General features: G+C 62.6%; 97 protein-coding genes (2 of these 97 running past the window's edge). 53 read left to right on the top strand and 44 right to left on the bottom strand.

What is annotated here, in order from left to right:
- A protein-coding gene (locus tag NTU39_RS04270) for a DUF3311 domain-containing protein (protein ID WP_150661262.1) crosses the window boundary here: on the bottom strand, nucleotides 1-28 show its 5' portion. Its footprint begins 173 nt before the window's first position; the window shows 28 of its 201 coding nt (coding positions 1-28); its start codon is at nucleotides 26-28; its stop codon lies beyond the left edge, outside the window.
- 347 nt (nucleotides 29-375) lie between these two features.
- Here NTU39_RS04270 and NTU39_RS04265 point away from each other — a divergent pair, with 347 nt between their 5' ends.
- From NTU39_RS04265 to NTU39_RS04245, 5 genes are all read left to right on the top strand, one after another.
- On the top strand, nucleotides 376-1,806 hold the full coding sequence (locus tag NTU39_RS04265) for an NAD(P)/FAD-dependent oxidoreductase (RefSeq protein WP_174984912.1): 1,431 nt from the start codon (nucleotides 376-378) through the stop codon (nucleotides 1,804-1,806).
- A 32-nt stretch (nucleotides 1,807-1,838) separates the two neighbouring features.
- The gene (locus tag NTU39_RS04260; protein WP_150665493.1) at nucleotides 1,839-2,228 is read left to right on the top strand and encodes a nuclear transport factor 2 family protein; all 390 of its coding nucleotides are present in this window, start codon (nucleotides 1,839-1,841) and stop codon (nucleotides 2,226-2,228) included.
- 234 nt (nucleotides 2,229-2,462) lie between these two features.
- Nucleotides 2,463-4,295, top strand: coding sequence for a sulfoacetaldehyde acetyltransferase (gene xsc / locus NTU39_RS04255; protein WP_174984909.1), 1,833 nt, complete (start codon nucleotides 2,463-2,465; stop codon nucleotides 4,293-4,295).
- A 77-nt stretch (nucleotides 4,296-4,372) separates the two neighbouring features.
- Nucleotides 4,373-5,413, top strand: coding sequence for a phosphate acetyltransferase (gene pta, locus NTU39_RS04250; RefSeq protein WP_150665492.1), 1,041 nt, complete (start codon nucleotides 4,373-4,375; stop codon nucleotides 5,411-5,413).
- Between the two features lie 46 nt (nucleotides 5,414-5,459).
- Entirely contained in the window at nucleotides 5,460-6,239 is a 780-nt protein-coding gene (locus NTU39_RS04245; RefSeq protein WP_246184666.1) for a sulfite exporter TauE/SafE family protein, read from the top strand.
- Nucleotides 6,240-6,270: 31 nt separating this feature from the next.
- Here NTU39_RS04245 and NTU39_RS04240 read toward each other — a convergent pair whose 3' ends face one another.
- Nucleotides 6,271-8,013: a cobaltochelatase CobT-related protein gene (locus NTU39_RS04240; RefSeq protein WP_257959283.1), complete on the bottom strand. Its 1,743-nt coding sequence runs from the start codon at nucleotides 8,011-8,013 to the stop codon at nucleotides 6,271-6,273.
- A complete protein-coding gene (locus tag NTU39_RS04235) occupies nucleotides 8,010-8,996 on the bottom strand; it encodes an AAA family ATPase (RefSeq protein WP_150665490.1) in 987 nt (328 codons plus the stop codon). Before NTU39_RS04235 ends, NTU39_RS04240 begins: the two co-directional genes overlap by 4 nt.
- A gap of 268 nt (nucleotides 8,997-9,264) precedes the next feature.
- Between NTU39_RS04235 and NTU39_RS04230 the strand changes: the two genes are divergently transcribed.
- Entirely contained in the window at nucleotides 9,265-10,053 is a 789-nt protein-coding gene (locus tag NTU39_RS04230) for an IclR family transcriptional regulator (protein WP_052253183.1), read from the top strand.
- A gap of 4 nt (nucleotides 10,054-10,057) precedes the next feature.
- Here the strand turns inward: NTU39_RS04230 and NTU39_RS04225 are convergent, their stop codons facing one another.
- Nucleotides 10,058-10,858 carry an IclR family transcriptional regulator gene (locus NTU39_RS04225; protein ID WP_246184678.1) on the bottom strand — a complete coding sequence of 267 codons (801 nt, stop codon included), beginning with the start codon at nucleotides 10,856-10,858 and terminating at the stop codon, nucleotides 10,058-10,060.
- Nucleotides 10,859-11,380: 522 nt separating this feature from the next.
- Between NTU39_RS04225 and NTU39_RS04220 the strand changes: the two genes are divergently transcribed.
- The 4 genes from NTU39_RS04220 (at nucleotide 11,381) to NTU39_RS04205 (ending at nucleotide 17,417) form a co-directional block, all read left to right on the top strand.
- Entirely contained in the window at nucleotides 11,381-13,045 is a 1,665-nt protein-coding gene (locus tag NTU39_RS04220; protein WP_150665488.1) for a GMC family oxidoreductase, read from the top strand.
- A gap of 62 nt (nucleotides 13,046-13,107) precedes the next feature.
- Nucleotides 13,108-14,436, top strand: a complete 1,329-nt coding sequence (locus NTU39_RS04215) for an MFS transporter (RefSeq protein WP_150665487.1) — start codon at nucleotides 13,108-13,110, stop codon at nucleotides 14,434-14,436.
- Between the two features lie 213 nt (nucleotides 14,437-14,649).
- Entirely contained in the window at nucleotides 14,650-15,945 is a 1,296-nt protein-coding gene (locus tag NTU39_RS04210; RefSeq protein ID WP_174984906.1) for an MFS transporter, read from the top strand.
- 224 nt (nucleotides 15,946-16,169) lie between these two features.
- Nucleotides 16,170-17,417 (top strand): sensor domain-containing phosphodiesterase, encoded by a 1,248-nt coding sequence (locus tag NTU39_RS04205; RefSeq protein ID WP_257959279.1) that lies wholly within the window; start codon nucleotides 16,170-16,172, stop codon nucleotides 17,415-17,417.
- A gap of 111 nt (nucleotides 17,418-17,528) precedes the next feature.
- Here the strand turns inward: NTU39_RS04205 and NTU39_RS04200 are convergent, their stop codons facing one another.
- Nucleotides 17,529-18,635: an NADH:flavin oxidoreductase/NADH oxidase gene (locus NTU39_RS04200; RefSeq protein WP_257959277.1), complete on the bottom strand. Its 1,107-nt coding sequence runs from the start codon at nucleotides 18,633-18,635 to the stop codon at nucleotides 17,529-17,531.
- Between the two features lie 174 nt (nucleotides 18,636-18,809).
- Here NTU39_RS04200 and NTU39_RS04195 point away from each other — a divergent pair, with 174 nt between their 5' ends.
- Nucleotides 18,810-19,733, top strand: coding sequence for a LysR family transcriptional regulator (locus NTU39_RS04195; RefSeq protein ID WP_046290809.1), 924 nt, complete (start codon nucleotides 18,810-18,812; stop codon nucleotides 19,731-19,733).
- A 12-nt stretch (nucleotides 19,734-19,745) separates the two neighbouring features.
- On the opposite strand, the gene NTU39_RS04190 is transcribed toward NTU39_RS04195, so the two are convergent.
- Nucleotides 19,746-20,912: an ABC transporter substrate-binding protein gene (locus tag NTU39_RS04190; RefSeq protein ID WP_150665483.1), complete on the bottom strand. Its 1,167-nt coding sequence runs from the start codon at nucleotides 20,910-20,912 to the stop codon at nucleotides 19,746-19,748.
- A 214-nt stretch (nucleotides 20,913-21,126) separates the two neighbouring features.
- On the opposite strand from NTU39_RS04190, the gene NTU39_RS04185 reads away from it, so the two are divergent.
- Nucleotides 21,127-22,542 carry an LLM class flavin-dependent oxidoreductase gene (locus NTU39_RS04185; protein WP_257959276.1) on the top strand — a complete coding sequence of 472 codons (1,416 nt, stop codon included), beginning with the start codon at nucleotides 21,127-21,129 and terminating at the stop codon, nucleotides 22,540-22,542.
- On the opposite strand, the gene NTU39_RS04180 is transcribed toward NTU39_RS04185, so the two are convergent.
- Nucleotides 22,509-23,618, bottom strand: coding sequence for a tartrate dehydrogenase (locus tag NTU39_RS04180; RefSeq protein WP_257959275.1), 1,110 nt, complete (start codon nucleotides 23,616-23,618; stop codon nucleotides 22,509-22,511). The two genes, NTU39_RS04185 and NTU39_RS04180, sit on opposite strands and share 34 nt — an antisense overlap.
- A gap of 106 nt (nucleotides 23,619-23,724) precedes the next feature.
- Between NTU39_RS04180 and NTU39_RS04175 the strand changes: the two genes are divergently transcribed.
- Nucleotides 23,725-24,624 (top strand): LysR family transcriptional regulator, encoded by a 900-nt coding sequence (locus NTU39_RS04175; protein ID WP_150665598.1) that lies wholly within the window; start codon nucleotides 23,725-23,727, stop codon nucleotides 24,622-24,624.
- A gap of 40 nt (nucleotides 24,625-24,664) precedes the next feature.
- On the opposite strand, the gene bglX is transcribed toward NTU39_RS04175, so the two are convergent.
- Nucleotides 24,665-26,995, bottom strand: coding sequence for a beta-glucosidase BglX (bglX, locus tag NTU39_RS04170; RefSeq protein WP_257960037.1), 2,331 nt, complete (start codon nucleotides 26,993-26,995; stop codon nucleotides 24,665-24,667).
- A 251-nt stretch (nucleotides 26,996-27,246) separates the two neighbouring features.
- Between bglX and NTU39_RS04165 the strand changes: the two genes are divergently transcribed.
- From NTU39_RS04165 to NTU39_RS04155, 3 genes are all read left to right on the top strand, one after another.
- Nucleotides 27,247-28,824 carry a glucan biosynthesis protein G gene (locus tag NTU39_RS04165; RefSeq protein WP_257960036.1) on the top strand — a complete coding sequence of 526 codons (1,578 nt, stop codon included), beginning with the start codon at nucleotides 27,247-27,249 and terminating at the stop codon, nucleotides 28,822-28,824.
- A gap of 350 nt (nucleotides 28,825-29,174) precedes the next feature.
- On the top strand, nucleotides 29,175-30,554 hold the full coding sequence (locus NTU39_RS04160) for an MFS transporter (protein ID WP_257959274.1): 1,380 nt from the start codon (nucleotides 29,175-29,177) through the stop codon (nucleotides 30,552-30,554).
- A gap of 253 nt (nucleotides 30,555-30,807) precedes the next feature.
- A complete protein-coding gene (locus tag NTU39_RS04155) occupies nucleotides 30,808-31,251 on the top strand; it encodes a FapB/FapC family functional amyloid domain-containing protein (RefSeq protein ID WP_257959273.1) in 444 nt (147 codons plus the stop codon).
- 23 nt (nucleotides 31,252-31,274) lie between these two features.
- On the opposite strand, the gene NTU39_RS04150 is transcribed toward NTU39_RS04155, so the two are convergent.
- The 5 genes from NTU39_RS04150 to NTU39_RS04130 all read right to left on the bottom strand — a co-directional run bounded on the left by NTU39_RS04150 (nucleotide 31,275) and on the right by NTU39_RS04130 (nucleotide 36,287).
- On the bottom strand, nucleotides 31,275-31,769 hold the full coding sequence (locus NTU39_RS04150; protein ID WP_257959272.1) for a MarR family winged helix-turn-helix transcriptional regulator: 495 nt from the start codon (nucleotides 31,767-31,769) through the stop codon (nucleotides 31,275-31,277).
- 9 nt (nucleotides 31,770-31,778) lie between these two features.
- Nucleotides 31,779-32,735 (bottom strand): alpha/beta hydrolase family protein, encoded by a 957-nt coding sequence (locus tag NTU39_RS04145; protein WP_257959271.1) that lies wholly within the window; start codon nucleotides 32,733-32,735, stop codon nucleotides 31,779-31,781.
- A gap of 241 nt (nucleotides 32,736-32,976) precedes the next feature.
- Nucleotides 32,977-34,458, bottom strand: coding sequence for a histidine-type phosphatase (locus NTU39_RS04140; RefSeq protein WP_257959270.1), 1,482 nt, complete (start codon nucleotides 34,456-34,458; stop codon nucleotides 32,977-32,979).
- 132 nt (nucleotides 34,459-34,590) lie between these two features.
- Nucleotides 34,591-35,418, bottom strand: coding sequence for an IclR family transcriptional regulator (locus NTU39_RS04135; protein ID WP_150665594.1), 828 nt, complete (start codon nucleotides 35,416-35,418; stop codon nucleotides 34,591-34,593).
- A 29-nt stretch (nucleotides 35,419-35,447) separates the two neighbouring features.
- Nucleotides 35,448-36,287 (bottom strand): IclR family transcriptional regulator, encoded by an 840-nt coding sequence (locus NTU39_RS04130; RefSeq protein ID WP_257959269.1) that lies wholly within the window; start codon nucleotides 36,285-36,287, stop codon nucleotides 35,448-35,450.
- Nucleotides 36,288-36,543: 256 nt separating this feature from the next.
- On the opposite strand from NTU39_RS04130, the gene NTU39_RS04125 reads away from it, so the two are divergent.
- The 3 genes from NTU39_RS04125 (at nucleotide 36,544) to NTU39_RS04115 (ending at nucleotide 39,637) form a co-directional block, all read left to right on the top strand.
- Nucleotides 36,544-37,503, top strand: coding sequence for an MBL fold metallo-hydrolase (locus NTU39_RS04125; protein WP_046290800.1), 960 nt, complete (start codon nucleotides 36,544-36,546; stop codon nucleotides 37,501-37,503).
- Between the two features lie 137 nt (nucleotides 37,504-37,640).
- Nucleotides 37,641-39,374: an FAD-dependent oxidoreductase gene (locus tag NTU39_RS04120; RefSeq protein ID WP_150665476.1), complete on the top strand. Its 1,734-nt coding sequence runs from the start codon at nucleotides 37,641-37,643 to the stop codon at nucleotides 39,372-39,374.
- A gap of 50 nt (nucleotides 39,375-39,424) precedes the next feature.
- Nucleotides 39,425-39,637, top strand: coding sequence for a DUF2783 domain-containing protein (locus tag NTU39_RS04115; protein WP_150665475.1), 213 nt, complete (start codon nucleotides 39,425-39,427; stop codon nucleotides 39,635-39,637).
- Between the two features lie 1,037 nt (nucleotides 39,638-40,674).
- Here the strand turns inward: NTU39_RS04115 and NTU39_RS04110 are convergent.
- On the bottom strand, nucleotides 40,675-41,475 hold the full coding sequence (locus NTU39_RS04110; protein ID WP_150665474.1) for an IclR family transcriptional regulator: 801 nt from the start codon (nucleotides 41,473-41,475) through the stop codon (nucleotides 40,675-40,677).
- Between the two features lie 361 nt (nucleotides 41,476-41,836).
- Here NTU39_RS04110 and NTU39_RS04105 point away from each other — a divergent pair, with 361 nt between their 5' ends.
- The 3 genes from NTU39_RS04105 to pcaF all read left to right on the top strand — a co-directional run bounded on the left by NTU39_RS04105 (nucleotide 41,837) and on the right by pcaF (nucleotide 44,517).
- The gene (locus NTU39_RS04105; protein ID WP_150661247.1) at nucleotides 41,837-42,511 is read left to right on the top strand and encodes a 3-oxoacid CoA-transferase subunit A; all 675 of its coding nucleotides are present in this window, start codon (nucleotides 41,837-41,839) and stop codon (nucleotides 42,509-42,511) included.
- 24 nt (nucleotides 42,512-42,535) lie between these two features.
- Entirely contained in the window at nucleotides 42,536-43,186 is a 651-nt protein-coding gene (locus tag NTU39_RS04100; protein WP_150665472.1) for a 3-oxoacid CoA-transferase subunit B, read from the top strand.
- Nucleotides 43,187-43,314: 128 nt separating this feature from the next.
- Nucleotides 43,315-44,517 carry a 3-oxoadipyl-CoA thiolase gene (gene pcaF / locus NTU39_RS04095; RefSeq protein ID WP_257959266.1) on the top strand — a complete coding sequence of 401 codons (1,203 nt, stop codon included), beginning with the start codon at nucleotides 43,315-43,317 and terminating at the stop codon, nucleotides 44,515-44,517.
- A 161-nt stretch (nucleotides 44,518-44,678) separates the two neighbouring features.
- Here pcaF and leuA read toward each other — a convergent pair whose 3' ends face one another.
- Both leuA and NTU39_RS04085 read right to left on the bottom strand, forming a co-directional pair.
- Entirely contained in the window at nucleotides 44,679-46,391 is a 1,713-nt protein-coding gene (gene leuA / locus NTU39_RS04090) for a 2-isopropylmalate synthase (protein ID WP_150665470.1), read from the bottom strand.
- Nucleotides 46,392-46,704: 313 nt separating this feature from the next.
- Nucleotides 46,705-47,172, bottom strand: a complete 468-nt coding sequence (locus tag NTU39_RS04085; RefSeq protein ID WP_039395891.1) for an Lrp/AsnC family transcriptional regulator — start codon at nucleotides 47,170-47,172, stop codon at nucleotides 46,705-46,707.
- 324 nt (nucleotides 47,173-47,496) lie between these two features.
- Here NTU39_RS04085 and hppD point away from each other — a divergent pair, with 324 nt between their 5' ends.
- From hppD to NTU39_RS04070, 3 genes are all read left to right on the top strand, one after another.
- Nucleotides 47,497-48,570, top strand: coding sequence for a 4-hydroxyphenylpyruvate dioxygenase (gene hppD / locus NTU39_RS04080; RefSeq protein ID WP_039395888.1), 1,074 nt, complete (start codon nucleotides 47,497-47,499; stop codon nucleotides 48,568-48,570).
- A 164-nt stretch (nucleotides 48,571-48,734) separates the two neighbouring features.
- Complete coding sequence (locus tag NTU39_RS04075; protein ID WP_150665469.1) at nucleotides 48,735-50,120, top strand: amino acid permease; 1,386 nt, start codon at nucleotides 48,735-48,737, stop codon at nucleotides 50,118-50,120.
- Between the two features lie 116 nt (nucleotides 50,121-50,236).
- Entirely contained in the window at nucleotides 50,237-51,433 is a 1,197-nt protein-coding gene (locus NTU39_RS04070; protein WP_150665468.1) for an amino acid aminotransferase, read from the top strand.
- Between the two features lie 68 nt (nucleotides 51,434-51,501).
- On the opposite strand, the gene NTU39_RS04065 is transcribed toward NTU39_RS04070, so the two are convergent.
- On the bottom strand, nucleotides 51,502-52,329 hold the full coding sequence (locus NTU39_RS04065) for an alpha/beta fold hydrolase (protein ID WP_150665467.1): 828 nt from the start codon (nucleotides 52,327-52,329) through the stop codon (nucleotides 51,502-51,504).
- A gap of 298 nt (nucleotides 52,330-52,627) precedes the next feature.
- Between NTU39_RS04065 and NTU39_RS04060 the strand changes: the two genes are divergently transcribed.
- The gene (locus tag NTU39_RS04060) at nucleotides 52,628-53,347 is read left to right on the top strand and encodes a glutathione S-transferase N-terminal domain-containing protein (RefSeq protein WP_150665466.1); all 720 of its coding nucleotides are present in this window, start codon (nucleotides 52,628-52,630) and stop codon (nucleotides 53,345-53,347) included.
- A gap of 213 nt (nucleotides 53,348-53,560) precedes the next feature.
- Here the strand turns inward: NTU39_RS04060 and NTU39_RS04055 are convergent, their stop codons facing one another.
- The 5 genes from NTU39_RS04055 to NTU39_RS04035 all read right to left on the bottom strand — a co-directional run bounded on the left by NTU39_RS04055 (nucleotide 53,561) and on the right by NTU39_RS04035 (nucleotide 60,131).
- Nucleotides 53,561-54,766, bottom strand: a complete 1,206-nt coding sequence (locus NTU39_RS04055; RefSeq protein WP_257959263.1) for an NAD-dependent formate dehydrogenase — start codon at nucleotides 54,764-54,766, stop codon at nucleotides 53,561-53,563.
- 174 nt (nucleotides 54,767-54,940) lie between these two features.
- Complete coding sequence (locus tag NTU39_RS04050) at nucleotides 54,941-55,810, bottom strand: class I SAM-dependent methyltransferase (protein ID WP_373275360.1); 870 nt, start codon at nucleotides 55,808-55,810, stop codon at nucleotides 54,941-54,943.
- A gap of 166 nt (nucleotides 55,811-55,976) precedes the next feature.
- On the bottom strand, nucleotides 55,977-56,483 hold the full coding sequence (locus NTU39_RS04045) for a GNAT family N-acetyltransferase (protein WP_150665463.1): 507 nt from the start codon (nucleotides 56,481-56,483) through the stop codon (nucleotides 55,977-55,979).
- A 62-nt stretch (nucleotides 56,484-56,545) separates the two neighbouring features.
- Nucleotides 56,546-57,457, bottom strand: a complete 912-nt coding sequence (locus NTU39_RS04040) for a LysR family transcriptional regulator (protein ID WP_150575531.1) — start codon at nucleotides 57,455-57,457, stop codon at nucleotides 56,546-56,548.
- A 163-nt stretch (nucleotides 57,458-57,620) separates the two neighbouring features.
- Nucleotides 57,621-60,131, bottom strand: a complete 2,511-nt coding sequence (locus NTU39_RS04035) for a penicillin-binding protein 1A (RefSeq protein WP_257959262.1) — start codon at nucleotides 60,129-60,131, stop codon at nucleotides 57,621-57,623.
- Nucleotides 60,132-60,372: 241 nt separating this feature from the next.
- On the opposite strand from NTU39_RS04035, the gene NTU39_RS04030 reads away from it, so the two are divergent.
- From NTU39_RS04030 to NTU39_RS04020, 3 genes are all read left to right on the top strand, one after another.
- Nucleotides 60,373-61,074 (top strand): OmpW/AlkL family protein, encoded by a 702-nt coding sequence (locus NTU39_RS04030; protein WP_150661239.1) that lies wholly within the window; start codon nucleotides 60,373-60,375, stop codon nucleotides 61,072-61,074.
- A gap of 338 nt (nucleotides 61,075-61,412) precedes the next feature.
- Nucleotides 61,413-61,916, top strand: coding sequence for a DUF2946 family protein (locus tag NTU39_RS04025; RefSeq protein WP_150665462.1), 504 nt, complete (start codon nucleotides 61,413-61,415; stop codon nucleotides 61,914-61,916).
- 305 nt (nucleotides 61,917-62,221) lie between these two features.
- The gene (locus NTU39_RS04020; protein WP_373275390.1) at nucleotides 62,222-64,318 is read left to right on the top strand and encodes a TonB-dependent receptor family protein; all 2,097 of its coding nucleotides are present in this window, start codon (nucleotides 62,222-62,224) and stop codon (nucleotides 64,316-64,318) included.
- Between the two features lie 86 nt (nucleotides 64,319-64,404).
- Here NTU39_RS04020 and NTU39_RS04015 read toward each other — a convergent pair whose 3' ends face one another.
- Nucleotides 64,405-64,977: a cytochrome b gene (locus NTU39_RS04015; protein ID WP_257959257.1), complete on the bottom strand. Its 573-nt coding sequence runs from the start codon at nucleotides 64,975-64,977 to the stop codon at nucleotides 64,405-64,407.
- Between the two features lie 584 nt (nucleotides 64,978-65,561).
- On the opposite strand from NTU39_RS04015, the gene NTU39_RS04010 reads away from it, so the two are divergent.
- Together NTU39_RS04010 and NTU39_RS04005 are read left to right on the top strand one after the other, a co-directional pair.
- The gene (locus NTU39_RS04010; RefSeq protein WP_150665460.1) at nucleotides 65,562-66,395 is read left to right on the top strand and encodes an aldo/keto reductase; all 834 of its coding nucleotides are present in this window, start codon (nucleotides 65,562-65,564) and stop codon (nucleotides 66,393-66,395) included.
- 109 nt (nucleotides 66,396-66,504) lie between these two features.
- Entirely contained in the window at nucleotides 66,505-67,773 is a 1,269-nt protein-coding gene (locus tag NTU39_RS04005; RefSeq protein ID WP_257959256.1) for an NAD(P)/FAD-dependent oxidoreductase, read from the top strand.
- 64 nt (nucleotides 67,774-67,837) lie between these two features.
- Here NTU39_RS04005 and NTU39_RS04000 read toward each other — a convergent pair whose 3' ends face one another.
- The gene (locus tag NTU39_RS04000) at nucleotides 67,838-68,839 is read right to left on the bottom strand and encodes an LLM class flavin-dependent oxidoreductase (RefSeq protein WP_150665458.1); all 1,002 of its coding nucleotides are present in this window, start codon (nucleotides 68,837-68,839) and stop codon (nucleotides 67,838-67,840) included.
- Nucleotides 68,840-69,004: 165 nt separating this feature from the next.
- Between NTU39_RS04000 and NTU39_RS03995 the strand changes: the two genes are divergently transcribed.
- The 3 genes from NTU39_RS03995 (at nucleotide 69,005) to NTU39_RS03985 (ending at nucleotide 72,150) form a co-directional block, all read left to right on the top strand.
- Entirely contained in the window at nucleotides 69,005-69,424 is a 420-nt protein-coding gene (locus NTU39_RS03995) for a winged helix-turn-helix transcriptional regulator (protein WP_150665457.1), read from the top strand.
- A gap of 107 nt (nucleotides 69,425-69,531) precedes the next feature.
- Nucleotides 69,532-70,701, top strand: coding sequence for a patatin-like phospholipase family protein (locus tag NTU39_RS03990; protein WP_257959255.1), 1,170 nt, complete (start codon nucleotides 69,532-69,534; stop codon nucleotides 70,699-70,701).
- The gene (locus tag NTU39_RS03985; RefSeq protein WP_257959253.1) at nucleotides 70,702-72,150 is read left to right on the top strand and encodes a GntP family permease; all 1,449 of its coding nucleotides are present in this window, start codon (nucleotides 70,702-70,704) and stop codon (nucleotides 72,148-72,150) included.
- Between the two features lie 75 nt (nucleotides 72,151-72,225).
- Here NTU39_RS03985 and NTU39_RS03980 read toward each other — a convergent pair whose 3' ends face one another.
- Together NTU39_RS03980 and NTU39_RS03975 are read right to left on the bottom strand one after the other, a co-directional pair.
- Entirely contained in the window at nucleotides 72,226-73,206 is a 981-nt protein-coding gene (locus NTU39_RS03980) for a M14 family metallopeptidase (RefSeq protein ID WP_257959252.1), read from the bottom strand.
- A 118-nt stretch (nucleotides 73,207-73,324) separates the two neighbouring features.
- A complete protein-coding gene (locus NTU39_RS03975; RefSeq protein WP_150665454.1) occupies nucleotides 73,325-74,653 on the bottom strand; it encodes an MFS transporter in 1,329 nt (442 codons plus the stop codon).
- Between the two features lie 234 nt (nucleotides 74,654-74,887).
- Here NTU39_RS03975 and NTU39_RS03970 point away from each other — a divergent pair, with 234 nt between their 5' ends.
- Nucleotides 74,888-75,655 (top strand): PA3715 family protein, encoded by a 768-nt coding sequence (locus tag NTU39_RS03970; protein ID WP_257959250.1) that lies wholly within the window; start codon nucleotides 74,888-74,890, stop codon nucleotides 75,653-75,655.
- Nucleotides 75,656-75,730: 75 nt separating this feature from the next.
- Nucleotides 75,731-76,462 carry an ABC transporter substrate-binding protein gene (locus NTU39_RS03965; protein ID WP_257959249.1) on the top strand — a complete coding sequence of 244 codons (732 nt, stop codon included), beginning with the start codon at nucleotides 75,731-75,733 and terminating at the stop codon, nucleotides 76,460-76,462.
- Nucleotides 76,463-76,514: 52 nt separating this feature from the next.
- On the opposite strand, the gene NTU39_RS03960 is transcribed toward NTU39_RS03965, so the two are convergent.
- Nucleotides 76,515-77,300: a helix-turn-helix domain-containing protein gene (locus NTU39_RS03960; protein ID WP_150665451.1), complete on the bottom strand. Its 786-nt coding sequence runs from the start codon at nucleotides 77,298-77,300 to the stop codon at nucleotides 76,515-76,517.
- A 125-nt stretch (nucleotides 77,301-77,425) separates the two neighbouring features.
- Here NTU39_RS03960 and NTU39_RS03955 point away from each other — a divergent pair, with 125 nt between their 5' ends.
- Nucleotides 77,426-78,586 carry an FAD-dependent oxidoreductase gene (locus NTU39_RS03955; RefSeq protein WP_257959247.1) on the top strand — a complete coding sequence of 387 codons (1,161 nt, stop codon included), beginning with the start codon at nucleotides 77,426-77,428 and terminating at the stop codon, nucleotides 78,584-78,586.
- Here NTU39_RS03955 and gstA read toward each other — a convergent pair.
- Entirely contained in the window at nucleotides 78,583-79,233 is a 651-nt protein-coding gene (gstA, locus tag NTU39_RS03950; RefSeq protein ID WP_150665449.1) for a glutathione transferase GstA, read from the bottom strand. The two genes, NTU39_RS03955 and gstA, sit on opposite strands and share 4 nt — an antisense overlap.
- 121 nt (nucleotides 79,234-79,354) lie before the next feature.
- Here gstA and NTU39_RS03945 point away from each other — a divergent pair, with 121 nt between their 5' ends.
- Complete coding sequence (locus tag NTU39_RS03945) at nucleotides 79,355-79,681, top strand: winged helix-turn-helix transcriptional regulator (RefSeq protein WP_150665448.1); 327 nt, start codon at nucleotides 79,355-79,357, stop codon at nucleotides 79,679-79,681.
- Nucleotides 79,682-79,970: 289 nt separating this feature from the next.
- The gene (locus tag NTU39_RS03940) at nucleotides 79,971-80,561 is read left to right on the top strand and encodes a hypothetical protein (RefSeq protein ID WP_257959246.1); all 591 of its coding nucleotides are present in this window, start codon (nucleotides 79,971-79,973) and stop codon (nucleotides 80,559-80,561) included.
- 88 nt (nucleotides 80,562-80,649) lie between these two features.
- On the opposite strand, the gene NTU39_RS03935 is transcribed toward NTU39_RS03940, so the two are convergent.
- The 6 genes from NTU39_RS03935 to NTU39_RS03910 are packed head-to-tail and all read right to left on the bottom strand — an operon-like array spanning nucleotide 80,650 to nucleotide 85,066.
- The gene (locus NTU39_RS03935) at nucleotides 80,650-81,063 is read right to left on the bottom strand and encodes a RidA family protein (RefSeq protein ID WP_150575514.1); all 414 of its coding nucleotides are present in this window, start codon (nucleotides 81,061-81,063) and stop codon (nucleotides 80,650-80,652) included.
- 36 nt (nucleotides 81,064-81,099) lie between these two features.
- Nucleotides 81,100-81,828 carry an amino acid ABC transporter ATP-binding protein gene (locus tag NTU39_RS03930; RefSeq protein WP_150575826.1) on the bottom strand — a complete coding sequence of 243 codons (729 nt, stop codon included), beginning with the start codon at nucleotides 81,826-81,828 and terminating at the stop codon, nucleotides 81,100-81,102.
- Between the two features lie 14 nt (nucleotides 81,829-81,842).
- Nucleotides 81,843-82,802 (bottom strand): agmatinase, encoded by a 960-nt coding sequence (locus NTU39_RS03925; RefSeq protein ID WP_150665446.1) that lies wholly within the window; start codon nucleotides 82,800-82,802, stop codon nucleotides 81,843-81,845.
- Nucleotides 82,799-83,512 carry an amino acid ABC transporter permease gene (locus tag NTU39_RS03920; protein ID WP_150665445.1) on the bottom strand — a complete coding sequence of 238 codons (714 nt, stop codon included), beginning with the start codon at nucleotides 83,510-83,512 and terminating at the stop codon, nucleotides 82,799-82,801. The genes NTU39_RS03925 and NTU39_RS03920 overlap by 4 nt, the downstream gene beginning before the upstream one ends.
- Nucleotides 83,502-84,194, bottom strand: a complete 693-nt coding sequence (locus NTU39_RS03915; RefSeq protein ID WP_052252487.1) for an amino acid ABC transporter permease — start codon at nucleotides 84,192-84,194, stop codon at nucleotides 83,502-83,504. The genes NTU39_RS03920 and NTU39_RS03915 overlap by 11 nt, the downstream gene beginning before the upstream one ends.
- Nucleotides 84,195-84,205: 11 nt before the next feature.
- Nucleotides 84,206-85,066: a transporter substrate-binding domain-containing protein gene (locus NTU39_RS03910; RefSeq protein WP_150665444.1), complete on the bottom strand. Its 861-nt coding sequence runs from the start codon at nucleotides 85,064-85,066 to the stop codon at nucleotides 84,206-84,208.
- 199 nt (nucleotides 85,067-85,265) lie between these two features.
- On the opposite strand from NTU39_RS03910, the gene NTU39_RS03905 reads away from it, so the two are divergent.
- The gene (locus tag NTU39_RS03905; protein ID WP_150665443.1) at nucleotides 85,266-86,138 is read left to right on the top strand and encodes a LysR family transcriptional regulator; all 873 of its coding nucleotides are present in this window, start codon (nucleotides 85,266-85,268) and stop codon (nucleotides 86,136-86,138) included.
- A gap of 13 nt (nucleotides 86,139-86,151) precedes the next feature.
- Here the strand turns inward: NTU39_RS03905 and NTU39_RS03900 are convergent, their stop codons facing one another.
- The 4 genes from NTU39_RS03900 to NTU39_RS03885 form a co-directional block, all read right to left on the bottom strand.
- Nucleotides 86,152-86,577, bottom strand: a complete 426-nt coding sequence (locus NTU39_RS03900) for a hypothetical protein (RefSeq protein ID WP_150665442.1) — start codon at nucleotides 86,575-86,577, stop codon at nucleotides 86,152-86,154.
- Nucleotides 86,578-86,597: 20 nt separating this feature from the next.
- Nucleotides 86,598-87,038, bottom strand: a complete 441-nt coding sequence (locus tag NTU39_RS03895) for a hypothetical protein (RefSeq protein WP_150665441.1) — start codon at nucleotides 87,036-87,038, stop codon at nucleotides 86,598-86,600.
- Nucleotides 87,039-88,128: 1,090 nt separating this feature from the next.
- Complete coding sequence (locus tag NTU39_RS03890) at nucleotides 88,129-88,389, bottom strand: hypothetical protein (protein ID WP_150665440.1); 261 nt, start codon at nucleotides 88,387-88,389, stop codon at nucleotides 88,129-88,131.
- Complete coding sequence (locus tag NTU39_RS03885; protein ID WP_257959244.1) at nucleotides 88,386-96,437, bottom strand: hemagglutinin repeat-containing protein; 8,052 nt, start codon at nucleotides 96,435-96,437, stop codon at nucleotides 88,386-88,388. Before NTU39_RS03885 ends, NTU39_RS03890 begins: the two co-directional genes overlap by 4 nt.
- A 232-nt stretch (nucleotides 96,438-96,669) precedes the next feature.
- Here NTU39_RS03885 and NTU39_RS03880 point away from each other — a divergent pair, with 232 nt between their 5' ends.
- Nucleotides 96,670-98,463, top strand: coding sequence for a ShlB/FhaC/HecB family hemolysin secretion/activation protein (locus NTU39_RS03880; protein ID WP_257959243.1), 1,794 nt, complete (start codon nucleotides 96,670-96,672; stop codon nucleotides 98,461-98,463).
- 17 nt (nucleotides 98,464-98,480) lie between these two features.
- Here the strand turns inward: NTU39_RS03880 and NTU39_RS03875 are convergent, their stop codons facing one another.
- Nucleotides 98,481-99,389: a LysR family transcriptional regulator gene (locus tag NTU39_RS03875; protein ID WP_257959242.1), complete on the bottom strand. Its 909-nt coding sequence runs from the start codon at nucleotides 99,387-99,389 to the stop codon at nucleotides 98,481-98,483.
- Nucleotides 99,390-99,615: 226 nt separating this feature from the next.
- On the opposite strand from NTU39_RS03875, the gene NTU39_RS03870 reads away from it, so the two are divergent.
- Together NTU39_RS03870 and NTU39_RS03865 are read left to right on the top strand one after the other, a co-directional pair.
- Nucleotides 99,616-100,173: a GlcG/HbpS family heme-binding protein gene (locus NTU39_RS03870; RefSeq protein WP_257959241.1), complete on the top strand. Its 558-nt coding sequence runs from the start codon at nucleotides 99,616-99,618 to the stop codon at nucleotides 100,171-100,173.
- On the top strand, nucleotides 100,151-101,758 hold the full coding sequence (locus NTU39_RS03865; protein WP_257959240.1) for an MFS transporter: 1,608 nt from the start codon (nucleotides 100,151-100,153) through the stop codon (nucleotides 101,756-101,758). Before NTU39_RS03870 ends, NTU39_RS03865 begins: the two co-directional genes overlap by 23 nt.
- A gap of 11 nt (nucleotides 101,759-101,769) precedes the next feature.
- On the opposite strand, the gene NTU39_RS03860 is transcribed toward NTU39_RS03865, so the two are convergent.
- Entirely contained in the window at nucleotides 101,770-102,648 is an 879-nt protein-coding gene (locus NTU39_RS03860) for a LysR family transcriptional regulator (RefSeq protein ID WP_150665435.1), read from the bottom strand.
- Nucleotides 102,649-102,758: 110 nt separating this feature from the next.
- On the opposite strand from NTU39_RS03860, the gene NTU39_RS03855 reads away from it, so the two are divergent.
- Both NTU39_RS03855 and NTU39_RS03850 read left to right on the top strand, forming a co-directional pair.
- A complete protein-coding gene (locus NTU39_RS03855) occupies nucleotides 102,759-103,478 on the top strand; it encodes a haloacid dehalogenase type II (RefSeq protein WP_257959239.1) in 720 nt (239 codons plus the stop codon).
- Nucleotides 103,479-103,531: 53 nt separating this feature from the next.
- The gene (locus NTU39_RS03850; protein ID WP_257959238.1) at nucleotides 103,532-104,326 is read left to right on the top strand and encodes an aldolase; all 795 of its coding nucleotides are present in this window, start codon (nucleotides 103,532-103,534) and stop codon (nucleotides 104,324-104,326) included.
- 27 nt (nucleotides 104,327-104,353) lie between these two features.
- Here the strand turns inward: NTU39_RS03850 and NTU39_RS03845 are convergent, their stop codons facing one another.
- Nucleotides 104,354-104,788 carry a cupin domain-containing protein gene (locus NTU39_RS03845; protein ID WP_150665432.1) on the bottom strand — a complete coding sequence of 145 codons (435 nt, stop codon included), beginning with the start codon at nucleotides 104,786-104,788 and terminating at the stop codon, nucleotides 104,354-104,356.
- 115 nt (nucleotides 104,789-104,903) lie between these two features.
- On the opposite strand from NTU39_RS03845, the gene NTU39_RS03840 reads away from it, so the two are divergent.
- From NTU39_RS03840 to NTU39_RS03825, 4 genes are all read left to right on the top strand, one after another.
- Nucleotides 104,904-105,845, top strand: coding sequence for a LysR family transcriptional regulator (locus NTU39_RS03840; protein WP_257959237.1), 942 nt, complete (start codon nucleotides 104,904-104,906; stop codon nucleotides 105,843-105,845).
- 26 nt (nucleotides 105,846-105,871) lie between these two features.
- Nucleotides 105,872-106,732: a VOC family protein gene (locus tag NTU39_RS03835; protein WP_257959236.1), complete on the top strand. Its 861-nt coding sequence runs from the start codon at nucleotides 105,872-105,874 to the stop codon at nucleotides 106,730-106,732.
- 481 nt (nucleotides 106,733-107,213) lie between these two features.
- Nucleotides 107,214-108,533, top strand: a complete 1,320-nt coding sequence (locus NTU39_RS03830; protein WP_150665429.1) for an MFS family transporter — start codon at nucleotides 107,214-107,216, stop codon at nucleotides 108,531-108,533.
- A gap of 218 nt (nucleotides 108,534-108,751) precedes the next feature.
- On the top strand, nucleotides 108,752-109,816 hold the full coding sequence (locus NTU39_RS03825) for a MerR family transcriptional regulator (protein ID WP_257959235.1): 1,065 nt from the start codon (nucleotides 108,752-108,754) through the stop codon (nucleotides 109,814-109,816).
- 9 nt (nucleotides 109,817-109,825) lie between these two features.
- On the opposite strand, the gene NTU39_RS03820 is transcribed toward NTU39_RS03825, so the two are convergent.
- Nucleotides 109,826-110,734, bottom strand: a complete 909-nt coding sequence (locus NTU39_RS03820; protein ID WP_150575489.1) for a LysR family transcriptional regulator — start codon at nucleotides 110,732-110,734, stop codon at nucleotides 109,826-109,828.
- A gap of 95 nt (nucleotides 110,735-110,829) precedes the next feature.
- Nucleotides 110,830-111,411, bottom strand: a complete 582-nt coding sequence (ruvA, locus tag NTU39_RS03815) for a Holliday junction branch migration protein RuvA (RefSeq protein ID WP_150665427.1) — start codon at nucleotides 111,409-111,411, stop codon at nucleotides 110,830-110,832.
- Between the two features lie 342 nt (nucleotides 111,412-111,753).
- On the opposite strand from ruvA, the gene NTU39_RS03810 reads away from it, so the two are divergent.
- Both NTU39_RS03810 and NTU39_RS26980 read left to right on the top strand, forming a co-directional pair.
- Nucleotides 111,754-112,671, top strand: coding sequence for a ParA family protein (locus NTU39_RS03810; protein WP_257959233.1), 918 nt, complete (start codon nucleotides 111,754-111,756; stop codon nucleotides 112,669-112,671).
- Nucleotides 112,672-112,938: 267 nt separating this feature from the next.
- Nucleotides 112,939-113,061 (top strand): hypothetical protein, encoded by a 123-nt coding sequence (locus NTU39_RS26980; RefSeq protein ID WP_373275359.1) that lies wholly within the window; start codon nucleotides 112,939-112,941, stop codon nucleotides 113,059-113,061.
- Nucleotides 113,062-113,095: 34 nt separating this feature from the next.
- Here NTU39_RS26980 and NTU39_RS03805 read toward each other — a convergent pair whose 3' ends face one another.
- Nucleotides 113,096-114,046, bottom strand: coding sequence for a LysR substrate-binding domain-containing protein (locus NTU39_RS03805; protein ID WP_039395747.1), 951 nt, complete (start codon nucleotides 114,044-114,046; stop codon nucleotides 113,096-113,098).
- A gap of 205 nt (nucleotides 114,047-114,251) precedes the next feature.
- Between NTU39_RS03805 and gtdA the strand changes: the two genes are divergently transcribed.
- Both gtdA and NTU39_RS03795 read left to right on the top strand, forming a co-directional pair.
- Complete coding sequence (gene gtdA / locus NTU39_RS03800) at nucleotides 114,252-115,289, top strand: gentisate 1,2-dioxygenase (RefSeq protein WP_039395745.1); 1,038 nt, start codon at nucleotides 114,252-114,254, stop codon at nucleotides 115,287-115,289.
- Between the two features lie 46 nt (nucleotides 115,290-115,335).
- Nucleotides 115,336-115,343, top strand: the beginning of a protein-coding gene (locus NTU39_RS03795; protein ID WP_150665424.1) for a fumarylacetoacetate hydrolase family protein. 691 nt of this gene lie beyond the right edge of the window; the window shows 8 of its 699 coding nt (coding positions 1-8); it begins with the start codon at nucleotides 115,336-115,338; its stop codon lies off the right edge, out of view.

Raw genomic sequence — 115,343 nt, 5'->3', positions numbered from 1 at the left:
CCCCGAGGCCAATCAACAATCTGAGCATGTCCCATCTCCATTGCGCACGGCACATTGCGATGTGCCGTTACGGTCGCGCGGCGCGGACCTTTTGTCGGATTCAGTATCCCCAGCCAAAAATCGCGCCGTTTAGAGCCACATGCCAGAAAAGTTTGGTGCCAGAGAGGAATGACGAACACCTTCATCCAGCGATAGGCCAGCCCGCATTTTCTGGCGCCACACACTCGAAAAATGTGGAGCCAGTCAGGGACTTCCCTGACGAAGTCCAAGCCGTAGCGGTACGGCGATGCGCTGGCACCATCACAAGTCTCCGGTGGTACTAATCCCACGAAATTGTTCTTGGCAGTATTGGCTCATTCTCTTCAGGAGCCAAACGTGGGTACGATTGAATCCTTCGCGCTGGATCGTCGCTCCGCAGCGCCATACGATCCGCTTTACGATCCGCTAGTTTCGTCCAACCCCGGTCTGGGCATGGACTATGCGCCGACCTATTGGGTGGCCACCGCAGGCGAGCCGCCGGAAGACGACGGACCGCTCGCAGGCGATGCCGATGTCGACGTGGTCATCGTCGGCGCAGGCTTCACCGGCCTGTCCACCGCCCTGTTCCTCGCTCGCGAACACGGCATCCGGGCCACCGTGCTCGAAGCGAACCAGACGTGCTGGGGTTGCACCAGCCGTAACGGCGGTCAGGGACAAAACGCCAGCGGACGTCTCTATCGCTCGCAATGGATCGATCGCTGGGGCAAGGACACCGCGCTGCGCCTGGACGCCGAAATCCGCGAAGGCTTCAACACGTTCAAATCGCTCATCGCCGAAGTGCCCGAGTGCGACCCGCAACCGGGCGGCCATCTCTACATCGCCCACCGCGATCGCAAGATGGACTTCCTGCGCAACGAAGCCCGCGTCATGCGCGATGTCTTCGGCTACGACACACGCATCCTCTCGCGCGACGAAGTCCGCGAACAATACGTCGACGATCAGGAAAACTGCGGCGCACTGCACGAACCCGACGGTATCGGCGTGCACCCGCTCAAACTCGCCTTCGGCTATCTGCGCATGGCGCGTGCGCTCGGCGCGCGCGTGCATCCGTCGACACCGGTACTTGGTGTGGAGACGATCAACGGCGTGCATCACGTGCGCACGCCGCGCGGTGTCGTGCGCGCCAAGGCCGTCGCGTTCGCCACCGGCGGCTACACGCGTAACGACGTCACGAAAGCGCTGCGCTCGAAGATCATGCCGATCCTGTCGAACTCGCTCGTCACGCGCGTACTCACTCCGGACGAGATCGCCGCGACGAACTTCCGCACACACGAGGTCATCACCGACACGCGCACGCTGCGCTATTACTACCGCCTGCTGCCCGATAACCGGTTGCAGATCGGCAGCCGCAGCTCGATCACCGGGGCCGATGCGCAGAATCCGAAACATATGGCCGTGCTGGTCGAAGGCCTGCATCGCAAATTCCCCGCGCTCAAGGGTATTCAGATCGACTACTCGTGGTGGGGTTGGGTGGACGTGAGCCACGACATGATGCCGCGCGTCACGCAACCCGATCCGCGTCAGAACCTCTTCTATGCCGTGGGCTATGGCGGCAACGGCGTGTCGTTCTCCGCGCACGCCGGACGCCGCCTCGCCCAACGCATTGCCGGGCAGCGCGACCCGTCGTGGGATCTGCCGATCTACGACTCCGCGCTGCAATACCCGAACGTGTTCGGCACGGTGCAATGGCAAGGCTTCGCGCCATTCCGCCGCATCGGCCAGCGCTTTCTCTATCAGCGATATCACGCGCAGGATGAAGCCCGCTGATCTCGCTTACCTCACGATTTTTGGAATCTGCAATGACGACTCAGAACGACACCGCCGCTATCCAGTTGCTCACCACGTTCAATGACGCCTGGAATCGCCACGACATCGACGCACTCATGGCCTGCATGACCGACACGTGCGTGTTCCATGCCGTCGCGGGCCCCGACATGCTCGGGCGCACTTTCGAAGGGCGTGAAGCCGTGCGCGCCGCGTTCCAGTCCGCGTGGGAAAACTTCCCAGACGCGTCGTGGACGGAGGGCGTGCATTTCGTAGACGGCAATCGCGCCGTATCGGAATCGACATTCCGCGGGACGAAAGCCGATGGCTCGCGCGTCGAAGCGCGCATGGTCGACGTGTTCACCCTGCGCGACGGCAAGATCGAAGTGAAGAACGCGTTCCGCAAGGACCGCCCGGCGTTCTGATCACGCCCTGAGGAATGCCCGGATTGCCCGCCCCGCCTGACGGGGCGTTTTTTTCTGAACGACGGCGACAGGCCATCTTCGTCACGCAACACGCGCTTCATTTGTATTTTTCAATACAAAACGTACCAAATAATAAAAATACCAATTGACGACGGCGGTTTGATCCCCTAGATTTCGAAACAAGCAACTAAATCGGAATTATTTGTTCCGTTTATTTTTCACTGGAGACACCCCATGAACGCCAAAGATCCGGCTACGGCCACCCAGCAACTGACGGCTTCCGATGCCGGTCCGCAAACGATGACGCCCTCGGAAGCGTTCGTCGAAACGATGGTCGCCAACGGCGTGAGCGAGATGTTCGGCATCATGGGTTCGGCCTTCATGGACGCGATGGACATCTTCGCGCCGGCGGGTATCCGTCTGATTCCGGTGGTGCACGAGCAAGGCGCTGGCCACATGGCCGACGGTTACGCTCGCGTGTCGGGCCGTCATGGTGTCGTGATCGGCCAGAACGGCCCCGGCATCAGCAACTGCGTGACGGCCATCGCCGCCGCTTACTGGGCGCACAGCCCGGTCGTGATCGTCACGCCCGAAGCGGGCACGATGGGTATCGGCCTGGGCGGCTTCCAGGAAGCGAAGCAACTGCCGATGTTCCAGGAATTCACGAAGTATCAGGGTCACGTGACGCACCCGGCGCGTATGGCCGAATTCACCGGCCGCTGCTTCGACCGCGCCATGGCCGAAATGGGCCCGACGCAACTCAACATCCCCCGTGACTACTTCTACGGCCAGATCAAGGCCGAGATTCCGCGTCCGCAACGTCTCGATCGCGGCGCAGGCGGCGACGAGCGTCTGAACGAAGCGGCCGAGCTGCTCGCGCAAGCCAAGTTCCCGGTCATCATCTCGGGCGGCGGTGTGGTCATGGCCGACGCCGTCGAAGAGTGCAAGGCACTGGCTGAGCGCCTTGGCGCACCGGTCGTCAACAGCTACCTGCACAACGACTCGTTCCCGGCCAACCATCCGCTGTGGTGCGGCCCGCTCGGCTATCAGGGCTCCAAGGCGGCCATGAAGCTGCTCGCGCAAGCCGACGTCGTCGTCGCGCTCGGCTCGCGCCTCGGACCGTTCGGCACGCTGCCGCAGCACGGTCTGGACTACTGGCCGAAGAACGCCAAGATCATTCAGATCGACGCCGACCACAAGATGCTCGGCCTCGTGAAGAAGATCTCGGTCGGTATCTGCGGCGATGCGAAGGCTGCGGCCGTCGCCCTGTCGCAACGTCTGGCCGAGCGCACGCTCGCCTGCGACGCCACGCGTGACGCCCGCGCCGACCAGATCGCCACGGAAAAGGCAGCCTGGGAGAAGGAACTCGACGACTGGACCCACGAGCGCGATCAGTACAGCCTCGACATGATCGAAGAGCAGAAGAACGAAAAGACGTTCAACGGCGGCGAGTATCTGCACCCGCGTCAGGTGCTGCGCGAACTCGAAAAGGCGATGCCGGAAGACGTCATGGTCTCGACCGACATCGGCAACATCAACTCGGTGGCCAACAGCTACCTGCGCTTTAACAAGCCGCGCAGCTTCTTCGCCGCCATGAGCTGGGGCAACTGCGGCTACGCCTTCCCGACGATCATCGGCGCGAAGGTGGCCGCACCGCACCGCCCGGCCGTGTCGTACGCTGGCGACGGCGCGTGGGGCATGAGCCTGATGGAAACGCTCACGTGCGTGCGTCACAACATTCCGGTCACGGCCGTGGTCTTCCACAACCGCCAATGGGGTGCCGAGAAGAAGAACCAGGTCGACTTCTACAACCGCCGCTTCGTCGCCGGTGAACTGGATAGCCCGAGCTTTGCCAACATCGCCCGTGCGATGGGCGCAGAAGGCATCGTGGTCGATCGTCTGGAAGACGTCGGCCCGGCGCTCAAGAAGGCCATCGACATGCAGATGAACCACGGCAAGACGACCATCATCGAAATCATGTGCACGCGCGAACTGGGCGATCCGTTCCGTCGCGACGCGCTCTCGAAGCCGGTGCGCATGCTCGACAAGTACAAGGACTACGTCTGACGCGGTAGCGGTTCTTCGTGTGACAGCGCTCCCGGCTCTGTGGGTGCCGGGGGCGCTTTTTTTATTTCTTCGACATCATGAAAGCCATCAACCGCATTATCGATACCGCGCGCCGTGCCCCGATGCGCATCGTGCTGTGCGAGGCGGACGACGCGCGCGTGCTCGAAGCCGCCGCGCGCGCCACGCGTGAGGGCATTGCACGCATCGTGCTCGTCGGCGACATCGCCCGGACGCAGCGCGCCGCCAGCGAGGCACGCATCGATCTCGCCGGGATGGAACTGATCGATCCGGCGACGTCAGACATGACCGAGGCCTTCTCGCACATTTGGTACGGCATCCGCTCGAAGAAGGGAATGACGCGCGAGCAGGCGCTTGAGGAAATGCGTACGCCGTTGGGCTTCGCCAACATGATGGTGCGCCTCGGCCACGCCGACGGCTCCGTCGCGGGTGCGGTGAACACCACGGCCGACGTGGTCCGCATGGCGATTCAGATCATCGGCGTGCAGCCGTCGTTCAAACTCGTGTCGAGCTTCTTCCTGATGATGCTCTGCGAGCCGTTCCACACGATGAAGGGCGGGCTGATCTTCTCGGACTGTGCGCTCGTCGTCGATCCCGATGCAGAACAACTGGCGCAAATTGCACTCGCTGCGGCCGATAGCGCCGCGGCGTTGCTCATGGAGCCGCCGCGTGTCGCCATGCTGTCGTTCTCCACCAGCGGCAGCGCCAAGCATGCGGCCGTCGACAAGGTGGTAGAGGCGACACGTCTCGTCAAGGAAGCACGGCCGCAACTGGCCATCGACGGCGACGTCCAGCTCGACGCCGCCATCGTCTCCGAAATCGCCCAGCGCAAAGTCGTGCACTCGCAGATCGAAGGGCACGCCAACACGCTGATTTTCCCAAGTCTGGATGCGGGCAACATCGGCTACAAGCTGGCGGAACGCATCGGCGGTGCCAAGGCCATCGGCCCGCTGTTGCAAGGCTTGAACCGCCCCGCGAACGACTTGTCGCGCGGGTGCAGCGCCGACGATATCTACTACGTGATCGGCGTGACATGCGTGCAAGCGCAAGCCGCGCGGGCCAAGCTGACCGGTGTGTCGCCGCTCGCTATTGGTGCATGAGCGCGTATGAGCGCGTATGAGTGTGTATGAGCGGACATAAGCGGGTATGACCGGGCACGTCATGCTGACCGGGCTGCTGGCCCATCTTCCGTTGATGATGTTGCTGGGCTTCGCCACGTACTTCCAGACCGTGACGGGGTTCGGGCTGGGGATGATCGTACTGGGCGGGGCCAGTGGCTTCGGACTGGCGCCCGTGGCCGACGTCGCCATCCTCGTGAGTCTGGTGACGCTCGTGAACAGCGCGCTCGCATTACCCGGCACGTTGCATCTCGTCGACTGGCGGGCTGTGCGGGCGGCAACGCTCGGCATCATCCCGTCGGTCGTGGTCGGCGTGCTGTTGTTCGATTATCTGAACGGCACGGCCTCCAATGTGCTGCATCTGTTGCTGGGCGCGGTCGTGCTGTATGGCGGCATCGGCTCGGCACTGCGTCCCGCGCCGAAGACCGAGCGCTCCGCAGATACGGGCTTCTTTCTGAGCGGCATCTTCGGCGGTTTGTTAAGCGGGATGTTCGGTATCTCCGGGCCGCCGCTGATTTTCTACTTCTATCGCCAGCCGCTCACACTGGTCCAGATTCGCTGCGCGTTGATTCTGCTCTTCGCTGTGACTGCGACGATCCGCACGACCTATAGCGCCTTCGCAGGGCAGTTACCCGCATCGATGTGGTGGCAAGCGGCGTTCGCGTTTCCCGTCGTCACGTTCGCCACACTGTTCGCACGACGCCATCCCCCGCCGCTGTCAGGCGTCACCACACGCCGTCTCGCATTCATGACGCTGATCCTGCTCGGCGTACATCTGATGGTGAGCGCAGTGATGGAGGTGGTCTGACGGCGGTGCGTCCGGATTTTGGGGGGCCACGTTAGTCGCCGGATCGACGTCCACCGCTGCCGATCCAATCGACCAGCTTCGCCAGCATCGTCATGTCGGGCGACGACGTGAGATCGAGCGCAAGCGAATTCCGGTAATACGGGCTGAGATCGAGGCCAACGCCAAGGCCCAACACTTCCACGTCGCCACGCGCCTGCTGCTGCGCCACGACTTCACGCAGGTGATGGTCGAGATAGTGCTCGTCGTTGACCTGATTGGTGGCGGCGTCCATCGGGCTGCCGTCGGAGATCACGATCAGCAGACGTCGATTGACGCTGCGCGAACGCAGACGTTCACACGCCCATTCGACCGCCTCGCCATCCACGCCCTCGCGGAACAGGTCGGCCTTGTACAGCGACGCGATGTCGGTCCGTGCGCGTCGCCAACTGGTGACAGCATCCTTGAAGATGAGGTGTGAAACCTCGTTGAGACGACCGGGAAAGCGCGGTTTGCCACGCGCGAGCCAGTCGGTGCGGGCGCGTCCGCCATTCCACGCACCGGTGGTAAAGCCCAGAATTTCGTTGGTGACGCCCGCCGCGTCAAGCGCGCGGGAGAGGACGTCCACAATCATCGCGACGGCGTCGACCTGCGCCTTCATCGACCCTGAGCAATCGATGAGAAAACTCACCATCGATTCGGCAATGAGCGTGTGCTTTTCCAGCCGGAACAGACGCCGCTCGGCGGGCGAACTGACGAGTTGCGCAAGCCGTCGTCCGTCGATACGGCCCTGCTCTTCGCCGAACGACCAGCCGTCGCGTTGCGGCACGGCGAGCGCCGTCTTGAGGGCGCGCGCCAGCCTCGGCACATTGATCGCCTGAGCAACGATGCGCTCGTCGAGCCGTTCGCGGAACTCGGTCAGCAACGCGCGGCGCACGAGGGTGCCCGCGTACAGCTCTCGATCGTAGCGATTCGTGAACACGCGATAGCCTTGCTCGGACGCCGCCAGCACACGGCTGTCGCCCGAGTGCGCGAGCGTGATGCCTTCGTCTTCCTGCTCGTCGAAATCGAGAAACAGCGAGAACGCATTGCGCACGCCCTTCTCGTCTTCCTCGTCCTTCGCGTCGTCTTCCTCATACTCACCGCCCGCCGCACGGATCAGGCCCGCGATGTCAGCGGCCAGTTCCAACGCGTAAGCCGCGTACGCCGCCTGGTCGGTGCGCGTTCGACGCATCCCGGCGAGCGCGCCGCCAATGCGTGGCGCGATGGCCATACGCGTGGCCTCTATCAGCCCTTCCGTGTCTTCGATGACCGGATAGCCGGTCAGTCGCGACCAGCTCATCTGTGCCACCGTGTACAGCAACAACCCCACGTGACTGTCCGCGACGCCCGTCGCATGCATTGCGCGCGACCACGCTTCGAAGCGCTCGCGCAGATTGCTGGCGATGCCGGGCATACCGGCGGGAATGAACGTCTCGCAGCGCAGTTGTTCCAGCAGTTCGAAGAGCAGCCGCTCCAACGGCGCATCCGGTTGCAGACGGCGATGCAATGCCGCGTCGCTGTGACGCAGCCGAAGCGCCGCGCCGTCCGCCGCACCGCGCAACGTTGTCAGTGGGTCCGCTGGCGGCGGCAACGTTTGCAGATGCGGCGCATGCAACGGCAACGGTCGCATATTCCGGCACAGGCGCGCCCCGCTGTAGTGCAACGCGGCGTCGCCGGTCAGCGCGCGTACGGTGGCGGCGCACAACGCCTCGCCGCGTGCGGCGCGTCGTGCCGCCTCGCGCTCTGAGATAGTCATGAGGCATCGGCCAGCAGCGAGCGGCCGCCGTCCGTCGACGGCAATTCGCGGCCAAACGCGCGCTGGTAATACTCGGCTACCACGGCGCGCTCCGCTTCGTCGCACTTGTTCAGGAACGTGAGACGGAACGCGAGACCGGCGTCGCGGAAGATGCCCACGTTTTCCGCCCAGTTGATCACGGTGCGTGGCGACATGAGCGTGGACAGATCGCCCGTTGCAAAACCCTTTCGCGTGAGTTCCGCCACGCTGACCATCGATTCGATCAGTGCACGGCCAGCGTCGTTATCCAGTTCCGGCACGCGTGCGAGAACGATGCCTGCTTCGTCTTCACGCGAGAGATAGTTGAGCGTCGCGACCACATTCCAGCGGTCGATCTGCGCGTGATTCAGCACCTGCGTGCCGTGGTAGAGACCGTTGAGATTGCCGAGACCGACGGTGTTGGTCGTCGCGAACATGCGAAAGCCGGGATGCGGATGGATCACACGGTTCTGGTCGAGCAGCGTGAACTTGCCGTCGCGCTCCAGAATGCGCTGAATGACGAACATGACGTCGGGACGTCCCGCGTCGTACTCGTCGAAGATCAGCGCGACGGGGCGTTGCAGCGCCCACGGCACGATGCCTTCCTGAAACTCGGTGATCTGATGGCCATCGCGCACGACGATGGCGTCCTTGCCGACCAGATCGAGGCGGCTGATGTGGCCGTCGAGGTTCACGCGCACGCACGGCCAGTTCAGCCGCGCCGCCACCTGTTCGATGTGCGTGGACTTGCCCGTGCCGTGCATGCCCTGCACCATCACGCGCCGGTTGTTCATGAAGCCCGCCAGAATCGCCAGCGTGACGTCCGGATTGAAGCGGTACGCCGTATCGATCTCGGGCACGTGATCGTCGCGCTCGCTGAACGCCGGTACCTGAAGATCGGTATCGATGCCGAATACGGTGCGGGCATCGACCATGCGATCCGGCTGTTGGGTTGCGATCTCCATCACGACGTCTCCAAAGGGCAAGGCAATACAAAAGCAATACGCCCCATCGAGATGCGGGGCAGTTTCAGCGCATCATAGCGTTAACCATTTTTAGATACAATTCGTTCCGAATAATTAAAACACTGATTGACGGTCCCCCATAGCGTCGACTAGATTCGAATGAACTGAAGCCGAACCTAACCGAACCTTATGTATCTGGACCCCGCCAATGCCGGTCGATAACCTGTTTGGGTACAATACCGCTGATCCATTTTCCGGAACGGCGCATATGAACGATGTAGCGATTGCCCACGACTCCCCGTCAGACAACAAGGCAGACACCCCGACCCTGCGGGCATTCGCACTGCTGGAGTACCTGGTGGCGGCCGATGCGCCCGTCTCGCTTGCCGACATGGCGCACGATATCCAGATGCCCAAGGCGTCGCTGCATCGCATGCTCGGCTCGCTCGAAGCGGGCGGTCTCGTGATTCGCGAACCGGGTCAGAAGAACGCTTATGTGATTGGCCCGCGCCTGGCGCAGCTGAGCCTCGGGGTGATGATGCAAGCGGGCGCGCGCCGTATGCGTCACGCGATTCTCGGCCGTCTCGTGGCCGACCTCGGCGAGACGTGCAACCTCACGATGCTGCATGAGACCGAGGTGCTGTACCTCGACCGCATGGAAGCGCCGTGGCCGCTGCGTCTCGATCTCAAGCCCGGCTCGCACGTGCCCGCGCACAGCAGCGCGAGCGGTAAGCTGCTGCTGGCGATGATGCCCCGCGAGCAACGCGCCGCGCTGCTGCGCGCGATGAAGCTGCAACGCTTCACGCCCAACACGCTCACCGATCCCGAACTGCTGGAAAGCGAACTCGACCGCATTGCGCACAAAGGCATTGCCGTCGATAACGAAGAATTCGTGTTGGGGATCGCCTGCGTGGCCGCGCCCGTCCTCAAGGAAGACGGCGGATGTATCGCCGCCGTGGCCGTGCACGCACCGGTGTCGCGCACGTCGCTGTCCAAGGCGATGGAGTTCGTGCCGCGCCTGCAAGAAGCCGCAAAGGAACTGGCGAAGACGTTCTGACGCGTCAGTTTTCTGTCTTCTCGGTCGCCTGGGCTGCCTTCCCGTCTTCCGCTTCCGCCCGCTTCGCCAACGCCTCTACCTTGCTTGCCCGCTGCCAGTCGAGCAGCGGCGCGAGCGCCGTCGCCGTCTCACGTAGCGTCGGCACCAATCCCATCAGTTGCTCCAGCGTGACGCGCGCTGTCGGGCCATGCACGGCGAGTACCGCGCGCACGTGTCCGTCCTCCGGCGCACGCACGGGCACGCCTACGGCGACCATACCGCGCACGAACTCTTCGTTATCGATGCCGATGCCACGCGCCGCCAGCCGGTCGAGTTCCGCTTCAAGCAAGCTCGCGTCGGTAATCGTGCGCGGCGTCATGCGTTTGAGCGACAGTCGCGAAATCACCGCGCGACGCTCCGCCACCGGCATTTGCGACAGGAACAGTTTGCCGCTCGCTGTGCAATGCAGCGGCACGCGCATGCCGGGATGCATCTGCATGCGCAACGGCTCGTTCGTTTCCACACGTTCGATGTAGAGCACCTCGTCGCCGTCGAGCGCCGTGAGGTTGACGGTTTCGCCGACGCGGTCGACGAGCGCACGCAGCAGCGAGCGCGCCGCGCGCGTGAAGTTGTTGTTCGCCAGCGTGACGAGGGCGAGCCTCGCCGCCCGCGGACCTAGCGACAGCCCGCGCTCCGAGCCGCGCGAATCGGGCACATGCGAGACATAGCCGCAGACTTCCAGCGCCTCGATAAGACGCATCAGTGTGGCCTTCGGAATCGACAGGCGCGTGGCGAGCTGCGACAACGTGTAAGGCTGTCCGGCCATGGCGAGCCGTTCGATGACGGCCAGCGCGCGCAGATTTCTCGCTTCGTCGCTTGCGCGCAACTCGGCGTCGTCGAGTGCCCCCAATTCCCGAGCACCCTCGCGCGCCCCTTGCGTTCCGTGCATTCCGCCTCCTGCTTTCATCGCTTCGAATCGTCTTCCGGAGTCTGACGATTCACGCCGTCCGAAATTCGCCACGATCAATAAAAGAAACAAAATATACCAATTATTTGACGTCGATCAGCCTCGGGATTACCCGTGAGGATCGCCTGACGTCATGCAATCGGTGTCCGTCTCATCCGCCGCAGCATGCTCGCCCCGACTCAGTGAAACCCCGCAGATGCGCCGCAACAATCGCCTCGTTCTGAGACGCCAAGCGCGAATTCCGTTTCAGTTTCCGTTTCCCGGCTTTTTTTCGCTTGGCATTTACCCATGGCTCGCCGACATTGAATCGAAACAAACCGAAACGAATCGTTTCATCCCTCGGCAGAAACGTCGTGAATTGCTTAGCAGGAGACAGGCGGTATGGAACATGAGGTGGACTATCTGATCGTCGGCGCGGGCTCTGCCGGATGCGTGCTCGCCAATCGTCTCAGCGCAGATCCCGCGAACCGGGTGCTGCTGCTCGAAGCCGGCGGCCCCGATAGCAATCCCTGGATTCACGTGCCGGTCGGCTACTTCAAGACCATGCACAACCCGGCGCTGGACTGGTGCTATCGCACCGAAGCCGATGCCAACGTGGCGGATCGTCAGATCGACTGGCCGCGCGGCAAGGTGCTCGGCGGCTCCAGTTCGCTCAACGGCCTGCTGTACGTGCGCGGTCAGCGCGAGGACTACGATCATTGGGCAGACCTCGGCAATCGCGGATGGGGTTACGCGGACGTGCTGCCCTACTTCCGCAAGTCGGAAGATCAGGAACATGGTGCTAACGAGTATCACGGCGTGGGCGGTCCGCTCAAGGTCTCGGACCTGCGACTGCGCCGTCCCATCGCGGAGCATTTCATCGCCGCCGCGAAGGACACCGGCATCCCCTTCAACGAGGACTACAACGGCGCAACGCAGGAAGGCGTCGGCTATTTTCAGCAGACGGCCTTCAAGGGCTTTCGCTGGAGCACGGCGAAGGGCTTTCTCAAGCCGGTACGCGAGCGTCGCAACCTGATCGTGGAGACGCGCGCACAAACCTGCCGCGTGCTGTTCGAAGGCAAACGCGCGGTGGGCGTCGAGTACTTGCAGGACGGCCAGCGCAAGAAGGCGCGCGCCAGAGTGGAAGTGATTCTTGCCGCCGGGGCCATCGGTTCGCCGCAGTTGTTGCAGAACTCAGGCGTGGGGCCGACGACGGTTCTCGCGAAGGCCGGTGTCGCGTTGCGACATGTGTTGCCCGGCGTCGGTCAGAACCTCCAGGATCACCTGCAAGTGCGACTCGTTTTCAAGACCCGCGAGCGCACGCTCAACGACGAGGTGAACAACCCGTTGCGCAAAGCGCTCATCGGCTTGCAATATGCGCTGTTCCGTACCGGTCCGCTCACGCTGGCCGCCAGTCAGGTGACGATCTTCACGCGCTCGCGGCCCGACGTCACGCGCCCCGACATCCAGTTCCACATGCAACCGTTGTCGGCGGACAAGCCCGGACAGGGCGCACATCGCTTCTCCGCCTTTACGTCATCCGTCTGCCAGTTGCGCCCGTTCAGCCGGGGCAGCGTCGAGATCCGTTCCAACGATCCGCTGCAATACCCGGTGATTCACGCGAACTATCTGTCCGACGAGCGCGACCATCGCGTGGTGACCGACGGCATCAAGGTGGCGCGTCGCATCGCGGCCGCCCCGTCGCTCGCGCCGCACATCATCAGCGAATTCATTCCCGGTGCGCAGTACCAGAGTGACGACGAGTTGCTCCAGGCCGCGCGTCAGTTCAGCCAATCGATCTATCACCCGGCGGGCACTTGCAAGATGGGCGACGACAGCATGGCCGTCGTCGACGATCGTCTGCGCGTGCATGGACTCGCGGGGCTTCGCGTCGTGGACGCGTCGATCATGCCCGAGCTGGTGTCGGGCAACACGAATGCACCGACCATCATGATTGCCGAGAAGGCGGCCGACATGATTCTCGAAGACCGGAAGCGCGCGTCGGGCATGCAGGAAGACATCCGCAGTCGCGAGGAGGCATCGGCGGAAGTCGCCCTGGCAGGGTAGTCAGTCGCGTCAGTCATATCAGTCACGTTAGCCCCTAACCAATACAAGATTCGGAGACAACCATGAATGCATCGACCAGGACCGACGCGCGGCAGATGCGCCGTGTCGTCGTCGCCAGCCTCATCGGCGCCACCATCGAGTGGTACGACTTCTTTCTGTACGGTGTCGTCGCAGGCATCGTGTTTAACAAGCTCTATTTCCCCGGCAGCGATCCGCTCATCTCGACGATGCTCGCCTACGGCACGTTCGCGGTGGGCTTCCTGAGCCGTCCGCTCGGCGGCGTGATCTTCGGTCACTTCGGCGACAAGCTCGGACGCAAGAGCATGCTCGTGATGACGCTCACCATCATGGGTATCGCGACCATGCTCATCGGGCTGGTGCCCACGTATGCGCAGATCGGCTTGTGGGCGCCGATTCTGCTGCTGTTGCTGCGGGTGTTGCAAGGCATCGGCCTCGGCGGCGAATGGGGCGGTGCGGTGCTCATGGCGTTCGAATACGCGCCGAAGGAAAAGCGCGGCTATTACGCGAGCATTCCGCAGGTCGGTCTCGCGCTCGGCCTGTGTCTCGCCTCGGGTGTGGTGGCCGTGCTGTCGTACACGCTGACGAACGCGCAGTTCCTCGCGTGGGGCTGGCGCGTAGCGTTCTTCCTGTCGGTCGGGCTCGTCGCCATCGGTATGTACATTCGCCTGAACGTGATGGAAACGCCGGAGTTCGCAAAGATCAAGAAGGCGGGCGCCGAGATCAAGATTCCCATCAAAGAAGTGCTCACGAAGAGCCCCGGCAACGTGCTGGCCGGGATGGGGGCGCGCTTCATCGACGGCGTGTTCTTCAACATCTTCGGCGTGTTCTCGATTGCCTACCTGACGCAAACGCTCAAGCTCTCGCAGACCGAAGCACTGACCGGCGTGATGGCGGCCGCGTTCGTGATGATCTTCACCATTCCGTTTTTCGGCAAGCTCTCCGACCGTATCGGCCGCACGCGTATCTACTTCTGGGGTTCGCTCGCGACCGGCCTGTCGTCGTTCGGCGGGTTCTGGCTGATGAAGGCGAGCGGCGGCAATGTGATGCTCGTGTGGCTGTCCATCGTCATCCCGTTGGGCGTGATCTACGCGTCGGTCTACGGTCCCGAAGCCGCACTCTTCTCCGAACTGTTCGACGCAAAGGTTCGCTACACCGGCATCTCGTTCGTCTATCAGTTCTCGGGCATCTTCGCGAGCGGCCTGAGCCCGATCATCGCCACGTACCTGTTGCAGAAGAATGGCGGCGAGCCGTGGATGATCTGCATCTACGTGTTGGTGGCGGGGCTCATCAGTGCGCTGTCGGCCGCGTGGATCGGCAGTCGCAAGCGTCGCCAGCAAGTGTGGCACGGCGCCGGAGTGACGGAGCACTGATCGTCATCTGACGCACGACGCCGCTTACGAGGAAGCGGCGCCAAAATAAGCCATGAAAAGGCGTGTCCTGCATCGGGACACGCCTTTGCTTTTGCGTCCGACGGTGCGCGCGCCACCGTGATCAGTTCGCCTAAGTGTCTTCATCGTGCGATGATGAACGCTCGTGCAAGCCTTTGCCCCCACTTCTCTGGCCCGCGAGCCCTGCGAAATCGAATGCAACGCGATCCGTCGCTAGATCCTGCCATTGCCGAAGACGAACCCGATCGTCCCGGCCCGCTGTCCGAAGCCTCGCTGCTGGGTACGCCGTCGACGCCGCCCGGCCCTGCCCCGGCGGACGCCGTCCCCCTGCCCATCAGTGTCTATCCCGCGCTCATGGGCATTCTGCTGGGCTACGGCGTGCTGGTCGTGGGCAACGGGCTGTTCGTCACCGCTGTGCCTTTCCATGCGCTGAAGTTCGGCGCGTCGACGTTCACCATCGGGGTGATCCAGTCGTGCTACTACGCGGGCTTCCTGCTCGGTGCGTTCTACAACCGCTCGCTGATCGAGCGCATCGGGCAGCATCGCGCGTTCGTGGCGTTCACCGCGCTGGGCGCCCTCTTCGTGATGGGCTTCGCGGTCTCCGAGTCGATGCTGCTGCTTTGTCTGCTTCGCGTAGGCACTGGCCTTGCGCTGATGGGCATGTACACCACGGTGGAAAGCTGGCTCAACGGGTCGGTGCCGAACACCATGCGAGGGCGCGTGTTCGGCTCGTACCTCACGATCAACTACCTCGCGGTGAGCACCGGACAGTTCCTGCTCAATATCGGTGAGGCGGGCAGCGAGGGGCAGTTGCTGCTCGTCGCCGGATTGTTCGTCGCCGCCATTCTGCCGATCACGCTCATGCAGGGCTGGCCCACGCGCGTGGCCGACGAGCGTCTCGTCAAACAACCGGCGATGAGTCTGTTCGACAGCGTCACGGAAATGGCGCGCGCCACACCGATTGCCATTCCGGGCTGCATTCTCGCCGGGTTCCTGTACAGCGCGTTCTACGCGATGATGCCGGTCTATCTCACCCGAATCGGCTTCTCCATCGGCAGTCTGTCGACGTTGATGGGCGTGGCGCTTTTCGGCGCGCTGCTCATGCAATGGCCGGTGGGACGCTTGTCAGACCGCATGGACCGGCGCACGGTGTCGCGGCGTCTGGCGCTGGCGTCGGTCGTGTTCTGCGCGCCGCTCATCTTCATTCAGGCGCACTGGCTGGTCTTCCTGCTGATGTTCCTGTTCTCGGCCGTGAACTTCACGCAGTACGGGCTGATCGTCTCGCATGTGAACGACCGCACGGAACCGGAGCGGCGTATCGGCGTAAGCGCCACGTTGCTCATCCTCTTTTCCGTCGGCGGCCTGCTCGGGCCGATGATCGCCTCGCTGGCCGTGACGCTGCTCGGCCCGGGCGGCCTGCACGTATTCAACGCGGTCTGTGCGCTGGCCCTTGCCCGCGTGGCCCGGCGAGCGCAGGTGTTGGCCCCCTAGTTCAGCTACGCAGCCCACGGGATGGCGATGCCGCGCATGCGAGTGCCGCCATCCCCGGCATCTATGCCCCACTTTGGGGCGCGGACGGCATTCTCTGGTGCGTCGCGTCACAAGACACACGAAAATCGCCTTGAAAATCGGGGACAATAGCGCGCGCCTTTGAGCACGCTTCTTGCTCTCCTATTCTGTACATATCTCTCGCAAGCCCCGCGCCTGTCACGACCATGACCATCGATCTCGACGCCCCCGGACTCCTGCCGCCACGAATGACGGCGGCCGACGACGGTCGGCGCATCGTCATATACGGCGATTTCACGATCTCCAGCGTCTTCCAGCCGGTGTTCTCGGTCTCGCACCGGCGCGCCATCGGCTATCACGCTTCGCTGCGCGCACACGACGCACAGGGCCGCCATGTGCCGTCGCACGAAGTGTTCACGATGGCCGCGCGTCATGGCGACATGCTGGAGCTGGGCCGACTCGCCGAGTCGCTGCACCTGGGCAACTTCCACGAATTCGACAGCCGCGATGCGTGGCTCTTTCTGAATCTGCACCCTGCGGCGCTGATGGATACGGTCTACGGCGACGCGCTGATTGCCACGCTCAAGGCGACAGGTCTGTCGCCGCAGCGCGTTGTCCTGGAAGTGCCCGAACAGGCGGGCGGCGACACGCCGCGCTTCGGCGCAATCGTCGGCAGCCTGCGCAAGGCGGGTTTTCTGATTGCGCTGGGCGGCTTCGGCGCAAAGCATTCGAACATCGACCGCGTCTGGGATCTGCGTCCGGATATCGTGGTGCTGGATCGCGGCATTCTGGCGCAGGCCGCCGAGCAATCGCACCTCGCGCGCGTGCTGCCGGGTCTCGTGTCGTTGCTGCACGAATCGGGACAGTTGGTGATGATGGGTGGCCTCACGACGGATCGCGAAGCGCTGATCGCACTGGAATGCAATGTCGACTTCGTGCAAGGCCAGTATTTCGCCGCACCGGATTTCGACCCCGTGCCGCCGAAGGTGGCTGCCGAGCGGATGGACGCGCTCTCATCCGCGCTGCGCACCCAGATCGTCGAACGCGAACGGGCGCAGCATGCACGACTGGCGCCATATGTCGCCGGGATCGAATCGGCTGCGGCGCGCATTGCACAGGGACAGGACATTCGTCAGGCAACGCACGACTTGCTCGCCCTGCCCGACGCCGCACGCTGCTTCCTGCTCGACGCGGTCGGCCGCCAGATCGGCGACAACGTGCTGCCGCACAGCCATTCGTCGCAACGCGCCAAACGTTTTCGTCCGCTGCTGCATTCGGAAGGCGCGAACTGGGCGCGGCGTCCGTACTTCATCGAGGCCATGCGTGCACCCGGCGAAGTGCATTTCACGCCGCCCTATCTCTCGATCAACGAAGCGCACTTGTGCGTGACGGCCTCCATCGCGTCGCCCGCGAAGCAGGGGCTTCATGTGCTTTGCGTGGATATCAACTGGTAGGCATCACGCCACGGACTTTGCCTCCGTAGCGCCCCAAAAAACGCCCCCGGCGTCTTACGACGTCCGGGGGCGTTGCATTTCGAGCGATGCGTGTGACTGGCTTCGTCCGACTTAAGCGGCGCGCGGTGCGCGATAGCGCTCAAGCCAATGAGCGTAAGGCGCGGGCAGCACCCACGTCGGACGCTTCTCGTCGAGTTCGCGCGCAGCGAAGCACGGCCAGTGCGGGTTCGCCAGATGGGCGCGGCCCACCATCACGAGATCCAGTTGACCGTCCGCCACGATGCGGTTTGCCACGACCGGATCGTCGATGCCCCAGGCCGATGCCACCGGAAGACCCGCTTCCTTCTTCACACGTTCCGAAATCGGTGCGAGGAACGGCGTGCCCCAGGGAATGTTCGCGTTCGGTGTCGAGAAGCCAACGCTCACGCTCAACAGGTCCAGACCGCCTTCGCGCATCTGACGCGCGAGCGTGATCGATTCCGCCAGCGTTTCTTCGTCGCGGCCATCGTATTCGATGACGCCGAAACGCGCGGTGAGCGGCAGATGTTCCGGCCATACTTCGCGCACGGCAGCCAACGTCTCCAGCAGGAAACGGCTACGGCCAGCGAGATCGCCACCATAGTCGTCTTCGCGATGGTTAGCATGCAGCGAGAAGAAGCTCTGCGCCAGATAACCGTGGGCAAAGTGCAGTTCGAGCCATTCGAAGCCTGCGGCAAGCGCGCGGCGTGCGGCGGCCACAAAGTCGGCCTTCACGCGGGCGATGTCGTCGAGCGTCATGGCCTTAGGCACCTTGCCGAGGTCGCCGCCGAAGGCGACAGCGGACGGCGAGATCGTCGGCCAGCCGCGCGGGTCGTCTTCACCGATATGGTCGTCGCCTTCCCACGGGCGGTTGGCGCTTGCCTTGCGGCCCGCGTGAGCGATCTGGATGCCCGGCACCGCGCCGTGCGACTTGATGGCCGCAGCGATGCGCGCCATGCCAGCCGTCTGTTCGTCGTTCCACAGACCGGTGCATCCCGGCGAAATGCGGCCTTCGGGCGACACGGCGGTCGCTTCGACGATCACCAGACCCGCACCACCGCGCGCCAGGCTGGCGTAGTGGGCGAGGTGCCAGTCGTTGGTCACGCCGTCGACGGCGCTGTACTGGCACATCGGTGGGATCGCGATGCGGTTGCGCAACTTCGCGCTCTTCAGTTCAAACGGGGAAAACAGGGCAGACATGAGGTTTCTCTAATTGGGGGGCAATGTCAGGGCACAGCGGTGCCGACCGGCGGAGCCTGCGGCTCGGGGCGGTCTTCACGGCATCTCGACCGGTTTGGTCGACGCAAGCAATGGTAGCCCCACATCGCTATAATGGAAACTATCTGCAAATTATCGATTCGATAACACTTCATTATGGTCAATCCCCAGTGGCTCAAATCCTTCGCCACGCTCGCCGAGCTGGGTAACTTCACCCGCACAGCCGACCAGCTGGGGCTGACGCAGGCAGCGGTCAGCCAGCACATCAAGCATCTCGAAGAGGAATTCGGCCCGTTGCTCGTGCGCCGCCCGCGTGCCGTGGAACTGACACCCGCCGGTCAGGCGCTGCTCGTCTATTGCGAACAGGTCGAGTGCGCGGGGCGGCATTTGCGCTCAAGCCTGGAAGATGCGAACGAGGAATGCGGCAACATCAACCTCATCACGCCGGGGAGCATCGGGCTGTACCTGTGTCCGATCCTGCTCGACATGCAGCAGGCAAATCCCGCGATGGCCGTGCGTCACCGTTTCGCGCCCGATCGCGAAGTGCTCGAAGGCATTCTTCAGAATCACTTCGAGCTGGGCCTCGTGACGCTGCGCCCAGACGACCCCCGTCTCACGGCGACACCTTTCACGCAGGAACCGCTCGAACTCGTGGTGCCCGCCGGTGAGGACGTGCACAAGTGGGAGGATCTCAAACGCATCGGCTTCATCGATCACCCCGATGGCGAGGCGATGTCGACGCGCTTGCTAAGTCGCCGCTTTCCGGGCAATCCGGGCGTGCAGAGTCTGCCGTGCAAGGGATGTACGAATCAGATCAGCCTGATTCTCGAGTACGTCGCACGTGGGCTGGGGTTCACCGTCATCCCGCAGTACGCACGGCAGGCGTTCGCGTCACAGGACGCCATTCGTGTCGTGGATTGCGGCCCGCCGGTCGTGGACACGCTTTGGCTGATCCATCGCGCAGAGTGGCCGCTGTCGGCACGCGCGCAGCGGGCGGTCGAGCTGCTGCGCGAGCGCGTCGACGCGCCGCGCCCGCGTGCGTTCGGTGGCGAGAAGGTGTTGCAGCGCGCGAGTGCGTGACGTTATCGCGTGTTATCGCGCCGCTTGCGTGAACTTGTTGAACGACGTATCGAACAGACCCCGCACGTCGAACCCCTTCGTCAGCGTGCCGGTTTTGACGAAGTCGTCGACACTCTTCTGCGCTTCTGCAATGGCGGCGTCCGTCAGCGGTTCATAGCGAATGCGCGACGTGCTGAACCATTGATGCGCCAGCTTCGGATCGACACGCGACTTCGCAGCCCAGACGTCGGCGTAACGCTCGATGTGCTTCGCATCCGCCAGCGACCATTCACGCGCGCGTTGATAGCGCTGCACGAAGTCCCCTAGCAATTCGCGCTTGCTGTCGATCACCTTCTGCGTCGTGGACAGATAGCTCTGCGCCGCGATCAGGCCGCGCGCCGTCACAACGGTGCGCGCGCCCGCCTGACGCAAGCGTGTCACGTACGGCTCCCACGTCGCCGTCGCATCGACCTTGCCCGCCTGTAACGCGGCGGCCGAATCGACCGACGCCAGATACGAATACTTCACCGAATCGAGCGGCAGCCCGGCAGACACCAGCGCCGCCTGCACCAACTGCTGCGACCAGCCGCCACGCGTGATCGCGACCGTCTTACCCTTCAGATCGGCCACCGTCTTGATCTGCGTGTGCGGTCCCGCGAGCAGTACCACGCTGTCCGGACTGTCGCGATAGATGCCGATGACCTTGACCGGTGCACCCTGTGCAGCAAGGAACAGCACCGGGCCGTCGCCCTGTAAGCCGATGTCGAGCGCACCGGCGTTCACCGCTTCGACGACCGGCGTACCGGCGGGAAATTGCTTCCATGAGACGGTGTAAGGCGCGTCCTGCAAAGCACCCGACGCTTCGAAGAGACTCTGCGCGTTATAGGCCTGATCGCCCACGACGAGCACTGGCTTATCTGCCGCCTTTGCTGCGTTGCTCGAGAACGGAAGAATCGCCGCGACGCTCAGCGCCACCGCCGCACCACGACGCAAGCGTGCGCGCCACGTCGGCCAGCGGTCTTGAGCCCGCGCCCGCAGGTCACGCTTCGCCGAGCGCGCCAGCGTGGCACGTACCATCGCGGCACGCGATGGTGTAGAGACATAGAGGCCGAAGGCAATGGCAGACGCCGCGATGAACGCGTCGAGCACGGGACTGACAGGCTGGGCCGTAGGGGCGGCATGGGAGGCAGTGTTCGTCATGGCATGTCGCCGCGCATCGGCGCAGCTTTGAGAGTAAGAGGATGTGCCAGTCTAGGCACGCCCCATCGCATTCCCAACCATCGATTGATGCGATCCATAGCCCGCGCGGTGCGAGTTTGCTTATGGCGGTTTGCTTATCTGATTTCGTTGTTTGTCGTGACGTGCGTCGTGCGCCTATCGTGGTCGTCTACCGAAATCGAACGAGAGCAAGTCCATGACGCAACCTGCCCGCAAACTCCGGCTGGGCGCCTACATGTCGGGTTCCGGCGTGCAAGGCGATAGCTGGCGCCACCCCGACACCGACACGGACGCCTACTCACAATTCGCGCGCTACCGACACTACGCGCAGGAACTGGAACGTGGCCTGTTCGATGCGCTGTTCTTCTTCGACAACCTCTTCGTTTCGACGGACCCGGTTGCGCTCGCCCACAGCCCCGGCGCACCACGCTGGGATCCGGTCGTGCTGCTCGCAGGACTGGCCGGGGCGACGAAGCACATCGGGCTTGTGGCGTCCGTCAGCACCACCTACAGCGAGCCGTACAACGTGGCACGTGCGTTCGCGTCGCTCGACCATCTGTCGGGTGGGCGTGCCGGATGGAATCTCGTAACGTCCACCGGCGGCGGCGAGAACTTCAACCGCGACGATCACGTCGACCATGCCGAGCGCTACGAGCGCGCGAACGAGTTCTTTGAGGTCGCCACCGGCCTCTGGGACAGCCACGCCGACGACGCCTTCCCCCGCAATAAGGCAACTGGCCAGTGGGCCGATCCGTCGCGCATCCGCACGCTCGATCATCGGGGCAAGCACTTCCGCGTACGCGGGCCGCTCAGTGCGCCGCGTCCGGTGCAGGGCTGGCCGGTCATCGCGCAGGCAGGGTCGAGCGAGGCGGGACGTGAGCTGGCCGCACGCGCGGGCGAACTGCTCTACACGGCGGCGCAAGACATCGAGGATGCCCGCGCGTTCTATACGGACGTGAAGACACGTGCGTTGAAGTACGGACGTAAGCCGGAACACATCTTCATCCTGCCGGGCGTCTCGCCTATCGTGGGACGCACACAATCGCAAGCCGAAGACCTCTACGACAGCCTGCTGTCGCATCGCGACCCGGCGGTCGTGCTGGGTGCGCTGACGAACTACGCGAGCCTCGGCATCGATCTCGGCAGCCTGCCGTTCGACGCGAAGGTGCCGCTGCCCGAACACGTGCCGGGGACGAACTCGCACAAGAGCCGTCAGAAACTGCTGGTGGACTGGATAAGACGCGAACAGCCGACCGTGCGCGAGCTATACACACGCTTTACCGGTGGCGGACACCGCGTGCTGGTCGGCACACCGGCATCGATCGCCGACGACTTTCAGCACTGGTTCGAGACGGGGGCGGCCGATGGCTTCAACATCATGTTTCCGAGCGCGCCCGCAGGCATTACGTCGTTCGTCGATCTGGTGGTGCCGGAGTTGCAACGGCGCGGCCTGTTTCGCACGCAGTACGAAGGCCGCACCTTCCGCGAGAATCTCGGCGTACCGGCCGTACCCAACCGGTACTTTGCGCCGCGCGACGTTGCATCGGCGGCGCAGACTGGCTCAGCCGATTCAGCCGATCAACCGGCCGAGACGATTGCCGCAATCGCCTGACCCACTTCGGTCGTGTTCGCGCGCCCGCCCATGTCGCCGGTGCGCGGACCGTCTTTGATGACCTGCGTGATGGCGGCGAGGATCGCGTCGTGGGCGTCACGCGTACGCGCATCGCCCCGACCGATGAAGTCGAGCATCATCGCAGCGGTCCAGATCATGCCGATCGGGTTCGCGATGTTCTTGCCTGCGATATCCGGGGCCGAACCGTGCACCGGCTCGAACAGCGACGGAAACTTGCCTTCGGGGTTCAGGTTGCCGGACGGCGCAATGCCGATGGTTCCGGTGCACGCCGGGCCGAGGTCCGACAGAATGTCGCCGAACAGATTCGAGGCGACGACCACGTCGAAACGATCCGGATTCAGCACGAAGCGCGCGCACAGAATGTCGATGTGCTGCTTGTCCCACGTGATGTCGGGATACTTCGCCGCCGTCTCGGCCGCACGCTTGTCCCACCACGGCATGGAGATCGAAATGCCGTTGCTCTTCGTTGCGACCGTCACGTGCTTGCGCTCGCGTTGCTGCGCGAGGTCGAACGCAAACTTCAGCACGCGCTCCGTGCCCTGACGCGTGAACACCGACTCCTGCACGACGAACTCACGCTCCGTGCCTTCGAACATCACACCGCCAATCGACGAATATTCACCCTCGGTGTTCTCGCGCACGATCATGAAATCGATGTCGCCCGCCTTGCGATTCGCGAGCGGCGACGGCACACCGTCGAACAGACGCGCCGGGCGCAGATTGATGTACTGATCGAACTCGCGACGGAACTTCAGCAACGATCCCCACAGCGAAATGTGATCGGGCACCGTCTCGGGCCAGCCCACCGCACCGAACAGAATCGCGTCCACGCCGTCGAGCTGCTGCTTCCAGTCGTCCGGCATCATCTGGCCGTGCTGGACGTAGTAGTCACAGCTCGCCCACTCGATGTGCTGATATTCGACGGGAATGCCGAAGCGCTTGCTGGCGGCGTCGAGCACGCGCACGCCTTCGGGCATCACCTCTTTACCGATGCCATCGCCCGGAATCACGGCGATCTTGAACGGACGCTGGGGGCGTTGGGACGTTTCGGTCATGGTCTGTCTCCTGAACGTTTGACGAATGCCGCTAGATTATTCTATTCCAACGCGGATAAAATCCCCCAATCGGTTAATCCACTATCCACGAATCGTGAATAAACCTCTGCCCGTCAATCCCAATCTCGACGATCTGCGCGTGTTCTGTCAGGTCGCGCGCCGCGCCAGCTTCTCGGCAGCCGCCGAGGCGCTGGGCGTCTCGCCCGCCTACGTGAGCAAGCGCGTGGGCATGCTGGAGGCCGATCTCGGCACGCGTCTGCTACACCGCTCGACGCGGCGCGTGGCGATCACCGACGCGGGTGAGCGGGTCTACGCGTGGGCCGAGAAGATTCTCGACGACGTGAGTCATCTGATGGAGGACGTGTCGAGTACGCGTCAGGTGCCACGCGGCACGCTTCGGGTGTCGAGCAGCTTCGGCTTCGGACGGCACGTGGTGGCCCCGGCGATGTCGCGGCTTCGTGCGCTGCATCCGCAACTCAATGTCCGGCTGGACCTGTTCGACCGCATCGTCGACGTTGCGGCGGAAGGTTACGACCTCGACGTACGTATCGGAGACGAGATTGCACCGCATCTGATTGCGCGCAAGCTCGCAGACAACCATCGCGTGTTGTGCGCGTCGGCGGCGTATCTGGAAGCGCACGGCACGCCGCGCCAGCTAAGCGATCTCGCGGGACACGCGTGCATCGTCATCAAGGAACGCGATCACCCGTTCGGCATGTGGCGATTGCAGCAGCGTGGTGAGTCCGTCTCGCTCAAGGTGACGGGGCCGCTCTCGACGAACCACGGCGAAGTCGCAGTGCAGTGGGCGCTCGACGGTCAGGGCATCGTGCTGCGGTCAATGTGGGATGTAGGTGCGCTGATCGCGCGCGGAGAACTGGTGCAGGTACTGCCGGACGTCACGCAACCGGCCAACGTCTGGGCGGTATATCCGTCGCGCGTGGCGTCGTCGGCCAAAGTGCGCGCCTGCGTGGAATTCCTTGCGGGGGAATTCCAAACGCAGGCGTAAGCTGACGTAAGGCTTAGGTTATTGAAGCATTACTGAAGCATTACTGAAGCGTGAACGTCGCTTGCTGGACGTTCTGCGAATCGAGTCCGATCTGCACGTTGAAGTCGCCCGGCTCCGCCACGTATTGCAGCTTCGCGTTGTAGAACTTCAGCAGACTCTCGTCGATGGCGAATTGCACGGTGCGCGACTCACCCGGCTTCAGACTCACCTTCTGAAAGCCCTTCAGTTCCTTGATCGGACGCACGATCGACGCCGCCACGTCCTGCAAATACATCTGCACGACCGTCTCGCCTTCGCGTTTGCCGGTGTTGCGCACCGTCACGCTCGCTTCCACCTTGCCGCCGCTCGTCATCGTCTTCGCCGAGAGCTTGACCTTCGACACGTCGAACGTCGTGTAGCTCAGGCCGTATCCGAACGCATACAGCGGGCCGGAGTCTTCCTCGAAGTATTGCGACGTGTAGTTCGCGGGCTTGCCCGGCGTGAACGGACGGCCGATGCGCAGCTGGTTGTAGTACGTCGGGATCTGACCGATGGAGCGCGGGAAGGAGATCGGCAGCTTGCCCGACGGGTTGTAGTCGCCGAACAGCACGTCGGCAATCGCATGACCGCCTTCGGTGCCCGCGTACCACGTCTCCAGCATCGCGTCGGCATTGGCCTTCGCCCAGTTCAGATCGAGCGGACGGCCGTTCATCAGCACCACGACAAGCGGCTTACCCGTCGCCTTGAGCGCCTGCAACAACGCCAGTTGGCTGCCCGGCAACATGAGGCTCGTGCGGCTCGACGCTTCATGCGACATGCCGCGCGATTCGCCCACGGCCACGATCAGCGTGTCGGCGTTGCGCGCGACCTGCACGGCTTCGTCGATCATCTGCTGCGGCGTGCGCTTGTCCTGCACGACCTCCGGATTGTCCCAGTCGAGGAAGTTCAGGTACTCGACCACGCGCGGATCGTCGGTGATGTTCGCGCCGCGCGCGTAGGTCACCTGCGCCTTGTCGCCGAGCGTGTCGCGCACGCCTTGCAACAGCGAGACGGCCTGCGCCGGTTTGCCCGCCGCCGACCAGCTACCCATCATGTCGAGCTTCGAATCGGCGAGCGGCCCGATCACGGCGACCTTTCCCGCCTTCTTCAGCGGCAGTGCATCGTGCTGGTTTTCGAGCAGGACGATCGACTTACGAGCGATGTCGCGTGCGGCGTCGCGATGCAGACGGTCGTCGGCGTACACATCCTTCGGGTCTTGCGCGGCATTGCCGATACGACGATACGGATCGGCAAAGAGACCCATGTCGTACTTCGCGCCGAGCACTTCACGCACAGCATCGTCGATGAAGCGAATCGGCACGTCGCCCGACTTCACGAGATCCGGCAACTGCTTGAGGTATTGCTGATCGGCCATGCTCATGTCGACGCCCGCTTCGATGGCGAGTTTGGCGGCTTCACGGCCATCCTTCGCCACGCCGTGACGCATCAGCTCTTCAATCGCGCCGTGATCGCTCACCGTCACACCCTTGAAGCCCCACTCGCCACGCAGCAGGTCGCGCAATAGCCATTTGTTCGACGTCGCGGGTGTGCCATTCACGGAGTTCAGCGCGATCATCACCCCGCCTGCACCGGCATCGATACCGGCACGATACGGCGGCAGATAGTCCTGATACATGCGCATCGGACTCATGTCGACGACGTTGTAATCGCGCCCGCCTTCCACTGCGCCATACAGCGCGAAGTGCTTCACGAACGCCATCAGGCTGTCCGGATTGGCGGGCGAGGTGCCCTGAAAGCCCTGCACGCTGGCGCGCGCGCTCTGCGAGACCAGATAGGGGTCTTCGCCGAAGCCTTCCGAGGTGCGGCCCCAGCGCGGATCGCGCGAGATGTCGACCATCGGCGCAAACGTGGCGTCCAGCCCGTCCGCGCTCGCTTCCTGCGCGGCCACGCGTGCGGCCTGCTTGACCGCCGTCATGTCCCAGCTCGACGCGAGGCCGAGGCTGATCGGGAACACGGTGCGATGGCCGTGCACGATGTCGTAGGCGAAGAAGATCGGAATCTTCAGACGGCTTTGCTTGACGGCAGCCTCTTGCAGCGGACGATTCTCGCTGCGCGTGACGGAGTTGAACGTGCCGCCGACACGACCGGCGGCGATTTCCTTGATGAGTTTCGGCTGCGGCATGTCCGCGCCGATGCTGATCAGGCGCAGCTGACCGATCTTCTCTTCGAGCGTCATGCGCGCGATGAGATCGTCGACAAAGCGTTGCTTGGCGGACGCCGAGGGCATGGCGACGGGAACACCGCCGTTGTTCACGTTGTCGGAGGCTTGAGCGGCGCTGGCAAAGGCCGGCGCGACGGCGAAACTGGCGGCAAGGGCCAGTGCGGAGAGCATTCGCATCTGATGGCGATCCAATTGAATGCGACGTGTGGCGCGCGCAGCAGCGTCGTGCACCAGAACGTCTGGGTCGTCGTATCGGCGGGCGTTGCGAGTGCCGCAAAACGTCGAACTCGCAACACGAAGTGCGATACTTTGCCACAATTGGCGTTTTTTGAAAGATTTCTGTGCCTCGATGCGGTATGGCGCCACCCCCGATGTCGGCGCCGAGGCAACCTGCCCCTTCACTTCAGGAGCGACTTTTGGTTTTGTTTTTTCAGATTGCGTCCTGGCGCCGATGCGCATCATGGGTCGCCACGGGTGCCGCCCTGCTGGGTGCCGCGCATGCCAATGCGTTCTCCCTCGATGACGTGACCGCCCGCGCGAAGGCGCTCGCCGACAAGCCCTACACGGCCCCGGCAAGCAACCTCACACCGGCCTTCGCAAAGATGCAGTTCGGCGACTACATCAAGATCCAGCCGCGCCGCGAAGCGTTCGAATGGAACGATCAGCCGACGGCGTTCAAGCTCGGCTTCTATCATCAGGGCATGCAGTTCAGCACGCCGGTGAAGATCAACGAGATCGTCGGCACCGGCGCTAGCGCGAAGATCGACGAGATCAAGTACGACAGCAAGCGCTTCGACTTTGGCGATCTCAAGCTCGACCGCAGCGCCACGCACGACCTGGGCTACGCGGGCTTTCGCGTGCTCTACCCGATCAACGAACCCGGCAAGCTCGACGAAATCATGAGCGTGCTTGGCGCGAGCTATTTCCGCGTGATCGGCAAAGGCCAGATCTACGGTCTGTCCGCGCGCGGTCTTGCCATCGACACCGGACTGCCCATCGCCGAAGAATTCCCGGCGTTTCGCGAGTTCTGGATCGAGCGTCCGAATGCGGGCGACAAGCATCTCGTCTTCTACGCATTGCTCGATTCGAAGCGCGCCACGGGTGCTTATCGCTTCGACCTGACGCCGGGCGAAGACTCGCTGTTGAAGGTGCAGGCACGCGTGTTCATGCGCGATAAGGTGACGAAGCTCGGCATCGCGCCGCTCACGAGCATGTTCCTGTTCGGACCGAACCAGCAGCGCGATCCGTACAACTTCCGTCCGGCGCTGCACGATTCGAACGGTCTGGCGATTCACGCGGGTAATGGCGAATGGATCTGGCGTCCGCTGAACAATCCGCGCAACGTCGCCATCAGCCAGTTCCAGGTGACCAATCCGCGCGGCTTCGGCCTGCTTCAGCGCGGACGCGATTTCTCGCAATACGAAGACCTGAAGGACCGCTACGATCTGCGCCCGAGTGCGTGGGTCGAGCCGCAGGGCGACTGGGGCAAGGGACATGTCGAACTGGTCGAGCTTCCGTCGCCGGACGAGACCAACGACAACATCGGCGCGTTCTGGACGCCTGATCAACTGCCGCCCAAGGGCACGCCGTTGCAGGCCGACTACAACATCCGCTGGACGATGAACGAGCGCGGCATCGTCGACCGCAATCTGGCATGGGTCAAGCAGACGCTGCGCACCGCAGGCGAGATCACGCAGGCCAATCTGATTCGTCACTTCGACGGCAGCACGGGCCTGATCGTGGACTTCGACGGTGGCCCGCTCGCCACGCTGCCGCCCGGTTCAGTCACATCGCAAATCAGCGTCAGCGATAACGCCACCATCATCGAGCAGACGCTGCAACCGAACCCGGTCACGCATGGCATGCGCCTGAACCTGCGCGTGATGGTCAAGGATCCGGCCAAGGTCGTCGAACTGCGCGCCGCGCTCGTCTCGGGCGGGAAGGCGATCAGCGAGACGTGGAGCTATCAACTCCCGCCTTTCTCCGTCGCTAAGCAATAAGTTGCATTAATGTAGTCCGTGCGGCGGTGTTCTGCCGCCGCACATCTCACCTCTTCCAACACGTCCCTCGCCATAATTAAACAGTCACTTACGAGCGGCGTTTTCTCATGTAAAACCCTAGAAACGTCAAATTCGCCTTGCAGTCGACGTCCGTTTCGCGTTTACTGCATGCACGATATTGCATGAACAGCCACCCATCGCAGGACATAGAGGTGGTCTGCTTCCTTGGTAACGACCTCAGGTCGCGCCGCTGAAGCTCGGCCTCGCTGCCGCGTGCGTCGGTCATAAAGGAATACACAAAGACTCTCCGCGATCCGACGGAGGGCGGATTCGTTTATGGAGACACCCGCATGCGACACATCGACGTACATCATCTGGCCGACGAAGCGCGCTTCAACGGCTATCACGGACGCATCCTGCTTTGGTGCGCACTCATCATCATCTTCGACGGCTACGACCTCGCAGTCGCGGGCATTGCATTGCCGTCGATCATGAAGGCGATGAACGTCGACGCCACCAGCGCCGGTTTCATGGTCAGCTCGGCCCTGTTCGGCATGATGTTCGGTGCCATCGTGATGGGCATGGTCGCGGACAGCATCGGCCGTCGCAAAGCCATCGCCATCTGCGTCCTGATGTTCTCGCTGTTCACCGCAGCGGCCGGTCTCACGCATGAGCCGATCAGTTTTTCCGTCACCCGCTTTCTGGCAGGCGTCGGCATCGGCGGCGTGATGCCGATTGTCGTGGCGCAGATGACGGAATACTCACCGCGACGTCTGCGCGGCACACTCGTCACGCTCATGTTCTCGGGCTACTCCGTCGGCGGCATGCTCGCAGCACTCCTCGGCAAAGGGCTGATCGAGTCGTACGGCTGGCAGTCCGTGTTTCTCGCGGCCAGTGTTCCGGCGCTGCTCGTGCCGTTCGCGATGAAAGCGCTCCCCGAATCGATGCCGTTCCTCATTCGTAACGGACGTCTCGACACACTCAAGCAAGTCCTCGCCCGCCTCTCGCCGGATTACGTTGCGCAGCCGAGTGACCAGTTCGCACTGCCGGGCACGGACCGCAAGCAAGCCGCGCCGCTCTCGCGTTTGTTCCAGGACGGGCGTGGCTTCAGCACGGTCATGCTGTGGGTCGCGTTCTTCATGTGTCTGTTCATGGTGTACGCGCTCAGCTCGTGGCTTGCGAAGCTCATGGCGAGCGCCGGCTACAGCCTCGGCTCGGCGCTCACCTTCGTGCTCGTGCTGAACTTCGGCGCGATGCTCGGCGCGATCGGCGGCGGCTGGCTGGCCGATCGCTTCAACATCAAATACGTGCTCGTGGGGATGTATGCACTCGCCGCCGTGTCGATCACGTTGCTCGGCGTGAAGGTGCCGACGCCGGTGCTCTTCGTGCTCGTGGGACTGGCCGGTGCGTCGACCATCGGCACGCAGATCGTGACGTACGCCTACGCGGGTCAGTTCTATCCGATGGCAGCACGCAGCACGGGGATCGGCTGGGCTTCCGGCGTGGGACGCAGCGGTGCGATTCTCGCGCCCATCGTGATCGGTGTGCTCGTGAGCATGTCGCTGCCGTTGCAGCAAAACTTTATGGCAATCGCGATTCCCGCCGTCATTGCCGTGATCGCCGTGTTGCTCATCGACCACAAGAAATCGGCGTCGGTGCAGCAGCAGGCAGCGATGCAATCGCAGGGGCATTCGACGGGATTGGCGAACGGCGCGGGAGAACCTGCGTAATCTCGCGCGTCAAGAGTGGTCCGGGTGAATTTTTGCATGCGGGCATGACGGTACGGCGACGTGTCGTCATGCGAAAATGCGCGCCGCAGCGGTCACGGGAACGACTGCGGCTTTCGATGTAGCGGCACGCCGGAGCGGGGCACATTAAAATCAGCCAAGCGCGCACGCAACATACGAAAAAACATTCAACCCGAGCGCCTCAGGCGCCGTTATCCAGATATCCGTCCCAACGGACGATCTGGGGAAAACCAACATGCCGCGTCTCGCTTCGCTGAGTGCTTTCGTGCTGGCCGTTGCCAGTGCCTGCGTCACCCTCTCCGCCGCCGCTGCCACGCCCGACGACGCCCGCGTCGTCCAGCTCTCCACACGGCAGACCATCGCAACCGACGCCGTGTTCAACGGCCATCCGACAGTCGTCGCTACGCTCGGCGCGGATGCGCTGCGCGATGCCCACGGCAGTTTCGGCGTGAACGTCGCCGCCGGCACGCTCAACGTGCAGTCGAATCAGATCGTGGTGGCGCAAGCGAGCCACCTGTCGATCGACACGACCCAGACGATCCGCAATGCGGCGACGGTGACGGGCGCGATGAACGCATCGCTCGGCGACCGCGCGCTGATGGGTGCCGCAGGCAACATCGGTGTGAACGTGGCGGCGGGTTTCGCCAACGCGCAGTCGAACGCGCTGGCGATTCACTGACACCCTACGCCGACGCGTTCGCGTCAGCCTTCTGCCGGGAACTGCTTTTGCAGATTCCCGAGCCAGCGCGCCACGGTGCGAAGCTCGGCTTCGGTGAAATCGTCGTGTAACAGGTCGTTGAGTTCGGCCAGTACGTCGCGCGCACGAGCGATGGCTTTGTGACCGGCGGCCGTGATGCGCAAACGCGTGGCACGGCCATCGTTGGCGTCGGCCCAGCGCGTGAGCAGACCGGCGACGACCATACGGTTCGCCAGCCCCGTCATGGATGACGGGGAAAGTTGCAGCGCCGCACCGACCTCGCCGACGAGCGCGTCCTCGTGATGCAGCAGGTAAAAGAGCACGCCCGCCTGCGCAGCGCTCACACCCGCGTTCTCCGATGAGCGCGCATCTATCCACTGCTGTACGCGACGTTGTCCGACATTGAGCAGGAAGAACAGGCGTCGGTCGGCCGCTTCGGTCGTCGACTTGCTTCGTTTGACAGATTTTTCAGTCGCAGGGGACGCCTGGCGTTTGGGCATGCCGTCTCGTCAGTCTGAGGGATTCGGGATCAAGGGATCGCGGGCGGTCATGCCATCGTCCGTCGACACACCCGCTCCTGTGCGACGCTCCCCGGCATTCACTGCGCCCGTCGACAACAACCAGTCGATGGTTTCCGGCCACGCAAACGCGCCGGAACGCTGGCGGAAGTATCCCATATGCCCGATCGATCCGGTGTCCGAAAGACTTGCCGAAATCTCCCGACACGTCACGTTCGCGTGACGAAACCGTGATACGAGGATGTCGATGCCCATGGGCGTTGCCCAGAGATCGTCGTCGAAACCGAGCGAGAGGATCGGCGTGCGCACGCGGGCGAAACGGGTGTCGGCGTCCAGCGTCGGATCGTCAAAAAAGTAGTTCGGCAGGCGTGTCCAGTCGCTCCATTCGAGCAGAACGTCTTTCGGCAGGTCCTCACCGATGCCGAGGTGGCTGCCCGGCATGTAACCCACCAGACGCGCGAGCGGCGGTGCTAGCCAGTGCATCAGCAGCGTGACGCGTGTGCGTTCGCGACGGTTCGTCACCACGCGCATCGCCCCTGCATGCGATGCCACCTGCACCGCCGCGCGCAGCAGGTTCGAGCTTTCGCACAGTCCGATGGCATGACCGCCAAAACTATGGCCGACGGCATAAAGCGGCAGCGACGGGTAATGGGTGCAAGCCCAACGCGTGACGCCCTCGGCATCCAGATCCGCCCAGTCGCGCATACGCGCCTGAAAACCTCTGAGCGATGACGGACGCGACCCGTCGATGCCCCGGTAGCTGTAGGTGACGGCAATCAAACCGCGCTCGGCAATGTATTTCGCAAACGCGAAGTAAAGCCGCTCCGGCACGGCCGTCGCCGGGTGCACCAGTACAAGGCCCTTCGCAGGCAACTCCTCGGGATACCAGACATGCGCGCCGAGCGGATATCCGTCGACGGCAGGAATCTCAGCAGCAAGTGACGTCACAAAACAACTCCCCGGCACTCGCATGCCCGGGGGGAATGTGCAGCGCCTTTCAGTAACTTAGTTCGAATACACACATAGTTCGCACACGAAGTATATTTTAATTTTTATTTCGCGCACGAAATAAATTAGAGGAAGATGTCCGTGTGACTCGCCATCACGGAATCTGCGCAATAAAAAACGGGAACCGAAGTTCCCGTTTTTTTACCGCGTCGCTCCCGTGGCGCGCTCGTTGCCAAACCTGTCACTGAACACCCGCCAGACACGCTGGCGACAACGCCGACTTCACGCGTTGCGAGAACGCGGGCCAGCGGCACGCTTTCGCGTCCGGCCCGTCGCTGCAATCGGGCAGCACAAGAGCTACGCGCTTCGCCGGTTCATCCAGCGACAGCGACGTCAGTTGACGCAGTTGCTGCATCGACTGATACACCAGTTCCACGCGAACGAACCGTTCGCCCGCCGGGTTGCGCCACAGCGAGAAGACAAGCGCACCGTCGGGCGGTGTGTTGTCCGGCTGGTCCGGCAATTGCCAGTCGAGCTTCAGCATGCCCGCGAGGTTGGCGAGGTTCGTGTCGTGTCCCGTCAGCACGAAAACACGATTGCCCGTCGGCAGCGCCGGGCCGCGCACGGCGGGCGTAGGCGTTGCACTCGTCGCTTCGGCACGCGTGAGCGCATCGAGCACTGTCGCGAGCAGTGGCGTGCCGTTCGTCGTGGCGAGATACGGGGTCTTGTTCAGCAGATCGCGCTGCGCGTTATGCGCTTCGAGCAGCAGCGCCCAATCCTTGTCGTCGCGAATGCGTCCCCACGCGACCTGATTGTCGGGCAAGCCCTCGCCCGCTTGCAGCAGGAAAACCTCCGACGCCTTCGCCGCGCTGCCCAGCGCCCCACGCAGCGTCACCCCGCTGCCATCGCCCTCCACACGCAGACGTGTCGGCACCTCCTCCAGCTTGCATCCACCGGGGGCACCGCAGGCAGGACTGTGAGCATAGTCGAGCACCTCGCCCATGCGCGCGAGTGTCGCGCTATAGCGCTTATTGAGACCGGAGACGCCCTCCGGTGCCAGACGCGACTCGATGGCTCCACGCGCCGCCCCCGGATCGAGCGGGCAATCGCCTGCTGCAACCGGTTGGAAGACGGCGTCATACGTCGTGAGATCGGTCTGGTGCGACGTGCGCATGTCGCATCCCGGCGCGATACCCTGCAACAACGCGTTGCCGGATTCGCGCGTGCGCTGATCGATGTCGGCCCATCCGTAGACAGCACCGGGGGACGGGCAGGCGTTCTCCGGCAGTACGCGCCGCGCGCGCAGCCAGTCGCCGTAGTAGCGCCCCATGCGCTCGGACAGCGATCCGCCGCGGGCCGTCAGATAACCGGCGGGCACCGGCCAGCCGGGCCACGCGTCCGGGCTGAGTTTATCCAATGGGGGATGGGCGTGGGTCGGGGATCGCACACCGTGGCGGCTCACGATCACGGTGGAGACGAGGGTCCAGTCGGCGGGCATGCCGTCGATGCGGGCGGCAGACTCGGGCGGCTTTGCAGGGCCCGGCTGCTGCGGGGCCGGTGTCGTGCAGGCGCTCAGTGCGCCCACGACCGTCAGCGCGGCAATGCGTGCCTGCCACCGCGCGCCATTACGCCTGAGCCACCGGCGGACCGGGACACTGTCATTGGAAACGTCGGGGGATCGAACGGGCTCACGGGTCATCACGCGGGTCATGGCAGCAGTCATGGCAACAGGTCGGGGTGACAGGGAAACGAGGGGAACGCGGGTGGCGCCGACGTTCATCTTACCGTGCGTGCGCGTCCCCTCGGCGGCCATCTACCCGGCGTGGCGGAAATACGTCGCCGTGTGGCGGAGCGACTATGCCGACGCCTCGTCCACGCGCCCCACCGCACCGAATCGCCACGACAACCGATGCGCAGCAGCCCGCAACGCTTGCGAGGGTACGGCGTCTGGCGCGGTTTCGAAACTGCCCGTCGACCCCATCAGCGCAAGTACCAGCGTCACCTCGCCGGTGTGATCGAACACCGGCACCGCAATCGTATCGATGCCGGGCACAGGATTGCTCAGCGCGGTATCGAATTGCTGCTCGCGAATCGCGCTCAGACGCGCGCTGTAGTCGGCAGGCGGCTTCGCCGCACGCCCTTCCGCGCCCAGCCCCGCCATGCGTACCGCCTCTTGCGCGAGGAGTCCGTCGAGCACGGCCTCGGGCAGGAAGGCCGCGAACGTGCGTCCAATGGCCGTGTTCACCAGCGAGAGCACGGTGCCGATGCGCAAGCTCACGTGCTGCGGACGCATCGCCTCTTCCAGACGCACGACCGTCGGCCCCACCGGCCCCAGGACCGCCATCGCGGCCGACAGCCCTGTCGCCTGCGCAAGCGCCAGAATTTCCGGCTCGGCTTCGCCGGTCGGCGACAGCCGCTGCAACGCCATCAGCCCGAGATCCAGACTCAGCGCGCCCGCTTCGAAATTGCCGTTTTCGTCGCGCGAGAGCAGACCCGCCCGCTGTAGGCTGACGAGATGCGGATGCGCCTTCGCGGCCGCCATTCCGGCTTCGCGCGCGAGCGCGTTGAGCGGCAGCGGACGTCCCGCAGCCACCAGTGCCTCGAGCAACACGCCCGTGCTCTCCAGCGCCTGAATGCCGCGTTGCGGCTTGGCGGCACCACTGCCCATCGCTTCCTTTTCCATCTTGGGTTCGCTACGGTTTCGGGGCGCGCTCATGCCGCCACCTCGCCGTCGTTGCCCGACGTCCCGATCTGCGCTGCGATGGCGGCGGCCGTCGCGCTCAACGCGTTCGCAGCGGCACCGTCCCACGCGACGTCGAGCGCCGCCGTCGGACCGATGGCCGTGAGCGCGAGGCGCAAACGCCCGCTCGCGTCGAACACCGGCGCACACAGACTGCTCACCGACGGGCTAGGCGTATTCACGCTGCGCGACATGCCGTGCTCTCGCGTCTCGTCCAGCAAGGTGTCGAAGCGCGCCCGCTCTGCCGCATCGCCCGCCATCTGTTCGCGCCATGCCGGTGGCCATTGCGTCTGCGGTGTAAAGGCGCAAAACGCGCGGCCTGTCGACGTCGTCGTCAACGACATGACCGAGCCCACGTGCAAATTCACATGCAACGGAAACGCCGCCCGTTCGAAATGCACGACGACTGGCCCTTGCGGCGCGCTGGTGCAAATCGCCACGCAGAAGCCCGTCTCGCGCGCCAGCGCCACCACACGTGGCACGGCGGCGCGGTACGCCGGGTCGTTTTCGAGATGCAGGAGCGCGAGGCGTAGCGTCATCGGTCCCGGCGCGTAATCGCCGGACATGGGATCGCGCTTGAGCAAACCCAGTCGCGTGAGACTTACCAGATACGGATGCGCCTGCGCAGGCGGCAGCCCCGCAAGCGTGGCGATATCGCCGGGGCCCAGCGGGCGGCGTGCCTGCCCTAGCGCTTGAAGCACGCGCGCTGCAACGTCCACGCTTTGCACACCACGCGAAGCGCGGCCGGGCTGGCCTGCGCCTTGCGTGCCGTCAGTTGCGTCGGTCGTGACGTCCATCGGAATTCGATTCATGCAGTTCTGGGAGCCGCGCTCCCTCGGGAAAATGGCCTAGATTTTAAACGGGTCGGCAGCGAGATTCCCGGACAACCGTCCAATGCCGCAGGGTTAACCCGAGACCCACCGCGCTGAAAACCCGCTTCGATCACTCATGCCGCAACATTAGCAAATAACAATCAGATTTGTCATTGACAAATAATCCGAGCGTTTCGTAAGATGCCCTCATCCAGCAGCACCATCCCCGCAGACGAGATAAGAGAGAGAGACAAGCATGGCCAAAGCATTCGCCTCGCAAGCCGACCTGGAAGCCAAGAAGGTCACGTTCACCCAACTGTCGGAAAACACCTGGGCCTACACCGCCGAGGGCGACCCGAACTCGGGCGTCATCATCGGCGACGACGGTGTGATGATCGTCGACACGACGGCCACGCCTGCCATGGCGCAGGACCTGATCGCCAAGATCCGCACCATCACCGACAAGCCGATCAAGTACGTCGTGCTCTCGCACTACCACGCGGTACGCGTGCTCGGTGCGTCGGCCTACTTCGCCGAAGGCGCACAGCAGATCATCGCCAGCCGCGGCACGTACGAGATGATCGTCGAGCGCGGCGAAGCCGACATGAAGTCGGAGATTGAGCGCTTCCCGCGTCTGTTCGCCGGTGTCGAGACGGTGCCCGGCCTCACGTGGCCGACGCTCGTCTTCGAAAAGGAAATGACGTTGTTCCTCGGCAAGCTCGAAGTGAAGATCGCGCACCTCGGTTCGGGTCACACGAAGGGCGACACCGTGGTGTGGCTGCCGTCGCAGAAGGTGCTGTTCTCGGGCGACCTCGTCGAGTACGACGCCGCCTGCTACACCGGTGACGCACAACTCGCCGAATGGCCGGCTACGCTCGACGCACTCGCCGCGCTGGGTGCAGAGAAGCTCGTGCCGGGTCGCGGTCCTGCGCTGACCACGCCTGACGAAGTCGCCAAGGGCCTCGCCTACACCAAGGATTTCGTGACGACGCTGTTCGAAGCGGGCAAGCAAGCCGTCGAACAGAAGCTCGATCTGAAGGGCGCGATGGCGCTCACGCGTAGCCAGATGGATCCGAAGTTCGGCCACGTCTTCATCTACGAACACTGCCTGCCGTTCGACGTGACGCGCGCCTTCGACGAAGCGTCCGGCATCACGCATCCGCGTATCTGGACGGCGCAACGCGACAAGGAAATGTGGGCCGCGCTGCAGAACTGAGTTCGCAGCGTTGGTTACGGGCGCAGCCAAGGACGCTGCGTCCGCAATAGATAGCAATCAGCAGTCAAAGCAAAAGTAGAAAAACGTCACCCGTCGGTGCCTGTGCGCCGGTGAGGTGCCGACGATGGAGACTTTGCATGAGCAGCATCGATTACCAGCGCCTGACGTTCGATTACCAAGCGTGCGCCGAGCAAGCCGAGCACGCCACGTCCGTCACGCATCCCGTCATCGTGGTCGGTGCAGGCCCGATCGGTCTGGCCACCGCAATCGACCTCGCGCAGCAGGGCGTGTCCGTGATCGTGCTCGACGACGATTGCACGCTCTCGACCGGCTCGCGCGCCATCTGTTTCGCCAAGCGCACGCTCGATATCTTCGACCGTCTGGGTTGCGGCGAGCGCATGGTGGAAAAAGGCGTGCGCTGGAACGTAGGCCGCGTGTTCCTGCGCGACCAGGAGGTCTACAACTTCGATCTGCTACCCGAAGCGGGTCATCATCGTCCGGCCTTCATCAACCTTCAGCAGTATTACGTCGAAGGCTATCTGTTCGAGCGCGCACGCGAGCTGCCGAACATCGAGATCCGCTGGAAGAACAAGGTCGTCGGTCTCACGCAGCAGGGCACGCCCGGCTCGGCGGATGCGAGCGTCACACTCACGGTCGAGACGCCGGATGGCGAGTATCAGACGACCGCGCGTTACGTCGTTGCAGCCGACGGCTCACGTAGCCCCGTGCGCAAGCTGATCGGCGTCGACAGTCACGGACGCACGTTCAAGGACCGCTTCCTGATTGCCGACGTGAAGATGACGGCGGACTTCCCCGCCGAGCGCTGGTTCTGGTTCGACCCGCCCTTCCATCCGAATCAGTCGGTGTTGCTGCATCGTCAGCCGGACGACGTCTGGCGCATCGATTTCCAATTGGGATGGGACGCCGACCCGGTCGCCGAGAAAGCCCCCGAGCGTGTCATCCCGCGCGTGCAGGCGTTGCTCGGCCCCGATGCGAAGTTCACGCTGGAATGGGTCAGCGTCTATACGTTCTCGTGTCTGCGCATGGACGACTTCCGGCACGGTCACGTGCTGTTCGCGGGCGACTCCGCGCATGGCGTGTCGCCGTTCGGTGCACGCGGGGCCAACAGCGGCGTGCAGGACGCCGAGAACCTCGCGTGGAAGCTCGCGCTGGTGCTGGCCGGTCAGGCACCCGATACGCTGCTCGACACTTACGCTCGCGAGCGTGAGTACGCCGCCGACGAGAACATCCGCAACTCCACCCGCTCCACGGATTTCATTACGCCGAAGAGCCCGGTGTCGCGCGTGTTCCGCGACGCTGTGCTAACGCTCGCCCGCGATCATGCGTTTGCGCGTCAACTGGTCAATAGCGGACGTCTGTCCGTGCCCGCCGTGTTGCACGAGTCGACGCTGAACACCGCGGAGACTGACACGTTCGCCGGCCGCATGATGCCTGGTGCTGCCTGTGTCGATGCACCGCTCGCGCGTCACGGTCAGGAAGGCTGGCTGCTGCCGCGTCTGGGCGGACGTTTCGTCGCGCTCGTGTTCGGTGCGCCGTCGTCGCTCGATGCGGCGTCGCTCGCCTCGCTCGAAGCCTTGTCAGGCGACAGCGTGCCGGTGATACCGGTGTTCGTCACGCCGGATCTCGAAGCCGCATGCGATACCCACGACATGCACAGCGTCTGGCACGACACGCAGGGACTTGCCGCGCAGCGTTACGACGCCGCGCCCGGCACGGTGTATCTGATTCGTCCCGACCAGCACGTGTGCGCGCGCTGGCGTTCGGTCGACGCGACGGCCATCGCTGCCGCACGCGAACGTGCGCTCGGGCGCACCGCACCGGAAGTCGCGCCACTGCAATGCGCAGCATGAGTGCGTGACAGCAATCCGACGACACAAGTAAAGCAGGAAGGAGACACTTCATGGCACTCGACACTCAACCGCGACTCACGCGTCCCGACGACTTCTACGAGGCGCTCATCGACATGCATCGCGATCTCGACGACGCGCAAAGTCAGGCAGCGAACGCGCAATTGATTCTGTTGCTCGCCAATCAGGTTGGCGATCACGACACGCTGCTCTCGGCGATTCGTCTTGCGCGCGCCGGGGTGCTCGGCAACGTAGCGGTGGCATAACACTCGGAGGACCAGGAAGCGAGTGCCGAGTTGAGTCTGGACAAGGCGCTCTTGCAGGATTTCGCCACACGCAAATGGCCTCGCCCGAGCTGGGAAGGCAAACCGTGTGCTACACACCGGTTGCTGGCAGTTCCCAAGCGTCGGGCGTATGGGCCGATCAAGCAAGCGCACAGCACTTACTACTACCGCAGTGCGAAGGATTCCCAGACAGCGTTGCGAGCCGTATGCGCGAGATTACGCATACCTGGGTTCGCTACAACTATCGGCGTCTTCTTTTGGCCAGCGCGTAGCATTGGCTGCGCAATTCGCTGTCACTAATGCTCGAGCAATCACTATCGTCTCCCTGCCTCCCAAAACAGTATGCGCGCTGATCGTTATCCTTGATGAAATAGCAACTGCCTCCCTCCAGCTCCGCACGGCATATCGCGGCCAGGTTGCCGTCACTGATGCTCTCGCACTGACCAAGTCCCTCTCTCGCGTTGCAGTACGCTCGCTGATCGCTATCCTGTATTGCCGAGCAATCACTCTGCGCAAAAGCCAGGCTCGATGCACCGAGCATCAGCATTGCGAGGCAAATATGGCGATTTTTCATAGTCCTCGTCTCCGACTATTTCAAAGCTATATTCCGAAGCGATTACCTCCAGTGGGCCACAACCATGCTGAGTCACGTTACACGGCACATGTCCCACAAGCCCGCGTTCTAGACGTGATCTAACCCGCAGACGAAGGCGCAATGCCGGTTCTGTCGCGGGCACCGGTGATATTTGCCCGCCCACAGACCGCCACAAATTGAGCATATGGTCGTGGCCGTCCGCACCAACGAAGAATCCCAAAAGTCTTTGAATTGAGTGGACCGAATCCTATTCCACAGGAACGTTCCGGAATGCTTGTTTACGGTGTGCTTGTGCTGTGGACAGCGATGTGATTTGCGCTCCCTGCAGAGTCGGGCAGCGCTGAGAGAAATGCGGTCGTCCCACGTCAGTCAAGCGCTTCCGATATCCCCCGATGAAAGCCTCGCGATGCTACGTGGGCGCCCGTTACACCACCACCATCTGCGAAATCTTCTGCGCGGCCTGTTGCAACGGCGCGAGGAATTTCGCTTCCATCTCGGCGGCCGACGTCCGGTTCGCCTGACCACTGACGTTCATGGCGGCGATCACCTGCCCACCGCGATTGCGGATCGGCGCAGCAATCGAAATCAGCCCCTCTTCCAGTTCCTGATCGACGAGCGCCCAGCCCTTTGCGCGCACGTCGAGAATTCGCGCGCGTAGCGTGTCGATGTCGGTGACGGTGCGTCCGGTGTACTGACGCAGATCGGCGCGGCGAAGGATGGCGTCGAGTTCGTCGTCCGGTAATGCGGAGAGCATCACGCGGCCCATCGACGTGCACCACGCTGGCAGACGGCTGCCGATGGAGAGGTTGATCGACATGACTTTGCGTACAGGCACCCGCAGCACATAGACGATGTCGTCGCCGTCGAGCACCGACGCCGAGCTGCTTTCCTGCACCTCCTGGACCAGCGCCTCCATGAACGGCTCGGCCAGATTCCACAGCGGCATCGACGTCAGGTAGGAGAAGCCGAGGTCAAGAATGCGCGGCGTGAGACGAAACAGACGCCCTTCGCTGCGCACGTAACCCAGTGCTTCGAGCGTGAGCAGAATGCGCCGCGCTCCGGCGCGCGTGAGGCCGGACGCCTGTGCCACTTCGGAGAGCGTCTGCGCCGGGCGCGCTGCGTTGAACGCCTTGACCACCGCCAGCCCGCGCGCAAACGACTGTACATAGGAGTCACCCGGCTTCTTATCGGTCGCATCGGGGGTGTCGTTCGTCGCTGGGGTCATTGGTCAGTGAAAGTCGGTGAAAGTTGAGCTTTGCGTGAACGGCAAGCGTAATGGATTTGCGCCGCCGGTTCTACCGTGCGCATTCGGCTCGCTCAAGTCTCACTCACGTCCGTCTCTGGGCCTTTTCGCACCGAGCGCATCGCAAAGACTCCGGGCAGCCCCTCGCTTGACGCCCAACGACGGAAGGCTTACGCTGTTCTTATAGCGAATATTTGTTCGCTATAAGAACATTGTGAACCAGACGATGCCGCCGCACAAGACGTCATCGCCCGGAGACAGCCACCGGAAACGCGATTGCAAAGCGTGTTCATCCGGTTGGAATGCGGATTTGCGAATTGACGGAAATGCCCAGGAGGCACGTGTGATCAACAAGATTTACGACTCGCTCGCCAGTGCGGTCGCGGACGTCCACGACGGCGCGACGATCATGATTGGCGGCTTCGGCAACGCCGGGATGCCCTCGGCGCTCATCGACGCCCTGATCGAACAAGGCGCTCGCGACCTGACCATCGTCAACAACAACGCTGGCAACGGCGAAACGGGCCTCGCCGCCCTGCTCAAGGCCGGGCGCGTGCGCAAGATCATTTGCTCGTTCCCGCGTCAGACCGACTCGCAGGTGTTCGACGGTCTTTACCGCGCTGGCAAGATCGAACTGGAACTGGTGCCGCAAGGCAACCTCGCCGAGCGCATTCGTGCCGCAGGCGCGGGCATCGGCGGATTCTTCACACCGACCGGCTACGGCACGCTGCTCGCCGAAGGTAAGGAGACGCGCGTGATCGACGGCAAGTCGTACGTGCTCGAATCGCCTATCCACGCCGACTTCGCGCTCATCAAGGCGCTCAAGGGCGACCGCTGGGGCAACCTCGTGTATCGCAAGACCGCCCGCAACTTCGGCCCGATCATGGCCACGGCGGCGAAGTGCGCCATCGTTCAGGTGAGCGAAGTCGTCGAACTCGGCGAACTCGATCCGGAAGCCGTGGTGACGCCCGGCATCTTTGTGCAGCGTGTGGTCGCCGTGCCGCCCACCGCCGCCTGATCCCCATCTGAACCGGAGCAAGACATGAATCGACTGACCCGCGACCAGATGGCCGCCCGCGTCGCCCAGGATATTCCCGACGGCGCTTATGTGAACCTCGGCATCGGCCTGCCCACGGCAGTAGCGAACCATCTGCCCGCCGAGAAAGAAATCATTCTCCAGAGCGAGAACGGCGTGATCGGCATGGGCCCGGCCCCTGCCAAGGGTGAAGAGGACGAAGACCTCATCAACGCAGGTAAGCAACCCGTCACGCTCAAGCCGGGCGGTGCCTACTTCCACCACGCCGACTCGTTCGCGATGATGCGTGGCGGCCACCTCGACTTCTGCGTGCTGGGCGCGTTCCAGGTCTCGAAGACCGGCGACCTCGCCAACTGGCACACGGGTGCACCCGATGCGATTCCGGCCGTTGGCGGTGCGATGGACCTCGCGAGCGGCGCGAAGCAGGTGTTCGTGATGATGGAACACCAGACCAAGCAGGGCGAGAGCAAGATCGTCGAGCAGTGCACGTATCCGCTCACCGGCGTGGGCTGCGTCACGCGCATCTACACCGACCTCGCGGTCATCGACGTGACGCCCGACGGGCTGCGCGTCGTCGATATGGTCGAAGGCCTCGCGTTCGACGAACTACAACGCCTGACCGGTGTGACGCTGCTGCCGTCACCGGCCGTTGCCTGACACTGCGCAAGACACCTTCGCCGGGACATCCCATGATGTGACCGGCGATTTTTTGACGTAAGCGCGGTCCCCGCCATGACCGGCCAGCCTTCACGTCAGACGTTCCATCCATTCGGTGAGGTAGACAAATGAGTGAAGTCTTCATCTGCGACGCGATTCGCACCCCTATCGGCCGCTACGGCGGCGCACTGTCGTCGGTGCGTGCCGACGATCTCGGCGCGATCCCCCTCAAGGCGCTCATGGCGCGCAACGCGAACGTCGACTGGACGCAAGTCGCCGACGTGATCTACGGCTGCGCCAATCAGGCGGGCGAGGATAACCGCAACGTGGCGCGCATGTCGTCGCTGCTCGCCGGTCTGCCGCAGGACGTGCCGGGTGCGACGATCAACCGTCTGTGCGGCTCGGGCATGGACGCCATCGGCACCGCCGCGCGCGCCATCAAGGCAGGCGAAGCGGGTCTGATGATTGCGGGCGGCGTGGAAAGCATGAGCCGTGCGCCGTTCGTGATGGGCAAGGCAGCCAGTGCGTTTTCGCGTCAGGCGGAGATGTACGACACGACCATTGGCTGGCGCTTCGTCAATCCGCTGATGAAGTCGCAGTACGGGGTGGATTCGATGCCCGAGACGGGCGAGAACGTGGCGACGGATTTCGGCATCAGCCGCGAAGATCAGGATCGCTTTGCGGTGCGCTCGCAGGAGAAGGCGGCGCGCGCTCAGGCAAACGGCACGCTGGCCGAGGAAATCACGCCGGTGTCCATCGCCCAGAAGAAGGGCGAAGCGATCATCGTGGATCGCGACGAACACCCGCGTGCAACGAGCATGGAAGCGCTCGCCAGACTTAAGGGCGTGGTACGCCCTGATGGCACCGTGACCGCCGGTAACGCTTCTGGCGTCAACGACGGCGCCTGCGCTCTGCTGCTGGCAGACGAGGCGAGTGCGGCGCGCTATGGCCTGACGCCGCGTGCCCGTGTGTTGGGCATGGCGACGGCAGGGGTGGCACCGCGCATCATGGGCATCGGTCCGGCTCCCGCAACGCAAAAACTGCTCGCGCGGCTCGGTATGTCGCTCGATCAGTTCGACGTGATCGAACTCAACGAAGCGTTTGCGAGCCAGGGCCTGGCCGTGTTGCGACAACTCGGCGTGGCCGACGACGATCTGCGCGTCAATCCGAACGGTGGCGCCATTGCGTTGGGCCATCCGCTCGGCATGAGCGGCGCACGTCTGGTGACGACGGCGATGTATCAACTGGCGCGTACGGGTGGTCGCTTTGCGCTGTGTACGATGTGCATTGGGGTCGGCCAAGGCATCGCTATCGCCATCGAAGCGGTGTAATACAGCACCACCGCCGATGTTTTCGGGCCGGGAGTGCGTGCGGTCACCGGTAAGTTCCGCCACGCCGCTCCCGATGTCCCGCCCGCACGATCAGTGCGGGACGGGACGCTTCTGCCCAATGTCTCCTTCAGTCCTTCCTGTCGTTCCTTAGCGTTCGCTGCTCAGACAGCCTTCGCCACGTCACGCATGACGGCGTCGAAGAACTTGCCTTGTGCGTCAGCATCGCTGCGTGCGTAGGCACGGTTGATGCCGCTGATGACCGCACGGATCGAGGCCGTCGTCAGATTCGCGTCGATACCCACACCGAACGCGCTACCCACAATCGTTTCGCCCGCCATTTCCGCGATGGCGATGGCACGTGCGTCTGCGCCTTGCGTCAGCGCGCGCTCTTCGTAGTGCTGCACGCGAACCGGCGTGCGCATGGCGTTCATCAACGCGTCGAGCGGACCGTTACCGGCACCCGACACCGTCGTGCGCTGGCCATGCACGTCGATGGTCACGGCGATGTGCTGACGGCCGTCGCGCTCGGAGAGCGTGTGGGCAACATAAGCCACCGGATCCGTCGACGCCACGTATTCCTTCTGGAACAGTTGCCAGATCTGCGAGGCGGTGACTTCCGCGCCCGTCTCGTCGGTGTAGCGCTGTACGGCCGAGCTGAAGTCGACTTGCAGGCGACGCGGCATTTGCACGCCGTACGTCTGCTCCAGCAAGTAAGCGATACCGCCCTTGCCCGACTGGCTGTTCACGCGAATGATCGAGTCGTACGTGCGGCCGAGATCGCTCGGATCGATGGGGAGATACGGTACTTCCCAGACGGCATCGGGCTTCTGCGCGGCGAGGCCCTTCTTGATGGCGTCCTGGTGCGAGCCGGAGAACGCGGTGAACACGAGATCGCCGACATACGGGTGACGCGGGTGCACCGGCAACTGCGTGCATTCTTCCGACGTGCGAGCGATTTCGTTGATGTTCGAGAAGTCGAGGCCCGGATCGACGCCCTGCGTGTACAGATTCAGACCGAGCGTGACGAGATCGACGTTACCCGTACGCTCGCCATTGCCGAAGAGGCAGCCTTCGATGCGATCGGCACCGGCCATCACGGCCAGCTCGGCGGCGGCGACAGCCGTGCCACGGTCGTTGTGCGGGTGAACGGAGAGGATCAGCGAGTCGCGACGCGCGAGGTTGCGGTGCATCCACTCGATCTGGTCGGCGTAGTAGTTCGGCGTGCCGATTTCGACGGTCGCGGGCAAGTTGACGATGCACTTGCGCTCAGGCGTCGGCTGCCATACGTCGAAGACGGCGTCGCAGACTTCCTTGGCGAAATCGAGTTCGGTGCCCGTGAACGTTTCCGGGCTGTATTGCAACGTCCATTGCGTTTCCGGCGCAGCGTCAGCGCAGCGCTTGATCGTCTTGGCGGCGGACACGGCGAGGGCCTTCACACCCGGCTGGTCGAGATTGAAGACGATGCGGCGGAATTCGGGGGCGGTGGCGTTGTAGAGGTGAACGATGGCGCGCGGTGCGCCCTTGAGCGAGGCGAAGGTGCGTTCGATGAGGTCGTCGCGGGCTTGCGTGAGCACTTCGATGGTGACGTCGTCGGGAATGTGACCGCCTTCGATCAGCTCGCGCACGAAGTTGAAATCGGTGTCGGAGGCCGACGGGAACGCCACTTCGATTTCCTTGAAGCCAATGGCGACGAGCGTCTTGAACATGCGCATCTTGCGCTGGGCGTCCATCGGCTCGAAGAGCGCCTGATTACCGTCGCGCAGGTCGGTGCTCATCCAGATCGGGGCACGCGTGATAGTGCGGCTCGGCCACTGTCGGTCGGGGATGTTGACGGGGGCAAAAGGACGGTACTTCGTAGCGGGGTTCTTCAACATGGCGGGTCTCGATTGTCAGCAAAAGTGTCAACCGGACGACGCACAGACGCAGATAAGCTACGACCTCCGGTTGGATGAACCGGGGCTCAGGTCGGCGTAACTGGGGAAAATCAGCGGTGCTTCAGTGAGGAATTCAGACGATGCACGCGCGCAGCAACGGACCAAGCCCGGTGGAGCGGGCTAGTAGTCGTAGCGAGAGGGAGAATTGCGCGGTGATCATGTGACACATGAAATCACAGATTTTCGGACGCTGTCAACCATGATGTGTCGCCTCGCGAGTTTCCCACGATGTGCGACGAGCAGCGTCGCCCCCTCAAAGCGGCACGGCCGACGTGCATTTGATCTCGTCGAGACAGACGCTCGACTTCACCGCGCTCACGCCGGGAATGCGCATCAGCGTATCGAGCAGAAACTCGGATAGCGCTTTCAGATCGCGCGCCACGACCTTGAGCACGTAGTCGATGTCGCCCGTCACGGAAAAGCATTCCTGAATCTGCGCGAGTTCCGCGACCAGTCCCTTGAAATTCGACAGGTCGCGGATATGGCCGCGCTCCATCGTCACATGGACGAACGCGACCACGCTGAAGCCGAGCCGTTGCGCGTCGAGCCGCGTGTCGTAGCCCTTGATCACGCCCATTTCTTCGAGACGGCGGTGACGCCGCAGCGTCTGCGCGGGCGAAAGCTTGATCGCTTCGGCCAGTTCGAGATTCGAAATGCGCCCGTGGCTCTGCAATATCCCCAACAAACGTACGTCAATCCGATCGATCTCAATGTCATGCATTTTTATTTCCAATAACAGACAATTTTAGAAATATTAGTGCATAACCTAGGGTTTCCCTAGCGCATTTACGAAATCCTATTTTGTGCCGACGCACTTACACTGCCCCTCATGAAATGACGCAAATGTGCGCGAAACACTTGCGACAGCAAGGATTTCGACGAACGGAACGAGCCGATTGCGATAACCCGACCCACTGGTCGATAAAGCACAATTTTGTTGCACGATCCGAAGTCGTCTGCATTTACCGGGACGTAACCTCCGGCCGGTGCACGCGTCCAATGAATTTGTCATCCCTACAAATCACTTCACCAAGCCGAGACGATCATGGCCGACCTGTTTGAAAATCCGATGCAATTGATGGGCTTCGAATTCGTGGAATTCGCTTCGCCTACGCCGAACGTCCTCGAACCCATTTTCGAACAGATGGGCTTCACGCTCGTGGCGCGTCACCGCTCGAAAGACGTGGTGCTGTACCGTCAGGGCGAGGTCAACTTCATCGTGAACCGCGAGCCGAACAGCGAAGCGGCCTACTTCGCCGCCGAACACGGCCCGAGCGCCTGCGGCATGGCCTTCCGTGTGAAGGACTCGCACAAGGCCTACGCCCGCGCGCTGGAACTCGGCGCACAGCCGGTCGAGATCGAAACCGGTCCGATGGAACTGCGTCTGCCGGCGATCAAGGGCATTGGCGGCGCGCCGCTCTATCTGATCGACCGCTTCGAAGAAGGCAAGTCGATCTATGACATCGACTTCGAGTACATCGAAGGCGTCGACCGTCACCCGGTCGGTCACGGCCTGCGCCTGATCGATCACCTGACGCACAACGTCTATCGTGGCCGCATGGCTTACTGGGCCAACTTCTACGAGAAGCTGTTCAACTTCCGCGAGATTCGCTACTTCGACATTTCGGGCGAATACACCGGCCTCACCTCGAAGGCGATGACCGCCCCCGATGGTAAAATCCGCATTCCCCTGAACGAGGAATCGGCCAAGGGCAGCGGCCAGATCGAGGAATTCCTGATGGCCTTCAACGGTGAAGGCATTCAGCACATCGCCTTCCTCACCGACAACCTGCTTCAGGTCATCGACAACCTGCAAATGGCGGGCGTCGATCTCATGACCGCACCGAACGACTTCTACTACGATGCGCTCGAGACCCGTCTGCCGGGTCACGGTCAGCCGGTGGGCGAACTGAAGGCGCGCGGCATTCTGCTCGACGGTACGACCGAGAACGGCAAGCCGCGTCTGCTGTTGCAGATCTTCTCGAAGACGCTGCTCGGCCCGGTGTTCTTCGAGTTCATCCAGCGCGAAGGCGACGACGGCTTCGGTGAAGGCAACTTCAAGGCGCTGTTCGAATCGCTCGAGCGCGACCAGATCGAGCGCGGCACGCTCAAGGTCTGAGTTCCGGGGAGACATGATCGTCCGCTCGCACGGACGATCCCAAAGGACACGGTGACGGCGCCATAAGCGCCGCGCCGTGGCGGCTCAACGCTTCCGGTTCGTGCTCACCGCATGAAAACAGAGAAGCGCGTCGCGTGAATACGAAGGTAGGGTAAGGAACAGACATGTCCGCCAACGCAGCAAAAGATGGCTCGCTCCACCGCGGCCTGAAGAATCGTCACATCCAATTGATCGCGCTCGGTGGCGCGATCGGCACCGGCCTCTTTCTCGGCATCGCCCAAACCATCAAAACCGCTGGACCCTCAGTCTTGCTGGGCTACGCCATTGCGGGCGTCGTCGCGTTTTTCATCATGCGCCAGCTCGGTGAAATGGTCGTGGACGAACCCGTCGCCGGGTCGTTCAGCTACTTCGCCAACAAGTATTGCGGTCAATTCGCGGGCTTCGTCTCCGGCTGGAATTACTGGGTGCTTTACGTCCTCGTCTCGATGGCCGAACTCTCCGCCGTCGGGATCTACGTTCAGTACTGGTGGCCGGGCATTCCCACGTGGGTCTCGGCACTCGTTTGCTTCGGTGTCATCAACGCCATCAACCTCTCCAGCGTGAAGTCGTATGGCGAGATGGAGTTCTGGTTCTCTATCGTCAAAGTCGCCGCCATCGTCGGCATGATCGGCTTCGGCGGTTATCTGCTCGTCTCCGGCAACGCAGGCCCGCAAGCGAGCGTGGCCAACCTGTGGCAGCACGGTGGCTTCTTCCCGAACGGGGTGTCCGGCCTCGTCATGGCGATGGCGGTCATCATGTTCTCGTTCGGCGGGCTTGAGCTGGTCGGCATTACGGCGGCGGAAGCGGACGACCCGTCGCGCAGCATTCCGCGCGCGACCAATCAGGTCATCTACCGCATTCTGATTTTCTACGTCGGCGCACTCGGCGTGCTGCTCTCGCTGTATCCGTGGGAAAAGGTCGTGTCCGGCGGCAGCCCGTTCGTGCTGATCTTCCATGAACTGAACAGCAACTTCGTCGCGCACGTGCTCAACGCCGTGGTGCTGACTGCCGCGCTGTCCGTCTACAACAGCTGCGTGTATTGCAACAGCCGCATGCTGTACGGTCTGGCCGGTCAGGGCAACGCGCCGCGCGCGCTGCTCAAGGTCAACTCGCGTGGCATTCCGCTGGCCGCCCTCGGCGTCTCGGCAGCCGCGACGGCCGTGTGTGTGGTGATCAACTACTTCATGCCGGGCAAGGCGTTCGAACTGCTGATGGGTCTGGTCGTGTCGGCCCTGATCATCAACTGGGCGATGATCAGCGTGATCCACCTGGCCTTCCGTCGTGCCAAGGCACGCGCAGGCGAGACGACGTTCTTCAAGAGCCTCGGCTACCCGCTCACGAACTACCTGTGTCTGGCGTTCCTCGCGGGCATTCTGGTCGTGATGTATCTGATTCCGGATCTGCGCATCTCCGTGTATCTGATCCCGGTGTGGCTGGTCGTGCTGGCCATCGGCTACCGTCTGCGTCAGAAAAACGTGGCCGCGCCGGTGCCGGTGAGCGCAACGCGTTAAATAAGTCAACGCCGCACGCCGGGCTTTCGACGCCCGGCGTACACCCGGCAGTGCCGCACTAGCGGTATCATCGAGCGTTACCCCGTCGTTATCCCATCGCTATTCCAGGAACTGCCATGTTCGAACACATCGATGCCTATCCCGGTGACCCGATCCTCTCGCTCAACGAGAATTTCGCGAAAGATCCGCGTACCAACAAGGTCAACCTGAGCATCGGCATCTATTACGACGACGCTGGCCGTCTGCCGGTGATGAACGCGGTTCGTCAGGCCGAAGCCCTGCTGCTGGCCGAAGTCGGTCCGAAACCGTATCTGCCGATGGCTGGCTTTGCCAACTACCGCGACGCCGTGCAAGGTCTCGTGTTCGGCGAAGACTCGCCCGCGCGCAAGAACGGCAGCATCGCTACCGTGCAGACGCTCGGCGGCTCGGGTGCCCTGAAGGTTGGCGCAGATTTCATCAAGCGTTACTTCCCCGGCTCGCAGGTGTGGGTAAGCGATCCGACGTGGGATAACCATCGCTTCATCTTCGAGCGCGCCGGTTTCACCGTGAATACGTATCCGTATTACGACGAAGCCACTGGCGGCCTGCAATTCGAAGCGATGGTCGACGCCATCGACAAGTTGCCTGCACGCAGCGTCGTGCTGCTGCACGCTTGCTGCCATAACCCGACCGGCGTCGATTTGAACGATGCGCAATGGGTGCAACTGATCGAAGTGCTCAAGAAGCGCGAACTGTTGCCCTTCGTCGACATGGCGTATCAGGGTTTCGGCTCGGGCATCGAAGCCGACGCGTTCGTGATTCGCGAACTGGCGCGTCAGGGCCTGCCCGCATTCGTCGCCAACTCGTTCTCGAAGAATTTTTCGCTGTACGGCGAGCGTTGCGGCGGCCTGTCGGTCATCTGCGAATCGTCGGAAGCGGCCGATCGCGTGCTGGGTCAGTTGACGAGCGCCGTGCGCTCGAACTACAGCAACCCGCCCACGCACGGCGCGAAGATCGTCGCGAAGGTGCTGAGCACGCCGGAACTGCGCAAGTCGTGGGAAGAAGAACTCGCGGCCATGTGCCAGCGCATTACGCGCATGCGCGGCGCGATTCACGACGGTCTGCGTGGCCATGTGCCGGACACCATGCTCTCGCGTTATCTGGAGCAGCGCGGCATGTTCACGTACACGGGCCTGACGGCCGCACAGGTCGATGTGCTGCGTGAAGCTCACGGCGTCTATCTGATCCGCTCGGGCCGCATGTGTGTGGCCGGACTGAACGAGAGCAACGTCGCCGTAGTGGCCGACAGCATCGCCAAGGTGCTGAACGGCTGAGTTTGCGCTCGCTGAGATAAGAAAGGGACGGCAATTGCCGTCCCTTTTTCATTGGCGCGACGAAAACGTTACGACGCCTGCTTCAGGAATTCCAGAAGATCGGCGTTCACCTTGTCTGCCTCGACGGTACACATGCCATGCGCGCCGCCCGGGTAAATCTTCAGCGTCGCGTTCTTGACGATCTGCGCGGTGAGCTTGCCCGAATCGTCGATCGGCACGATCTGGTCGTCGTCGCCATGCAGCACGAGCGTCGGCACGTCGATCTTTTTGAGGTCTTCGGTGTAATCCACCTCCGAGAATTCCTTCACGCACAGGTACTGGCCGAGGTGCGAACCCCACATGCCCTGCGCCCAGAAGGCGTCGATCACGCCCTGCGACTTCTTGGCGTTCGGACGGTTATAGCCGTAGAACGGCACCGCCAGATCCTGATAGAACTGCGAACGATTCGCTGCGACATTCGCTCGAATATCGTCGAACACACCGATGGGCAGACCACCCGGGTTCTTGTCCGACTTGAGCATGACGGGCGGCACGGCACCGATGAGCACGGCCTGCGCCGCGCGCTTCGTGCCGTGACGGCCCAGATAATGCGCGACTTCGCCACCGCCGGTCGAGTGGCCGACGAACGTAGCGTTGTTCAGATCGAGATGCTCGACGAGGGCGGCGAGGTCGTCGGCGTAGGTGTCCATATCGTTACCGGTGCCCGGCTGGTCCGAGCGGCCGTGACCACGACGGTCGTGCGCGATCACGCGATAGCCGTGCTGCACCAGAAACAGCATTTGTGCGTCCCAGGCATCGGCGCTCAGCGGCCAGCCGTGGGAGAACACGACCGGGCGGCCCGTGCCCCAGTCCTTATAAAAAATCGAAGTGCCATCCTTCGTCTTGAACGTGCTCATGGTGTCGTCCTTAGGTGAGGAAAGTTCGTGCACCAACAATAGGGCCAGTGCGATCGAAGGCTTTTAATTTAAGGCGTCGATGAGCCGCGTTACAAGGTGAGATTTTTTGATGCGCGCGTGAGTGACATTCACTGAACCTATCTCATGGCTGTCATGAAGGTCGGACCCTTATGGTTCGGCACAACTGCGGTGCATGCACAAACGACATCGGTGCACGCGCCAGCGCGTCCGAGCGCTTAGCGTTATATTGGGCGTCCCGCGGCGCTGTTGGCCGCTCATCCCCAATGCGTCGATCCCCATGTCCGATCAATCCGCCGAGTTGTCCCAGTTCCCGATCACGCGCAAGTGGCCTGCCGCGCACCCGGAACGTCTGCAACTGTATTCGCTGCCCACGCCCAACGGGGTGAAGGTGTCGATCATGCTCGAAGAAATCGGGCTGCCGTACGAAGTGCATCTGGTGAATTTCCAGACCAACGATCAGCTCACGCCGGAATTCCTCTCGCTCAACCCGAACAACAAGATTCCCGCGATCCTCGATCCGAACGGTCCCGGCGGCAAGCCGCTGCCGCTGTTCGAGTCGGGCGCGATCCTCTGGTACCTCGCCGAGAAGACCGGCAAGCTGCTGCCCGTCGATCCGGCTGCGCGTTACGAGACGCTGCAATGGGTGATGTTCCAGATGGGCGGCGTCGGTCCGATGTTCGGCCAGTTGGGCTTCTTCAACAAGTTTGCAGGCAAGGACTACGAGGACAAGCGTCCGCGCGACCGTTACGTCGCCGAATCGAAGCGCCTGCTCGCGGTGCTCGATGCACGTCTGGCCGACCACCAGTGGCTGATGGGCGACGAATACACCATCGCCGATATCGCCACGTTCCCGTGGGTTCGCAACCTCGTCGGCTTCTACGAGGCGGGCGATCTCGTTGGCTTCGATCAGTTCAAGAACGTGCAGCGCGCACTGGGTGCATTTGTGGCGCGTCCGGCAGTGATTCGCGGGCTGGAGATTCCGAAACGCCCTGCCTGAGCGTGATGTGACGTACATTTCGCGACGTCAAAAAAAAAGACCGGTGCATCGTGAAGACGCACCGGTTTGAGATCGCGATGTTGCACGAGGAGGTACTACCCCGCCGGACGCCGTACCGACGACCCGGCGGGTACAGCCAGGAACTGCAAAAGAACTACCGGAACAACGTTACTTCGGTGAATCAGCAAGACTGATGCGCACGCATGAAGAGCATCAGGCCGACTTCTTGAAGCGAGCGGCTTCTTCCGAACCGCCCGTGGCATTGCCTGCGCTGTACGAGTGCGCGCCCACACCGGCGAGCTTGCCGTTCTGCACGATCAGGTACTCGTTGCGGATCGGACGGTTCTCGAAGTAGCACTCCAGAATTTCACGCGTACCGGCGGCGTAACGCGTCTGCGCCGACAGGCTCGTGCCCGAGATGTGCGGGGTCATGCCGTGGTGCGGCATGCTGCGCCACGGGTGATCGGCCGGTGCCGGTTGCGGGAACCAGACATCGCCACCGTAGCCCGCGAGCTGGCCACTTTCGAGCGCCGCCGCAACGGCGTCACGGTCGCACAGCTTGCCGCGCGCCGTGTTGATCAGGTAGGCGCCGCGCTTGAAGTGCTTCAGGCTGTCGGCGTTGATCATGTGCTCCGTTTCCGGGTGCAGCGGGCAGTTCAGCGTCACCACGTCGCACACCTTGGCGAGGCTCTCCAGGCTCGTGTGGTGCGTGAGGTTGAGTTCCTTCTCGACCGATTCCGGCAGACGGTGACGATCGAGGTAGTGCAGATGCGTGCCGAACGGCTTCATCAGACGCAGCACGCGCAGGCCGATGCGCCCCGCCGCCACCGTACCCACATGCATGCCTTCCAGATCGTACGAACGCTCGACGCAGTCGGCGATGTTCCAGCCGCCCTTGAGCACCCATTGATACGACGGCAGGTAGTTACGCACCAATGCCAGCGTCGTCATCATCACGTGTTCCGCCACGCTGTTGCTGTTGCAGTACGTCACTTCCGCGACGGTGATGCCGTGTTCCATGGCGGCTTGCAGATCAGTGTGATCCGAGCCGATGCCAGCGGTCACGATCATCTTCAGCTTCTTCGCACGCTTGATGCGCTCGGCCGTCATGTACGCGGGCCAGAACGGTTGCGAAATCACGATTTCGGCGTCGACCAGTTCGCGGTCGAGCACGCTGTTGTCGCCGTCTTTGCTCGACGTCACGACGAGTTCGTGGCCGTTCGATTCGAGGTACTTGCGCAGGCCCAGTTCGCCAGAAACGCTACCGAGCAATGCGCCCGGCTGGAAGTCGATGGCGCGCGGCGTGGGCAGCGTCTGGCCATCGGGGTAGCACTCGATCTTCGGCAGATCGTCGCGGGCGTAGGTCTTCGGGTAGCCGGTAACGGGGTCGTCGTACAGTACACAAACAATCTTGGCCATGGTGTCTCACTCCTGAATGGTTATCTGCAAGATGTCTGCTTGGCGACGCTGACGTCGTTAGCGTCGCTGCATTGAGGCCAATGATCGGTGTATGCGTTTCGTCTGGAAAATCGTTCCGGTCGATCGGTTGATCGGCGAGACCTATCAAAGCGATGTGGATGACGCGCGATGGCGTCAGACATCACCAGATGGTGCACGTGCCGAAAGGTGCCAGCACGCCGAGCTGAAGCGCACCTCGCCCTGCGCGACGAATGGCGCATAGGCGTCGACGATGGCATCGACGATGTGCTCCCGCTTTGCCGGATCGAGACCGGCGAGCGCTAGTCCCACCGGCCCGAGACGCGACGCGTAATCGCGCAAGTCGGCCTGCGCGAACGTGCAGTCGAAGTGCACGGGCTCAAGATGGACCTCCTCCCACCCGGCCGACGACAGAATGGACGCGACGCGCTCTCGATCCGCGAAGCCGAACTGCCCCGGCGCGCCCGGCTGTCGGGGCGGCAAACCAGAAAGCAATGGCGCGGCGACGCGCTCGGCCACCGTCATGAACGGATTCTCCGACGGCCCTCGCCATACGAGTGTGTGGAGTGCCGCGCCCGGGCGCGCCGACGTGCGTAGATTCGCGAAAGCGGCTATGGGGTCGTCGAAGAACATGACGCCAAGTCGCGAGACGATGAGATCGAAGTGCGCTTGCTGAAATTGATGCGTCTGCACGTCGGCGCAAAGAAACTCCACCGGTGCACGCGCATGTGCCGCGCGTGTGCGCGCCGTCTCGATCATCGGCGCGGAGATGTCGGCTCCCGTAAGTTGCCAGGAATGACCCAACGCGGTAGACAACGCGAGCGTAGCGCCGCCGGTGCCGCATCCGACATCGAGCAAGCGCCCCGACGGCGTGTGCCGCGCAACGTCGCGCGCGCGGTCGATAAGAAACCTCGCGAGCGGCACGAACATCTGGTCGAGCGCGGCACGGTTGTCCACCCATGCACTGCCCGAACGCCCGTTCCATAGTTCGGACTGGTCGTGGTTGGCGTTTTCGGTCATTGGCATCCCTCATGTCGATACGATGGAGGCGCATGCCAATGTGGACGTCGGTCGATCCCCACGATGTCCCGAACGTCACCCGGCATGGCGCATGTCATGCAGTGTGGCAATTCAAGTCGACTTTAGGTCAAGAGATTTTTGCCGGGTCACGTGCCAAAGCGCTGGCGACGGCTCAGGCGGTGGCGTTGAATGCGTCGTGGTAAGCGACCGTACCCGTCGGCATCGGGCCGTCGAAATGCGTCATCTGGAAATACTCGGCGGGCACGTCCGGCAAACGCAACGAAGGGTCTGCGCGAAAACCGAACCGTCCGTAATAGGACGGCTCACCCAGCACGACACAGCCAGCCGCGTCGAGTCGACGAAGCGCGTCGAGCGCCGCGCGCATGAGCTGGCTACCGACGCCCTCGCCCTGACGATCGGGGGCGACCGAAATCGGTCCGAGGCCGTACCACCCTCGCGCACCATCGCTGATCGTGACCGGAGAGATCGCCACGTGCCCCACGATGACACCACAATCTTCTGCCACGAGCGATACGCTCAGTTGTCCGGCGCGACGCAATGCAGCGACGATGAACTGCTCCGTATGCGCGGTGTGCGGTGCGTCTTGAAAGGCGGCGACGGTCAGCGCCTGGATGGCGTCGACGTCAGCAGCGACTTCGCTTCGGATCTGTAGGTTCATGGCGGCATTGTATGCCGCACGGACGGGGGTGCGATGCGCCGATGCGGGCAGTGCGGACAATGCTATGCAGGCAGCAAAGCATCCAGCCGGGTTTGCAGATCCACCGAACGGAAGGCGGCGATGGCGGCGTCCAGCAACGGGGGACGGGGCAGCCGCTCGCGCAGAATGAGACCGATCTCGCGATGCAGCGCCGGTTGCAATGGCACGGCGTGCAACTCGTCGCGCATCTCCGCCAGACACAGCACGCTGTGCGGCACGATGCTGAACAGGCCCGCGCAGCGCACGTGCGCATACAGCGCCATCAGCGAATCCGTCTCCACACGCGGCGACGCCGACGTGCCCGCGCGCGCCAGCGCTGCATCGATCCCCTGACGACACTGCATGTTGCCAGTGAGCAGACACAGCGGCAGCTTCGCTGCTTCGTGCCACGACAGTGACGTGCTGCCCGAGAGCGCCGACTCGTCGCGCGCGATCAGCACGTAGCGCTCGCGGAACAGGGAGATGGTTTCGAATTCGCGCAGACGCGGATCGTCGAGATAACTCAGGCCGACGTCCAGATCGAGTTCGGAGAGTTGGCGCAACGCTTGCGTCGCAGAGAGCGTATAGACCTCATGGCGCATGCCAGGAAACTCGCGCAGGCACGCGTCGGTGAGCAGGGGGACGAGCGGCAACGCGGTGGGGATTGCGCCGATGCGCAGGCATCCGGTGACCTCGCGGCGACTCGCACTCGCCTCCTGACGCAAACCTTCGCAGTCGGCCAGCACCTGACGTGCCCACGCCAGCACCCGCTCGCCCTCCGGCGTGAAGCCTTCGAAACGACGTCCGCGTCGCACGATCGGCAGGCCGAACTCTTCCTCGATGCTTCGGATCGCGCCGGAGAGCGTCGGTTGCGATACGTTGCATAGCTCCGCTGCACGACGAAAGTGCTGCGCCTGCGACAGCGCCACGAGATAGCTTAGTTGCCGGATGAACATGGCTTGCGTCCCCTCCTCTTGTCATCGGCCCCAAAGTGACGCCGACGCTACGGGCGACACTTGCCGCCACCGCTATATTGTTATGAATATAGCGCAAGCAATGACGGTCCAGTCATGAGAAAGTCGCATAACTGTTATGGAAAATCCGCTCGGGGGGCAGCGGTTACTGTGCGGAGGCCGGGCTTTGCGGTGCGGGTGACGGGGATAGCATGATTCCACCGGGCGACGTTGACGGTGCGGACGGCACCGACGGCGTGACTGGTGTCGATGCTCCAGCCGACCCCGTCCCGGACGAACCGCCCGGACCGTTCCACTCGCCGGGCACGCCCGGGATGGTCGTGCCTTGTGACGCACTCGCGGGTTGCGTGGCGGGTTGCGTGTACTGCGGCTGAGCGAGCACAGCAGATGCGACCGGCACCGGCAACGGGCCGCTGTCGCTGGCGGCGTCCGGCGTCGAGACCGACGGTGCGGGAGCCGGTGCAGGCGACGGCGGTGCCTGTCGCTTCACCGGCGCTTTAGGCTTGGGCTCCGGCTTCTTGGCGAAGAGGCCCGTCACCCAGTCCGAGGCGTGTGCCCACCAGTCGCTGTACCAGTGGTGATTGTCAGGCGCTTCGAACTTCGCGCTGCCGTCGATGACCTTCGCGCGCAACGCACGCGAGAAGACATCCCCGACAATCGGCAACGCACTGTGTGCGCCCTGCCCCCAGTAATCGCTGCGCAACGTGATGCGGCTGTCGTTGAAGCCGACCCATGCGCCCGCGACCAGTTGCGGCTGCATCAGAATGAACCAGCCGTCGGCGTTGTCCTGCGTGGTACCGGTCTTGCCCGCGACGTCGGCCCGAATGCCGAAGCGCGTGCGAATCGCGTTGCCGGTGCCGCGATTGATGACACCGCGCATGGTGTCGAGCAGCGTGTAATCGTCGTTCTCCGAGAGTGCACGTTCGGGCCGCGCGGGCGAGAACGTCGCCAACACTTCGCCTTCGCTGTTCGTGATCTCCGTGACCATCGTCGGCTCGCGATACTCGCCGCCGTCCGCGATCGTGCCATAGGCCGCCACCATCTCCTTGAGCGAGACGGGGCTCGTGCCCAGCGCCAGCGAGGGCACCGGATCGAGCTTGCTCTCGCGTACGCCCATCGCGCGAGCGAGGCCGACCACGCGCGACGGTCCGACATCCTGCATCAACTGCGCCGTGACGGTATTGCGCGATTGCGCCAGCGCGTCGGCGAGCTTCATCGGCTTGTTGGTCGGCGTGGTGTCGTCGCTGGGTCGCCAGATTTCGCCGCCTGCAAGCGGAATCTCCACCACCTGATCGACGATGGTGTCGTCCGGCTTGCGTCCCTTGACGAAGGCCGCGCCATACACAAACGGTTTGAACGTCGAGCCCGGCTGTCGACGCGCTTGCTGCACGTGATCGAACGGGTCGGTCGTAAAGTCACGGCTGCCGACCCACGCGCGAATTTCGCCAGTACGCGGATCGATGGCGAGGAAACCGGCTTGCACGCGCGTCTTCGTCGTGCGCAGGTTCTGCATGAACGTCTTGTCGGCGAACAGACGCTTCATCGCCGCTTCGGGCGCTTCGCCCCCGGCCACGGCATTGCGGTATTCCGCCGTCTCGCGCACGAACGACTGGACCAGCGCCGTACTGTCGCGCCAACCGCCGCGTGCCGACCAGTTCGCGTCGGCAATGCCTTGCAATTGATTCGCCTGACGCGTGAGCGCCTGCGTCGCCATCGACTGCAAGCGTGCGTCGATGGTGGTGTGCACCACCAAACCGTCAGAGTAAATGTTGTAGTCGTTGCGATCCGCCCAGCCGATCAGCCACTTGCGCAATTGCTGTGCGAAGTGCGGCGCAGGCCCCGGCTCTTCCGTCTGACGTTCGAAGTCGACGCGCAACGGCCGCTTTTGCAGCGCCGCGAGCTTCGACGCATCGAGATCGCCGAACCTCACCATCTGCGCGAGCACCGTGTTACGGCGTTGCAGTGCGCGCTCGGGATTGATCACCGGGTTGTAATAGCTGTTGCCCTTGAGCATGCCGACGAGCGTGGCGGCTTCTACGACGTCCAACTGATCGGCAGACTTGTCGAAATAGGTGCGCGCGGCCATTTCGATGCCGTATGCGTTGTACAGGAAGGGCACCGTGTTCAGGTACGTCTCGAGAATCTCGGGCTTCGTGTACAGCGCTTCGATCTTCAGCGCGGTGATCGCTTCCTTGAGTTTGCGAGTGAGCGTCGGGGCGCGGCCGATGTCGTCGGGGTACAGATTGCGGGCGAGCTGCTGCGTGATCGTCGAGCCGCCCTGACGGTCACCGGAGAACGTGCGCAGCGCCGCCCCCGCCGTACGCTTCAGATCGATGCCGTGGTGCTCATAAAAACGATGGTCCTCCGTCGACACCAGCGCCTTGACGACGTTGGGCGAGATATCTTTCAGCGCCACCCACTCGCGATTCGACGGCCGGAACTCGGCCAGCAACTTCCCGTCGACGGACAGGACCTGCGCAGGCTGGTCGACCTTTGCACGACGGATATCACGAATACTCGGCGTGAACGGAATCAGGATCAGCGTATGGGCGACCAGCAGACAAGGCAGCGCCGCCACGACGATCAGCACACCGCGACGCGTGGGATGGCGCAGGTGATGCCAGGCGCGCGCCGCATACGGGGACAGCGGTTGCAAAAGGCGAAGACCCCGCCGACCTGCTTGGGCGACGGCGTGCAGCAGCGAAGAAAACAGCGACGAAATCGGGCGCTTCACGATGGGGGAATGCGTGGCAAAGTCCGCATCCTACCAAAACCGGGGCGCGCGACAGTTTGTCGCATGACGCGGTCGCGCTGTCTCCCGCTTGACGCGCATCAAGTTCCGCAGCGCATCGTGCTTCTACCATCGGTCGTGCTCACACACGACTTTGGACAACATCATGAAGCACTCCCTCGGCGCCACGGCTCTCGCCGCCGCACTGGCTACCGGTGCCGCCCTCTTCAGCGCATCCGCATTTGCACAAAGCACGGCACCGGCCACCGACAACGCCGCCACCACGAAGACCTTCGGTTTCATCAAGGACAGTTCGCAGGGCATCTATGCTGGCGACATCCTCGCGCGCGTGCGCGCTATCGGCATCCTGCCGGATTCGCATGCGAGCGGCAGCGTCCTGCCGACGCTCGGCGTCACCGTCAACAACGCGATCGTGCCGGAACTCGATTTCACGTACATGATTCTCGACAACGTCGGCGTCGAACTCATTCTCGGCATGTCGCGCCATCAGCTCACGTCGAACCTCGGGCATCTCGGCGGCGTGAATGTGTTGCCGCCGACACTCCTGCTGCAATACCACTTCAATCACGCGGGGAAGGTGCGCCCCTATGTTGGCGCGGGCATCAACTACACGCGCTTCTGGAACAGCAACCTGAATGCGGGCGGCACGCCCATCTCGATCAAGAACCACAGTGTCGGACCGGCGCTGCAAGCCGGTGTGGACATCCAGATGACGAAAAACCTCTTCTTCAACATCGACATCAAGAAGATCTGGATGAAGACCGATACGTCGCTCGCGGGCACCGACCTCGGCACGTTGCACATCGACCCGCTGATTGTCGGCGTCGGCGTTGGCATGAAGTTCTGATGTCCGGTGTGGGGCGCCACGTGCCGGGGGGCCGTGGCGCTCCTTTTTTTGGTTCCATCGGACGATGCGGCAAATTGTCGCGTCGTCCCTACATGCGAACGCAAAGCATTTACGCCCCTCGACAAGACCCCCTACAATGCCTCCTTCCCGAGAGCCGCCTGATCCGCGTCTTTGCCTTCACGGCGACCCGCGCGGTTAGCTGATTACGTGATGACCTTATGACGTAATCGGGGGACGCTCTCGCGGGCTGATCCGTCAGACCGCCCGGCGATTCCCGTGTTTTTCGCCCGCCCGCTTGATCCGACTTAATCCGTCTAATCCGTCTAATCCGGCCCAGCATGCGCAAGCTTCGTCAGCATCGCGTCGCAATCGGGATCGCCCTGCTGGCGATCCTGCTGGCTGCGCTCATGCCCGCGATTGCGCAATGGCGCGCCGCGATGCAGACGGATCCGTTCGCGGTCTACTGCACGGTGCAAGGCACGCAAGCCTCACTGAGCACGAACACCACGCCGCGCGTTGACGCCCAACGCGAGCCTGCCCATGACGGCCACAGCGGCCATGACGACGCGCAGGCACCACCCGCCCCCGCTCACACCCAGCCCACGGGTCTGCACAGCGAACACGGCAACGCCGGTCACTCGCTCGACTCCGCAGATCACTGGGAGAAGTGCGGATATTGCGCCTTGTGGACGCATCAGCCGCTCGTCACCACCGCTTTCCATCTCCCCCCGCCTGCCGCGCCGACTGGTATCGTCGCCTCCCCCCGGGCTCCGGTGCCGCATTTCCCGCGCGCCCGTTTCTCCGACGCCTTAGCGCGCGCGCCACCGTCCCTCACCGTCTGATCCTCCCGACTTCCGGCCATTGCCTTTCAATGCCGGTGGCTCATGTCGAACCCGTTTTGCTCTGCCTGCCTCCCGGCTTGCCCTGATGTTCGCGCTCGTCTCGCGAACGCGTGGCTCGCCGTGCGCGCCTGGCCGACTACGGACACGTTTGACACTCACGATCATCAGGCGGCCGTCATTCGGTCGCGAGAGAGACATTCATGTCACGTTTCATGACGCAGAAGCCGTTGCAAGCGGCCATCGCGCTCGCCTTCGCCTCGCTGGGCAGCGCAGCACACGCACTCACCTCGAACCCCGCAGCATCGATGGCCTCGGCAGGCGCCGCTGCGGTGAATCCTGTGGCTCCCGCGGCCCCAGTGGTCCTTGCCGCAGCAGACACGTCCCCGGTCACCACGACGACAGCACCAACCGCTACGTTGCCCGTCACCAACGTGACCGCCCCGGCGGAGTCGCTTACGTCCCCCAGCGTGGAGGAGCAGACGGCCAATCTTTTCCAGACCGCAGGCTCCGTCGGCTTCGTCGACGCCGACAGCTACCAGAACACCTACGCGTTCAACCTGCGCGACGTACTCAAAGACAGTCCCGGCGTCTATGTCCAGAACCGTTACGGGCAGGAGCTACGCGTGTCGATTCGCGGCTCCGGCATCGCTCGCGGCTATCACGTACGCGGCCTCGAAATCCTGCAGGACGGGATTCCCACCAACTCGGCCGACGGCAGCGGCGACTACTATCAGATCGACCCGATGGGCCTGCGCTCCACCGAGGTCTACAAGGGTGGCAACGGCCTCACCTACGGTTCGACCACATTGGGCGGTGCGCTGAACTTCGTCACGCCCACGGCCTACACGGCAGAGGCCCCGAACCAGTTCCGGCTCGAAGGCGGTAGCTTCGGCACCGTTCGCGCTAGCGGACAGATGTCGCGCATCTTCGGGCCGCTCGATGCGCTCGCGACCGTGACGCTCAACCGGTCCGATGGCTATCGCGATCACGCGAAGGGCAACTACGCCCAGATCAACGCGAACATCGGCTACAAATTCTCGCCGCGCGTGGAAACGCGTTTCTTCTTCGGCGCTTACATCGTCGACCAGAAGCTGCCGGGCACGTTGTCGCTGTTCGACGCGCTGAACAATCCCACCAAGGCGGCGGCTTCCGCAGTCTCCGGCGATCAGGCACGCAACACCCGCACCGAACGCCTGGGCAACCTGACCACGATTCGCTTCGACGTCGGCCAGCTCGATATCGCGTCGTGGGTCATTCACAAGAGCCTGTATCACCCGATCTTCCAGGTCATCGATCAGGATGGCTGGACCTACGGCATAGCGCCCCGCTACACGGCGAACCTGACACTCGCGGGCATGCGTAACGACCTGATCGTGGGCGCGCGCTTCTTCGGTGGCAATACGAAGGCCGATCAATACGTCAATGTGAACGGCAATCGCGGCACGCAAACGCTCGACTCCCGTCAGAGCGCTTACAACTACGAGGCGTATTTCGAGAACCGTCTGTTCTTCCTGCCGACGCTCGGCCTCATGGTCGGTGCCAAGGCGTACCGTGACGTTCGCCAGTACATCGATTACGGCGGTGTGCCGGGCGACGTCAACTATCGCTCCACTAGCGCCGCCTACTCTGGCGTGAATCCCAAGATCGGACTGCTCTGGGAGCCGCGCAAGGACGTTCAGGCGTTTATCGACATCACGCGCAGCGCAGACGTGCCCGACTTTACCGATCTGTCGCAGACGTTCGGGGCGACGTCGCGATTCGTGCCGCTGGCGTCGCAACATGCCTGGACGATCGAAGTCGGCACACGCGGCAAGCTTGATCGCGTGGCGTGGGACGTTACCGCCTACCGTTCGATGGTGCGCGACCAACTGCTCCAGTACACGACGTCTCCCGACGTTCCGGCGTCGACCTTCAATGCGAACAAGACTGTGCTTCAGGGTCTCGAAGTTGGCGCGTCCGTCGACCTGTTCAAGAACGTGGCGGCCACCGGCGACCGCGTGACATTGACGCAGATCTGGAACTACAGCGACTTCCGCTTCCGAGACGATCCGCAATACGGCAACAACCGCATCGCTGGCGTGCCGACCAATGTGCTGCGTACAACGCTTGGCTATGCGCTGTCGGATCGGTTCCAGATCGCGGCGTCCCTCGACTGGGTGCCCACTGGCGCGTGGGTCGACTACGCCAACACGATGCGCGTGCCCAGCTACACACTGATCGGCTTGCAGGCGTCGTATCTGATCCAGCGAGGCGTGACGTTCTATGTCGATGCGCGCAATCTGACCGACAAGCGTTATGTGTCGGATTTCAGCACCGTCACCGACGCCCGCACGGCCAACACCGCCGTGTTCTACCCGGGCGACGGCCGCAGCGTGTTTGCGGGTGTTCGCTTCGCGTTCTGATCACGCCTGATCGAACCAAACGCGCGCTCGGAGAATCTTCGGGCGCGCGATCCTATCGCGTCGCACTCACACGCTCGGGCGGACCCTCACAGCATGCGACGCAGCGTGTCGTCACGACGGAAATAGTGATGCCACAACGCCGCCAGCGCATGCAAACCGATCACCCAGTAGAACGCGCTTCCCAGCGTTTCGTGAATATCCTTGATGGAGTGGAGCATCTCGTCGTCTTTGCCGATGAACTGCGGCAGCGCGATATCCAGCCCCGGAATTGTCAGCACGTGCCCACCTGCGTTGAGCGTCAGATAGCCTAGCACCGGCTGCGCGAAGATGAATAGATACAGCAACAGATGCACGAGTGACGACCCCATGCGTACCAGCCACCCCTGACCGGGCAGCGGTCCCGGCGATCTCTTGATCAGACGCCAGAGCAAACGCGGCACGGCGACGACCAGCACAGCGATTCCGGCCCACTCGTGAATCGTCATGCTCAGCGCTCGCAGTGCACTGCCTTTCGGCAGATATCCCTTCGTGATCACGGCGGCATACGCAATCACGATCAGCAGCGCCACCAGCCAGTGAAAAAAGATCGCAGGGGGTGCGTAGCGCTGAACGGGAGAAAGCGGTGAGCCGAGTGAGTGGAACTTGATCGCTTTGGCCATCTCGGGGGGACTCCTCTGCTGTTTTGGGCGAGCCCCCATTATCGCGCCCGTCTCGCTGCGCGAACAGGCTGCAAATCGTCACATTTTGTTACGCAAAAATTCTCCTCGACATTCGGATTCCTCCTTCCCATCGATTCGCCAACTCTGCCGACAATATCTCCTCGGCACACAGACTCGCTGCGGTGCCACATCGATGAACCTCCTTGGCCGACGCACGCCCGGTCGGCCTTTAAAGCCCCGTTCGCGGGGCTTTCTTTTTCTCTCCCTTCGTCTCTTCGCCTACTTCGTTGCGCAAGGCCCGACACACATCGCACGAGCCATCACCGAGCCGTCTCGCTGCGGAGCAACATTCGCAATGTGCATCGGTGAGATCAGCCTATCGCGACACAGCCATGAAAGGTTTGTGAACTATCCGAGAGAATGGGTGCACGAATGCAGAAGCGGCAATGTCTGTACCGTGTCTAGGACGAATCCGATCCAAAAGATAGGACGGCACCTTGAAGTGTTGCGTGAAGCCCTCACAGCACTGGTCACGGCTCGACTTGCAGGCAGATAATGTTCATCAAAATCCAGGAGGACAGATCATGCGAAACATCACTTTCCCCCAAGGCGACACCGTGCCGGTGCTCGGGCAGGGCACATGGATGATGGGTGAGAAGCCCGAGCGCCGTCGCGACGAGATTGCCGCATTGCGTCTGGGCGTCTCGCTTGGCATGACACTGGTCGATACCGCCGAGATGTATGGCGAAGGCGCGACGGAAAGCCTCGTGGGCGAAGCGCTCGACGGCTTGCGCGACGAGGTCTTTCTCGTAAGCAAGGTGTATCCGCATAACGCCTCGCAACGTGGCGTAGTCGCGGCGTGCGAGCGAAGCCTCAAGCGTCTGCGCACCGACCGCATCGACCTCTACCTCTTGCATTGGCGTGGCGATGTTCCGCTCGAAGACACGATTGCCGGCTTCGAAGCGCTGATCGACGCGGGGAAGATCCGCCAATGGGGCGTGAGCAATTTCGATGCGGACGACATGGATGAATTGTTCGACGCACCGGGCGGCACCGCGTGCGCGACGGATCAGGTGCTGTTCAATCTTTCGCGACGCGGCCCCGAGTACGATCTGATGCCCTGGCTTGCGACGAATCGATTGCCGATGATGGCCTACTCGCCCATCGAACAAGGGCGCTTGCCGACGAATGGCGTCCTTAGCGAGATTGCACGCAAGCGTCACGTCGAGCCGCTACAGATTGCATTGGCCTGGGTATTGAGCCGTCCCGGCGTCATTGCCATCCCGAAGGCCGGGTCCGAGGCCCACGTGCGTGCGAACCGTGCCGCGCACGACATCACGCTGAGCGACGAAGAACTGGATTTGCTCGATCACCACTTCGAAGCGCCGTCGCGCAAACGTCCGCTGGAAATGATCTGATGCCGGATCTGAGCCTGGACCGAGGAATGGAAGGGAATTTTGAGGGCCATCGGTCTCGCAGGCCCGACGCAGTACACTAGGCGTTTTCGAATTTTCGCAGGACGGCTTCATGAGCGATTCACGTCCCGTCGTCGTTATCGGGGGCGGTTTGGTCGGCGTATGTACTGCCGCTTATCTTCAGCGCGCAGGGCATGCCGTGACTCTCGTCGACCGGCAGTCGGCGCGTCAGGCAGCCTCGCTGGGCAATGCCGGTTGTATCAACGGTTCGTCGGTCGTGCCTATCGCCATGCCGGGCGTGCTCTGGCAAGTGCCGGGATGGCTGATGCAACCGGATGGCCCGCTGGTGCTTCGCTGGGGCTATCTGCCTCGCATGGTGCCGTGGTTGATGCGCTTTATCGCAGCGAGTCAGCCCGCACGGGTGGCACAACAGGCACGCGCGTTGCGCGCCCTGCTCGGCCCGGCACTCGACGCGTATCAACCCCTGCTTGACGATGCCAACGCGAACGACCTCGTGACCCGTCGGGGGTATCTGATTGCCTATTCCAGTCAGGACGGCATGGCAGGCGATGAAGGCGGCATGGCCTTGCGGCGTGACAACGGCGTGCAGATCGACACGCTGGACGCCGGCGCGCTTCGCGAGTTCGAACCCACGTTGTCGAACGATTTCATCGGCGCGCGTTATATCAGCGAGACGGGACACACGTCGGACCCGGCCGCGTTGCTTGCGCGTCTGACCGCTCAGGTCGTGGCGCGAGGCGGACGCCTCGTCGATGCCGCTGCGACAGCCATCGAGACCAACGGCGCGCAGGCCGTGGCGGTGCATACGGACAAGGGGCGCGAAGCCGCAAGCGCCGTTGTCGTCGCGGCCGGTGCGTGGTCGGCGCCCTTCGTGCAGCAGTTGGGCGACAGCATCGTCTTCGACACCGAGCGCGGCTATCACGTGGAGATTCCGACGCCGCACGAGATGCCGTCGCGTCCCGTGATGTGGGCGGAGGGGAAGTTGTTTGCGACACCGATGAACGGCCGCCTTCGCGGCGCGGGCACGGTCGAGCTGGCAGGGCTGCAAGCGCCGCCGAACTGGCGGCGTGCCGATCTGCTGCTGGGCCAGCTTCACAAGATGTTCCCCGGCGCGGTGCAGGGCGTGAAGTCGACGCAATCGGTCGATGGCGCGCGCTGGCAGGGCTTTCGCCCGAGTACACCGGATTCGCTGCCGGTGCTGGGGGCTGCGTCGAAAGTGCCGAATGCCTTTTACGCCTTCGGGCACGGCCACGTGGGCCTCACAGCGGCAGCCTCCACCGGGCGCACGATCGCCGGGCTGGTGAGCGGCGAGCGGCCGTCCATCGACCTATCACCGTTCTCCATCGGGCGATTCCGCTAGCGCATGCGTCGCCCCCGTCCCATCCGGCGCCGTCTGCGGCACGGCCTGTGCGCTGGATGATCGCTCAGCCCTTGCAGACGGATGCGACGATGTCGCACGAACGCAGGCGAAGCGCCGGATCGTAGATGTCGGTCACGAGCATCAGTTCGTCGGCTTGCGTGCGTTCGACGAGATCGGACAAGCCGGATTGGATGCGCTCCGGCCCGCCGACGACGGCCACGCCGAGGAACGCTTCCACCGAGTGCTGCTCCGCCGGATCCCAGCGCTCGTCCATATCGTGCACTGGCGGCTGCAACTTCAGGCTCTGCCCACGCATCAGCGCCAGGATCTTTTGCTGCGATGACGTCGCGAGGAACTTCGCCTCTTCGTCCGTCGGCGCGGCGACGACCGGTGCGCCGACCATCACGTACGGCTTATCGAGCACCGCCGACGGGCGGAACATCTCGCGATAAATACGAATCGCATCGAACAGGAAACGTGGCGCGAAGTGCGATGCGAAGGCGTACGGCAGCCCCAGATGGGCCGCGAGCTGCGCCGAGTACAGCGACGACCCCAGCAGCCACACAGGAATGTCGCTGCCCGCGCCCGGCGTGGCGACCAGCCGTTGCCCCGGTTGCGCCGGTGCGAGCAACGCGCGCAACTCGGCCACTTGTTCCGGGAAGTCGTCGCCATTGCCGAGACGGTCGCGTCGCAGTGCGCGCATCGTCGCCTGATCGGCACCCGGCGCACGTCCGAGACCCAGGTCGATGCGTCCCGGGTACAGCGCGGCGAGCGTGCCGAAGTTCTCGGCGACGACCAGCGGCGGGTGATTCGGCAGCATCACGCCACCGGAACCGACGCGAATGCGCGACGTCTTGTCGGCAATGTGCCCGATCAGCAACGCGGTTGCGGAACTGGCGATGCCATCCATGTTGTGATGTTCCGCAAGCCAGAAACGCGTAAAGCCCAGACGCTCGACATGCTGAGCCAGTTCCGTGGACTGCTTCAGGGCTTCAGCCACCGTGCCGCCAGCGCGCACCGGCACCAGATCCAGCATCGAGAGGGCTGTTTTCGACAAACTGCTCATGGGGTTCTCCGTTAGCTTGCGCGCGCCGCACCCCGTTTGGTCGATGCCAGATCGGGTCCGATCGACGCACTCCAGGTGACGCGCACTATCGTGCCAAAGTATAGTGACGAAGGGTCAAAATCCCCAGTAGGCACCTTTTAGTTGAATAGTCACCATTTAGTTACCATGAGCAAACCCGAACCCTTCGTCTTCGAGGAAACCTGCGTGCCGCGTCGCGTGCTGGAGCTCTTCAGCGTGAAATGGACGAGCATGGTGCTCTACGCGTTGCAGTGCGGCACGACACGCACAGGCGAACTCCAGCGCCGTCTGCCGGGCATTTCGAAGAAGATGCTCACGCAAACGCTGCGCGAACTGGAGCGCGACGGCCTGATCCACCGCGAGGTATATCCCGTCGTGCCGCCCAAGGTCGAATACTCTCTGACGCCGCTCGGCGAGCTTTTCATCGAGCCGATCGAGATGCTGTACCGCTGGGGCAACCAGCACGCTGACGTGCTCGCGCAGCTGAGTCTGCGTCGCGGCAAACCATCGCAGGAGCTGGCCGACGGGGGCACCGATGGCGAGGTTGCCCATTTCACGGTTATCTGAGACAGTGGTTATGTTGCAGCGCAAACTGCGTACCTGCTGCAACCGTACTCTCGTAACGACCCCCGCGGCTGACGCCCACCGGCGCGACGCCGCATCGCCGAGGGATCATGCCACGCTCCAAATCCACCTCGCGGGTGCAGCCGCCGCTCCCCGCCTCCGCTACGCCCGCCGCACGAACCGGGCGGACCGCTAGCGCCACACGCGCATCGTCCGGCGCACGCGCCACCGCTCGCGGCGCACTCCCCGTCGATCTCGCCCTACAGGGCGGCGGCGCACACGGCGCATTCACCTGGGGCGTGCTGGACCGGCTGCTCGAAGCCATTTCTCACGACACCGACAACGCCCCCTTCCGCATCGAGGGCATTTCGGGCACATCGGCTGGCGCGATGAATGCCGCAGTGCTTGCGACCGGTTATGCCCGCGGCGGCCCCGATGCGGCACGCGGTGCGCTGGAACAGTTCTGGCGGGATGTCGCGCATGCGGGACGCTTCAGTCCGCTGCGCCGCACACCGCTCGACATCGTGCTCGGAGGCTGGTCGCTCGATAACTCGCCGTTCTTCATGTTCTTCGATCTCGCCGCCCGCGTCGTATCTCCCTACGACCTCGCGCCGCTCGAATTCAACCCGTTGCGCCGCCTGCTGGCCGATCACATCGACTTCGACGGCATATCAAAAGGCGCCGACGCCAACCCGATCCAGCTCTTCATCACAGCGACCAACGTGCATACGGGGAGAGGTCGCGTCTTCCGCAACGCCGAGATCACCCCGGACGTCCTGCTCGCCTCAGCCTGCCTGCCCATGTTGTATCGCGCCGTCGAGATCGATGGTGAGCCCTACTGGGACGGCGGTTACGCGGGCAATCCGTCGATCACGCCGCTAGTGCGCGAGACCGTGTCGTGCGACACCATCCTTGTGCAGGTCAATCCGGTCGAGCGCAACGAGGTCCCGCGTTCGGCGCGCGAGATTCTGAACCGCGTCAACGAAGTCTCGTTCAACGCCACGCTGCTCAAAGAGTTGCGCATGATCGCGGTGCTGCGTCAGGTCGTGGATGCCGGGAGCGACGAAGGCAAACGCTGGGCGCAAATGCGCATGCACCGGATCGCGAGCGACATGATGACGACGCTCGGCTATTCGTCGAAGCTCTCGGCGGAATGGGACTTCCTCGTGATGTTGCGCGACGAGGGCCGTCGCTGCGCCGATGTCTTCCTGCACGAACACGGCGCCGATCTGGGCAAACGCTCCTCGCTCGATCTCGATCCGCTGCAGGAGACCCTCTGAATGGAGCTCGCTGGCATTCTTATCGGCCTGGCGCTGCTCGTCTGGCTGGCCTATCGTGGCTGGAGCGTGCTGCTGCTCGCCCCGGCCGCCGCCATGCTGGCCGCTGCGCTCTCAGGCGAACCCGTCCTCGCACACTGGACGCAGACGTTCATGCAGAACGCCGCGCGCTTCATCGCGCAGTTCTTCCCGCTGTTCCTGCTCGGCGCCTTGTTCGGCAAGTTGATGGAAGACAGCGGGTCCGTGCGCGCCATCGCTGCATTTCTCACGGACAAGCTGGGTTCGCGTCGCGCGATGTTTGCGGTGGTGCTCGGCGGCGCGCTCGTCACGTACGGTGGCGTGAGTCTCTTCGTGGCGTTCTTCGTCCTTGCACCGATGGCACACGCGCTGTTCCGTGAAGCCAACATTCCCGTGCGACTGATGCCCGCTGCGATTGCCTTGGGGACGTCCACCTTCACGATGTCGGCAATGCCCGGCACGCCTGCCATCCAGAACGCCATCCCGATGCCCTTCTTCGGCACCACGCCCTTTGCTGCACCGGGGCTGGGGTTGATGGCCTCGGCCATCATGCTCGGCGTAGGCCTCTGGTGGTTGTCGTGGCGCGAGGGACAGGCGCGTCGTGCGGGGCACGGTTATGCGGAAAACGAAGTGTGGGACAAGAAGGCGGACCCGACGGTCGTGCGTGAGCGCGCCAGCGTGGCGCGCGAATTCGACCCGGCGGAGATCGAAGCCGGGCATCGCAACGACGCGCTGCCGGGCATCCTGACGGCTGCCTTGCCGCTGCTCGTTGTGATCGGCGGCAACTTCGTGATGAACGTGATCGTCTTCCCGCGCCTGAACGCGAGCTTTCTCGCGGAGCCGAGATGGGGCGGCATCACGCTGCAAAGCGTAGCGGGCGTATGGGGCGTGTGCGTCGCACTCGCGAGCGCGATTCTCGTGCTCGTGATCCTGCAATGGCGACGCCTGCCCGCGCTGCGCAAGACGATGGACGCCGGTGCAAACGCGTCCGTCCTGCCGATCATGTGTACGGCGAGTCTGGTCGGCTATGGCGGCGTGATTGCCGCGCTGCCCGGCTTCGAGCTGGTACGCGACTGGGTGCTGTCCATCGACGGCGGTCCGCTCGTGTCGCTGGCGCTCTCCGCCAACCTGCTCGCGGCCATCACCGGCTCCGCCTCAGGCGGTCTCACGATTGCCCTCGACGCGCTCGGTCCTGCCTACGTCAGCCTCGCAGCGCAGCACGGCATCGATCCCGCGCTGATGCACCGTGTGGCCGTGATGGCGTCCGGCACGCTCGACAGCCTGCCGCACAACGGCGCGGTCGTCACGTTGCTGGCGGTGTGCGGCAGCACGCACCGTGACAGCTACTTCGACATCGTCATGACAAGTATCGTGAGTGCGCTGATCGCACTCGTCGCGGTCATCGTCGTCGGCTCGCTCGTCGGGACGTTCTGAACGTTCCGATGCCAACGAAAAAGGGCCGAGGTCATCCTCGGCCCTTTCGGAATTGCTCAGCGACTCACGTCCGTCTTAGCGATCCAGCAAACGTCCCAGACGCATCATCGTGACATTCACCCCGAGGTGACGCATCGACGGCTGCACGATCACGCAGTTGTCATACGGCGTGACGATCACTTCGTCGCCATCGCGGGCGATTTCGGTGCCTGCCTTTTCGATCACTTCCAGTCCCGTGAACGGCTGCGAGAAGCGGAAGTCCATCGAGCGCGCCACGACCGGCTGCGTGATTTCCACAAACTTCTGACGTGCAGGGGTTTGCGTGAGGAACGGGGCGACGTCGGCCTCAGCCACAACACCCGCGTGCAACAGGAAGCGGGCTGCGCTGTCGAGCGCCACATCGCGCGCGCTCTTGGCGAAGTGTTGTCCCGTCTCGATGAGCAACGCATTCTTCGGGCTGGCGGGGTCGCCAAAGCCACCGTAGTCGCGCATGCGCGTGCCATTGGCGTGGCCCTTGTCGATGATGACGTGCTCAGGCGTGCCGAGTTCGGCCGCCAGCGCAATCGCCTTTTCCAGCGGACCCGTCATCATCAGCGGCGCCGACGCTTCGTGCATCGAGTGGATGTCGAGCAGCAGATCCACCGTATCGATGAACGGACGCATCGCACGGGCGCGCGTCAGTTCACGGCTCTGACGTTCGCCGTCAAGCGTCGACGCCGTCCACACACGGTTCATGTCTTCATCGAGAAAGCGCGTGGCGTCTGCATTCTCTGCGCTGAACTGTTCGTACGCACCGATGTTGCCGAAGCCCAACGACAGACGGCCGGACGACGGACGCAGACCCGATGCGAGCAGCGCGTCGACGGCGATGGCGCCGCTCACTTCATTGCCGTGCGTGAGCGCGAGAATCATCACGTGCTTGCCGGGCTTGCCGCTATCGAACGTGTGCAGATAGTCGATGCCGGTGTTGCCTTCGCGCCAGCGGGTGATATCGGGGAACGAGACTTCGATGGGGTACGCCGGCAGGGCGGCGCGAATCGCTTCGAGCGTGGTCATGGGTAAAGCTCCGCAAGGGATGCCGCAAAAAAAGAGACGACGTCGCCTAGGGGATTGGCGGACGTCGTCGTTGCGGCTCAAATCAGTACATCGAATATCGGGACGACGTAATCGAACCTTAGGCCTTGGTCGCACGCGGCGAGGCGTGCGACTGGCTCGTCAGCCCGGCGATCTTGCCGGCACGCACACGGCGCGCCAGCGCCGTCACAGCCGTCACGCTGAGCACTGCCGTTGCCATCACGTAGAAGCTCGGTGCGAGCTTGTTCTGCGTGGCGTCGATCAGCCAGGTCACGATCAGCGGGGCGAAGCCGCCGAACAGCGTGACCGAGAAGTTGTACGACAGCGCAAGACCGGTGCCACGAGTGCTCGTCGGGAAGATGTCCGCCAGCAGGGCGGGCAGCGGGGCGAGACTCACGGCGATCAGCAGACCGACCAGTGCCTGCACGAGCAGCAGCGTCTGGAACGTCGGATAACGGTTGAGCAGCACGAATAGCGGGTAGGTCGTCACGCCCACGGCGATTAGCGCGTAGAGCATTACGCGAATGCGGCCGAAGCGGTCCGAGAGATGGCCGACGACAGGCGCGGCGATCATGAGCATCACGCCGGTCACGACCGCACCGATGAACGACGATGTCGCCGGAATGTGCAGTTGCTTGACGGCATACGTCGGCATGTACAGCTTGTGGACGTAATTGAACGCCGTGGCCGCAGCCACAACGCCCGCGCCGAGCAGCATGTTGGCGCGATCACGCCCGAAGACTTCGCGCAGTGGCGACTTCTCGCGTTGCTTCTCGCCGAGCTTCTTGAAGTCGGCGGTTTCATCGATATTGCGACGAATGTACAGACCGACCGGACCGATGAGCAGACCGACGGCGAAGGCGATACGCCAGCCCCATGCGCTCAGTTGATCGGCCGTCAGCAGCAGGCTCAGCAGTGCGGAAACACCGGCGGCGAGCACCGTTGCGAGACCTTGCGTGGACATCTGCCAACTGGCGAAGAAGCCGCGACGCTTGGCGTCGGCATGCTCGACCATGAAGGCCGTGGCAGCGCCGAACTCACCGCCCGTCGAGAAGCCTTGCAGCATGCGGGCGACGATGATCATGAGCGGCGAGAAAATGCCGATCTGCGCATACGTCGGTGCGAACGCGATCATGGCGGTGCCGACCATCATGAGGCCGATGGACACCGTGAGCGACGCCTTGCGACCGGCGCGGTCGGCGTAGCTGCCGAGGATGATCGAGCCCAGTGGGCGCGTGACGAACGAAATACCGAACGTGCCCACGGAGAGCAGCAGCGAGGTCGTTGCGTCGTGAGCGGGGAAAAACAACTGGCCGATCACGATGGCGAAGTAGCCATAGATCAGCAGATCGTAGAACTCTAGTGCGTTGCCGATACTCGCCGCGCAGATCTCGCGCCACGGGTTGTGGGGTTTGGTGTTGCCGGTCATTCCTGCTCCTCGGGATCGCTGGCGTTGGAAGTCGATGTTTGGACGCCCCGCAAACGCCCGTTGCATAGCATGCAACAAGGGCGAGCCGGGGCCATCTGCCAGTCTCAGGAAGCGGAGTGTAGGTGGCGGAAAATGCAACTCCGTGCCGATTCGGCACGCAAAGGTGCTGATTGAGGGCGAGGTCCACCGGTAGAATTGGCGCACCTTCCCCTCCTCGCACCGCTGGATCCCCCGATGGCCCTGACTGCACCGACTTCATCCATGCTGGCGCGCCGCGCCATCGCCGCCGCCCTGTTCTGCCTGCCGCTACTCGCCCATGCCGACTGCAAGGATCGTCTGAACGACTGGGCGAAGACGCTGCAACCGGGGCGCGCCGTCGATGCCGACTTCGCGACCTGCAAGGTCTGGCCAGCGAATCCGGCGCAGACTCTCGCCGTCCTGCCGATGGCGCAGCCAGGCGGCACCGACGACGACAAGGTCTATGACGTGGAAGTCGTCGTCGCCGACAGCCAGAGCGGCAAGATCGTGGCGCACCGCTTCGAGAAGGCTGCGATTACGTCGGACGCCATCATGCTGCGCGGCATTGCCCTCGACACCGCGCCGTGGCGTCTGACGCCGCAGACGGTGGCGTTCGGTGTGCGTTTGAGCTTCGAAGGGTCGTCGCGCGTGAATCCGTTCTCGCAGACGTCGCTCAGCCTTTACGTCATCGATGGCACGACGCTGCGCAAGGTCGTCGATAACCTCGCCACGCAAAAGAGCGGCGGCGAATGGGATGGCAACTGTGCAGGCAGCTTCGACGACACATCGCGTGCAGTGTCCGTCGGCCCCGTTGGCAAAAACGGCTACGCGAAACTCGTCGTGAGCGAGAAGACCACCACCACGACCAATAAGCCGACGCGCAACGATTGCGCCAGCAAGGAGCGCACTGCCAAGGGCGCAAACGTCACGCTCGAATACGATGGGTCGCGTTACGTCATACCGAAGGCGCTTAGCGGCGCGTGAGGTACGCCATCGGCATGATTGCCGATATTCTCGAACCGTCACCTTTCACGTTTCCTTTCCTCTTCCGAGCCCACCATGACGCCTGACCGTACTTTGCTCGAAGCGTTTGCACCGACTGGCGTGCTGCGTGCCTGCATCAATCTCGGCAACCCGATTCTTGCGGGCGTCGATGCACGATCCCAGCCCGTCGGCATCTCAGTCGATCTCGCGGGCGCGCTGGCGAAGCGGCTCGGTGTCGAACTGGAACTGGTGGTGGTCGACGCCGCAGGCAAATCCGTGGAGACGGTCACGAACGAGCAGGCCGACGTGGGCTTCTTCGCCATCGATCCGCGCCGCGCGGCGACGATTGGCTTCACGTCGCCGTATGTCCTCATCGAAGGCTATTACCTCGTGCGCGATGCCTCGCCCGTCAAAACCAATGCGGACGTCGATCGTGCGGGCACCCGTGTGGTCGTCGGTCAGGGTAGCGCCTACGATCTGTTCCTGACACGCGAACTCAAGCACGCCGAAATCGTGCGTGCGCCGACGTCGCCGACGGTGATCAAGACGTTCATCGAGACCGGCTGTGAAGTGGCCGCTGGCGTCAAACAGCAGTTGGAACAGGACGTGGCGAACCTCACCGGCTATCGCTTGCTGGACGAACGTTTCATGGTCATTCGTCAGGCGATGGGCGCGCCGATCACGCGCGGCGAAGGCGCGTTGGCTTACCTCAAGACGTTCGTCGAAGACATGAAGCGCGAAGGCTTCGTGGCCGACGCCATGAAGCGACACGGCATCACAGGCGTGAGCGTCGCACCGGCGGAGTGACCAACAGGTTTCCACCTGACGTCGGGTGCATACGCACCACCGGGGTCTGTCGCTAGGCGCTTGCGCTCCCGACGTATTTCCCCGGTGTGACACCGAACACCGAGCGAAACATCGCGATGAAGTTGCTGGGGCTCGCGTAACCCAGCGCATCGGCAATCGCCGACACCGACTCGCCGTCCGACAACATCTCGACGGCACGCATGAGCCTCGCCTGCTGACGCCACTCCGACAACGTCATGCCGACCGACGCCGCGAACAGGCGTCGTGCAGTGCGCGTCGACAGTCCGGCCATCGACGACAGCGTCTCCAGCGAATACTCGCGGCCAGGCTCGCTGAGCACCAGTGCCGTCATCTTCAGCAACCGCTTGTCGCTGGGCATCGGCAGATGCAACGGCTCATGCCGTGCCGCGCGAACCTCGTCGATCAGCACCGCCATGACGTGCTCCTCCTCCGGCGAAGTCACAACGTCCTTACGCCATCCGGCCACGCGATGAATCAACGCTTCGAATAGCCGCCCGACCGAGAGTACCTGCGGACGGTCGGGCAAGGTCTGGCAATACGTGGGGGCAAGCAGAATGTTCGCGCCGGTCTTCACCCCCTTCAACTCACCCCAGTGCATCAGATCTGGCGGAATCCACACGGCGCGCTGCGGCGGCAACAGCCACGCGCCGAAGTCGGTGCGGATATGAAAATGCCCCGCGCCGATATAGATCAGTTGCCCCTGCGCGTGCCGATGCCATCGATTCAGGCGGCGAACGCTCTCCGGACTTGTGCCGTCAACGCCGAAACCTGCCAGTGTTTCGTGTTCGCGAACGACTTTCCTGAGGCTGCGTGGCATGAGAGGGGAATCCAAAGTTGGCCGATTTTCAGCATATTTTGACCTTATGCGGATAACGGAGCAATCGCGGCCGCCGATAGAGTGCGTCGTGAACGCTATGTCGGCGTCGTACTCAGGAGGAAGAAATGTCGCAGAAACCTGTCATTGTGATCGCCGGGGCCGGACCGGCCGGACTTGTCGCCGCCAATATGCTGTCTCGCGATGGCTTCGACGTGACCGTCTTCGAGACCGACGCGAGCGCCACGTCGCGCGATCAGGGCGGCATGCTCGACCTCCATGTGCCTGACGGTCAGCTTGCGCTGAAGAAAGCCGGTCTGTTCGACGCCTACATGGCGATTGCCCGTCACGACGATCAGGAACTGCGCGACATCGACTGGGCGACGGGCGAAACGCTACTCGAAGACATTCCCGCCCCCGGCACCGGCGACAGTCCCGAGATCGATCGTCTCGTGTTGCGTGAGCTTCTGCTCGAACCGTTGCCCGCTGGCACCGTGATCTGGGGAGCGCGCGTCGTTGGCGTCGGCAAGACCTCGGGCGGCCGCCGCGTCGTCCATCTGCAAGACGGACACACCCACGAATGCGATCTCGTCATCGGCGCCGACGGTGCCGGGTCTGCTATCAGAGCCGCGCTCACCGACATTCGTCCGGTGTACACAGGGGTGACGTTCGTCGAACTCTGGTTTTCCGATGTAGAGCGTCGGCACCCCGCCGTCGCGGCGCTGGTCGGACACGGAACACTCATGTCCGTGGGCAACGGCTCCGGGTCAGGCACCGCGCTCTTTGCACAACGCAATGGCAACGACGTCATACGGTCCTATGCGGCGTTCAGAACGCATGCCGACGATACGGACCGGCCGGAGAAAACGCTCGCTGGCATCACCCAGCAGGATTTGCTCGCACGCTTTCCCGGCTGGTCGCCCCGCCTGTTGTCATTGATCGAGGATGCCGAACGCATCGCCGCGATACGCCCCATCGTCGGCCTGCCGCCGGGCGCACGATGGCCTGCGACGCCGGGGCTCACGCTCGTCGGCGACGCCGCACACGTGATGCCGCCGATGGGCGTCGGCGTCAATCTCGCCATGCTGGACGCCGCGGAACTTGCCGAGACCATCGCAGGCGCATCCGACTGGCAGGCCGCCGTGCATGCGCAGGAAGCCGCCATGCTCGACCGGTCCGGCCCCATCGGTGAACAATGCGCGAGCGCTTTCGCTGAGTGGTTCGGTCACAGCGAGCGTCACGCGCTCCCGTCCGTTCACCCCCACGTGACTCACGAGCAACGTCGTTAGGCGCAGCGCGCCGTTGGCGTCAGCCCTTCCGCCTCAAACGCCCGCTGCACAGCAGGACGCGCCAGCACACGGCGATACCAACGCTGCAAATGGGTCAGGTCGTCAAAGTGGATATTCGCCTTATAGACGGACTGAAGCCACGACGCCTGCCCCCATTGCGTGAGCGTGAGCAGGTAAGCATCGGCAACGGTGAAGTTGTCGCCCATCAGATACTCCCGTTCCGCCAGTTGCTCGTCGATCCATTTGAAGCGGGCTTCCAGCTTCGGCTTGGCCGACTCGGTGCCGTACTTCCCCGCAAGCACCGCGTAGAGCAGCGGAATGAACCCCTTGTGGATTTCCGTGCTGAGGAAGTTCAGCCATTCCTGAAGACGGTAGCGATCGAACGATCCGTTCGCGGGCGCCAGCGCCAGCTCAGGCTTGCGGTCCGCCAGGTACTGCACGATCGCCGGACCTTCGCGAAGCCGTGTGCCGTCCGCCAATTCCAGCAGCGGGACATAGCCGAAGGGACTGAGCGCATAGAAGTCCCGGCCGTCTTCTGTCGTATGCGTTTTGTAATCGACCTTCACCAGCGAAAAATCCGCCCCCAGTTCGTTGAGCACGATATGAGGCGCCAGCGAGCAAGCGCCCGGCACGTAATAAAGCTTCATGAGAATTCCCGAAATAGTGGTTCGGGGCTCATTCTAGGCAACTGGTATAAAAAATAAAGAAGGCACTAAAATGTCATATAAGTACAAAAAATATACTGACCTTTAAAAATGTGAGTGCCCGATGAAAGAGAATCTGTCCGGCTGTTCGGTGGAAGAATCGATGCGTGTTCTCGGCGGGAGATGGCGACTGCTCCTCGTGTCGTATCTGCTCGACGGCCCCAAACGGTTCAACGATCTGCGACGCGATGTCCCCGGCATTTCGCAACGCATGCTCACGCTCGACCTTCGTGCGCTGGAGGATGCCGGACTGATCACACGCACCGTGTATCCGACCTCCCCCGTCAAAGTCGAATACGCGCTGTCAGCGGACGGCGAGCGGTTGCGTCCCGTGGTCGACGTGATGAAGGAATTCGGGCTTTGGCTGAAGGCGCGCGACGAGAAGGTTTGATACTGCAAAGTGTCGGGATATACCCGGAGCCATTCCGGAGACGAATGCATCAGGGTCTTGTCCGGCGGGCCTGAGCCCCTGCGTTAGCCGCAATGCAGCATGAACCGGGTGCAAATTGGGGTAGCGCGATGCAAATGACTGACTACACTTCCTAAGTGCATACGGCACGCTGAGAAACCGCTCAAGACGGTTCGTAATACAAAGTTTGCGAAGTAAAGAAGCACGCCGTACGAAGGCAAAAATGGGGCCAGTGAACTAGCGTTTCCATTCCTTCACGGGAGGCATGTCCATGACGTGCCTGAATAAATGGATGATCGGCACTTGTCTTGCCATGCTCAGCGGCGTGGCGATGTCGCAAGGTGTCGGCACGGGTTCATCCGAACAGATGATGATGGCCAACCTCGGTCCATCACCACTACCCGTACGTGTCCCGCCTCCGCCTGCCCCTATCTCCGTCGCAGTGGTTCCGGCCGTCCCCGTCACGCTTTACCCATTCGGTCGAGAGAGTCCCGAGACGCCCGAGCGTGTCGACCGAATGACGCAGGCAGACGCCAACGCATTTCTCTACACACGGATCGAAGCGATCAATGGCGCTGCGCCATTCGCCGTACACGGAACCGCCAACTGGATCGAAACACCTGCTGCTGCCGATACGGCCGACGCCGCAAGAGCGACGCAAAGCTACCTGAGCATCGGGCCGAACCGCTCGCCGCAGCTGTCCCTCGTCCAGTGGAACAATACCGACGACAAGCTGGGCTCAGATCCTAAGCGTGGGCTTTCGCTGAAGACTGAAGACTGGACCGTTTCGGCGAGCGCGAAAATCCCGATTCTCCGTCAGAAAGATCTCGGTGCGACGGTGTACGTCAAGCGCCGCTTCTGACCCGCCAACGGTTTCGTCACGGCCGTTGTATCGAGACCTCGATACAACGGCCGTGACGTTTTGCGTCCCTCGATTCGACTACACGAGGTCAAGCGGTCGACTTCACCGCCGTCACATCGATTTCCACCAACCACTCGGGACGCGCAAGCGCCTGCACCACGATGCCCGTCGACACCGGGAACACGCCCTTGAGCCAGCGCCCCATGACGTTGTAGACAGCCTCGCGATAACGCGGATCGACGATATACACCGTCACCTTGCAGATATCCGCGAGCTGGCTGCCGCATTCGTCCAGCAGCATCTTCACGTTAGCCATGGCGCGTTCGGTCTGTGCCGTCACGTCGCCAATGCCGACGGACTCACGCGTGTCGAGGTCCTGACCGATCTGCCCGCGCAGATAGATCGTGTTCCCCGCGATCACCGCCTGGCACAGATCGTTGTCGAGCTTTTGTTCCGGATAGGTTTCGCGGGTGTTGAACTTGCGGATGCGGGTGTGCGTCATGTTGTCTCGTCTTTCTGTCTGGGGTCGGCGGCGCAATCAGTGCGCCAGTATCTTGGAGAGGAAACGCTTTGCGGCAGGACTGGCCGCTTCGTTGAAGAACACGTCGGTCGGACTGTCTTCGATGATCGCGCCGTCCTCCATGAACACCACGCGATGCGCCACGCGTCGCGCGAAGCCCATCTCGTGCGTGACGACCATCATCGTCATGCCCTCGCGGGCGAGCTCGACCATCACGTCAAGCACTTCGTTGACCATTTCGGGATCGAGCGCCGACGTCGGTTCGTCGAACAGCATGGCCATCGGGTCCATCGACAACGCGCGTGCGATGGCCACGCGTTGTTGCTGACCGCCCGACAATTGCCCCGGATACTTGTGCGCGTGGGCCGACAGCCCCACGCGATCGAGCAACGCGCGCGCCTTGGTGCGTGCCGAATCGGCGTCGCGCCCGAGCACGATCTGTTGCGCGAGCGTGAGATTGCGCGTCAGATCCAGATGCGGGAACAGCTCGAAATGCTGGAAGACCATACCGACCTTGCTGCGCAGTTTCGGCAGATTGGTCGACTTCGCGGTGAGCGACGTGCCCGCGACGACAACGTCGCCCTTCTGGAACGGCTCCAATGCGTTGACGGTCTTGATCAGCGTCGACTTGCCCGAGCCGGACGGCCCGCACACCACCACGATCTCGCCCTTGCCGACATGCGTCGAGCATTGCTTGAGCACGTGGTGCGCGCCGTACCACTTGTCGACGTCGCGAATCTCGATGATGGGTTGTGCGGTGCTCATTTGTCGTAGTGTCCTGCGCGAATCGACGCGCCGATCAGGTTGAGGATCAGACGACCAGCCGTCACGCACGAAATCAGGTTCGCGTCATCCTTCTCCGGCTGAATCTCGACGATGTCCATGCCGACCACACGCCCCTTGCGCACCAGACCGTGAATCAGCTTGCGCGCCTGCACGAAGGTCACACCACCCGGGGCCGGACCGGCCACGGCAGGCATGGTCGACGGATCGAGCCCGTCGGCGTCGATGGTGAGGTAGTAGTTGCCGCCGTCGGGAATGCGATCGAGTACGGCGTCCATGCCGATGTCGTGCAGCTCGTACGCCGTCACCAGCTCTGCACCGTACTCGCGTGCCGCAGCCAGATCCGCAGGACGGCCGCTGCCCTGTGCACGCAAACCGATCTGGATGATGCGATCCACGTGCGCCATTTCCGACGCGCGACGAATCGGGCTCGACAAGCCTTCGCGCACACCGTTGACTTCGTCGCGCCAGTCCAGATGCGCATCGATGTGCACGAGCGTGATCGGTCCCTTCTGATCGAGACCGCGCAGCACGGGCGTGGTGATGCCGTGGTCGCCGCCAAGCACAATCGGCATTGCACCAGCCGCTGCAATGCGGCGCACTGCCGCTTCGGCGCGGGCATAGTGTTCACCCGGCTTCGACAGATCGGGCACGATGTCGCCGCAGTCGACGAAGCGGATGTCCTTGCGCCCTTGCAGCAGCGGGCCGTCGATATCGAAGTCGTAATGCTCGGGACGGCGCACCACACGGTCCGTCGCCTGACGAATCGCGGACGGCGCATTCGTCTGATCGTTGCTGAAGTCGGACGCCGCATACGGTGCGCCGTACGGCATGCCGAGCACGGCGATATCGGCCTTCAGGTTGTCGATGTCGAGATCAAGCTCCGAGTACAGCAGAGTCGGATGGCCTGTGCGCGGGGCAACGGTGTAAGTCGTCATGAGAGTTGTCCTTTTCCTTTGGCGGGGAGTGTCGAGAAAGCGACGGCGTCGGGTGTGCGGGTACGTCGCCCGACCACGGTTTCCAGACGCCGCCCCACACCGGCCAGCAAGACGCTGCTGAGCCAGTAGATCAATGCCGTCGTGCCGAGCACTTCGACGTAAGCGAACGTGTTTGCGGTGAGCAGATTGCTCTGATAGGTCATCTCCGGCAGGCTCATCACCGAGAAGATGGCCGAGTCCTTGAACATCATGATCACAAGGCTTGTCGTCGGCGGAATCAGAAAGCCGAACAACTGCGGCGCGATGATGTGACGCTGCGTCTGCCAGTAAGTCATGCCGAGCGAGAGCGCCGCATGCGTCTGACCGCGCGCCACGCTGCGCAGAGCCGCACGCAGGATTTCGCAGAAGTAGCCACCGGTGTAGAACGCCGTGCATCCGACCGCGACGGTCATGGCCGACGCGCTCACGCCAAGCTTCGGCAAGCCGAAGAACGACAGGTAGACGAGGATCAGATACGGGATGTTGCGCACCAGCTCGACGTAACCAAGCGCAATCGGACGCAGCAACGTGCGCGACTGCGCGGCGTAGGCGGCGGCGATGCCGATCACGATGCCGATGGGGATACCGGCGAGGCTCACGAGTGCAGTAACGCGCAGGCCTTCGAGCAGGACGGGAATCGCTTCGCGGACGATGGAGAAATCAATGGCCATGGGGCAACATCCTCGATACGCGGCGCTCGCACACACGCGACGCGGCCGAAATGCAGAACAGCAACACGAAGTACACCGCGGCCGTAATGGCGAAGACCTGCAACGGCAGATCCGTCTGCAAAGTGGCGTTGCGTGCGACCGTCGCAAGCTCCGGCACTGCGATGATCGACATCAGCGACGACGCCTTGAGCAGAATCGTGAACTCGCTGGTCAGCGGCGGAATGGAGCGGTAGATGACCTGCGGCAGCAGCACGTGTCGCCACACCTGCGTCGCGCGCATGCCCATCGCGTAACCGGCGGCGCGTTGTCCGTGAGAGATCGTGCCGAGTGCGCCGCGCAGAATCTCGACGATGTAAGCGCTCGTGTTGCAGGCGAGCGCGGCCACACCGGCGGTGACAGGCGAGATCGAGAGATCGAACATCGCGGGCACCATGTAGTACGCAATCAGCATGTGGATCAGTGCCGGTGTGCCGCGAATCAGACTCACCCACAGCACCACCAGCGAGCGCAACGGCGCGAACGGCGAGATGCGCATGAGCAGCAGCACGATCCCGAGCGCCAGTCCGATCACGAAGGCACCGGCCGACGCAGCCAGCGTGATCGCCGTTCCCGAAACCACGCCTTCGAGAAACGGTTGGATCACTCCGGCCATGCCGCCCATGCTGCCGAGGCCGTCGACCATGGCTGCGGAGGTCAAATCGCCCCCTGCGGCAGGTAGTTCTCGCGGGGCGTATCCATCGGGCCACCGAACCACTTCTTCTGGAGCGCGGCAAGCTTGCCGTTGGCGCGGAATTCGTCGAGCGAGTCGTTGATGAACTTGCGGATCTCGAGATCGTTCGGGTTCGCCACCCATGCCAGCAGCTTCGGCTGACCGATGGTGCCCGCGATGCGGAACACGTTCGGTTGCTTGCGCATCTGCACGGCGGCGATGTTGGACGGCATCAGCGCCACATCGATGGTCTTGTTGGCGAGCGCATTGGAGACGTCCGGATACGCCTGGAACAGACGCGTGCCCGCGTAGCCCTTGCCCGTTTTGTCCTTGAGTTCCTTCTCGAACTCGTCCGCTACCGGTTGGGACGACGAGCCCATCTGCGTGCCGATGGTCTTGCCCGCGATGTCCATGCCGCTCTTGATGGCGGTCTCGTCGACACGCACCATCAGCACCGAGCGCACGACACCGACCGGCTGGCTGAACGCGAAGCGCTTGGCGCGCTCCGGCGTGATGCCGACGCTCGTCGCCACAAAGTCGAACTTGTGCGACATCAGGCCCGGCAGCAAGCCTTGGAACGGCAGATTCATCTGTTCGAGCTTGACGCCGAGCTTCGCGGCCATCAGTTCGAGGACGTCGTGCCCATACCCGACCACTTGTCCGTTTTCGACATATTCGAACGGCTCGTAGGCCGCCTCGGTGCCGACCGTCAGCTTGCCGCGCTTCTTGATGTCGGCGAGCGTGCCGCCTTCGGCGAAAGCAAGCGTCGGCACGACTGGGAGCGCCAATGCGGCGCTCGATGCAAGCGTCGCCTTTACAAAGGATCGTCTGGACCAGGTCTTCATAGCTTGCCTCGCGTCATGTGGGTTGGGTCTTGATCCGGCGCGTCCGGTCTGTCGGTGTGGTTGCGTCTGTGTCCGGGGGAATTCGCGCCTCTGCAATTCAATGTATGCGGGCAAAAAGATCATGAAAAATGATTTTTTTATTGGTATGGTTTCAGAAAATGAAACCTTTTGAGGGCGTTGCGCCCTTCAGGTACAGGCGATGGCAAATCGGGAATTCAGCGAGCGTGATCTGCGCTCGTTACGCATCTTCTGCGCGGTGGCGCAGGCAAGCGGCTTTGCTGCGGCCGAGAAGCAGTTGAATATGTCGAAGGCGTCGATCAGTCGACATATTCGCGAAGTCGAGGAGACGTTGGGCACGCGGTTGTGCGAGCGCGGACCGTCGGGCTTTGTGCTGACGCATGCGGGCAAGGTGGCGCTGGAGTTAGCGCGTGATGCGCTGAAGTCGCTAGAGCGCATCCGTCCCGAAATCGACGCCGTGCGCGGCGTGCTCTCTGGGACGCTCTCTATCGGGATGGTCGAGCACATTCTGTCGGACGTCGGCTGTCACATTCCCGAGGCGCTCGATGCGCTCAAGACGCAAGCGCCCGACGTCAAGGTCGAATTGACGGTGATGACATTCAACGAGTTGGATCTGGCGTTACGCGAGCGTCGCGTGCAGATCGCGATACGGGGGATGTACCGGCGTGAAGCGGGGTTTCATTACCAGCCGCTGTTTATCGAACGTCATCAGTTGTATGTGGCGCGGCATCGGATGAAGGACGCGTCGACATTACCGCTGGTGTATCGAACGCAACCGTTCGTGCATGAAGCGCTGAACTCACTGGGCTTGACGCGTGGACCGACGGCATCCGGACTGGAAGCCGTGGCGATGCTGGTGCTCTCGGGACACTACGTGGGGCTGTTGCCGCAGTATTACGCGGCGTCGTTTGCGAAGCGTCACGCACTGGTAAGAGTGCCGTCCGGCCCCGAGTACGAAAACTCCATTAGCGCGATCACGGAAGCCTCACGCCCGAGGACTCGGGCGCTGGATCTGTTTTTGGAGTTGTTGGCGAGGTTTCATCCCGGCACCTAAGGAGAGTGGGATATCAGCCGTGCAAGACGCCCGAAGTATTGCTCTTCGACCTCCCGAAAACCGCGTTTCGCTCATACAGCAATGATGCGATACCGGCAACCGAAACGATAGTGCTCAAGATCGGCATGATGGTTAGTTGCGCAAGCATCGCCAGCACATTGACGATCACAGCCACGATGAGGACGAATAACGCTATCCGCCAGACGACTTTCGTACACCGCTCCAGGCTCATAGCCATGACTACAAACCCGAGCGTCATCAGGAACACGTTAGCGATGGTGTTCGCCAAAACCGATATTTTTTGGAGCAACGATGCGCCGTTCAACGAATAGTCAGTTCCGATCAAGGCCATTACAAGAATAAATGCGTTGAGTACTGCAAAATAACAAAACGCAACTTGCGCAATCAGAAAATTGTCTTTGGGGGATTTCTTTTCCATCGAACATTCACTCGCATCAATCAAACTCCGGGCCTCACTGCGGCAACATTCCGGTCATGCATCGACTTCCGCCCCCGAACGACCGAAATTATCCCTCCCAAGGAGAGGATGCCCAGCAGCATCGGAAGCGGCCCGGGTTTGAAAGTCATTAACTGCGCATTCCAGATCAGATTTAGCAAGAAGACGCCTAGCGTCACTCGCCAAAGCAACATGGTGCAGGTGGAGAGGCGCCTTGCTATGGCGTAGTAACAGGCGGCCGAAGAAATTTGGAAAATCAAGATGATCGCGAGGATAAACGACCGTTGCCCGGAAGGGAATCGATCGTCCAGAGCGTGCGGACTGACACCTGCCAACAAGATGAGCACGTCCAAAATACTCAGCATCGCCAGCAAGTAACACGCTACCTCCGCAAACGCGAAACTATCGTCGCCCACAAAATTATCAAAATTCTTGTCAAGCATCACTTCTTTGCGAACTGCAATGAGAGGCCTTTTTTCGATTCATGTACCACAACATGAATTTCGCCTCAGGGTTGGAAAAGCGGCGCCAGACAGATCACGGCCTCCCCGATGAGCGGAGAGAAAATATACAGAAACCATTTGTTCAATTGACAACAACCATCTGCACGCTCCACCGACATTCAAATTCGACATCAAACATCTAGACAAATCAACTCACACCCGGATTGTGAGCAGCAGATCTCACATCAAAACCTCCGAAACCCATCAATACCTCCAATCAAACTTGGAAAGCCTTTCCCCATGCAACCACTGTCAAAACCGAAGAAGTCAGAAAGGTTAATTTCAAAACATAGATCACGTCATCCCATTGGGGAGAATATTGCTTCCCATACAAAAATTCGTACCCATAGGTTGCGATGATCCATGAAATGAGAAATGCAACAAACGAAATAAATGAAACACACACGAAGCACAGAATCAATTTTCCAATCAAATTTCACTCCGCAACTTTATCTATTTTTTGATACCCCCCGACACAACAATATCTCGCCCAATTGTTTTTAATTATCAATTACTGTCCACACGTAATTTCAAATACGCGAAATTTTCCTCAATTTCTGCGCTTCCACCTGGTTTAGCGTTCGTTGCGAATCCGCTCACACTCATCCCCATCTCGACATCGCTTTTGCAGACGATATCGGACCTTTAAATATTGAAGCTGTATCACGACCCAGAAGAACAGAGCCAGAATCGAACCACGAATTACCACAAACCGCGTGTCCTCCACGCTCCATTGATACGCCCCTCCATAAATTGCGACTGCCAGCAGGATGGCCATAACTTTGATCATGGCAAAGCTCAGCAGTGAAAGCACATATGCCAACAAGAGCAAACACACAAGGCGCATCACTTTTCCCCACCTTCATTTGAGCTCTGAGCGCTCTTACCGCTGCAGTGGTAACTTCGAAGCTTAAAAATCCACCACCGATGCCAAAGCTGTTCGCGCTGTATTCCGAGTGATTATCGATGTCGGAGGACGTCAGCGTGCCCGCCCTAGTTTACGAAGCCCTCACAAGTCTGTTCCTTAGGACTAGTGCTCTTCCCGCTGCGTATCGTAGGTTTTTTTAGCTTTCTTGTATTCGTTATCAAAAGGACGAATACCTAACAAGCCGGCGCGACTACAAGTGCCGGCGATAGCCATCAAAGCAAACCCCAGAAGCAACAAAAAAAGACTTCCAAATGAATTGGAAACATACTCCAAGGCAACATAAAACATCACCATCCCAACCGCAATTAAAACGGTACAAACCCAACCGGAAAGATTTCCATTTTCAATAAATCTCAATTTCATTTTTTCACCGCCATATTTTCAACATCACCCCACACACGATTTATCTTGTCCTCCACGGGCTTAAAGAAACCTTGTGAATTTAAGTAATTCGATGTCTCATTAAATATAGGACTCGCCACTGGGAGTTTCCACGAAAGCCGATCGACAACTATCGAAGCAGTCCCGCTCACCAAATACTGCCCGACGTCTGGCCTTGCAAATTGCACCATCGCGTTTGCAGCAAGTTCCGTCCCAGTCGCCACGTAAGCAACTAAGGCAAATGGACGTGTGATCGGCGAGGGGAACGTCGCTATGGCCGTGGCAAGCGCAGCCGTTCGCCCCGCATTGGTGGCAATGCCATCTCCAACATAGGCAACGCCTCCGCGAAGGTCCATCTTTACAGGCGTTGGCTCATAGTCAAAACTGCTCGGCACCTGGCCCGGCAGCGCTGTTCCGTAATTCGCCATGATGTATGCCTGAAGCGCGTAATTTGGCTGCGGAAGTGATTGAACGACGAGCTCGGTTCCGTTTTCGTTCATGATCCCGGTGTTGGTCCACCTCGCCCCCGGGTCTCTTGGTCTGCGTCCGTTCAGCTCTTCAGCTAGGCCAACTGGCACATATCCCTCACCGTCCTTGGAAACGCCCATCAGCCGCAGCTGATCCTCGACTTCCGACTGCGTGTAACGGCCGTTACTTTTTTCCGCAAGGTGCTTGGCCAGAACTCGCTCATCGGCACCGTATTCCGTGTACAACTGCCGATTAAACCGATCCGTATTAAACCCAGTAAACGCCCCCGAGCTTCCACCCACCGCTGCGCCCACTGCCGTTCCAATACCTGTCGCGACAATCTGCGCCAGTGCTTCATCGACATCTGCGTTGCCCGTCGGGCGTGAGTTCTGGATTTCCGCGCTCAGCTTGTTCAGCGTATCGCCAAGCTTCGACGTCGCGCCTGCGCCGAGCGCACCACCCAAGGCATTGCCTCCGCCCAAGCCCGCTACGATTGCGCCACCGGCTGCATGCATCAGCGCCCGGTAGTCGCCGCCCTCCTTCCAGTTCTCCGCTTCTTGCTCGTATTGCGCTTTCAGTTCCGGATCGGTGGTCTTTTCCGCTAGCTTCCGTGCCTCATCCTCTTTCTTCGACGCATACGTCCCGATATCCCTCGCAACCGCTTCCCCCGCCGCCGTCGCGGCCGACATCAGGCGCGATTGGTCGTTCAGCAACTCCTGCAAATCCGGTGTGCGGCTGACAGTGCCGTTCAGATCCGTCGTGTCGCGCTTAAGGCTCGCCAGATCCTGCTTCTGGTTCGCTCCGTCCGTCAGCGTGATCGTGCCTTCGCTCACGCCGCTGTAAGTCGTCGCACGTTCATTGCCGCTCTCAGACTGCGGCAGCATCGGAGAAATGCCGCCCTTGTTCGTGCCCGACTTCGGGCCTGTCTTCTTTGTCTCCGTGCCGCCGTTCGCGATGGAAAATCCACCGCCGAAGCCAAAGCTGTTCGCGCTGTACTCCGAGTGATTCTCGATGTCGGAGAACGTCAGCGTGCCCGTCGTCAACTGGTTCTTCGACGCCTCCGCCGTACTCGCGATGTACGCCCCCTTCAGGTCGGTGTTGCCCGCCACATCGACGTCAAACCCGCCAGCCCCCGCCTGAATGCCCGACTGCTCCACCACACCCGCATAGTTTGCGCTGGCATTACCCCGCGAGTAACTGAAGCTCCCAGACGCACCGCCCTGACTCAGGTTCAAGCCGCCGCTCATGCTCTGTTGATGCGCTGAACTCTCACTCGCGTCCTGCACGCTCGCGATGTTCAGATCACCACCTACACGCGCAATCACCTTATCGGCGTTCACGTTCGCGCCGACGACGTTCGTGTCGCCACCACTCACAATCACCGCCGTATGACTCGCGTTGATGTGCGTGTTGTTCTGGAAGATTGAATCCGAGTTCGCATCGCCGTTTCCTCGCGACGCCGAGGCCGATACCCCCACACCGCCCGTACCGACCGACACACCCACGCTCCCGCTCTTCGATTCGTTCTCGCTACGCGTCGATTCCGTATCGGTGCTGTGACGCAGGTTCACCTGATTCGTCGCTTGCAGCAGTACGTCCTTCGCATCGATGGTCGAGCCAATGACGTTGACGTTGCCCTTGCCGCTCGCGGCGTCGCCCGTCGCAATGAACGCCGCCGTGCCGCCCGCTTTGATCTGACTCGCCACGTTCTGCGTGCTGTCGAGCGACGACGTCGACTTGCTGCTCGACGATCCCCAGCTAAGCTCCACCTTCGCTTCTGGCGTCTTGCCTGCATCAAGTGTGTCTAGCAACTTACCGGCCTCACCCACCGCACCATAGGCGCCGCTCGCAGCCGCATAACCCCGCAACGCCGACACGCGCGCGTCGCCACCGGAATCCACCGCTGCATTCACCTGACTAGTCACGTTCTGCACCGCATCGATGACCGGCGACTTCAGCGCCAGCGTGAAGCCCGAACTCTTGTACTCGTGCGCCTCGTCGTGATGCACGCGATTGACGACCGATTCGATGGAGACGTTTTGCCCGATACCGGTCACGTCACCCCCCGCCATCACATCGCTACCGCGCACCGACAGATCCCTGCCCGCCACCAGACTGACGTTGCCGTCCAGACTTCCGACAAGACTGCCCGTGTGCGTCACGCTGCTGTCGTTGGTTCGGTGTTGCTGCTCATTCTTGCCATAGGAAATCCCGACGCCGCCTGAAGACCCGAGGCCCGAGTGCTTCTTCTCGTGGAACGAACTGCTTTCGCTCACGTTCTCGGCCGTCTCAATTCGCAGATCCCGCCCGGCCTGCAACGCGACGTCTTGCGTGCCGACCATGGTGGAGCCGATCACGCTCAGGTCCCGGCCCGCCGTCGCGCCTACCGTATCCGCAGAAACGGTCGAGCCCACGGCAACGGTCTGATGCGAGCGCATTTCGGACGTTTCCTCCGACTTCGACAGGAACCCCGAACTGCTGTTGTGTTGCCAGCGATAGCTATCGTGCGTTTCCGACACCGCTCCGATCGTGACGTCGCCCGTCGCCGCCAGCGCCGCCGTGCCCGCGCCATGCGAAGCTACGGTCGAGCCCAGAATCGTCAGGTTGCCCGTGCCGGATGTCTGTGCGACCGGCGTCACCGCGTGAGCGCCGAGAAGCTCCCCGGCGACCGCCGTCTGCCCAGCGCCGACGATCACGTTGTTGCCCGCAACGACTTGCGTGCCGCGCACGGATTCGTCGAGCGTGGAATCGACGAACTTCAACGTCCCGCCATGCGACCGCGCGTCGTGCGTGTAAACATCTTTCACGGCATTCACCGACACATCGTTGCCCGCGATCACCGTCACGTTCTCGCCCGCGCTGAGCGTGGCGGCATTTAGCGTGGTATCGCGTCCCGACACGGTCGTGAGATTGCCGCCTGACGAAATCGCACTCCCCACGTGCTGCGTGACGACATCACTGCCGCCATTCTTGCCGTCGCGAGTGCCGACGGTTTGCGACTGCCCCACCGCGAGCGTATTCAACTGGATGTCGCGCCCGGCGGCCACTGTCACCGAGCCATCGCTCGCGATCGCACCGGCATTGAGCGTCACGTCGCGATTCGCGACGAGCGTCGCACTGTTCGATGCCGAAATGAGCCCGACCGATCCGATCGATGTCGCCGAAGCGCGCGACGCGAACCCGTCGGCATCCGTCCCCGCCGTTTGTGTGAGCGTGGTCGATTCGTTGATGAGATCGCGCCCCGCGCGCACCACGACGTCCTGGCCGTCGATGCGACCGCCGGTGTTGCGAATGTCGCCCAGCGACGTCAGCGCCGTCGTGCCACGGCTGCCGAGAGAACCGAAGTTGACGATGGCGTCGCCCAGCACGGTCGTCGCGGTATCGCTCACGATGCGCCCGCTGTTCTGGACGTCACCCGTAGCGGCAAGCTTCACGCTTCCCCCACCCACCAACGCGCCGGTACTCGCCAGATCGACGGTGTTCGCCTGCGCCAGATAAACCTTCGGCACCAGAACCGACTGCACCGAGCCGTCCGGCAGCGTGATGTCCTGCGAGACAAGCCAGACGAGATCGGTCGTCAACTGCTGCATCTGCACGTCGGACAACCCAACCCCCACGCTCAGATCGAACTGCTTGCCATACGCCACGCCGTTGCCCAGCAGCGCCGTGTACTGCGCGAGATAGTCCGCGTTGCCGCCAAGCAGCGTCCTGCCAGTGAGCGCCGTGATCTGATCTCTTACGAGTTGCGTTTCGTAGAAGCCGTCGCCAAGACGTTTCTGCGTTTTCTGCGGGTCCAGCCCGAGCGCGTCGAGCATGTAATCGCTGGAGATGAACTTTCCGTACTGCGTGAAGCGCGGATCGGTTGCAACGAGATAGGTTTGCTCCGGCGCCGGACGCAGTTGATACAAAGGGCTGCCCGGCAACGTCAGCCCCGGAATACCGCCCGGCAGCGTGATAAGCGCCGACCCGCTGCCGTTGCCGCCCGTCACGCCCGTGCTGCCGACGGTGTTGCCATTCCGGTCGACGCTCGATACCGTGATCGTCTGGCCGCTGGTCTCCACCGTCTGATTGCCCACAGCAATCGCCGGGAGTGAGGCCACCGTCGTCGGTGGCAGCGGCATCACCGGATACGCGACGTCGAGCTGCTCGGAATCGCCGCCGGACTTCTGATGCCAGTAGAAGGTCGAGACCTGCGACTGCTCGACACGCTCCTGCAGGGCGATGCCCTCATCACGCACTGCGCCGCCTTGCGCACGACGAATCAGGTCGCCGCCCGCCGTCATCAATGACGACCGATTGCGGATCTCGCCACCATCGGCATTGATGCGAATCGTCCCCTGCGCCTGAAGTTTGCCCTCCGCCGACGCGCTCACCAGTTCGTCACGCGTACGTGTCGTCGTCACCACACGCTTCAGTTCGTTGTAGTCGCGCTGGTCGATGCCGAGATCGCCACGGGAGATGGCCTCGTCGGGGCGAATCATCGTGCTCGGATTCCAGTCCGGCCAGAACGTGATGCGATAGGTCGAACCAGTGTCGACGATGCCGTTGAAGTACTGCACGGCCTGCGTCGCCACCTCACGCGTCTTGATGCCATCGGCGCAGTTCCCGTGATCGTCGCATGGCCCCTGCCCTTGCGTCGTGGCATCCGAATAGGTTTCGATGATGGGACGCGTCAGGCTGAAGGTCTTCGCCGCCATGTCGAGATTGGTCACCTCCGATTTCGGCAGTTCGACCGTCACAGGAAGTGCCAGGCGTTCGAGCAACATCGACGAAATGGGCGCATGCCCCGCGTTCCATTTCCACTCGGGGAACGTCTTGCTGTCGTGCCACAGCGTTTCGTCACCGCCGATCAGACCGGCCGTCCACAAGCCGAAGGTCTTCGTCTCGCTCTGCGGCGTACCCGCTTGCGTCACGATGCTGGTGCGCTTGTTGTCCACCACGCGCGCAGCGATATCCAGATGGCCATCGGCGACAATGCTCGCCGAACTGTTCGTCAGTTGCGACGACTGATTGGCGAGCATCCCGGTAGCGTCACGCACGCCGTCCCGCGCGATTTCGATATCGCCCATGCTGTACAGCAGCGCGCCGTCGCGGTTCACTACAGCGTTGGACGCATACACGGCCAGCCGACGCGTCGCACCCATGATCGCGGACGGCCCGGCATTGTCGACATCGGCGGCATCGACCTGAACATCGTTGCCCAGCACGCCGTAGACATTGTTGAAGGTGTTCGCCTTCAGACGAACCGTATCGCCGCCGATATTGCCTTCGTTCGAGAGCAGACCGTCGGCGCTCAACTGCGTCGTTGCCGCATTGATCAGACCGCCCGCATTGTTGACGATCTGCACGGCGCGCACGTTGAGGGTGCCCGGCGCTTCAAGTACGCCATCGTTGACGAAGCGTCCCGTAGACGTCACCGTCAGCGCTCCGTCAGCGCGCAACCGGTTCATCGACGCATTCACGTAATCGCCGCTCGCCGCAACCGTCAGGTCGCGACCGGCGGTCATCTGCCCGGCACCGGTCATCGCACCGCCAACAACGACATCCCGATTCGAACGGACGATACCGCGCGTGTTATCGAGCGACGCCAGTTGCATGGCCACGTCGCCACGGCTTTCCATGACGCCGTCCGTATTCGTCACGCGTGCACCGCCCTGCGTCATCGTCAGCGAAGCGCCGCCGAAGACCTGACCGCCGGTGTTATCGAGCGCATCGCGAATACCGAGTGCCACATCGCCCCCGCCAACCACTTTGCCGCCCGCCACATTGGCGACGGAAGCCGCATCGATACTCAACCGACCGTTGCCGCCCAACGTGCCACCCGTGTTGTCGACAGTCGTTGCGGCGACGACTTCGGTATCCCCATCCCCCGCGTTGGCTATCTGGCCCGACGCGTTGTCGATGGTCTGCGCGGATACCGTCAGCCGGTCGTGCGCGCCGTTCGCGCTGACGCGCCCGCCCGAGTTGGTCAGTGCACCGCTGGCGCTCACGCGTACGTCGCCGGTCGATTGCATCGAACCGCTCGTATTGTCGATGTCACCGCCCGCCGACACCGAAAGACCCTTGGCACCGAAGACGACGCCACCATCGCGGTTGATGAAATCCGCAGCCGTCGACACCTGCACCGAATCGGCCGCGCTGAGTTCGCCGCCTGCGTTATCGAGCCACGCCGCCGTTGTCCGAAGCACACCGAGCGTCCCCACCAGTCCGTTGCGGTTCGAAATGACGCCGGACGACGTCAACGCAAACTGCCCATCGCCGAGATGACTCACCGTCCCGCTATCGTTCGTCATCTGCCCCACGTCGAGTGCGAGCGATCCAGCGTTCGTCGCCATCGTCCCGCCGGTGTTATCGAGCGCACCACCTACCCTGATCGTCTGATCCGATGCACCGAACTGCTTGATTTCGCCTGAACGATTGGATGCGTCGCCCGACACCGTCAGCGACAACGCATCGGCGTGCAAACGGCCGTGATCGTTATCCAGTGCAGCGGCGGTGATCGTCGACGCCGCCGCAGAGATCGATCCCTGACGATTGACGAGTGCGCCGTCGAGCGTCACATCGAGGCGCTCAGCGACCAACGTTCCGCCCGTGTTATCGAGCGCTCGCGCGGCCATCGTCATGGCGCCGCTGGCGAGCGTTTGCCCGGTGTTGACGAGCTTGCCCTCGGTCGTGAGCGTCAGATCGCCCGCCTGTGCGGCGATCACACCGCGATTCGAAACGCCCACGCCGTTCTCGGTGCCTTGCAGGAAGATGCGCTGCGCATACATGCCCCCAAGTTGCCCCACGTCCAGCGCCACATCCGGCGCATCCGCATCGGCGGCCGTCTTTTGCACGGACAGCCGCTCGTGATCGACGCGATTCGTCCCCGTCACTACGTTGAGTTGTTTGGCGTGCAGCGCGGCGTTGACCTGCACCGCACGGGAGATGAGATCGACCTGATCGACGTTCTGTGCGTTCAGCCCGTCGCCCTGAATCACGAGCCGTCCGCCGTTGACCTGATATCCCGTGAGGCTACCGTCCGACCCCATGATGGGCGTGCCCGTGGTGAGCACACCGCGCGTCGTGTTGATAAAACCGCCGCCGTCGACCAGTATCCCGGCGCTGTTCGCCACCACCACCTGCGCCGCTTTGCCAGCGACTTCCAGATACCCGCGCAATTGACTCGGGGACTGACTGTTGACCTGATTCAGAATGACGCGCGCCGCCTGATCGCGAGCGAGGTTCGGGTTGCCGTTCACGTACCCGGCCTGCTGCGTGTTCACGAGGGTCGACGAGTTGTTCAGGATCACGCCCTGACGCGGCACGTCGAACTGTGAGTACACATTCTTGGACACACCGGCAGCCGTGGGCGCCGTGATGTTCACCTGCTGCAAACCATTCGCGGTCTGAACCACACCCGGCCCATTGGCCCCGGGCACGGCCACCACCTGTGCACGCGCTGCCACCGGCGCAATGACCTGAGCCAGCACCAGCGCGCGAACCATCGCGCGCTGCAAACCACCTTCCCCACGACTGCCCCGAACCCCATTGCGGCCTTGCCCGTTCACGTGTGCGTTCATCTGATCTTCTTGATTTTTAAGACGATTGCGAGCGGGTCCTAACCCCGTGCCTTACGTCTTGGATACCAACTTTCGCTGGCGGGAATTTTCTGAAGATCGGAGTATCTGTTTGGTCTGGGGACGTTCCTTCAGAAAGCAGAACAAATTGGGTTGCATCCCAAAAAATTCTCACAACCGGAACGAACGCGAGGGGCGTCGATTAGATTTCGACGCCTAACTTACGCGCTTCATCATGAAAATCGCTCCGCGTCGTTCCCCCACGACGATCCGTCGCCTGCTATGCGCAATGGCGCTGTCGTCCCCTCCCTTGCTGCCGTTCGCCACTGCGCAAACGCCGCCGCCCGCTGCGACGCCCGTCATTGACGCCGCAGCAGGCAACGCCCGCCAGCAGCAGCTTCTGGAACAACAGCGGCAGGCGCAGGAACGCGCGGCGGCCATCGACTCCCCAGGGGTACGTTCCGAACTGCCCGACGCGCAGGGATTTCCAGCGATCCCTGAGGAAATTCCCTGTTTTCGCGTCGAGCGACTGGTGCTGGAAGTGCCAAGCACACTTTCCGAAGCTGCGCGGGCGGCAGGAGCCTCGTCGCTTGAACTCGATCCGTTTGCTTTCGCACAGCGCTGGCTCGATCACTATCGCGGTCGCTGCATCGGCAGCCGGGGCGTGTCCGTCATCACCACGGGGTTGACGCAGGCCATTCTGGCGAAGGGCTACGTTACGACCCGCGTCCTTGTTCCGGAGCAGGACCTCTCGTCCGGCACGCTTACGCTCTCGCTCGTTCCCGGCCTGATTCGGGAGATTCGCTTCTCCGACCCGTCGCAATACGGCACCTGGCGCTCGGCATTTCCCACGGGGGCAGGCAAGTTGCTGGAACTGCGCGATCTCGAACAAGGGCTTGAGCAGATGAAGCGTCTGGCGAGTCAGGACGTGACGATGCAGATCGTGCCGACCGACGTGCCGGGCGAGAGCGATGTCCTAATCGAAGTCGACCGTGCAAAGCGCTGGACTGTCGTCACGTCCGTCGACAACGGCGGCTCACGCGCCACCGGGAAACTGATGGGCAACGTGGCGCTCGGCATCGACAATCCGCTAGGACTGAACGACATCCTGAACGTGGGCGCTACACGCGATCTGGCATTCGCCGACAAACGCTTCGGATCGAGCGGATGGAACGCCTTTTACTCGATACCGTGGGGCTATTGGACGGCGAGCTTCTCCGCCTACACGAACCGATACAACCAGCAGATTGCCGGGATTAACGAGACCTTCACGACGAGTGGGGAGTCGCAGAATCTGGACGTCAAACTCTCGCGCGTGCTTCATCGCAGTCAACAAAGCGTGCTCAGCGCGCACGTAAGACTGAGCAAACGCTTCGGGCGAAGCTTTATCGAAGACACCGAGATCGATCAGCAGTACCGCAACCATACGTTCATCGAATTCGGTCTCTCGAATCGACGCTACATCGGCGCGGGACAGTTCGACGGCAGTCTGACTTATCGGCGGGGCATTCCGGGATTCGGCGCAGCCGCAGACAATTCATTCCCCGGCGGCCCCACTTACCGCTTCGGCGTGACCGTCCTCGACGCAAGTTTCCTGGTGCCGCTCGGACAATTGCCACTTCGGTACGTGACGACGTTTCGCGGCCAGTTCACCCGCGACACGCTGCATTACATCGATAGTCTGTCTATCGGAAGCCGCTATACCGTGCGAGGTTTCGACGGAGAATCGTCGCTCGCCGCCGAGAAGGGGTTTTACTGGCGCAACGAATTGCAGTGGACGGTGAAGCGCGGCGGCGCGTTCGATATTTCGGTGTTCGCGGGCGCAGATTACGGGCGCGTAAGTGGCCCGAATGCACAGTATCTCGCTGGAACGCAATTGGCAGGTGCCGTCGTCGGCGTGCGGACGAACACACGTCTGCCGTTCGGCTTCGTGGCCAGCGAACTCTTCGCCGGAAGGCCGATCGTTAAACCCTCGTCGTTTCAAACGGCTCGCACGACAGTCGGCTTCTCGCTCACGGCACAGTACTAGCGCCGCGTGTGCACGGTTCAGTTCGCCGTATCGAACAGCGCGTGCGAGGTCACCGCAGCCGTCCGTGTCAGCTGCGCGATCAGCTTCGACACGGCCAGCGAGGGTTCGAAGCTGCGAAACACGGCCGAGATTTCCGAGTGGATCGGCGGCCCTGCCAGCGGCTTGAAGACGACCCCGGGAATCGCCGTCGCACCCACCAGGACATCCGGCACGATAGCCACGCCCTCACCCAGCGCCACCGCCGTCAGAACAGCAATCAGCGAGCCCGGCGCAGAACCGATTACCGGCGTGAAGCCCCCGCGACGCGCCACCTCGAACGTTCCCAGCGTCTGCTCCGGATTGATGAAGCGCTCGCCGTCGAGCGACTCGGCATCGATTGCGCCCGACTGCTTCGCCAACGGATTTCCCGCTGGCAACGCCACACAGAAACTGTCACGAAATAACACGTGCGCGCGATGCCGGTTGTGAAGATTGATCGGCATCCGCACCAGTGCGATATCGATGCGATTGTCCACGAGCATAGCGGGCGACTCGTGTTGCGACACCTCGCGTGCGGTGACGATCACGCCCGGCCACGCCTGACGAAACGCCGCCAGTTGCGATTGCAGAACGCCCGAGTACACCGCCGAGCCGACGTAGCTGATTTCGACCCGCCCCGTCTCGCCACGTCCGGCCCGCTGCCCCGCCAGCACGGCGCGTTCGGCTTGCGCAAGCACCTGCTTCGCTTCGAGCAGGAACATCTCCCCGGCGGGTGTCAGACGCACATCGCGACGACTGCGCGCGAATAGCTGCACACCCAGCATGCGTTCGATGTCCTGAATCTGCACCGTGAGCGTCGGGGCCGCGATGTCCAGCGCTTGCGCGGCACGTCCGAAGTGCAGCGTCTGCGCCAACGTCACGAAGTAGCGAAAGTGCCGAAGTTCCACGAAATCCTCTCGGTTTGTTACGCGTGTCCAGCCATGCTACCGCGCGGCAAAGCGGGCGTCATTGTCGATTTCATTAGGTTTTACCTAATAACTTCGCCGACGCCCGGCAATGACTCGTCAGCCCCCTGCGTGGTCGAATACTCCCACTCGAATCGCTGTCATCCGACGTGAAATTTCGACGGAATTTCCGGCAGCGGCCCTTCACTCAGTACGGGAGTTTTTGACGATGAATAACCGCGTTTCCGATGCCCTGCGCCGTTCCCCTCGACGCATCGCCCAGCTCTGCACCATGACGGTCGCCCTATGCGCTGGCGCGACACCGCTGCTGTCGCATGCCGCCGAGTTGCCCACGCGCCCCATCCTCACGCTGGACGCAGCGCAAAATGTCATTCGCGCCGCACAGACGAAAGCCGCCTCGGAAGGCTGGCCGTGCGTGATCTCGGTCGTCGACGCCGCCGGTCTGCCCATCGCGCTGGTTCGTATGGACAACGCCGCCGTCCCCGCTGGCGTGGACCTCGCGCCGGGCAAGGCGCGTACTGCTGCGCTGTTCCGTCGCCCAAGCGGCGTGCTGGAAGACGCGGTGAACGGCGGACGTCGTGCGGTCGGCACTGCGCAGGGCTACGTCCTCATGCGCGGTGGCCTGCCGCTCATCGTGAACGGCACGGTGGTCGGTGCCATCGGCGTGTCGGCCGATACCCCGCAACATGACGAGGAAATCGCCAAGGCCGGGCTCGACGGCCTGATCCAAGCGGACATCCAACATGGCAACGCAAGCCCCCAATAACGCATCGAACACGAGCGCCGCCTCGTCATCGACGGGCAGCCTCGCGCTACTGCTCACCGCATCCACGGGCTGCGCGATGACGGTGCTCGACACCAACGTCGTCGGTGTAGTGCTGCCGACCATTTCGGCGCAACTGCATGCGAGCTTCGCCCAAGTGCAGTGGGTGATCGGGGCTTACGTGCTGTGCTTCGCGGCGCTGTTGCTGCCTGCCGGGTCCATCGCCGACCGATTCGGGCGTCGTCGCGTATTCCTCTGCGGCATCACCGGCTTCGCAGCGGCATCGCTCGCGTGCGGTCTGTCGCCCACGGCACAGTGGCTCTACATCGCGCGGGCGGCGCAGGGTGTCGGCGCCGCGTTTTTGCTGGCTCCCGCGCTCGCCATCATCGGCCACGGCTTCCACGAAAAAGAAGCGCGCGCCCGAGCTTGGGGACTGTGGGGCATGGTGATGGGCCTGACGATGGTGCTCTCACCGCTCATCGGCGGCGTGATCGGCGACACGCTCGGCTGGCGCTGGGCGTTCCACGTCAATGTGCCTATCTGCGCTGCGCTTGCACTCGCCGTGGTACGTATCGTTCCCGAGTCGAAAGCGCAGGGCCAGCACGGTGTCGACATCCCCGGCATCGCGCTGTTCGCGAGCGCCATGTTCTGCGTGACGTGGGCATTGATCGCAGCGCCTGCCGCCGGATGGACCAGCCCAGGCATTCTGACGCGCTTCGCCGCCGGTGCCGTCCTCTTCGCGATCTTCGCGGGCGTGGAGCGTTCGCGGGCGCAGCCGATGCTCGATCTGTCGCTGTTCCGCTCATGGCCGTTCGCAGGCGCGACGCTCGCCATGTTCTCCTACGCCGCCTGTGCGCAGGTAATGGCCTCGCTGCTGCCGCAGTTCCTCCAGAACGCGCGGGGGGAATCGGTCCTCGGTGCAGGCATCGCCATGCTGCCGTTCGCGATTGCGATGCTGTTGCTTCCGCAGATCGGAAAGCGGTTATCGGCGCATCTGCCGTCGCACCGGATTCTCGTGCTGGGACTCGCCCTGACGGGACTGGGCAACGCCGCCATGGCGTTCGTGTCGACGCAGGGACTCGCCCATTCGGCGCTGTCGCTGACCGTTGCAATGTTCGTGCTCGGCAGCGGCGGCGGGTTGCTCAATGGCGAGACACAGAAGGCCATCATGGGGACGATTGCCCGGGATCGTGCGGGGATGGCGTCGGGCATCAGCACGACGTTCCGCTTCTCCGGCATTTTGCTCGGCTATACAGCGCTCGGTGCAGTGCTGAGTGCCGGGGTGCATCGCAGCGTCGCAGCCCACGTCCCTGCGCTGGTCGGCAGCGCGCAAAGCGATCTGGCCACACGGCTCGACTTCGCGGATGCGATCTCCGCCGGAGACTTCTCGCAGGCGTTGCATCTCTATCCAGACTCGCTCGGCCATGCGCTGCTGGACGCAGGTCGCAGCGCGTACGCGAGCGGCTTTAGCGGCGCGTTTCTCGCCGCCGGGGTATTCGCCGTGCTGTGCGCGTTGGCGGTGCATCTGAGCATGGGCCGTGCGGAGGTCGAGGAAGCCAGCGTTGCACCGGCGTCCCGCGCGTCGTAAGTCCCGGCGTACTACGCCGTCGCGACACCCAGCGTCTCGCCGACCGTCGCCGCGAGAAAGTCGGCCAGCGCACGACGCGATGCCGACGCCGGGCCACCGCCATCCATCAACGCAATCTCCGAAGGTGGTGGTGGCGGCAAGGTGTCACAGACGGCGTGATCGGGTAACAGCACCGTCTCCGGCAGGACCGACACGCCAAGCCCTGACGACACCGCCGCCTGAATACCCGTCAGGCTGTGGCTACCGAACGCCATGCGCCACGGACGTTGCGCTGCGTCGAGGCTGCGAATCGCGCGCTGACGGTAAATGCACCCCTGCGGGAACAGCGCCAGCGGCACGGGTGCGTGGGCCAGGCAGTCGGCCGCTCGCGCCGCCGAGCGCGCCGCCATCGCCCACACCAGCGTCTCGGGCCACGCCATCAGACAATCGCCCTGCCCCGGTTCGCGTTTGACGAGCGCCAGTTCCAAATCGCCCGCACTCAACCGTTCCCGCAAGTCGGCACTCATGCCCGCCACGATCTCCAGACGGATATCGCCGTGCGCCTGCACGAAGCGCGAGAGCATATCCGCCATGCGGCGTGCGTCGATGTCCTCGGGCAGTCCCACGCGTACCGTCGAGACACGGCTGTCGTTTTCCATCGCGTCGACGGCTTCCATCGACAGCGCGAGCAACTTGCGTGCGTACTGCGCGAGAAGTTCGCCATGAAGCGTGGGCGTGACGTTCACCCCGGAGCGGTCACGCATGAGCAATTGCCGCCCAAGCTCGTCTTCCAGACGCCGGATCTGCTGACTCACCGTCGACTGCGTGCGATGCACCCGCTCCGCCGCACGCGTGAAGCTGCCTTCGTCGACGACCGCAACGAGTGTCTTAAGTAAGCCGAGATCCAGCATGGCGGCACCATATTTACAAATTCGATAAGTATTGAATTTTAATTTAATTTCAGAATATGAAGTGAAACGACTACGCTGACGTCATCCCGTTATCGACATGGAGTCTCGTCATGCCCCAACCGTCCACTTCGCTGCAACACAGCCCGCGTCCGCAATGGCTCACCTTCGATTGCTACGGCACGCTCATTCAATGGGACGAAGGGCTGCGCGACGCGGTCACACGCATTCTGCAAAGCAAGCCCGGTCACAACATCGGCACGTCCGATCTGATCGCCACGTTCGACCATCACGAGCACGCGCTGGAGCAAACGCCACCGCACCGTGCGTTTCGTGAGGTCGCAGGCGAGGGACTTCGTCTTGCGTTGCAGGATCTTGGTTTGGCGGCGTCGCCGCAGGACATCGGCGTGCTGACGGACAACATCTCGGCCATGCCGCCGTTCCCGGAAGTCGTGCCGACGCTGGCCGCACTTAAGGCGCGCGGCTACCGGCTGTGCATCGTCTCCAACACGGACGACGACATCATCGCGGGCAATGTCGCGCAACTCGGCGGCCATATCGATCGCGTGATCACCGCGCAGCAAGCCGCGGCGTACAAGCCGAATCGCCGTCTGTTCGATTACGCGCACCAACAACTCGGCGTGACGAAGGACGACGTCGTCCACATCTGCGCCAGCCCGCATCTGGACCACGCGGCAGCGCGCGATATCGGCTTCCGGTGCGTATGGGTGGATCGCGGCACCGGACGTCGGCCGCTGCCCGATTACACGCCGGACGCGACCATTGCCACGCTCGACACCGTGGTACCGTTGCTTGACGGATTCGGCTGGTAAGCGCTCGACGTCACCAGACGCTGCCTAATGCTACCGATCACGAGGAGACCGACATGGCGCACACCCTCTCGCTGAACGCCGACGACGCGTCGCTGTGCGTCGATGACGTGGATCTCGACACGCCCGACGTACGCACCGCGCGCGAAGAGCTCGCGGCCTGCTTCCGGCTAGCCGCGATGCATGGCTTCGAGGAAGGCATCTGCAATCACTTCTCGGCGATGTTGCCCGGCAGCGACCGATGGTTTCTCGTGAACCCGTTCGGGCTGGCCTTCGAGGAGATCACGGCGTCGAGCCTGCTCGTCTGCGATCTCGACGGTCATGTCGTGGCGGGCGACGGGGTGCCCGAAGCCACCGCGTTCTACATCCACGCGCGCCTGCACAAGGCGAACCCGCGCGTGCGGGCGGCCTTCCACACGCACATGCCCTGGGCGACGGCGCTGGCGATGAGCGAAGGCGAGCCACTCGTCTGGGCGGGACAAACGGCGCTCAAGTTCTACGGACGAACGGTGCTCGACACCGACTACAACGGTCTCGCGCTCGGCAACGAGGAAGGTGACCGCATCGCCGCGGCGATGGGCGACGCCGACATCGTCTTCATGAAGCATCACGGCGTGATGGTCGCGGGACCGAACATCGCCGAAGCGTGGGACGACCTCTACTATCTGGAGCGCGCCTGCGAAGTGCAGTGCAAGGCGATGAGCACGGGGCGGGAGCTTCGTCCGGTCCCCGAGGCCATCGCACGACGCACCGCCGCCGAGATGCGCGCGGGTGACCCGCAAAGTGCGCGCGCGCATCTGGACAGCGCCATGCGACGTCTGCGTGCCGCCGGGGTGCCGTTCGACCGGTAAGGCGTCATTGCGCCAACCGCCCTGCGCTCAGAGGCCAACGATTTCCTGACGGAACGTCTCACACACCTCGCGCACCGCCTGCGGGTCGTGCGGCACAGGCAGCGCCGCCATGGCACGGAAGAACGCATCGTGACGCGCCGGGGTGGACACCAGCAACATGCGCGCCAACATGTCTTGCTCGTTGACGAAGCCGTGCACGTCGCCCTTTGCCACATTCACGGTATCGCCCGCAACGACGTCGCGCGTCGTGGCGCCTACGGTGAAACGCAACCGCCCATGTGTCATCACAAACGTCTTCTCTTCGTCGAGCGAACGATGCATCGGCGCGCCGCCTTGCGGGTTCACGGTCATGTCCATGAGCGTGAGATCCCGCTCATCGTGATCGTGCACCCCGGCAATGAGCCGCACATCCATGTTGGCAAACGACACGACATCGGCGGACGGGTTGAATTCGGACTTCATGGAACGTGACACTCCTTCGTGTGATTGAGATCGGGGGGAATGTCGTCATTCTGGCTGCCGTTCACCTGCGAGAAAAGACGTCTAAAATTGGCAAGACTTGCCAATGGAATGGACAATGGATCTCAATGGAACGCTGGCGTTCGTCACCGTCGTCGAGTGCGGTTCGTTCTCGGCCGCAGCGCGCACGCTGGAAATTCCGCGCTCGACGCTCAGTGCGCGCGTCGCATCGCTCGAAGCGCATCTGGGCGTGATATTGCTTCGACGCACCACGCGACGTATCGCGCTCACGGACGACGGCCGCGACTACTTCGAGCGTGCGGCACCCGCGATCAGGACGCTTCGCGAGGCCGAACAATTCGGTGAAGCCGATGCCTCCGGGCGCCGCCCCCTGAGCGGTTCGATACGCCTCGGTGTGCCGTTCGACTTTCCGTTCGACGCACTCAGTCAGGCCATCGCGACATTCCGCGAAGCGCATCCGCGCGTTCGCTTCGACGTGCTGGTGGACGACAGCGTGAGCGATTTCGTCGACGACAATCTGGACATGGCGATTCGCGGCGGCCAGCCCGGCGGCGATCACATCGTTGCGCGTCGCATCGCCACGTTCGGCTTCGCGCGCTTTGCAAGTCCGGTGTTCGAGAGGGCGATGCGAAAGCGCGGCTCAAGCCGTGGGCGCAGCGATTCGCATGACATCCCGCGACTGGCTTTCAAGCCGCGTTCCGCGTCGGTATCGACGCCCCGATCCCCGGCACTCGTCCCGCCGCAGCAGGACCATGCCGTCGCCACCAACAGCTTCGCGCTGCTCAAACAACTGGCCTTGCACGGTGCGGGGATGGCAGTGCTGCCCGCGCATACTTGCGACGCCGAAGTCGCGAGCGGCCAACTGCTCAGCATGCCGGTCGATGGCGGCGACGCACAGGCCGGGCTCTATCTTGTCTACCCGTCGCGGCGAGCGCTGACGGCGAAAGTCAAAGCGTTCTCCGATCATCTTGTCGCCCATTTGGAAACCGGTGGAACAGCGCGCAAGCGATCGGTGCGAGAATTGACGACTTCCCGCTAATCTGTCGAAAGCACCGAAGGTCAAACATGAACTCGCTCCCTCTCCCGGTTCTCGATCACGTCGTGGTCAACGCCAAAGGCGATCTCGAAGCGTCCGTCGAGACGTACCGTCGTCTGGGATTCGCACTGACCGAGCGCGGTCATCACTCGCTCGGCTCCAGCAACCACCTCGCGATCTTCGGCGAGAACTATCTTGAGCTACTTGGCTACGAGGCGGGCAAATCCACGGTCCGTCCGGACGTGATGCAAGCGCCGCTCGGCCTCACCGGCCTTTGCTTCAAAACACAGGATGTCTACGGCGTTTTCGCGGCATTGCAAGCGCGCGACATCGGCGTGGAAACGCCTGCCGAGTTCTTTCGCCCCGTTCATCTGCCGGATGGCACGACGCAAGACGCACGCTTTCGCACCGTCCGCATGGCAAGCGATCTCGTGCGCAACGGTCGTGTGTTCTTCTGCCATCACCTGACGCCCGAACATGTGTGGCGCGACGAATGGCGCGAACATCCGAACGGTGTGACCGACATCGTCGGCTATGTGATCAGTTCGCCGAATGCGGCGCAGACGGCCGAACTCTACGACCGTGCCTTCGGTCCTGGCGTGCTTTCCGAGATCGATGGAAACGGTTACGCGTTCACCGCCGGTCGCGCTCGGGTGCAGATCGTCAGCCCGCTCGACGCCGCACGTCGTTTCGGTGACGTCGAGACGACGAACGACGGCAGTGAACGCGGCGTAGCGCTGGTGCTTCGCACGCGCGCGCTCTCGCAAACGGAAGCGACACTGCGCCAGCACGGCGTGCCGTGGAAGACGCTCGACGACGGCTCGATCCTTGTCGCGGCGAAAGACGCCTTCCACGTCGCGCTTCAATTCATCGAAGGCCCGATGGTGTGAGCGTTCGCTGATCGCGTCGTGCGCCGGGTATTGGTCACCCCGCCGACGCCGGATCAATATCCTCGTGTCGCGTCATAGACAAACGGCAACGGTGCGCCGCGCAGCATACGTCCCCCGGGCGAGATCTCGCCAGATGAGAAGCGCCGATGCCTCGGATCACTTCCATTGCAGAAAAATATTTTGTGGTTTTTCAGGGCATCGTCCCGTCTGTCGAAACGCCCGACGCGCGGCGCAAACGTCCGCCCGGTGGGCGTCATCATCATGCTGCGACGCAACAATTCACCCGATTGTTTCTATATTCACAATAATCAATCCGGCGTCCGGGCATTGTCTGTTCCCGCTGTCACCCGCTATAGTTGGCCCGCCCCCGCGACGCGATAAGCTTATTCCTTCGTATATGAAGTGTTATCGAGGCGAACGAGCGGATCTGCGTCATGTTGTAAACGTAGTTATCAATGCGATGCCCCCATCGTCAGTAGAAATGAGAGACACAGCTACATCCAACGCCGGAATCGACAACAAGCCGCCCACCCCCGAAGAAGTCCGCAAACGCGTGTTCGCAATTGTCGCGGCGTCCTCCGGGAATCTGGTCGAGTGGTTCGACTTTTACATCTATGCCTTCTGCGCGATCTACTTCGCGCCTGCGTTCTTCCCCAGTTCGGACCCGACCGCCCAGTTGCTCAACACGGCTGGCGTGTTCGCGGCCGGCTTCCTGATGCGCCCCATCGGCGGCTGGATCTTCGGCCGTATTGCCGACCGTAATGGCCGGAAGAACTCCATGGTCATCTCCGTGATGATGATGTGCCTCGGCTCGCTGCTGATCGCTGCGCTGCCGACGTACGCCAGCATCGGCAACTGGGCGCCCGCGCTGCTGCTGTTCGCGCGTTTGCTGCAAGGTCTGTCGGTTGGTGGCGAATACGGCACGACGGCAACGTACATGAGTGAAGTGGCGCTCAAGGGCCGTCGCGGCTTCTTCTCGTCGTTCCAGTACGTGACGCTCATCGGCGGGCAGTTGCTCGCAGTGCTCGTGGTCGTGATTCTTCAGCAGTTGCTCAGCGAAGCCGAACTCAAAGCGTGGGGCTGGCGTATTCCGTTCGTGGTCGGCGCGATCACGGCAGTGGTGGCACTGATGCTGCGTCGTACGCTGCACGAGACGTCGACGAGCGCGAGCCGTAACAACCGCGATGCAGGGTCGATCGCCGGTCTGTTCCGCCATCACAAGGCTGCGTTCTTCACGGTGCTGGGTTACACGGCTGGCGGTTCGCTGATCTTCTACACGTTCACCACTTACATGCAAAAGTATCTGGTGAACACGGCGGGCATGCCGATCAAGACGGCGAGCTACATCATGACCGTCTGCCTGTTCGTCTACATGTGCATGCAGCCGATCTTCGGCATGCTCTCGGACAAGATTGGCCGCCGCAACAACATGCTGCTGTTCGGTGCACTCGGTGCGATTGCCACGGTGCCGATCCTGACGGCGCTCAAGACGGTGCAAAGCCCGATCGCTGCGGGCGTGCTGATCTGTCTGGCGCTCGCCATTGTGAGCTTCTATACGTCGATCAGCGGCATCGTGAAGGCCGAGATGTTCCCGATCGAAGTGCGCGCGCTGGGTGTGGGTCTGGCCTACGCGGTCGCCAACGCCATCTTCGGCGGCTCGGCAGAGTATGTCGCGCTGGGTCTGAAGAAGGCTGGCATGGAGCCCACGTTCTACTGGTACGTCACCGGCATGATGGTGCTGGCATTCGTTGTGAGCTTGCGCCTGCCGCGTCAGGCGAAGTATCTGCATCACGAGCATTGATCGCGTGCTGATACAGCGGTAATAGCGGTACTACGAAGGAGGCGCAATATTGCGCCTCCTTTGCTTTCAGGCCAGCGCTTTGCGGAAGACGCGCAACGTCTCGAACTCCCCTACCTCCGGCGAAAGCCATACATCCCTCATCCCGCTTAAAATCGCTTGACCCTCACGTTGCGTGAGGCTTCAGCCTTGTCACACGCCAGAAGATCACGGGAGTTTCCATGCGGCTCAAAGTCGGTGAATTAGCCAAACGTAGCGGCCTGACGGTGCGCGCGCTTCACCACTACGACACGCTCGGCCTGCTCTCGCCTTCGGCGCGCTCCGATGCCGGTTATCGACTCTATGACCTGAGCGACATCGCCCGTCTGCATGAGATTCAGGCGCTGCGTCGCTTCGGCATGTCGCTCGCCGACATCGGCCAATGGCTGGCAAACCGGGATGCATCGAACGGCAGCAGCGACAGGCAAAGCGCCTATGACGGACTTGATGCGCTCATCGCGCGGCAGATCGACATGCTCACGCATCAGATCGACGATGCGAGCCGCCTGCGCGAACGCCTCCTCCGACTGCAAACGCAGTTGGGATCGGGCGAAGCCCCGGAACTTGCCGAATGGTTGTCGACGCTGGAGCTGATGAACATGTACGACAAATACTTCTCGCAAGACGAACTCGCCCGCTTCCCGCTGTACCAGAACAAGCAGGCGCACGAATCGGACTGGCCAGCGATTGTGGCCGAGGTGAGGGATCTGATAGCCCGTGGGGAGCCATCGACGGGTGAGACGGCGCAGGCGGTCGCTCGTCGCTGGATGGCGATGATCAAGCGCGATACGGGCGGAGATGCACGTCTGCTCGCCAAGCTCAATCTGATGCACCTCAGCGAGCCGTCGATGCAATCGCAAACGGGGATTACCGACGATGTGATGCAGTACATCAAGGAAGCTTTCGGGCAGACCAAGCTACGCATCTACCGAAAGTATCTCGATGACGCGGAATACCGCTTCCTCGCGGCCAATTACCTCAACCACACCAACGAATGGCCGGTCCTCATCGGGGCGTTGCGCGACCAAATGGAAGCTGGCTCGCCGCCCGAAGCGCCGCAAGTGCAGGCGCTCATCCGTCAATGGCTGACGTACTTCCGCGCCTATGCCGGTGACAATCCCGCCACGCATATGAAGATCCGCGAAGCGCATCGTCTCGAACCCGAACTGATGGAAGGATCCTTCATCGACACGCCCCTGCTGGAGTTTGTGAAGCGGGGTGTCGCGGTGGCGATGGGTGCGAGGTAAACCTTGCGCTCAGGCGTCTTCGCCAGCAGCAAGGCGCGCGCTCTGCCAGATGGCGTCGAGCACATGATGCGGTTGATGCCGACGCCGGTAGAGCGCGATGTCGAAGCCGATCTGCCAGTCCTTCCCGCCGACGATGGCGAGCGTGCCCCGTGCGACGTCGTCGGCCACCAGACGCTGCGGCAGCCAGGCGATGCCCGCACCGCGCCGCGCCATGGCGAGAATCGCTTCGTATGAATCGGCCTGATAAACCGGCTTGAGCGTCGGACGGTTCGGCATCTCCGCGAGATGTCGAGCCAGCACGGCACGCAGCGTCAGCGTGCGCGTGAATGCCAGCCAAGGAATGGGCGACGGCCCGGCCGCGAGCCGATACTTCGCCCGTCCCTTCGCATCGAGCGCACTGACCGGCACCAGCACCTCACGCGCCACGCTCAGCCAGTCGAAACGGTCCTGATCGATAAGCAGCCGCGTGTGTGCACTGGAATAGACGATCAGCAGATCGACCTCGCCCGCAGCCAGCCGCAGGATGGCCTCCTCTGCCCCGCCAGTGGACAGTGTCGCGGTGAAGAAGCCGATGCGCGAGACGGTTTCGTCGTACCAGTCCGGGAAGAACGTCGCGGCCAGCGTGCGGCCAGTGGCGATCTTCAGGTTGTTTTCAAGCGTGGGGGCGGCGTCCTGCAACTGCGTGCGGGCGCTGTGAAGAATGTCGAGCGCATTGGTGGCTGCGTCGAGAAATACGGTACCGGCGGCCGTGAGTTCGAGCGGTTTGCTCCGCTCGACCAGACGCGTGCCCACCCATTCTTCGAGCGCGCGAATGCGTCGACCGAATGCCGGATGCGTGACGAATCGGTTCTCCGCCGCTCGCGTGAAGCTGCGCGTGCGTGCCAGTTCGACGAAGTCTTCAAGCCATCGCAGTTGCATGCCGCCTCCTCACTCTGCGTTCACTCCCTTGCCACTCCCGTGCTTGCGCCAGATGAATCGCGTCCGGCCGGTGCGCGCCCGCGCGGGCGAATCGATCAAGCCTTCGACAGCGACTTGAGCGCGTGTTTGATGCCATCCGACACGCTCGTGCCGTCGGGCACGGTCTTGACCGCCGCAAGCGCTTCCTTGTCGGAATAGCCCAGCGCGAGCAGCGCATTGACGACATCGCTCTTGTGATCGTGCGGTGCGGCGACCCCGGCGATGGTGCCGAGTTGCGCGCCGAGCTTGCCCTTGAGTTCGAGCAGCAGACGCTCGGCGGTCTTCTTGCCGATGCCCGGGATCTTGGTCAGACGTCCGGACTCCTGCAACGTGACGGCCTGCGCGATGTCGGCCACGCTCATGCCCGAGAGGATCGCCAGCGCGGTGCGCGCACCGACGCCCGAAATCTTGAGCAATTCACGGAACGTGTTGCGCTCGTCCGGCGAACCGAAACCGAAGAGCAGTTGCGCGTCTTCGCGCACGATGAACTGCGTGAGCAACGTCACGCGCTCACCGACGTTCGGCAGGTTGAAGAAAGTGCTCATCGGCACCGAGATTTCATAACCCACACCCTGGCAATCGACCAGGATGTGCGGCGGATTCTTTTCCAGCAGCGTGCCGGAGATGCGGCCAATCATTGACGCCCCGAGAGAGTGACTTCGACAGGCGGCAAGTTTAGCAAACCGCTCGGGCCGCTTTGGGGTTTGGGGTGCAGCTTTTCTACCGGGGCGCGGCGGGTATGGGGAAGTTCGGATAAGTGCCCGTTCGGGGTCGGCGCTAAGCCTTTGATCGCAATGAGGTTTCGATTCAGCGGCTTCTTCCCGAGTATCAGCGGGGTACGGGAATCCTTGTAAGACTTTTGGTCCTATTAGCAAACGTCGGCACTCGCAATGATGATTCCCCGAGCTCAACCGTTGCCTTTCAATCATGTGCAGGCAAAGTCCGCATGGCACACCTTTCCCTTCCCAAGGAGGCGCGATATGGCAAAACGCCTGGTCCTGTTCAACCATACCGGTAGCATTAGCAATACGCCATCCATTTACAACTTGGGACGCACACTGGCGGAGAACTATCGCGTGTTGATGGTAGACGCCGACCCGCAGTGCAGCCTAACGCGACTGACGCTGGGCGAGGGTTTCGATCGCTACTATCTGAACGAGCACACACGCCTGCACAACTTGAAAGACGGCGTGCGAAACGTGTTTCACTGGCACCCTGACCCCATCAGGGCAATTGCCTGTCCAAAAGTTGCGCACGCCCAAGATTTTCGTTTGCTGCCGGGCCACCCAAACTTATCGGAATACGACTTCCTTCTGGGATATGCGCACGATGCACGAGACACCTTCACGACACTCGGATGCATACCCGGCGCATTTAACGAACTGATGTCACTGGTCGAAACCAAATACGACATCGATTTCACGTTAATCAACCTGGCGCCGGGACTCAGTCCCACGAACCAAAATCTCTTTCTCCACAGCGACGTCTTCGCCATACCAGCATGCCACGACCCGTTCTTCGCCATGGCGTTGCGAACAATGACAGCTGTGCTGCCTCGATGGAGTCGCTGGAAGTCCGGCTCGATGGAAAGGTTGAGCGACTCGTCGTACCCATTACGCCCTGGCGTACCGAAGTTTGGAGGAACGTTAGTTCCGCAATGCGGCGATTCGCAGGCAACTCATGTTGCATACGCAGCAGAAATTAATGCAGCGCTCGCGAAAGAACTCATCCCACTGCTAGCAACAGCTGGAATGACCTTCTCAAACGACATCTACGCGGCCGTGTTGAATCGGCAGGATTTCCGCTTGGGGGAATTGCCGCAGTCGCAAGATGCGCGGCTCACGTGTCCCTTGACGGATGTTGCTAACAAACTTGTTACGTTGATGGAAAATGCTTAAGTCGCTGTCCGCCTTTGAATCCAATATGAACGACGTGGATGCGCTTACCGACATCTACGATAGGTTGATTGAGAACGCTCGCGCTACATCGAGCTACGACGACTTGCTGAGGTCGAAAATTGTCAGTTCGGTGAGCGCTTTCGATAAGCTGCTACACGATCTCATTCGGATTGGGATGGTAGAAATCTACCGAGGAAGCCGGCCGACAACGCCGAAAAGGTCGTTCGAAGTACGTTGAGGGAAATCGTTCGACGGAGGAATGCCATCGTGCACGAGGCCGATATTGAAGCCGACGCGGAGGCAAAGTCTGCAATTGACAGACAATCGACACGCGATGTTTCACGCTTCCTTAGAAAATTAGGGGAGACGATCCACGATCTTGTTTGCTAGTCGGCTAGCTTCCGGGTGAGGCGGTATTCGCGCTTCACCCCTCTCCCCCCACCCCTTCCACCAAATCCCCCGTCGAACGTTTGGCTGCCGAGCGTAGGCACTCTAGCGCTTCGACCACTGCGGCGCGGTTCGCACCATCATCCCGCCAGTACATCGAGACACCACCGAACCCTGCCAGACGCAGCGGCACGATGCGCAACGCCCCAAGCGCCTGCAAGCGGCTCGCCGTGCGATGCGACGCCAGACCGATCATGTCGCTGTTGTTGAGCAATGTGAGATTGAGAATCGTCGAGTTCGATTCGACGGTGTCGTTCGGCAGCGGATACCCCGCTTCGGCCAGTGCCGACTCCAGCGCATTGCGAATCGGCGTGCCTCGCGGCCAGACGACCCAGCGGTAGCGCTGGATATCCGCCCAATCCACCGTCGGTAACGAAAACACCGGATGCCGCGTGCGTGCGACGAAGTGCAACGGCTCCAGATACAGCGCCTCCGTGCGCACGTTTCGGTCCTGCAACTCGGGGGCGGAGCGTCCGACGACGATGTCGATCTCGCTATGCGCCAACTGATTCATCAGTCGGTCCATCGTATTTTCGACAACGCGCGCCTGCACGCGGGGCATGCGTTGCAGGAGCAGCAGTACCGCGAGCGGCACCGTATCCGCCGACGACGCGCCCGACGTCCCAATCGCCACCAGCCCACTCCCGCCTTCGCGCATAGCGTCGAGATCGTCGCGTGCCGTGTCGAGCTGCGCTTCGATGCGTCGCGCGTGCTGGATCAGCGCTTCGCCGTATGACGTCGGCCGCAGTCCGCGCGCCTGACGCTCAAACAGCGGCAGACCGATGTCGTCCTCCAGATCCTTGAGCCACTTGGACAAACCGGGCTGCGTCGTGTTGAGCAACGCGGCGGACTGGCTCATGTTGCCCGTCTCCGCGAGGGTCAGCAGCATCTGCAAGTTGCGCAGACGTAGTCGTTGCGTCCAATCCATGCGCTGTCTCCGGGCACCTCGGGTGGGTACCGCTCAAATCCCTCGATCCATACGTTTTTTCGTATGGATCCGATGATTTTTTCATTTCAAAGAATATGTCTCGCCGAGTATAACGCTATTCATAGACCCGAAAAGCACCACGCAACGCCGTCTGCGACAGTCGCCAGACGAGCCAACCGGGCCCCCTTCCAACATGGAGACAAGCATGTCCGACCGCGCCCCCAGCGCCGAACGCGCTGCCTATTACGAACACATCGGTCACAACCACATGGCCCCGCTGTGGGAATCGCTGCACAGCCTGGTGCCGCCGCAGCCACGCCCGCGCGTCGTGCCCGCCATCTGGAAATACAACGAAGTGCGCCCGCTCGTGATGGAAGCGGGCCGCGTCATCAGTGCCGAAGAAGCCGTGCGGCGCGTGTTGATTCTGCAAAACCCCGGCACGCCGGGGTCGTCGAGCATCACCGGTTCGCTCTACGCCGGACTGCAACTGATCCTGCCGGGCGAAATCGCCCCGAGCCATCGCCACACGCAGTCCGCGCTGCGCTTCATCGTGGAAGGCAGCGGCGCATGGACGGCCGTCAACGGCGAGCGCACCACGATGCACCCCGGCGACTTCATCATCACGCCGTCGTGGACGTGGCACGACCACGGCAATCCGTCCGACGGCGAGCCGGTCGTCTGGCTCGACGGCCTGGACATCCCGCTCGTGCAGTACTTCGATGCCGGTTTCGCCGAGAACTACCCCGAATCGCAGCAACCCGTGCAGCGCCCCGAAGGCGATAGCTTTGCGCGCTACGGCTTCAACATGCTGCCAGTGCATCACAAGGTCAGCGATCCGACGTCGCCGATCTTCAGCTACCCGTACGCCCGCTCGCGCGAAGCGCTCGACACGCTGTATCGCAACGGTGAACTCGATCCGTGGGACGGCATCAAGCTGCGCTACGTCAATCCGGCGACGGGTGGCTGGCCGATGCCGACGATGGCGACGTTCATGCAATACCTCCCGGCGGGCTTCCAGGGCAAGACCTATCGCAGCACCGATGCGACGGTGTTCTCGGTCGTCGAAGGCCGCGGCACGGTGCGCATCGGCGACGACGTGTTCCAGTTCGAACCGCGCGATCACTTCGTGGTGCCGTCATGGGCACCAGTGCAACTCGCTGCACTCGACGACGCCGTGCTGTTCAGCTACTCCGACCGCCCGGTGCTCGCCGCGCTGAACCTGCTGCGCGAGTCCCGTACCTGAGCCACCCGATCACCCTTCCTTCACCTTATTCGCTGAGTCCATCACCATGTCCTA

Origin of the sequence: Pandoraea commovens (assembly GCF_024704525.1) — a bacterium.
Taxonomy (GTDB): Bacteria; Pseudomonadota; Gammaproteobacteria; order Burkholderiales; family Burkholderiaceae; genus Pandoraea; species Pandoraea commovens.
The sequence above is the reverse complement of the archived record's forward strand: the minus strand, read 5'-3'. Positions and strand labels throughout refer to the sequence as shown.

Excerpts from the sequence above, each read along its gene's own strand:
- NTU39_RS04215 (WP_150665487.1), top strand. The coding sequence starts at position 13,108 with ATGAATGCATCGACCAGGACCGACGCGCGGCAGATGCGCCGTGTCGTC.
- NTU39_RS03850 (WP_257959238.1), top strand. The coding sequence starts at position 103,532 with ATGGCGCACACCCTCTCGCTGAACGCCGACGACGCGTCGCTGTGCGTC.
- NTU39_RS03945 (WP_150665448.1), top strand. The coding sequence starts at position 79,355 with ATGAAAGAGAATCTGTCCGGCTGTTCGGTGGAAGAATCGATGCGTGTT.
- NTU39_RS03905 (WP_150665443.1), top strand. The coding sequence starts at position 85,266 with ATGGCAAATCGGGAATTCAGCGAGCGTGATCTGCGCTCGTTACGCATC.
- hppD (WP_039395888.1), top strand. The coding sequence starts at position 47,497 with ATGGCCGACCTGTTTGAAAATCCGATGCAATTGATGGGCTTCGAATTC.
- NTU39_RS03900 (WP_150665442.1), bottom strand. The coding sequence starts at position 86,577 with ATGGAAAAGAAATCCCCCAAAGACAATTTTCTGATTGCGCAAGTTGCG.
- NTU39_RS03920 (WP_150665445.1), bottom strand. The coding sequence starts at position 83,512 with ATGGCCATTGATTTCTCCATCGTCCGCGAAGCGATTCCCGTCCTGCTC.
- ruvA (WP_150665427.1), bottom strand. The coding sequence starts at position 111,411 with ATGATTGGCCGCATCTCCGGCACGCTGCTGGAAAAGAATCCGCCGCAC.
- NTU39_RS04030 (WP_150661239.1), top strand. The coding sequence starts at position 60,373 with ATGAAGCACTCCCTCGGCGCCACGGCTCTCGCCGCCGCACTGGCTACC.
- NTU39_RS03835 (WP_257959236.1), top strand. The coding sequence starts at position 105,872 with ATGAACTCGCTCCCTCTCCCGGTTCTCGATCACGTCGTGGTCAACGCC.
- NTU39_RS03970 (WP_257959250.1), top strand. The coding sequence starts at position 74,888 with ATGGCCCTGACTGCACCGACTTCATCCATGCTGGCGCGCCGCGCCATC.
- NTU39_RS03825 (WP_257959235.1), top strand. The coding sequence starts at position 108,752 with ATGCGGCTCAAAGTCGGTGAATTAGCCAAACGTAGCGGCCTGACGGTG.
- NTU39_RS03985 (WP_257959253.1), top strand. The coding sequence starts at position 70,702 with ATGGAGCTCGCTGGCATTCTTATCGGCCTGGCGCTGCTCGTCTGGCTG.
- bglX (WP_257960037.1), bottom strand. The coding sequence starts at position 26,995 with ATGCTCTCCGCACTGGCCCTTGCCGCCAGTTTCGCCGTCGCGCCGGCC.
- NTU39_RS04205 (WP_257959279.1), top strand. The coding sequence starts at position 16,170 with ATGACCATCGATCTCGACGCCCCCGGACTCCTGCCGCCACGAATGACG.
- NTU39_RS04225 (WP_246184678.1), bottom strand. The coding sequence starts at position 10,858 with ATGGCCGGACAGCCTTACACGTTGTCGCAGCTCGCCACGCGCCTGTCG.
- NTU39_RS04115 (WP_150665475.1), top strand. The coding sequence starts at position 39,425 with ATGGCACTCGACACTCAACCGCGACTCACGCGTCCCGACGACTTCTAC.
- NTU39_RS04190 (WP_150665483.1), bottom strand. The coding sequence starts at position 20,912 with ATGACGAACACTGCCTCCCATGCCGCCCCTACGGCCCAGCCTGTCAGT.
- NTU39_RS04000 (WP_150665458.1), bottom strand. The coding sequence starts at position 68,839 with ATGAGCAGTTTGTCGAAAACAGCCCTCTCGATGCTGGATCTGGTGCCG.
- NTU39_RS03820 (WP_150575489.1), bottom strand. The coding sequence starts at position 110,734 with ATGCAACTGCGATGGCTTGAAGACTTCGTCGAACTGGCACGCACGCGC.
- NTU39_RS04235 (WP_150665490.1), bottom strand. The coding sequence starts at position 8,996 with ATGGAGATCGCAACCCAACAGCCGGATCGCATGGTCGATGCCCGCACC.
- NTU39_RS04210 (WP_174984906.1), top strand. The coding sequence starts at position 14,650 with ATGCAACGCGATCCGTCGCTAGATCCTGCCATTGCCGAAGACGAACCC.
- NTU39_RS04260 (WP_150665493.1), top strand. The coding sequence starts at position 1,839 with ATGACGACTCAGAACGACACCGCCGCTATCCAGTTGCTCACCACGTTC.
- NTU39_RS03995 (WP_150665457.1), top strand. The coding sequence starts at position 69,005 with ATGAGCAAACCCGAACCCTTCGTCTTCGAGGAAACCTGCGTGCCGCGT.
- NTU39_RS04010 (WP_150665460.1), top strand. The coding sequence starts at position 65,562 with ATGCGAAACATCACTTTCCCCCAAGGCGACACCGTGCCGGTGCTCGGG.
- NTU39_RS03895 (WP_150665441.1), bottom strand. The coding sequence starts at position 87,038 with ATGCTTGACAAGAATTTTGATAATTTTGTGGGCGACGATAGTTTCGCG.
- NTU39_RS04060 (WP_150665466.1), top strand. The coding sequence starts at position 52,628 with ATGTCCGATCAATCCGCCGAGTTGTCCCAGTTCCCGATCACGCGCAAG.
- gtdA (WP_039395745.1), top strand. The coding sequence starts at position 114,252 with ATGTCCGACCGCGCCCCCAGCGCCGAACGCGCTGCCTATTACGAACAC.
- NTU39_RS04200 (WP_257959277.1), bottom strand. The coding sequence starts at position 18,635 with ATGTCTGCCCTGTTTTCCCCGTTTGAACTGAAGAGCGCGAAGTTGCGC.
- NTU39_RS04020 (WP_373275390.1), top strand. The coding sequence starts at position 62,222 with ATGGCCTCGGCAGGCGCCGCTGCGGTGAATCCTGTGGCTCCCGCGGCC.
- NTU39_RS03990 (WP_257959255.1), top strand. The coding sequence starts at position 69,532 with ATGCCACGCTCCAAATCCACCTCGCGGGTGCAGCCGCCGCTCCCCGCC.
- NTU39_RS04135 (WP_150665594.1), bottom strand. The coding sequence starts at position 35,418 with ATGGAAAAGGAAGCGATGGGCAGTGGTGCCGCCAAGCCGCAACGCGGC.
- NTU39_RS04180 (WP_257959275.1), bottom strand. The coding sequence starts at position 23,618 with ATGACCGAAACGTCCCAACGCCCCCAGCGTCCGTTCAAGATCGCCGTG.
- NTU39_RS03805 (WP_039395747.1), bottom strand. The coding sequence starts at position 114,046 with ATGGATTGGACGCAACGACTACGTCTGCGCAACTTGCAGATGCTGCTG.
- NTU39_RS04185 (WP_257959276.1), top strand. The coding sequence starts at position 21,127 with ATGACGCAACCTGCCCGCAAACTCCGGCTGGGCGCCTACATGTCGGGT.
- NTU39_RS03860 (WP_150665435.1), bottom strand. The coding sequence starts at position 102,648 with ATGCTGGATCTCGGCTTACTTAAGACACTCGTTGCGGTCGTCGACGAA.
- NTU39_RS03940 (WP_257959246.1), top strand. The coding sequence starts at position 79,971 with ATGACGTGCCTGAATAAATGGATGATCGGCACTTGTCTTGCCATGCTC.
- NTU39_RS04005 (WP_257959256.1), top strand. The coding sequence starts at position 66,505 with ATGAGCGATTCACGTCCCGTCGTCGTTATCGGGGGCGGTTTGGTCGGC.
- NTU39_RS04075 (WP_150665469.1), top strand. The coding sequence starts at position 48,735 with ATGTCCGCCAACGCAGCAAAAGATGGCTCGCTCCACCGCGGCCTGAAG.
- NTU39_RS04045 (WP_150665463.1), bottom strand. The coding sequence starts at position 56,483 with ATGAACCTACAGATCCGAAGCGAAGTCGCTGCTGACGTCGACGCCATC.
- NTU39_RS03885 (WP_257959244.1), bottom strand. The coding sequence starts at position 96,437 with ATGAACGCACACGTGAACGGGCAAGGCCGCAATGGGGTTCGGGGCAGT.
- NTU39_RS04155 (WP_257959273.1), top strand. The coding sequence starts at position 30,808 with ATGCCGCGTCTCGCTTCGCTGAGTGCTTTCGTGCTGGCCGTTGCCAGT.
- NTU39_RS03960 (WP_150665451.1), bottom strand. The coding sequence starts at position 77,300 with ATGCCACGCAGCCTCAGGAAAGTCGTTCGCGAACACGAAACACTGGCA.
- NTU39_RS04085 (WP_039395891.1), bottom strand. The coding sequence starts at position 47,172 with ATGCATGACATTGAGATCGATCGGATTGACGTACGTTTGTTGGGGATA.
- NTU39_RS03870 (WP_257959241.1), top strand. The coding sequence starts at position 99,616 with ATGAATAACCGCGTTTCCGATGCCCTGCGCCGTTCCCCTCGACGCATC.
- NTU39_RS04065 (WP_150665467.1), bottom strand. The coding sequence starts at position 52,329 with ATGAGCACGTTCAAGACGAAGGATGGCACTTCGATTTTTTATAAGGAC.
- NTU39_RS04245 (WP_246184666.1), top strand. The coding sequence starts at position 5,460 with ATGACCGGGCACGTCATGCTGACCGGGCTGCTGGCCCATCTTCCGTTG.
- xsc (WP_174984909.1), top strand. The coding sequence starts at position 2,463 with ATGAACGCCAAAGATCCGGCTACGGCCACCCAGCAACTGACGGCTTCC.
- NTU39_RS03845 (WP_150665432.1), bottom strand. The coding sequence starts at position 104,788 with ATGAAGTCCGAATTCAACCCGTCCGCCGATGTCGTGTCGTTTGCCAAC.
- NTU39_RS03865 (WP_257959240.1), top strand. The coding sequence starts at position 100,151 with ATGGCAACGCAAGCCCCCAATAACGCATCGAACACGAGCGCCGCCTCG.
- pcaF (WP_257959266.1), top strand. The coding sequence starts at position 43,315 with ATGAGTGAAGTCTTCATCTGCGACGCGATTCGCACCCCTATCGGCCGC.
- NTU39_RS04110 (WP_150665474.1), bottom strand. The coding sequence starts at position 41,475 with ATGACCCCAGCGACGAACGACACCCCCGATGCGACCGATAAGAAGCCG.
- NTU39_RS04240 (WP_257959283.1), bottom strand. The coding sequence starts at position 8,013 with ATGACTATCTCAGAGCGCGAGGCGGCACGACGCGCCGCACGCGGCGAG.
- NTU39_RS03955 (WP_257959247.1), top strand. The coding sequence starts at position 77,426 with ATGTCGCAGAAACCTGTCATTGTGATCGCCGGGGCCGGACCGGCCGGA.
- NTU39_RS04055 (WP_257959263.1), bottom strand. The coding sequence starts at position 54,766 with ATGGCCAAGATTGTTTGTGTACTGTACGACGACCCCGTTACCGGCTAC.
- NTU39_RS04050 (WP_373275360.1), bottom strand. The coding sequence starts at position 55,810 with ATGCCAATGACCGAAAACGCCAACCACGACCAGTCCGAACTATGGAAC.
- NTU39_RS04150 (WP_257959272.1), bottom strand. The coding sequence starts at position 31,769 with ATGCCCAAACGCCAGGCGTCCCCTGCGACTGAAAAATCTGTCAAACGA.
- NTU39_RS04120 (WP_150665476.1), top strand. The coding sequence starts at position 37,641 with ATGAGCAGCATCGATTACCAGCGCCTGACGTTCGATTACCAAGCGTGC.
- NTU39_RS03890 (WP_150665440.1), bottom strand. The coding sequence starts at position 88,389 with ATGAAATTGAGATTTATTGAAAATGGAAATCTTTCCGGTTGGGTTTGT.
- NTU39_RS03880 (WP_257959243.1), top strand. The coding sequence starts at position 96,670 with ATGAAAATCGCTCCGCGTCGTTCCCCCACGACGATCCGTCGCCTGCTA.
- NTU39_RS04040 (WP_150575531.1), bottom strand. The coding sequence starts at position 57,457 with ATGTTCATCCGGCAACTAAGCTATCTCGTGGCGCTGTCGCAGGCGCAG.
- NTU39_RS03935 (WP_150575514.1), bottom strand. The coding sequence starts at position 81,063 with ATGACGCACACCCGCATCCGCAAGTTCAACACCCGCGAAACCTATCCG.
- leuA (WP_150665470.1), bottom strand. The coding sequence starts at position 46,391 with ATGTTGAAGAACCCCGCTACGAAGTACCGTCCTTTTGCCCCCGTCAAC.
- NTU39_RS03830 (WP_150665429.1), top strand. The coding sequence starts at position 107,214 with ATGAGAGACACAGCTACATCCAACGCCGGAATCGACAACAAGCCGCCC.
- NTU39_RS03910 (WP_150665444.1), bottom strand. The coding sequence starts at position 85,066 with ATGAAGACCTGGTCCAGACGATCCTTTGTAAAGGCGACGCTTGCATCG.
- NTU39_RS04130 (WP_257959269.1), bottom strand. The coding sequence starts at position 36,287 with ATGAATCGAATTCCGATGGACGTCACGACCGACGCAACTGACGGCACG.
- NTU39_RS04140 (WP_257959270.1), bottom strand. The coding sequence starts at position 34,458 with ATGACTGCTGCCATGACCCGCGTGATGACCCGTGAGCCCGTTCGATCC.
- NTU39_RS03925 (WP_150665446.1), bottom strand. The coding sequence starts at position 82,802 with ATGACGACTTACACCGTTGCCCCGCGCACAGGCCATCCGACTCTGCTG.
- NTU39_RS04230 (WP_052253183.1), top strand. The coding sequence starts at position 9,265 with ATGAACGATGTAGCGATTGCCCACGACTCCCCGTCAGACAACAAGGCA.
- NTU39_RS03810 (WP_257959233.1), top strand. The coding sequence starts at position 111,754 with ATGGCAAAACGCCTGGTCCTGTTCAACCATACCGGTAGCATTAGCAAT.
- NTU39_RS03855 (WP_257959239.1), top strand. The coding sequence starts at position 102,759 with ATGCCCCAACCGTCCACTTCGCTGCAACACAGCCCGCGTCCGCAATGG.
- NTU39_RS04025 (WP_150665462.1), top strand. The coding sequence starts at position 61,413 with ATGCGCAAGCTTCGTCAGCATCGCGTCGCAATCGGGATCGCCCTGCTG.
- pta (WP_150665492.1), top strand. The coding sequence starts at position 4,373 with ATGAAAGCCATCAACCGCATTATCGATACCGCGCGCCGTGCCCCGATG.
- NTU39_RS04160 (WP_257959274.1), top strand. The coding sequence starts at position 29,175 with ATGCGACACATCGACGTACATCATCTGGCCGACGAAGCGCGCTTCAAC.
- NTU39_RS03975 (WP_150665454.1), bottom strand. The coding sequence starts at position 74,653 with ATGACCGGCAACACCAAACCCCACAACCCGTGGCGCGAGATCTGCGCG.
- NTU39_RS03915 (WP_052252487.1), bottom strand. The coding sequence starts at position 84,194 with ATGGTCGACGGCCTCGGCAGCATGGGCGGCATGGCCGGAGTGATCCAA.
- NTU39_RS04220 (WP_150665488.1), top strand. The coding sequence starts at position 11,381 with ATGGAACATGAGGTGGACTATCTGATCGTCGGCGCGGGCTCTGCCGGA.
- NTU39_RS03965 (WP_257959249.1), top strand. The coding sequence starts at position 75,731 with ATGACGCCTGACCGTACTTTGCTCGAAGCGTTTGCACCGACTGGCGTG.
- NTU39_RS03840 (WP_257959237.1), top strand. The coding sequence starts at position 104,904 with ATGGATCTCAATGGAACGCTGGCGTTCGTCACCGTCGTCGAGTGCGGT.
- NTU39_RS04195 (WP_046290809.1), top strand. The coding sequence starts at position 18,810 with ATGGTCAATCCCCAGTGGCTCAAATCCTTCGCCACGCTCGCCGAGCTG.
- NTU39_RS04100 (WP_150665472.1), top strand. The coding sequence starts at position 42,536 with ATGAATCGACTGACCCGCGACCAGATGGCCGCCCGCGTCGCCCAGGAT.
- NTU39_RS04015 (WP_257959257.1), bottom strand. The coding sequence starts at position 64,977 with ATGGCCAAAGCGATCAAGTTCCACTCACTCGGCTCACCGCTTTCTCCC.
- NTU39_RS04125 (WP_046290800.1), top strand. The coding sequence starts at position 36,544 with ATGGCCAAAGCATTCGCCTCGCAAGCCGACCTGGAAGCCAAGAAGGTC.
- NTU39_RS03980 (WP_257959252.1), bottom strand. The coding sequence starts at position 73,206 with ATGACCACGCTCGAAGCGATTCGCGCCGCCCTGCCGGCGTACCCCATC.
- gstA (WP_150665449.1), bottom strand. The coding sequence starts at position 79,233 with ATGAAGCTTTATTACGTGCCGGGCGCTTGCTCGCTGGCGCCTCATATC.
- NTU39_RS04070 (WP_150665468.1), top strand. The coding sequence starts at position 50,237 with ATGTTCGAACACATCGATGCCTATCCCGGTGACCCGATCCTCTCGCTC.